Here is a 113,501-nt window from a genome sequence, read left to right as displayed (position 1 = left end):
GGGCAGGTCGAGCAGACGGGCCTCGGAGGCGGTGGCCGAGCGTGCCCCGATGCGCTGTTTCGCGACCCGCATCGTCACCCCGCGGCCACGCAACAGCTGGTAGAGCCCGTGCCTCTCGAGGGAGTCCATGTCGAGGTCGACGAACGGCTCGGGCAGGACGTTGTCGAGGATGGCCAGGGGCACGCCGTCGGCGGAGCGCAGGCGCACGAGGTGCAGGGTGGGACTGTCGACCTCGACGCCGAGCGACTCCGCCGTCTTCTCGTCGGCGCCCTCGACGGACGACGAGAGCAGCAGCGTCTCGGGCTTCTGCCCCGTGCGTTCGAGGTCCTCGTAGAGACTGGTCAGCTCGACGTTGCGGGTGACGCGACCGTGGACGACCTGGGTGCCGATGCCCCGGCGACGCACGAGCAGGCCCTTGTCGACGAGCTCTTGGATGGCCCGCCGGATGGTCGGGCGCGAGAGACCCAGCCGGGCGCTGAGCGCCACCTCGTTCTCGAGGCGCGCACCGGCCGGCAGCGTCTCGTCGTGGATGGCGCTCTCGAGCAGGTTCGACACCTGGTAGTACAGCGGCACCGGGCCGGAGCGATCGAGCCCGAGGAAGAAGTCGGGAGGCAGCAGCTGCTCGTCCTGAGGCATCGTGTCCGCTCTTGATCGGTGGGCCCCCATCTTTCCACAGAGGTGGATCGGCAGGAGTCGGGCCTCAACCCTCTCGCGCCGGCACGGTCTCGGAGGCGTCGGCCGCCATCTCGCGCGCGACGGGCGAGCCCGGCATCTCGCGCTCGAGCTCGTGCGCGAGGGAGTCGAGCTCGGCGCCGCCGGCCATCAAGGCGGTCAGCTCGGGCAGGCTGATCTCGCTCTTCTCGAAGTTGCCGAGGCTCGTGCCGCGGTTGAGCAGCAGGAACCGGTCGCCCACCGGGTAGGCGTGGTGCGGGTTGTGCGTGATGAAGACGACGCCGAGGCCCTCGTCGCGCGAGCGCGCGATGTACTTGAGCACGACGCCGGACTGCTTCACGCCGAGGGCGGCCGTCGGCTCGTCGAGGATGAGCACCCGGGCGCCGAAGTAGACGGCACGGGCGATGGCGACGCACTGGCGCTCGCCTCCCGACAGGGTGCCGATCGGCTGGTCGACGTCGCGGAGGTCGATGCCCATGCGGGCGAGCTCTTCGAAGGTGATCTGCTTCATCGCCTTGACGTCGAGGCGACGGAACGGACCGGCCCCGGTCGTCATCTCGGAGCCGAGGAAGAAGTTCCGCCAGACGGGCATGAGCGGCACGACGGCCAGGTCTTGGTAGACCGTCGCGATGCCGGCACTCAGGGCGGCCCTGGGCGAGGCGAAGGTGACGGGCTCGCCGTCGAGCAGCAGCTCACCCTCGCTCGGGGTGTGTGCCCCGGCCAGCATCTTGATGAAGGTGGACTTGCCGGCACCGTTGTCGCCGAGCACGCAGGTGACCTGGCCGGCCGCGACCGTCGTCGAGACCCCGGAGAGGGCGTTCACGGCCCCGTAGGTCTTGCCGATGTCGCGGACCTCGACGATCGTGGTGCCGACGGCGGCACGCGGCGCGACGGGACGCGCGTCCGCGCGGTCGGGGGTGGTCTCGGTGCTCATCGCGCGCCTCCTGCTCGTGTCCTGACGAAGTTGTTCAGCAGCACCGCGGCGAGCAGCATGCCGCCGAGGACGGTCCGCAGCCAGTTGGTGTCCCATTGGGCGAAGGTGATGCCCTGGAAGACCATGCCGTAGATCAGCGCGCCCAGGGCGGCACCGATCGCGGAGCCGTAGCCGCCCGTCATGAGGCAGCCGCCGACGACGGCGCAGATGATGTAGATGAACTCCTGGCCCACCCCGGTGTTGGCCTGGACGGTCGAGGTGCGGAAGAGCGAGATCATGCCGACCAGCCAGGCGGCACCGGCCGTGCCCATGAACAGGCCGACCTTCGTCTTGAAGACGGGGACGCCGACCTGGCGGGACGAGTTGAGGGCCCCGCCGACCGCGAAGATCCAGTTGCCGGCACGGGTGCGCAGCAGGATCCAGGTGGCCACCGCGGCGACGACGAACCACCAGAGGACCGAGACGTAGAACGTGCCGCCGCCGATCTGCAGCGACGCGCCGAACAGCGGCTGGATCGAGTCGTAGGCGGGCACCTTGGTCATGCCCTGGATGGCGACCTGGCCGGTGATGATCTTGGTGACGGCGAGGTCGATGCCGGCGAGGGCGAAGAACGTGCCCAGGGTCACGATGAAGCTCGGCAGACCGGTCTTCATGACCAGGACCCCGTTGACGGCACCGACGCCGAGGCAGACGACGAGCGACACGACGACCGCGACCCAGATGCTGAGGCCGTAGTGCGTCGTGAGGATCCCCACGATCAACGCCGAGAAGCCGGTCATGACGCCGGCGGAGAGGTCGAACTCGCCGCCGATCATGAGCACGGCCACCGCGACGGCCATGATGCCGAAGGTCGAGGCCGACTCGAGCCACACGCCGGCTCCGGCGAAGCTCAGGAACTGAGGGGTGTAGAGCGAGAAGAAGAGGAGCACCGCGAGCGCGGCGACGAAGGCGCCCGTCTCGGGCCGGGCGAGGATCTTGCGGAGGGGGCGACGCTCGAGGCGTGGCCTCGTCGCGATCGTCACGATGTCTGTGGTCGTCAACGGTGACTCCTGGTTCGAGGGAGGGGAGGGGGCCGGCTGCCGCGTGTCGCGCCGGCCCCCGGGGATGCCTAGCGCGTGCCGTTGGCAGCGAACTCGGCGACCTGGGCCGCGTTGTCCTTGGTGACGAAGGCGGGGCCGGAGTAGACCGGCTGGCCGCCGCCGATGACGTTGCCGTTGGTGACGTACAGCTCGAGCGCGGTGACGCCGAGGAATCCCTGCACGTAGGGCTGCTGGTCGACGGCGAACAGGATGGAGCCGTTCTCGACGTCGGACACGACGTCCTCGGAGAGGTCGAAGGTGCCGACCTTCGCCGAGCTGCCGGACTCCTCGACCGCGCCGACTGCGTCGATGGCGTACTGGCCGCCGAGGGTGAGCACCCCGTCGATGGACGGGTCGGCCTGCAGCTTCGACTTGATCGTCGCCTTCACGTCGGCGTCGTTCGTGCCGTCGACCTGGAGGTTCGTCATCGTCCCGCCGAAGGTGCTCGCGGCGGCGGAGCAGCGGTCCTCGAGCCCGACGTTGCCGGCCTCCTGGATGACGCAGAGCGCGTTGGTCAGGCCGGCGTCGGCGAGCTTGGTGCCGACGGCCTCGCCGGCGACGGTCTCGCTCTGGCCGATGTGGGTCAGGGCGCCGAACTCGGCGGAGCGCTCGATGCCCGAGTTGATGGTGACGACCGGGATGCCCGCGGCGACGGCCTTCTTGACGCTGTCCTCGACGCCGTCGGGGTTGGCCATCGAGACGACGATGCCGTCGACCTTCTGCGCCACCGCGTTGTCGATCAGCTGCGACTGCTTCGCGGGGTCGGAGTCGGCGTTGTAGGTGACGGTGGCGTCGTAGTCGGCTCCGGCCGTCTCGGCCCCCGACTTCACGCGGTCCCAGAAGGCGTCGCCGGGGCCGGAGTGGGTGACGACGGCGAACGTGAGGTCGCCGCCTCCGGTGTTCGGGCTGGCCGTCTCCTGGCCCGTTCCCGAGCAGCCGGCGAGCAGGAACCCGGTCGCCGCAGCGAGGCCGAGGCCGGCGAGGAATCGCTTCTTCATTGAAAGTCCCTTCGGTGCGGAGCTCGTCGCGCAGGACGGTCCGGGGTGACGTCGGTGTCGGGTCCGAGTATGTGCGAGGGGTGCATGATTGTCAATACATTCTGTCATTGGGCTAGGCTCGTTCCGACCCCGCTCGACCGGGGCCCCGCCGACGACGTCAGGAGAACCATGTCGACACCGGATCGCGTAGGAGTGGGTCTCGTCTCGCTCGGATGGATGGGGCGGCTCCACTCGCGGGCGTACCGCGCGGTCGCGGAGCACTACCCCGAGCTGCCGGTCCGCGTGGAACTGGTGTCCGCGGCCGACACGGATGCCGACGCGCGACGGAGCGCCGAGACGGTGCTCGGCTACCGCCGCACCACCGGAGATTACCGCGAGGTGGTCGCCGACCCCGAGGTCGACGTCGTGTCGATCTGCGCGCCGAACTTCCTGCACCACGAGGTGGCCCTCGCCGCGGCCGCCGCGGGCAAGCCCTTCTGGATCGAGAAGCCGATGGGCCGGTCGGCAGCCGAGTCGTCCGAGATCGCCCGCGCCGCCGCCGACGCGGGCGTCGTCACCTCGGTCGGCTTCAACTACCGGCACGCGCCGGCCGTCGCCCGCGCCCGAGAACTCGTCCGCTCGGGCGCGCTCGGCACGGTGACCAACGTGCGGGTGAGCCTGCTGGCCGACTACTCGGCCGATCCCCTCGGTGCCCTGACCTGGCGCTTCCGGCGCGAGCGGGCCGGCTCGGGCGTGCTGGGCGACCTGCTGTCGCACGGGGCGGATCTGGCCCAGTTCGTGGTCGGGCGCATCGAGTCCGTGACCGGGCTCACCGAGACGTTCATCCGCGAGCGTCCTCTGCCGGGCTCGGGCTCCGCCGGCCACTTCAGCAAGGGCGCGGAGGGCGGCGAGACCGGCGAGGTCGAGAACGAGGACTACGCGGCCGTGCTCGGCCGGTTCGACGCGGGCGCCGTCGTCGTGCTCGAGTCGAGTCGGGTCGCGATCGGGCCGCGCGCCGAGTACGCGCTCGAGGTCTACGGGACGAAGGGTTCGCTGCGCTGGGACTTCCAGCGGCTGAACGAGCTGCAGGTCGCCGACGACACGAGCGGCTACCGCACCGTCATGGCCCAGCCCGGTTTCGGTGACTTCGCCCGGTTCCAGCCGGGCGCCGGCACGAGCATGGGCTTCGACGACCTCAAGACCATCGAGGCACAGCTGTTCCTCCGGTCGGTGCTCGAGGGGCGCCAGCTGGCACCGTCCGCCGCCGACGCCTGGTCGGCCGCCGAGATCGTCGAGGCGGCCGTCCGCAGCGACAGGGCTCGCGCGTGGGAGGCCGTGGGTCGCGTCGAGGGGCCCACCACGTACGACCTCTGAGCCGCGGTGCCCGGCGCACCGGGCTGGTGGGCGGGGCGGCCCTCGCGGCCGCACCCGCGCCTCCTCGGGCCCGGTGCGCCGCGGGCGGCGTCAGGCGAAGGAGGCGCGGAACCGTTCGAGCGCCGTGTCGGAGTCGACGGACGGCCAGGCCTCGAGGCCCACGACGCCCTCGTACCCGAGCGTCCGCAGCTCGGCGGCGATCGCCGGGTACCGGATCTCGCCCGTGCCCGGCTCGAAGCGCCCCGGCACGTCCGCGACCTGGATCTCACCGACCCAGGGCAGCGCCCGCCGCAGCAGTTCGACGAGGTTCCCCTCGCCGATCTGCGCGTGGTACAGGTCGAGGTTCAGGCGCAGGCCGGGGCTGTCGACGGCGCTGACGAGCGCCAGGGTGTCGGCGGCCCGGGCGAAGGGCACGCCCGGGTGGTCCACGGCGGTGTTGAGGTTCTCGAGGGTGAAGACGCGGCCGTGGCGCTCGCCGAGCCGCGCCAGGCGGGCGAGCGTGTCGAGCGCTCGTTCGCGATCGCCCGTCGTCACCGCTTCGCCGGGGTGCGCCGGCAGGCCGTCCGGGTCGAGGCCGGTGCCGTGGAGGTTGAGCCTCGGCGAGTCGACGACCTCGGCGGCGGCGAGGGAGAACTCGGCCGTGCGCAGCAGGTCGGCGATGCCGTCGGTCGTGGTCAGGTCGCCGGCGAGGTAGCCGGTCATCGACGAGAACGTCGCCCCGGTGGCGGCGAGGGCGGGCAGGTCCTTGGTGGACCAGTCCCAGATCTCGACCTCGAAGCCGAGCTCGTGGAGGCGCCGGACGCGGTCGACGACGGCAAGCTCGCGGAACAGCATCTCGGCCGAGGCCGCCAGCCGGAAGGTCATCGCCGGCTCAGAGCTCGACGGCGACGGAGACGCGCTCGACGGCCGAGCGGGCGGCGGCGTCGGCGAGGACGAGGGCTGCGCGACCGTCGGCGAAGGTCGGGCTCGCGGACTCCTCGCCTCGCGCCAGGTCGATGAACGCGCGCAGTTCGGCGACGTAGGCCGCGGCGTACCGCTCGAGGAAGAAGTCCTGGTACGGCGGCTTCGCCTCGACCTGGGAGGCGGTGGAGACGCTGACGAGGCTGGTGAGCGCGTTCGACACCTGCAGCGAGCCCTCGGCACCGAACGCCTCGAGCCGCTGGTCGTAGCCCACGGCGCTGTGCCGCGAGTTGGTGATCGAGACCAGGGCCCCGGTGGACGACCGGAGGGTCACCATCGCGGTGTCGTAGTCGCCGTGCTCGCGGGCACCCGGGTCGAAGACGGTCGTGCCGGTCGCCGTCACCTCGACGATGTCGGGCAAGAAGAACCGGGCCATGTCGAAGTCGTGGATGGTCATGTCGCGGAAGATGCCGCCCGAGACCCCGACGTAGGCGGCGGGCGGGGCCGCCGGGTCGCGGCTGACGATCGAGAGCTGCTCGAGCTCGCCGATCTCGCCGGCGGCGACCCGGGCGCGCGCGGCGGCGAAGGCGGGGTCGAACCGGCGGTTGAAGCCGAGGGCGATCGGGACGCCCGAGGACTGCACGCGGGGCAGCAGCGCGTCGACCCGCGCGATGTCGAGGTCGATCGGCTTCTCGCAGAGCGCGGGCACGCCGGCGTCGAGCGCGGCTCCGAGCAGGTCCACGTGGGTCGCGGTGGGCGAGGCGATGAGGACGGCGTCGACGTCGCCCGACGCGAACATCTCGGCGGCGTCGGTCGTCACGGTGCCGCCGTGGCGTGCCGCGACGGCCTCGGCACCCTCGACGAACGGGTCGCAGACCCAGGCGAGGGTGGCCTCGGGGTCGGCCGCGATGTTCGCGGCGTGCACCTGGCCGATGCGGCCGGTGCCGATGAGTCCGAAGCGGAGCGGAGTGGTCACGTCGTCGTCCTTGCTGCCCGTGGGCGTCGTGGGGCCCCGAGGGGCGTGAGGGGGAGGAGGCGCGTCAGGCCCATGCGCGCAGGGCGTCGCGGTTGACGAGCTGGTCGGCGCCGCGCGCGGCGCGGAACTCGGAGAGGTCGGCGTCCGGGCCGTTCAAGACGTCCTGCTCGACGACGATCCAGCCGTCGTAGTCCAGGCGGTCGACGGCGGTCATGACCGCGTGGAGGTCGACGTCGCCCTGCCCGAAGGCCACGAAGGCGCCTGAGGACCAGACCTCACGCATCCCGCCGCCCGCGCGCAGCACCCGCCGGAGCTCGGCGACGTCGACGTCCTTGAGGTGCAGGTGGTTGATGCGGTCGCCCCAGCGCTCGATGGCGTGGACGGGGTCGCCGCCCCCGATCACCAGGTGCCCGGTGTCGAGGGTGAGGCCGACGTCGACCGCGTCGAGGAACCGGTCGATCTCGTCGGGCGACTCGACGAACGTGCCCGCGTGGTGGTGGAAGGTCGGTTCGAAGCCTGCTGCCCGCGTCACGCCGACGGCGCGCTCGACGTTGGTGGCGAGGGTTGACCAGCGGCGCTCGTCGAGGGGGTCGGTGGCGGCGCCCCGGCCCGGGCCGGCGCGGCGGGCGTCCGACCCGTCGTCGGCCAGGGTCGGCAGCGGCAGCCGCGCGGGCCCGCCTTCGCAGGCCTCGGCGAAGAGGCGCAGCGTCGCGTCCAGCTGGGGGAGCGCCGCCTCGAAGGCCTCGTCGTCCGAGAACGGCAGCTGGATCCACCCGCCGGCGAGTTCGAGGCCCGAGCGGGCGAGTCGGGCGCGGAGCTCGTCGCCCCGGCCGAGGTAGTCGACGGGCCCCAGGTCGACGCCGGCGTAACCGCTGTCGGCCAGGACGTCGACGAGTTCGTCGGGCCCGACGACGTCCGCGCCCTCGGGGGTGAGCTCGAAGACGCCGAAGCTGACCGGCGCGCCGGCGACGGAGGCCTTCATCGGAGGGCCGGACGCGGGGTGCGGGCGATGGACTGGTTCATACGTCTCTGTACAACTTCCAGGTGAGGAGCAATTGTCCTAACAATGGCACAAACCCGGAGGCGCGGCAACGGTGGGCGAGCCGGTCGCGTCGGCAGGCGGGGCCGTCCTTCCCCGAGGGCGCCGACGATCGGCACCAGCAGCCAGGTCGAGGCCTGTCGCTCGGGTACGGGCTCAGTCGTAGACGCGCCCCAGCACCCAGCCGCCGTCGGCATCGAGGACGACCTCGAACATGTGGGTCGTGCCGTCGTCGTCGGTGGCCTGGAACCGCCAGCCGACGAACCGTCGCGGCGGGTGCGTGATGAAGTCGGGCGTGACGGCCGGCTCGACCCGCAGCTCGGTCGGGGTGTCGGTCACGCGCCACCGCCGGCACGACCAGACCAGCCGCGCGGGCAGGTCGCGCTCGAACCAGAGCGCCACGGGCTCATGGGTGGTCTGCGTGCTCATGTCGTCCTCCTGCTCGTTCGAACGTGTGTTCGAACGGATCGAGTGTAGGTCAGGCCGACGGGGCGGGCAACCGGATCACGATCGTCTGTCCGGACAGGGGGTCGACGGTGCCGCCGCGCGCTCGAGGCGGGCTCGGGCGCCTAGGCCGGGACGCCGGGGCCGGCGTCGCTGCCGCAGCGTTCGTCGGCCGTCTCGTCGTGGCCGAGCGACGACACCACCGCCGGCGCGATGGCCTGCCCCCAGCGCCGGTGCATGGTGGCCCACGAGAGCAGCTCCTGGTGGTACATCCCCTCGGAGCACCACTCGGGGAACGGCACCCACGACGCACCGGGCAGCGTGAGCGCGACCCGGGCCGTCAGCGCGTTGAGGCGTTCGATCTGCGTCGTCAGCAGTCGCTTCGCCACCGGGGGGATGGGCCGGAACTCGGCCATCGGCGGGATGCCGACGTAGACGATCCGGCAGTCCGGTCCGGCGGTCTCGCGCACCCGGTCGGCGAGGCGTCGCAGGTCGGCCTCCCACGAGGCGCCCTCGGTCGCCAGCAGCACGTCGCAGATGCCGAGCAGCACGACGGCGGCGTCCGCCGGCTCGTCGGGCAGGTCGATGCGCGCGGCCTCGGCGGCCGTCAGCACGGGCGCCGAGACCTCGCGCCAGGTGACGCCGCGACCTCGGGACGCGCCGACGAGGCGGGCGGTCTGGCTGGCGCAGGTGAGGTCGTGGTCGAGCACGCCGAAGCCCTCGACGGCGATGCTGCCGACGAAGAGCAGCCGGTCGGGGGCGGGGCCGTCGATCACGGTGCGACGGGCGTCGCGGGGGAACGGCGCTCGCGCCAGTTCACGCCGGTAGAGGGCGAGGTGGAGGCGGAAGAGGGGCTTCGTGGCCCGCACCACCGCCGCGATCAGGCGGCCGTGTCGGCGGGGGGTCGGGGCTTCGACCAGGGGCATGAGTGTTCGCAATCCGTGCGGTGCAGGAGGCGCGGCCCCTGACGGTCTCGTCCTGAGACCGTAGCCAGTCTGGCGGTCCCCCGAAAAGAGGACAGGCCCCCATCGGGGGGCACGCATCGGAAAACGGCTGATCGACGGGCCCTCGAACGCGCCGTGGACGGCCGGAACGCGCGCGTTGTCCGCAATGCGAACTGCCCGCCGAGGTAGTTAGAAGGTCTAGCTACCTCGTGGTTTCATTCGTGTGTACCGACTTCACGGGCGGTGCGGACCGCGGCTCCCGAGCCGCGGTCCCCTGAGACCAGCAACACCGGCAGACAGCACAGGCCTGCCGAGAAACGGACACGCCATGACACTCCTCACCCCGTCGCGTCGCCGCTCCGACGAGAGCCGCAGCCCCTTCTCCGAGGTCCGCGAGACCGAGCGCCAGGCGACCCTCTTCGTCATCGCCACGGCCGCCGTGGGCGCGAGCGCCAGCCTCGTCGCCGCCCTCTTCCTCAGCAACGGGCTCTTCCTGTGAACGACGACCAGACCTACCTCGAGCTGGCTCCCACCGAGCCCATCGACCTGTCGATGCTCCTCGAGATCGACGCCGCATAGGTTCCAGTCGGCCCGACCCCGGGCCCGGTGCGGGGGCCGACCGCGCAGGGAGTCCGCGTCCATGCGGTTCCGAGCTGGCGCCTCCTACCCTGGTGGGCATGCAGACCATCGACCCGGCCCGCGTCGACCCGGCCGCGCGCCTCGACGACCGGTACGGTCGACGGCCCGGTCGGGCCCGGAGCTCGCGGCTGATCGCCCTGGTCGCGGGCGCGGCCGTCGCCCTCGTGGTGACGGCCTGGGTCGTGCTCGTCGCCTTCGACGGCGACTCGGCCGAGCTCGAGGTGAGCCACTACGGGTTCACCGTCTCCGGTGACGACGCGGTCGACGTGCAGTACACGATCAACGTCGCCCGCGGCACCGACGTCGGCTGCGCGGTGCAGGCGCTCAACGAGAACCGCGCCGTCGTCGGCTGGAAGGTCGTCGACCTGCCCGCCGTCGACGCCCACACCCAGACCTACACGACCTCGCTCGTCACGAGCGAACGGGCCGTGACCGGCTCCGCCTACCGCTGCTGGGTGCTCTGACCCGCGCCCTCGGGGCGGACGACGCGACCCGCGCCTCCTGATCAGGAGGCGCGGGTCGCGTTCGTCAGCGGGCGTCACCGCCCGGCCGGGTCACGAGGCCTGCGGCACCCGGTTCGCCTTCGCGAGGTTGGCGACGAGCTCGTCCTTCGTCTGGCGCACGACGTAGGCCGGGCGGTCGCGCTCGACGCGCCAGCTCTCGGACAGCGGGCTGACGTCGACCGTGTCGAAGCCCAGCTCGTCGTAGAGGTCGGTCATCAGGGCGACGGCCTCGGGGGAGTCGCTCGACGTCGCCAGGGCCCGGCGGTCGGCGGTGCCGGCGGGGCCGACGTCGGTGGTGATGTCGTCGGCGGGGATGTGGTTGAAGCCCTTGACCACGGTGCTGGTGGGCAGGTGGCGTTGCAGCATCTCGGCGGTCGTGTCGGTGCCCTCGTCGAGCGCCTGGATGTGACCGTCGCGCTCGAAGTAGTAGTTGTTCGTGTCGATCACGGTCTTGCCGGCGAGCGGCTCGACGGGCACCTGGTCGAGGTTCTTGAGGGGGACGGTGACGACGACCACGTCGCCGGCCGCACCGGCCTCGGCGGCGGTGGCCGCCCGGGCCTTCGGGCCGAGGTCGGCCACGAGGTCGGCGAGGGTCTCGGGCCCGCGTGAGTTGCTGATCACGACGTCGTGGCCGTGGGCGATGACCGCCCGCGCGACCTGGCTGCCGATGTTGCCTGCTCCGATGATTCCGTACGTTGTCATGCGCAACCCAACCGGCGGTCGGCTCGCTCCCTTCCCGGTGGCGACGTTCTCCCAGGGCATCACAAGGTGTCGATCGCCCGTCCGGGCCTCGTGGGGGGCGCGGTCGTGACCGGATCGTCATCGACGCGATCGTCACGGGGACGCCTCTCATGCGACAGGATGGTCACCACACCAGTCACGAGGGGGAGGCGATGGCCGCGCCACAGCAGGACGACGCGCTCGATCGCGTGCTCGCCGAGCGCTACCGCCTGCAGTCCGTCGTGGGTCGCGGTGGCATGGCGACGGTCTACAAGGCCGTCGACGAGAGCCTCAACCGCACGGTCGCGATCAAGGTCTTCCACAGCGCCATGGTCGACCCGGCCCGACAGGAGGCCGAGCTCGGCGTCCTCTCGAGCCTCGAGCACCACGGCCTGGTCGGCCTCTTCGACGCCGGCGTCGAGCACGGGCCGAACGGTCCGCAGCGCTTCCTGGTGATGCCGCTGATCGCCGGGCTGAACCTCGAGGACCGCCTGCGGCACGGGGCCCTCGCCCCGCGCCACATCGCCGAGATCGGCTACGACATGGCCGAGGCGCTCGACTACATCCACGGCCACTCGGTGGTGCACCGTGACATCAAGCCGTCGAACATCCTGCTGGTCGACTACGGCGACCACGGGGCGGCGCGCGCCCGGGCCAAGCTCGCCGACTTCGGCATCGCCCTCACCGACGACGTCGAACGGTTGACCGCCGAGGGCGTCACGACCGGCACGGCCGCCTACCTCAGCCCCGAACAGGCCGTGGGCGGCGAGGTCGGCCCACCGAGCGACGTCTACAGCCTCGGCCTCGTGCTGCTGCAGTGCTTCACCCGCCGACGGGAGTTCCCCGGGTCGCTCGTCGAGTCGGCCGTCGCCCGCCTGTCGCGCGACCCGGTGCTGCCCGACCCGTTGCCCGAGCACTGGCGTCACGCGCTCGGGGCGATGACCCGACGCGACCCGGCCGAGCGTCCGACGCGCGCCGAGCTGGTCGCGCTGATGCGCGACGTCGTGATCACCGAGACCACCGACCACCGTGACGGCGTGGGCGACCTCTCCGTCGGCGACGGCTCGACGCGCGGCGGCGACACCGAGCCGTTCGACCACAGCGAGGTGCTCGACACCCTGCCGAACGAGGCCCTCGACCGCGTGACGGCCATGGCGGCCCGCCTCTTCTCGGCACCGATCGCCCTGGCGACCGTCATCGACGACGACCGCACCTGGTTCACCACGCACTACGACCCCGCGGTCGGTGACGTCGCGCGCCAGATCGACCTCTCGCAGGGGGCGGTGCACTCGTCCGAGCCCCTCGTGATCGAGGACGCCGCGACCGACCGTCGGGTCGCCTCGAGCCCGCTCGTCACGGGGCCGCTCGGCATGCGGTTCTACGTCAGCGTCCCGCTCACCCGCCGTGACGGCCACACCATCGGCACCCTCTCGGTCATCGACCGCGAGCCGGGCACGGCCAGCGACGAACAGGTCGCGAACCTGACCGACCTCGCGGCCCTCGTGGTCGCCCAGCTCGAGCTGCGCCAAGAGAGCCTGCGCATCGCCGGCACCACGACCGGCAACGTCCCGCACGCGTCGCGGGCCGACCTCGACACCCAGGCCTGGAGTCCGACCGACGGCTGAGGTGCGGCAGACTCGACCGGTGACCGTCGAGCTCGTGCCCGCCGCCGCGAGAGAGGCCGCCACCGCCGTGCCCGCCCGCGTCGCGGCCTTCCCCCGCCTGCGCTACATGGGCTCGAAGTACGCGCTGCTGCCCGTGCTGCACGACGTCTTCTCGAGCGTCGCGCCCGTGCCGGCCGGCGACCCCGAGAACCCGGGAGGCGCGGTTCGGCCCTCCGGCGCGATCGACGCCTTCAGCGGGTCGGGCGTCGTCTCGTACCTGATGAAGGCGCAGGGTCGCCGGGTCGTGAGCAACGACTTCCTGGCGTTCCCCGCGGTCATCGCCCGCGCCTCCGTCGTCAACGGGTCGACGACGTTGTCGGACGACCTCGTCGACGAGATCTGCGGGCCGGCCGCCGACGACCGCGACCTCGTCCGGCGCACCTTCGACGGGGTCTTCTTCTCGGCCGACGACCGGGCGTTCCTCGACTCGGCCTGGTCGCACGTCGACCGCCTGGGCGGTGCCGAGCGCGACCTGGCGATCGCCGGCCTCGTGCTGGCTGCGGCCCGCAAGCAGCCGCGCGGCGTCTTCACCTTCACGGGCTCGCGGTACGACGACGGTCGCCGCGACCTGCGGCTGACCATGGCCGAGCAGTTCCGGGCGGCCGTCCGGGCCTACGGCGCGACCGTGTTCGACGACGGGCTCGCGCACGAGGCCGTCGAGGGCGACGTGGCCGACCTGAGGCGACCGCCCGCCGACCTGGTGTACCTCGATCCGCCCTACGCGCCTCCTCGTGACGACGCGGACTACATGAAGCGCTACCACTTCTTGCAGGGGCTGGCCGTCTACTGGCGTGGCCAGACGATCATGACCGAGACCAAGACGAAGAAGATCGCGAAGCTCTTCACGCCGTTCGCCTACCCGCGCACGGTCGACGACGCGCTCGTGCGCACCTTCGAGCAGTTCGCCGACGCGGGGGCCCTCGTGCTGTCGTACTCGTCGAACGCCGTGCCGACCCGAGAGCGCATCGAGCAGCTGCTGCGCACCGTCAAGCCGCACGTCGAGGTGCACGTCGTCGACCACACCTACAGCTTCGGCACCCACCGGGCGGCGACCCGCACGGCGGCCACCGAGTACGTCTTCGTCGGAAGGGACTGACCGTGGTGATCCCCACCTTCGACGAGTACGTGGCCTCGCTCGGCCGCATGACCGCGCACGTCGACCCGACGGCGCCCTCGGCCGCGGCCACCGATCTCGCCCGGGCCGCGGCGAGCCTCGGCGAGCTGCCCGTGGTCGACCGCGACCACCTCGCCGAGTGGGCCCGTCAGCACCCGGCGTGGGTGCCGGCGCTCGGTCTCGCCGTGGGGCTGTCGCAAGAGAAGCTGCGCAACTCGCTGCGGCACGCCTTCGACACCCCGAGCTGGCTGACGCTCGCCCGCGGGCGGGCCGACGACCTCGTCGCCCACCTCGACGACGAGTTCGAGCTCGTGCGCCTGGTCGCGTCGCAGCGACACCGCACGTACGGCTTCGGCGACCTGCTCGCGGCGCGGGCGGGCACGCGCGCCTCGGCGATCAGGGCGGGGGTGTCGGGTCGGCGGCTCGAGGACGAGATCGAGGCCATCGCCCGCGACCTCGGGCTCGCCTGCGGCACGCGCACGCGCTTCACCGGGCGGGCGAACCGCACGGCTCCCTGCGACCTGGTGATCCCGTCGGCCGACGAACCGGCGATCGTCGTCGCGGCGAAGGGATTCGACTCGACGGGGTCGAAGCTCACCGACGCCGTCCGCGAGATCGAGGAGATGGCCGACGTCCGCCTGCCCCGCCAGACCGTCATGGCCGTGATCGACGGCATCGGCTGGAAGAGCCGGCAGGCCGACCTCAAGCGCATCCACCAGCTCTGGGTCGACCAGCAGATCGACGGGCTCTACACGCTCTCGACGCTCGACCGCTTCCGGGCCGACCTGGCCGACGCCGCGCGGCTGCGCCGCCTGATCCCGTAGGTCGCGGGCCGCGACGCACGGCCTGAGCGGGCGGGTTCGTCGTCGACGGGCCGTCGCGCTCGCCCGTCCGCCCCGGACTCGCCCGTTCTGGCGCCCGGCCCGCGGCCGAGGCCGGTCAGGCGGCGGCGGGGGCGGCCGGGCTGGCGCCGACCCCGTGGCGGTCGAACGCCTGGCCGAGGTCGAGCAGCGTGTCGGCGAGGACGCGGTGCTGCGAGGCGGGCACGACCTCGGCGAAGGCGGCCCCGTAGACGGCGGCGATGGCACCCGTGACCTCGACGCCACGGGGAGTGCGGCTGACGATGACGCTGCGGCGGTCGTCGGGGTTGCGCCGTCGGTCGAGGTAGCCGGCGTCGACGAGCCGGTCGACGAGGTTGGTCATCGCGCCCGACGAGAGGTCGAGGTAGTCGGCGGCTCGCTTCGGGGTGACGGAGTCCCCGGTCGCCGACACGTAGAAGAGGAACCGGATGTCGGTGTCGCCGAGCCCGAACAGGTCGCCCTGGTGGTCGAGCACGCGCGAGTGGTTCAGCATCAGCAACCGGAACGAGTTGAGCAGGCGGGCGAGGTCGTCGAAGCCGAGGCCGCCGTCGGCCCGTCCGGCCGGGGACGAGGAGGCGCGCGCGGCGTCCAGCGCGTCTTCCGACTCGCGGTCCACGGCGGCCGGCACCAGGGGGGTCGAGACGGGTGCGAGGTCGGCGACGTCGGCGACGTCGGCGTCGAGCGCGGGTGGGGCGATGAGCAAGGGGTCCTCCGTGACACGTGGGGCGTGCCGTCCGTGGCACCGCCTCAGTCAACAAGAATCTCGACGATCGTGACACCCCCACCACTGGGGACATGATTCGGCTTGCAAGCTTCTCGGGGCACAAGTAATTTGATTGCCGTACCACTTGAGAACAACGATCACTCGAATCCAGAACGGTCCGGGTGGTGAGCTTCTCACCGGCGAAGCCCCCGAACCTCGTCGCCGGAGTGGCCCCAGACGTCCCCGCACGACACCCCTCTTCCACCCCTTCGCCCCTTGGAGCACGCCATGTCCCGTCCCACCCCCCGCATCGCCCGCATCGCCGCCTGGATCGCCATCCCCGCCGCACTCGTCGCCTCGGGCATCGTCGTCTCGACCGCGTCGTACTCGGCCTTCTCGTCCACCACGGTCAACCCGACCAGCAACTGGACCGCCGGCACCGTCGCCCTGACCGACGACGACAGCAACACCGCGCTGTTCACGGCCACCAACCTCAAGCCCGGCTCGACCGGCACCAACTGCATCGCCGTCACCAGCACCGGCTCGCTCGCCTCGGCCGTGAAGCTCTACGGCACGGGCGCCGCCACGACCAACAACCTGGCGTCGAACATCACGCTGAGCGTCGTGCAGGGCACCGGCGGCGGCTTCGGCTCGTGCACCGGCTTCACCCCGCTCGCGTCGGGTTCGAGCCTCTACAGCGGTTCGCTGGCCGCCTTCGGCACCAGCTACACGAACTACTCCAACGGCGTCGGCACCTGGGCCCCCACCGGCACCGCGTCCGAGACCCGCACCTACCAGGTGAGCTACACCGTCTCGAACTCGGCGCCCAACACGACCCAGGGCGGCACCGCGAGCCTCGGCCTCACCTGGGAGGCCCAGAACAGCTGAGGCCCCCCGGCCGGCTGACGCCTCCCTGCGACACCGCACCACCGCACCACCGCACCACCGCACGACAGCACCAGGCGGCCCGACACCGCTCCACCCGCACCACACCCGAGCAGAGGCACCCATGAGCACGATCGACCTGACGCTGCGGCCCACCCCCGCGGCCACGGCCTCGATCACCGTGCCGGTGGGTGCCTCTCGTTCGTGGCTCGACTGGACGCGCCTGGCCCTCGGCACCGCGTCGCGGGTCGTGCTCTACTCGCTGCTCGGCCTCATGGTCTACGCCGCCGCCCCGGCCGCCCTCGGCTGGAGCCCGACCACCGTGATGACCGGCTCGATGGAGCCCCGCATCCACCCGGGCGACGTCGTCGTCGCGAAGCCCGTCGCGGCGTCCGAGGTCCACCGCGGCCAGGTGCTGCTCTTCGACGACCCCGACCAGGCCGGGCACCTGCGCCTGCACCGATACCACGACAACGGGCAGGCCGGGCAGATCGTCACCAAGGGCGACGCCAACCCGAGCGCCGACTCGACGCCGATCGACCGCAGTGCCGTGGTCGGCGTGGGCTTCCTCCGCGTGCCGTACGTCGGCACCCCCTTCGTGTGGGCGGCGAACCACCAGTACGGGCACCTGCTCGTCACCGGAGGCCTGCTCGTCCTCGTCGTGCTGCTCAGCCGGGGCGACCGCTACCTGCTGCGTGACGAGCGCGACCCGCGCACCGCGTCGACCGCGGCGACCGCCTCGACCGGCCGCCGCGTGCAGCGCCGACGCGAGCGGCGCCTCCGTCGCCTGCAGACCGCAGGAGGCGCGCTCGGCCTGGCAGCGATCGGTGGCGGTCTCGCGCTCACCCTCGTGGTCTCGGGCGGCTCGCACGCCGCCTTCGCCGCTCCTGCCGCGAACCCGGCGTCGAGCTTCGGGGCCGGGAACTACGACTGCTTGCAGGACACCTACAACTCGCAGACCTCGTACGGCTTCCCGTACAACGAGACGTCGGGCACGACCACCGCCGACGGCAGCTCGTTCGCCCGCGTGGGCACCCTGAGCGGCGGGGCGACGTTCGTCGCCGGCTCGTGCGCCACCAACCAGAGCCCCTACCTGCAGCTGGACGGCACGGGCCAGGTCACGACCGCCGTCAACCTGGCCGGCCAGCCTGCTTTCAGCATCGAGACCTGGTTCCGCACGACCAGCGCGGCCGGTGGCACCCTGGCCGCGTTCACGGCGGCCCAGACCGGTACGAACACGACCGCCGACCGTGCTCTCTACCTGACGACGGCGGGCAAGATCGTCCTCGGCGTGCGACCCACGTCGACCACGACCAAGGGCACGACCACGTCGGCCTCGTACAACGACGGCGCCTGGCACCACGTGGTCGCCACCCTCTCGGGCACGAGCACGGTCATCTACGTCGACGGCGTCGCCGTAGTGACCGACACCACCAACAAGACCGTGCAGACGTCGGGCGGCTACTGGCGCGTGGGCTACGCCCCGCTCAGCGGCCTGCCCTCCGCGCCGACCAACGGCTCCTTCGTCGGCTCGGTCGACGGCACCACGATCTACAACAACTCGGCCCAGACCGCCTCGGCCGTGCAGGCCCGGTACGCGGCCGGCCACTGACCGACCGCGGCGGACCGCTCAGCCGGCCAGCGCCTCCTCGATGACGGCGACGACCTCGGGGGCGTCGGGCTGGGTCGTCGGGCGGAAGCGGTGCACGGCACCGCCGGGGGTGACGACGAACTTCTCGAAGTTCCACTTGACCCGGCCGGCCTTGCCGTCGGCGTCGGACGCCTTCTTCAGCTCGGTGTAGAGCGGGTGCTCGCCGCGACCGTTGACCTTGACCTTCTCCATCATCGGGAAGGTCACGCCCCAGGTGGCCGAGCAGTACTCCTCGATGGCCTCGCCGCTCGAGAGTTCCTGGAAGAACTGGTTGCTGGGGAAGCCCAGCACCGTGAAGCCCTGGTCGCCGTACTGCTTCTGCAGTGCCTCGAGCTTCTCGTACTGTGGCGCGAGGCCGCAGCGCGACGCCACGTTGACGACCATCACGACCTTGTCGGCGTAGGCGCCGAACGTGGTGGACTCGCCGCGGATCGTGGTCAGGGTGATGTCGTCGAGGCTGATGTCGTCTGGGGTCATGGCGTCGACCGTAGGCCGCACCGCTGCGAGCCCGCTCGCCGTCACGCGCCTTAGCCGCGTCACCGAGCCGATGTCAACCCCCGCACCGCGAGTGGTGCCGGGTTTGGAGCGCGTGCAACAATTCGCTGAGATGGCTTCCCGGGACGACAAGATCCGCTTCGACGCGCGCGGACGCGACCTCGACGAGGCCGTCGAGGTCATGCGTGCCGGCTACAACGGCCGCGACTTCCACGTCGCCCCGACCGAGGTGCCCTTCTCGTTCCGCCACACGATCGTGGGCGACGGAGCGATGACCTTGCGGTCGACGTCCTTCATGGGCCGCGTCGACGGTCAGGCGGCAGCCGACGACGAACACGTCGTGCACTGGCTGCTCGACGGCCGCTCGCGCGTCGACAACGGCCGAGACGAGGTCGAGGGGGCCCCGGGTCGCCCCATCCTCTTCCCGCAGGGGCGCGAGTTCGAGTTCAGCACCGAGGACGTCAACCAGAGCCTGCTGCACCTGTCGAAGTCCGTCGTCGACGAGGTCGCGGCCGAGCGGCACGGCATCATGCCCGGCTCGATCCGCTTCGACCACGCCGCCCCGGTCTCGGCCGCGGCCGTGCAGGCCTGGCACGCGACCGTCCGGCTGATCGGCCGCACCTACCTCGGGTCGGGCGAGCCCAGCGACCTGATGCGCACCGAGATGGCCCGGCTCGCGGCGAGCGCCCTGCTCGACACCTTCGCGCACACGTCCACCCCGATGCCCGCCGCCCTGCTCGCGCCACGCAACGCGAGCCTGCGACTCGCCGTCGAGTACATGCACGCCAGCGCGCACCTGCCGATCACGGCCTCCGACATCGCGCAGGAGGCGGGGCTCACCCCGCGGGGCCTGCAGCAGGCGTTCAGCCGCCACCTCGACACGACGCCCACGGCCTACCTGCGCGAGATCCGCCTCGAGCGCGTGCACCACGCCTTGCGGGCGGCCACGCCGGAGTCCACGACGGTCGCCGACGTGGCCCGGCACTGGGCCTTCGCCCACCTCGGCCGGTTCTCGGCCGCGTACCAGCAGCGGTTCGGCGAGTACCCGCGCGAGACGCTGCACCGCGGCTGAGGGCGGCGGTGCCCGGGGCGTGAGGCGCGGTGCCCGGGGCGTGAGGCGCGCAGGCTGCCGGGCGCGCCTCCTCGGGTCGGCGTCAGCGGGCGGTCAGCGGCCGGTCACCGGCCGAGCGCGGCGTAGACGCGCAGCGCGCCGGGCACGACCTCGACCGTGACCGGCAGGGGGCCCACGCGCTCGCCGTCGGCGTAGGCCGCGACGCCGTCCGCCTCGATGACGGCGCGGCGCACCTGGTGCACCGTGACGGCCGGGTGGCTCAGGTGGGTGCCGCGGAAGACGCTCGGGAACAGCCGGACGAACTGCCACCTCGTCAGGCGCTCGACCACGAGCACGTCGAGCAGGCCGTCGTCGAGCACCGCGTCGGGGGTGACCTTCATGCCGCCCCCGAGCGACTGGCCGTTGCCGACCGAGATGAGGGTGCCCTCGACCGTCGAGGCGACCCCGTCGAGCTCGAGTCGGTACGAGATCTTCGGCAGGCGCACCAGCTCGATCGCCAGGGCCACGTCGTACCGCCGACGCCCCTTCGGCCAGCTCAGGCGGTTGGCCCGCTCGTTGACGACCGCGTCGAAGCCCGCCGAGACCATGCAGGCGAACCAGGTCGCCCGACCGTCGGCCTGCAGCACGCGTCCGGCGTCGATGGTGGTCGGCTCGCCCTCGAGTAGACGGACCAGGAGGCGCGTGGCCGCCTCGGAATCGTCGTGGGGCAGCCCGAACGACCGAGCCGTGTCGTTGCCGGTGCCCGTCGGCACGAGACCCAGCGGCACGTCCGTCCCGGCGACGAGGTTCGCCCCGAGGTTGACCATGCCGTCGCCGCCGACCACGACGAGCGCGTCGGGCCGTTCGCGGTCGAGCTCTCGGCGGGCGGCGGCGACCAGGTCGTCGTAGCTCGTCTCGGTGAGCGGGACGACCGTGTGGCCGGCGGCCCTCAGGTCGTCGAGCACCGTGCCCCCACGACCGGACCGGCCACCGGCGGAGGCACCGGGGTTGACCGCCACGACCAGGCGGAGGGGCGTCGGCGTCATGGGGACGATCATGCCAGCCGGGCGGGCGACGGGTGCGGGCGGCTGGCCGGGTGCGGGCGGGCTGCCGGACGCGGGTGGGTGCGGGCGGCGTGTGCGGGCGGGCTGCCGGACTCGGGCGGGTGCGGGCGGCGTGTGCGAGCGGGCTGCCGGACGCGGGCAGGCCGCCGGGCGCGGCGGGCATACTGGATGCTGACGACCTGACGAGAGGCACCCTCACCATGAGCAGCACCCACGGCACCACGACCACCGCGACCCCGGCCCCCTACGAGCCGACGATCCGCGAGTCGCCCAACCGCGGGGCCGGCCTCTTCGTCGGCACGGTCTTCCTGCTGCTCGGTGCCATCGGGTTCTTGGTCGAAGACATGGGCACGTTCTTCTCGACCCAGGGCGCGTCGCTCTGGTTCGTCTGGAACCTCAACCCGGCGCTCGTCGTGGTCTGGGTGCTGGCCGGTGCCGCCCTGATCATCGCGGGGGCCTCGTCGCGGGCGAGCGCCCGCTACATCAACACGTGGGTCGGCCTGATCTTCGTCGTGTTCGGGGTCGCCGGGTTCTTCCTCGAGGGCACCGACGTGAACTTCCTGGCCTTCAACCTCGGCGACAACGTGACGCACCTGGTCGGCGGCCTCCTGCTGCTCGCGACCGCCGCGGGCGCCGAGCGCCGCCGCCGCTGAGGCCGCCCCGCCCTGCGTCGGCCCGCGCCGCCCTGCCTCGCCTCGCCGCAGCCCCGCCCCGCCCCGCCGCAGCCCCGCCCTGGCCCCGCCGCGCCGCAGCCTCGCCGCGGCGCCGCAGCCTCGCCGCGGCCCCGCGGCGCCTCCGCCTCCGCCGCGGCCCGCGCCACGTACTCACACCCCGTGAAGCGGCGGTCGGCGATTTGCCTAGGCAGAGGTTTAGCGCCGGATGAGGGGGTGCTTCGCCGGGGTGGGGTGGTGCACCCCGCGAAGCGGCGGTCGGCGATTTGCCTAGGCCGGGGTTCTGCGCCGGATGGCGGGGTGACGAGTCGCCGGGCCGCCGTCCGGGGCATGCGGGCCACCTGCACGTCCGCCGGGATCGACCCCGGGGGCTACCGGCACCGCGCCTCCGTGGCTATGGTTAGGGTCACCTAACCGAGGCCACCCAGGAGGTGCGCACCATGACCGTCGTCATCCCCTTCTCCGAGGCGGTGCGGGAGCGCACGGCCGAACGCGTGCCGGCCGACGTCGGCTGCTCGTTCATGACCGACCTGCTGATCGGTCGCGGCACGCGCGACGACTACGTGCAGCTGCTCGCCCAGCACTACTTCGTCTACGCCGCGCTCGAGGACGCCGCCGAGCGTTGGTCGGGCGACGCGGTCGTGGCGCCGTTCCTCGCGCCGGGGCTGACCCGGCTGCCGGCCATCGAGGCCGACCTGACGTTCTTGCTCGGCGCCGACTGGCGAGCGCGGGTGGCCCCGCTGCCGACGACCCGCGCCTACGTCGACCGCATCGAGCGGGCGTCGACCTGGGCCGGCGGGTTCATCGCCCACCACTACACGCGCTGCCTCGGCGACCTGTCGGGCGGGCACCTGATCCGCAGCATCCTGCAGCGCCGGTTCGGGTTCGACACGAACGGCGTCGGGTTCTTCTTGTTCGCCGAGATCGCCGAGCCGAAGTCGTTCAAGACGACCTACCGCCGACAGCTCGACGCCGTCGCCTGGTCCGCCGCCGAGCGCGAGCACGTGCTCGACGAGGTCTGCGCCGCCTACCGCTTCAGCACCGAGCTGTTCGCCGACCTCGCCGCCGCGAAGGCCGCCGCCTAGCTCGCCGCAGCCGCGTCGTCGCCCGCGCCGGCCGCCTCGTCGCCCGCGCCGGCGTCGGCGGCGGCCCGGATGGCCGGCACGCGTGAGGCCTCGCTCATGAAGCGGCGCACGTCGAGGTCGACGATGATGTCGGCCGGCCGCAGCGGGCGCGAGAGGTAGAGGCCGTCGAGCGAGGTGATGCGGCTGAGCGCCACGTAGGTCTGGCCGGCGCTGAACACCCTCGAGCCGAGGTCGACGATGGCCCGGTCGTAGGTCTTGCCCTGCGACTTGTGGATCGTGACCGCCCAGGCGAGGCGCAGCGGGAACTGCGTGAACTCGGCCACGACGTCTTTCTTGAGCTGCTTGGTGGTCGCCGAGTACGAGTACTTGTACTTCTCCCACACGACGGGCTGCACCTCGTGCACCTCGTCGTCGACCTCGACGAAGACGGTGTCGCGCACGCGGGTCACGACACCCGTGGTGCCGTTGACCCAGCGCTGCTCGGAGTCGTTGCGGAGGAACATCACCCGCGCCCCGACCTTGAGCTCGAGGGCCTCGTCCGCCGGGTAGGCGCGCCCGCCGAACTCGCCGCTGACCTCGGCCTTGGCGGTCAGCACCTTGCCCGCGAGGCGGTCGAGCTCGACCTTGTTGATGCGGTTGACGGTGTCGTTGCGGGTGGCGAGCGTGATGGCCCCGCCGTCGGTCGGCACCGGGCGGGCGCCGGCGGCGTTCAGCGCACCCGCGATCTCGGCCGTGACCCGACCGTGCCGCACGGCGTTCAGCATCTCTTTGAAGTCGCCCTCGGTCTGCCGGTGGATGAACGCGAGCTCGTAGATGCGCAGGCTCGCCTCGGCCCACACCTTGGCGTCGAAGAACCACATCGACCGGTAGTTGTCGCGGAAGTACTCGCGCTCTTCGGCGTCGCCCGGCACCGGCGGCAGTTGGTACGGGTCGCCGAACAGCACCACCTGCACGCCGCCGAACGGCTCGTGCTTGCGCTGGCGGGCCTGACGCAGCGACCGGTCGATGGCGTCCATCAGGTCGGCGTTGACCATCGAGACCTCGTCGATGACCAGGGTGTCGATGGTGTTCAGCAGCTTGCGCAGCTCGGCGTTCTGCTCGATGTCGTGGTCGGCGATCAGCCCGACCGAGAGGCGGAACAGCGAGTGGATGGTCTGGCCGCCGACGTTCAGCGCGGCGACGCCGGTGGGGGCGCAGATGACGATCTGCTTCGAGGTGTTCCACGACAGGTGGTTCAGCAGCGTCGACTTGCCCGTGCCCGCCCGACCCGTGACGAAGATGTGCTCGCGGGTGTTCTCGATCGCGTCGTACAGCGCCTGCTGTTCGGCGGAGAGGGCCACGCTCACGACGACGAGCACCTTTCGAGTGGGGGTGGGGGAGGGCACCAATCTACCCGCGACCGGGGCGACGCTCGGCTCTCCGTGACCCGCGCCTCCTATTGTTGTCGTCATGTCGTCGTCTGTGGGGGAGGGGACGCGCCCGTCGCTCGGCTGGCCGTTCGTCGCCATCTGGGGCGGGGCGCTGCTCTTCGTGCTGATCGGTTTCTGGGTCACCGTGGTGGCCCTGAACGCCACCGTCTACAGCGCCGCCGGTTTCGCCCGCGGCTACGTGGCGGCCGTCGACCGGGGCGACACGTCGAGCGCGCTGACCCTCGCGGGCGTCACGCCGACCGACCAGCTGGCCGACTCGCTGCTCGAGGTGCCCTCGCTCGGCGGCATCGACGACGTGACCGAGGCGGGTGACGTCGACCTCGGTGACGACACCCACGCGATCACGCTCTCGTACTCGATGCGGGGCACGGCGGCCACCGCCGCCTCGCCGGCGCAGTCGCAGTTCGTCGTGCAGCGCGCGGGCACCCGGTTCGGGCTGTTCCACGCGTGGCGGTTCGTGCAGGCGCCGACCGCCTCGCTCGACGTGACCCCGCAGCACGACGCCCGGTTCACGGTCGACGGCCGCGAGGTCACGACCGACGCCCCCGACGTCGCGACGCGGTTCACCGTGCTCGCTCCGTCGCGGTTCGAGCTCGGGCACTCGTCGCGGTACCTCGAGGCCCCGACCGTCGAGGCCGACGTCGTCAGCGTGGGCGCGACCTCGGGGGTGTCGGTCGAGGTGCAGCCCCGCGAGGCGTTCGTCGAGGCCGTGCAAGACATGGTCGACCGTCAGCTCGACGAGCAGTGCGTCACCCAACAGGTGCTGCTGCCGGCCGGTTGCCCCTTCGGCCGCCAGGTCGACGACCGGGTCACCGACGACCCGACCTGGACCGTCCCCGAGCACCCCGTCGTCTCGATCGTGCCCGGCCCGTCGGGGCAGTGGCAGGTGCCCGGCGTGGCCGGCACCGCGCACCTCGTGGTCGGGGCCCAGTCGCTCTTCGACGGCGAGCGCTACACGATCGACGAGGACGTCCCGTTCACCGTCACCTACCTGATGCGCATCAGCACGGCCGACGAGCTCACCTTCGAGTAGGCCGACGCCCGCGGACCGTCAGGCCGGGCGGAGGCGCAGGAGGCGCGGGTCGCGTCCCCCGCGCCGGCGGACGGAGGCGCGGGTCGCGTCCCCCGCGCCGGCGGACGGAGGCGCGGGTCGGCCGGTCGAGAGGCGACCGGCTCACGCCGTGGCGGCACCCGCCCGTTCGAGGTCGCGCACGTCGTCGACGCCGCCGAACGTCGTGCGGTAGGCGCGGGGCGTCGTGCCGAGCACGCGGGCGAAGTGGTGCCGCAGGACGGCCGCCGAGCCGAAGCCGACCTCGTCGGCGATCGCGTCGATGCCGAGCCCGGTGGCCTCGAGCAGCTCTTGCGTCCGCAGGAGGCGCTGGCGGGTGAGCCACGCCCCGGGCGTCGCCCCCAGCTCGGCCTTGAACCGACGGGCGAAGGTGCGCGGCGACATGTGCGCCCTCGCGGCCAACCCCTCGATGCTCAGGTCGTCGCGGAGGTGCCCGAGCATCCAGTCCGTCAGCGGAGCGAGCGAGTCGTCGACCTCGACCGGCAGGGGGGTCTTGATGAACTGGCTCTGACCGCCGTCGCGGTGCGGCGGCACGACCATGCGGCGGGCGATGACGTTCGCCGCGGCGGCGCCGTGCTCGCGGCGGACCAGGTGCAGGCAGGCGTCGATGCCGGCCGCGGTGCCCGCGCTCGTGATGACCCGACGGTCCTCGACGAAGAGCACGTCGGGGTCGACGTCGACGGCAGGGTGCTGTCGTCGCAGCGCGTCGGCGTACAGCCAGTGGGTGGTCGCGCGTCGGCCGTCGAGCAGTCCGGCCTCGGCCAGCACGAACGCGCCGCTGCAGACGCTGAGCAACCAGGCCCCGCGGGCCTCGGCGGCGACGAGCAGCTCGCGCACGGCCGGTGAGACGAGCTCGGCCTGGTCGACCCGGTTCCAGAGGGCCGGCACGCAGAAGACGTCGGCGTCGGCCGCCGCGGCCAGGTCGAGGTCGACCGTGATCGAGAAACCCTGGTTCGTCCGCACGAGCCCCGGTCGCTCGGTCACGATGCGGTGCTCGAACGGAGGCGCGCCCTCGTCGGTCCGGTCGAGGCCGAACACCTCGCAGAGCACCCCGAACTCGAACGGCGCGACGCCGTCGGCGACGATCGTGGCGACGGTGCGGAACGGGGGCATGGGGGTCTCCTGGGGTGGGACGAGCGGCACACCGCCACGGAGTGGACACAGCGCCACGTTTTCTCGTGGCGTCGTGTCCACTTCGTGGCGGGGTGGCGGTGCGGGCGGGGGTGGCGGGCTTCGAGCGTGGCGGGATGTCGACGGGTGGTGGCCAGACTGCCACTCGTGGCCGGTGCTGTCCACCCGTAGGTTCGTGCCATGACCACTGGGCACCGACCGACCATCGCCGTCCTCGACGAGCTGCTCGCGCCTCCTTCGCCGGTCGCCTCGCGCGCCCTCGAGGCCGCCGCCGTCGTGTCGAGCCCGGCCCTGCTGGCGCACAGCCGGCGGTCGGCGGCGCTCGCCGTCGACCTCGGACGCCGCGAGGGGCTGACGTTCGACCACGAGCTGTTGTTCGTGGCGGCGGCGCTGCACGACGTGGGACTCGCAGGCCCGTTCGACAGCCACGCCGAGCCGTTCGAGCGGGCCGGGGCGGAGGTCGCGCGGGTGTTCGCGTCCGGGGCGGGGTGGTCGGCCGATCGGGCGCAGAGGCTCGTCGACGTGATCGTGCGGCACGCGTGGCCCGCGGTCTCGGCGACCTTCGACGTCGAAGGACACCTGCTCGAACGGGCGACGAGCCTCGACGTGTCGGGGGTGGGCGTCGACGACTGGCCGGCCGAGCTCGTCGCGGCCCTCGTCGACCGCGTGCCGCGCGACGGCTTCGGCGTCGAGTTCGGCGGGCTGATGTCGACCCAGGCGCATCGGAAGCCCGGGTCGGAGGCCGCACGGACCATCCGCGCTGGCATGCGCGACCGGATCGCGGCGAACCCGCTCGACCGGCTCTGACCGCGGCGGCGCTGACCGCGCCGGCGCTGGCCGCGCGCCGGGCGCGTGCCTCGGGTCGCACCACGTTCGCGTCGTCGAACCACCCTCCTGCGTGGTTCGACGACGCGACGGTGGTGCGACCTGCCCCGGGCGGCCGGCTGGCGCGGCACCCGTGCGGCACCCGCGGCACGCGCGGCACCTCCGGTGCACCGCGGCCCCCGAGGCGCCGCTGCCATACTGTGCCCGTGGCGGGCGAGGACGTGGTCGACGAGGCGCGGCCTCTGGCGACCCTGGTCGACGTGGCGGCGCGGGCGGGCGTCAGCCTCAAGACCGCCTCCCGTGCCCTGAACGGCGAGCCGCACGTCGCGGACGAGACGCGTCGCCGCGTGGTGGTCGCCGCCGAAGAGCTCGCCTTCCGCCTGAACGGGCCGGCGAGCATGCTGCGACGGGGCATCCGGTCGACGGTCGTCGGCTTCGTCACGGGCGATCTCGCCAACCCGTTCTACGCGGCGATCGCGTCGGGCCTCGAGCAGGAGCTCCGAGGCCACGGCATGCAGCTCGTGGTCGCCAGCACCGACGAGGACGGCGCGCGCGAGCGCGAGCTCGTCGACGAGCTCGTGTCGCGGCAGGTGCGGGCGCTCGTCGTGGCGTCGACCCGCGCCTCCCACGTCGACATGGCGGTGCTGCAGGAGCGCGGCGTGCGCGTCGTGTTCGTCGACCGCCCACCCGTCGGCCTGCAGGCCGACGCGGTGCTGCTCGACAGCGCGGCCGGCGCCCGCCTCGCCGTCGAGCACCTGCTCGCCCACGGCCACCGGCGCATCGGCTTCGTGGGCGACTACTCGCGGCTCTCGACGCACCTCGAACGGCTGACCGGGTACGGCGAGGCGCTCGACGCCGCGGGCGTCGTCGGCTGGCGCGAGTGGGTGCGCGAGGACCGCCACGACGCGGCGTCGGCCCGCAGCGGCATGCGCGACCTGCTCTCGTTGCCCGAGCCGCCGACCGCCGTCTTCACGAGCAACAACCGGGTGACGATCGGAGCGCTCTCGGCGCTGCGGGGCCTCGCCGCGCCTCCTGCCCTCGTCGGGTTCGACGACTTCGAGCTCGCGGACCTGCTGGGTGTCACCGTCGTGTCCCACGAGCCCTGCGAGATGGGACGCGAGGCCGCACGCCTGGCACTCGAACCCACCGGGCCCGGGCGTGAGCGGGCGGCCCGGCGGGTCGTCATCCCCACGACGCTGGTGCCGCGGGGCTCGGGCGAGGTCGGCCCGGGGGTCGGCTGGCGCTGAGCCGCCGACGCCACGACCTGCCACGCCCCACGATCCACGACCCTCGACCGGCGCCACGCACGACGACGACCCCCGGCCGCCGGGGCCGAGGGTCGTCGTCGTGAGCCGCGCGCCGCGCCGCCGCGCGCCGCGCCGCCGCGCGCCGCCCAGCCGCTACAAGGTGTCCGCCGCGAGCAACGAGCGGCGGCGACGTCGTGCCGCCTCGATGCCGAGCGCGAGGGCACCCGCGGCCAGCAGGATGCCGGCCAGCACGCCCGCGTCCAGGGGCTGCCCGACGGTGCCGCCCGTGTAGGCGAGGCTGCCGTCGTACGAGCCGGGTCGTACGGGAGCGGCGCCGGTGTCGGCCGGGGCCACGTCGACGACTCCGAACGCGACGCGCACGGCCACCTGCGACGTGCCTCCCAGGGCCTCGACCTCGTGGGCGCCCGTGGTGGCGTCGGCCGGGACGGTGAACGACCCGCGGACGATGCCGTCCGCGTCGGCGGTCACCGTGCCGAGCGCGATCGGGTCGCTGAACAGGGTCAGCGCGACCGTCTCGTTCGGCGCGAACCCGTCGCCGTCGACCGGCACCACGGTTCCGCGCGTCGCGGACTGCGCCAGCACCCGCAGCGAGGGCGCGTACGTGCCGGGCTCACCAGGCGTCCCCGGGTCACCAGGCGCGCCGGGCTCACCGGGCGTCCCCGGGTCACCGGGCGTCCCCGGGTCACCGGGCGTCCCCGGGTCGCCAGGCGTCCCCGGGTTACCCGGCGTGCCGGGCCCCGGGTCGACCGGTGCCGCCGCGACCGTCACGGTCGTCGTGCCCGCCGCGCTCGAGCGACCGTCGTCGGCCGTGACCGTGACGGTGTAGTTGCCCGGCAGTGCGTAGGCGTGTGCCCCCGAGACGACGCCGCCCGCGACCGTGCCCGTGCCGACGGCGGTGCCGTCGCCCCAGTTCACGGTCGCCGTCACGGTGCCGTCGGCCGGGACGGCGTCGACGCCGTCCGCTCCGCCGGTGACCGTGGCCAGCGCGCCCGAGACCTCGGTGCCCGCGGTGCCCGAGAGCCCCGCCGAGCTGCCGGTCACCGCGAGGTCGGCCGGAGGCGCGAGTCGCGTCCCGTCCGTCGCCAGCGCGAACACGTGGATGCGTCCGGCGGCCCGGGGGTCGCCCGTCTGCACCGGCAGCGTCAGCGACACGGCCGTCTTGCCCTCGGGCAGCGTGACCGGTGCCGTGGCGTAGACCCCGGCGACGGCGCCGTCCGAGCCGTTCGCCCCGTTCGTGCGTCCCTGCGAGGTCGCGACGACGACGTTGCCGAAGGTCGGCGTGGTGACGCCCGCCGTCCAGTCACCGAACTCGATCGGGAACGGCTGGGTGCTGCCGTCGTCGAAGGTCAGCGTGCCGACGGTCTGTTGAGCCCGCTCGTTCGCCGTGCCGATCACCGACAGCTGCGTCACGTCGTCCCCGAGGTGCAGGGGCAGCACCTGGCCGGCGCCGGTGGCGTTGTCGGGCTCGCCCGCCGGGATCGCCGGCAGGTCGAAGTCGAGCGCGGTGCCGGGCACGGCGACCACGGTCCCCTGCACGAAGCCGGCGTCGGCCAGCGACGGACGCGAGAACCCGTTCTGCAGGTAGTCGCAGTTCGCGGCCTGGCCCGGTTCGCCGAGGCAGACGCTGTCGAACGCGCCCACGAGGGTCGGGGCGGTGCGGGTGACGGCGAGGTCGACCGTGGTGCTGGCCGAGTCGGTGCCGTCGGTCGCGGTGACGATCGCCGTGTAGGTGCCCGTTGCGTCGAAGGTCGTGGCGGGTGCCGTCACGTCCCAGCCGCCGAGCGCGGTCGCGGTGAGCGTCGCCGCCTGCGGTCCGCGGCCGTCGAGCCAGTCGACCGTCGCCACGAGCCCGTCGGGCACGGTCGCCCCGGACGAGGAGGCGCTGGTCACCGTCGCCACGGAGCCCGCGAACGCGGTCCCCGCCTCGACGCTCAGCCCCGGCTTGCCGTTGAGGGTGAACTCGCCGCCGGTCGCCGTGGTGTCGGCCATCAGCTCGAGCTCGGACAGCGTCGCCGCCCGACCGTCGGTGGTGCCGGTCGTGGTGATCCGGTACCAGCTGAACGGCCGCGGGTCGGTGACGGTGAACGGTCGGGTCTGCAGCGCGGACGGGAAGGTCTGCGCGGCGCGCTCGTCGAGCGGCAGCCAGGTGGTGCCGTCGGTCGACCCCTCGAGCGTCCACCCGGTGGGTGCCGCCGAGCCGGTCGGCCCGTTCGTCAGCGTGTAGCGCGAGACCGTGACCGGCCCCGAGGCCGACCGCCAGGTGACGGCGGCGTCGGGCAGGTCGAACGTCACGGGCGTGACCGCCGAGTCGTCGACCAGGCGGTCGAGCACGGTGCCGTCGCTCGAGCTCAGCACGCCCTGGCCGGGCGTCGTGGCGTCGACCAGCGGCGTGGGCAGGTCGACCGGCTCGGGGGCGGTCGTCGCCCACGAGCTCGGGGTCGTCCCCATGGTGAACTCGAGCGTCCCGCCGGCGGCGACGGCCTCTTGCGACAGCGAGGCGGTGTCGATCGCCTCGCCGTTCAGGCGGGCCGACTGCACGTAGACGGCGTCGTTCGAGTTGCCGTCGGCGCGCACGGTGAACGTCTTGCCCGACCCCAGGTGCAGCGTCGCCTCGTCGAAGAGCGGCGAGCCGATCGTGTACGAGTCGGTGCCCATGGCGAGCGGGTAGAAGCCGAGTGCCGAGAACACGAACCACGACGACATCTCGCCGTTGTCCTCGTCGCCGGGGTAGCCCTGGCCGATGTCGCTGCCGACGAACAGGCGCTGCGTGATCTCGCGCACCACCCGCTGCGTCGTCGCCGGGTCGCCGTTGGCGGCCGAGACGTACGGGATGTGGTGCGAGACCTGGTTGCTCATGCCGAGCTGACCGATCCGCACGTCACGCGCCTCCACCATCTCGTGGATCACGCCGCCGTAGCCGCCGGGCTTGTCGGCCTCCTCGGGGGTCGCGTAGAACTCGGCGAGCTTCGCGTCGAGCCCGTCCGAGCCGCCGTAGAGCGCGGCGAGGCCGGCGACGTCGAACGGCGCGTGGAAGGCGAAGTTCCAGCCGTTCGTCTCGGTGTAGGCGCCGCCCCACGACTCGGGGTCGTAGGCGTCCGCGGCCTGCTGGAAGCTGCCGTCGGCGTTCCGGGCCTGGAAGAACCCGATCGACGGGTCGAACAGCGACCCGTACTCGTGGGCGCGGTCGAGCAGCCAGGCCGACTCCTCCCTCAGCTGCGCACGCCGCGCCTCCGGGGTGGCGGGGTCGTCGGCGAGCTTCGCCGCCATCTGCCCGAGCCCGAAGTCGTTGATGTGGCCCTCGAGCCCCCACGACACGCTCTCGCCCGTCGTGGCCGGCGTGTAGCCGACGAAGAGCGACTGGTCGAGGCCCTTGCGCCCCACGCCGCTCTCGGTCGGCTGGACCGACGCGTTCTTCAGCGCGGCGTCGTACGCCTCGAGGGCGAGACCGCCGTCGACCGCGCCCTTGACGTAGGCGTCGGCGAACGCGACGTCCGAGCTCGTGCCGGTCATCAGGTCGGCGTAGCCGGGGCTCGACCAGCGCGCGATCCAGCCCGAGTCGCGGTACATCTGCACGAAGCCGTCCATGAGGTCGCTCGCGACGTCGGGGTAGAGCATCGAGTAGGCGGGCCACACGGTGCGGTAGGTGTCCCAGAAGCCGTTGTTGACGTAGACCTTGCCGCTCTTCACCTGCGCGTTCGTGGTCGTGTCGGTCGCGGTGCCCTGCACCGGTGCCACGGGGCTGGCGTAGCGGTAGTCGGGCGACGTGGCCGTGCCGGTGTTCTCGAACTGCGAGTTCGGGTACATGTTCAGCCGGTAGAGGCTGCCGTACAGGGTCGCGAGCTGGTCGTCGCGGGCGCCCTCGACCGTGATCACGCCGAGGCGCTCGTCCCACTGGCGGGCGGCGTCGGCCTGCACCTCGTCGAAGCTGCGCCCGGTGACCTCGAGGTCGAGGTTGCGGGTCGCCTGTTCGAGCGAGATGAACGACGTCGCGAGCCGCAGCTCGACGACGCCGACGGGGCTTCCGGAGGCGCTGGTCGCCGAGGCGTCGAACGACGCGTACTGCGCGCCGTCGCGGTCGCCGGCGGGCAGGCCCACCGAGGTGGGCGTGCGGTCGAACGTGCCGCTGACGAACATGCGCGTCGCGCCCGTCGACAGGCCGGAGCCGCCCTCGACCCAGCCGCTGACCGTGCCGTCGGCCGAGACGACCAGGCCGGACGTGCCGGCCACGCGGTCGACGATGACGCTGCCCGTCCGGGCGGCGCTCGCCGGGTCGGTGCCGGCGGTCTCGGGGAACGCGAAGCGCATCACGGCGCCGTGGTCGGTCGGCGTGACGGCGGCCTCGAGGCCGCTGGTGGTCTGCACGGCGTAGAGGTCGGGCCGGGCGATCTCGTCGCCGTGGTCGAACGACAGGGCACGGGTGGTGAGCGTCGCGTCCGGCGCGCCCGCGCCTCCGGCCTGGGCGGCCGTCGTCGAGGGCAGGATCGCGAGCTGGTTGCGGTCGCCCATCCACGGGCTCGGCTCGTGCGAGACGCCGATGCCCTGCAGGGTCGGCAGGTTCGACGCGTCGTTGCCGCGGGCGTAGTCGTAGAGCCAGGTCTGGCTCGACGCGTTCGTCATGGGCGTCCAGAAGTTGAAGCCGTTCGGCACCGTCGCCGCGGGGATGTTGTTGCCCCGGCTGAAGCTGCCCGTCGAGTTCGTTCCGCGGCGCGTGTCGACGTGGTCCACCAGGCTCGACCCGTCCACCCGCGCGGGTGCCGGGTCGAGGTCGAGGTCGTCGATCCAGCCCTGGAAGCGCGTGTCGGCGGTGCCGCCGGCGTTGTCGTACGTGAACACGACGGATTCGACGGTCTTGCCCGCCAGGTCGCCGAGGGGGACGCGCACCGAGTTCCACTGGTCGGCGTAGAGGATCTTCGACGACCCCTGGGCCGCGGCCGAGACGCCCTCGCCGTGGGCGTCGACGACGCCGTCGGCGGCGCTGACGCGCGTGCCGTCCGAGAGCACCAGGTCGACGGCGGCGTAGGTCGCGGGGTACTGCAGGTCGCCGCCCAGCTCGGGGAACACCTTGTACGAGAACTCGCTCGTCTCGCCGATCGCGAGGTCGAGGCCGTCGTACAGCACGTTGCTGGCCGAGGCGGGCCCGGCGGCCGTGTGCTCGCCCGCGTAGCGGAGCGACTTCGTGCCGCTGAAGCCGGCGCCCGGCTTCATGTTCGGGCCGCTGACCGGCCCCGAGCCCACGACGGTCACCATCGGGCCGGCAGGAGGCGCGGCGTCGGTCCCGTCGTTCAGCGTCCAGTCGGCGAGTTGGGTCAGCCCCGCACCGCCGTTGGCCGTGATGTCGAGCCGGTACGCGTCGTAGGCGGCCGGTGCCGGGACGGCGAAGTCGACGGTCGTGCCGCGACCGGCGAACGCGGTGCCCGAGCGCTGGTCGACGGTCGTCCAGGTCGTGCCGCCGTCGGTCGAGCCGAGCAGGGTCACGTCGCGCGGGTCGCGCGTGGGCGCGTCGTTCGCGCTCGTCAACGACCAGGTCGCGGCGGTCTGCGGCGAGTCGAGCAGGTACGTGACGGTGGCGGTGCGCTCGAAGGCGAGCCACTTGCTGGCGGGGTTGCCGTCCGAGAGGTTGACGGCGGTCTCGCCGGGGGCGTTCTCGGCGCTCGCCGTGACGTCGGTGACGTGACCGAGCAGGCTGCCGGGCACGAATCCTGTCGACCCGGTGACGTTGACGGGCTCGCCGAACGGGGTGCTGGCCAGGGGCTGCGCGTCGGCGGCCTCGAAGCTGGTGCGCCAGTCGCTGCCGGCGGCGACCGCCCGGCGGGTGTCGCCGCCGCCGTCGCTCGCGGCGTTCGCGGGGCCCGCCCCGACGAGCGTGCCCGTGAGGGCGAGAGCCGTCGCCGTCGTCATCACCCCCGCTCGTCTCGCTCGCTCGACCCAGCGTGCGCCCCCGCGCTGCCGGATGACCTGGACACGACCTGACGCCATCGTCACTCTCCTGGGTTGATCCCGTGATCTCGGGTGCGGTCGCCCGGTCGGGGCGACGCGCGATGCACGACGAGCGACGCGTGTCGCCGATGACAGCGTTGTCATGCGAGACCTGTCTATCCGACCCGGCACCCCCCGGTCAAGGGGCCCCTCCCGCGACCGGTTCCGATCGCGTAGAATGATGCAAACGTATGAATCAGGAGAGCACCCGCATGGCACACCCCCTCGAGTTCGGCCTCGACACCTTCGGCGACATCACCGACCGCCTCGACGGCGGTCCGGTCACGCACGCCGAGGCCATCCGCAACCTGGTCGACCAGGCCGTCCTCGCCGACGAGGTCGGCCTCGACTTCATCGGCGTCGGCGAGCACCACCGCAAGGACTTCGCCGTCTCGGCTCCCGAGGTCGTGCTCGCCGCGATCGCCGCCCGCACGAAGGCCATCCGCCTGGGCTCCGCCGTCACGGTGCTCAGCTCGGACGACCCCGTGCGGGTCTTCCAGCGCTTCGCCACGGTCGACGCGATCTCGAACGGTCGTGCCGAGGTCATCTTGGGCCGCGGCTCGTTCACCGAGTCGTTCCCGCTCTTCGGCCTCGACCTGCAGGACTACGAGGTGCTCTTCGAGGAGAAGATCCAGCTCTTCGCCGAGCTGCTGAAAGAGGGCCCGACCACCTGGTCGGGCACCGTGCGCGCCGGCCTCGACGCCCAAGAGGTCTACCCCAAGACCGAGGGTGGCTCGATCCGCACCTGGGTCGGCGTCGGCGGGTCGCCGCAGTCGGTCATCCGTGCCGCGCACTACGGGTTCCCGCTCTTCCTCGCGATCATCGGCGGCCAGCCCGCCCAGTTCGCGCCCTACGCCGACCTCTACCGCCGTGCCCTCGGCGAGTTCGGCCACGACTCGCAGCCCATCGCGATGCACTCGCCCGGTTTCGTCGCCGAGACCGACGACGAAGCCAAGGAGGCGCTGTTCCCGTACCAAGAGGAGCAGACGAACCAGCTCGGTCGCGAACGCGGCTGGCCCCCCTACAGCCGCGCCCAGTACGAGGCCAGCGCCAGCTCGACCGGCGCGCTCTACGTGGGCTCGCCCGAGACCGTCGCCACGAAGATCGCGCAGAACATGCGCCTGCTCGGCGCGACGCGCTTCGACATGCGCTACAGCATGGGCCGCCTGCCGCACGAGCTCATGATGCGCAGCATCGAGCTGTACGGCACGAAGGTGGTGCCGCTGGTGCGCGAGATGCTCGCGTAGCCCGACCCGCGCCTCCTCGGCCCCGGGTCACACCCCACCCCCACCGCACCGCACCGCGTTTCGTGCACCGCACCCCGACTAGTCGCGGTGCCGTGCACGAAGCGCGGTGTGCTGCTGTGTCGCGGCCCGCGGCCCGGGTCAGCGGGTGCGCTCGCGCTGGTGCGACAGCGCCTCGAGCTGCTCGTTGTACGCCCTGAGCTCGGCGTCGTCGTCGCGGTCGGCCTGACGGTCCTTGCGGACCGCCTCGCGGCCGTCGCTGCGCTGCCACATGATCGCCACGGCGATGGCCATGATGATCGTGGGGATCTCGCCGACGCTCCACGCGATGCCGCCGGCGACGTACTGGTCCTGCATCGGCGTCGGCCCCCAGGTGCGACCCATGGCGCCGTACCAGTCCGCCAGGAACAGCCCGGTCGCGGTCATGATGCCCAGGCCGAAGAACGCGTGGAACGCCATGGTCGCGAGCAGCACGACGAGGCGTGCCGGGTAGGGCAGGCGACCCTTGACCGGGTCGATGCCGATCATCGACTGCACGAAGAGGTAGCCGGTGATCACGAAGTGCACGATCATCCAGTAGTGGCCGACGTGGGTCGTCGTCGCCCAGCTGAACAGCGGCGTGTAGTAGAACGCCCAGAGCGAGCCGGCGAACAGCACGGCCGAGACGATCGGGTTGCTGACCACGGTCGCCGCGCGCGAGTGCACGAGGATCATGATCCACTCGCGGCCGCCCCGCGTGCCGTCGGTGCGCTTCTTGATGGTGCGCAGCGCGAGCGTCACCGGCGCACCCGGCACGAGCAGCACCGGCACGAGCATGCCGAGCGCCATGTGCGCGAGCATGTGGGTGCTGAAGAGGTACTCCTCGTAGACGTTCGGGGCGCCGCAGGTGATGTAGAAGAGCACGACGAGGCCGGCCACCCACGAGACGGTGCGACCGATCGGCCACCGGTCGCCGCGTCGGTGCAGGCGCACGACGCCGGCCAGGTAGAAGAAGACGCCGAAGGCGCAGAGCAGGCCCCAGAGCAGGTCGACGTTCCACTCGGTGAGGTAGCGCAGCGGCGTCAGCTCGGGCGGGAGCGCCTCTTCGGTGAGGATGACCGCGGGCGTCGGGTCGGCCAGGTCGGTGGCGGCGACCTGCTCGACCGGCGTCGCCGTGCGGGCAAGCGCGGCCGCGACGCCCGACGCCAGGCCCATGAACGCGAGCTCGGCGGTCACGAACCACCAGAACGGCTTCGCGGTGGCCTTGGGGTGGGTCGCGAGACGGCCGACGAGCCAGCGTCGCTGCACCACGCCGAACAGGCCCAGTGCCACCAGCGCGAACGTCTTGACCAGCACGAGCACGCCGTAGCCGGTGGTCAGGGCCGCCCAGTCGCCGATGCGGATCGCGGCGCTGCCGATGCCCGAGACCGCGACGACGACGAAACAGATGATCGCGACGCTCGAGTAGCGGGCGAGCACGACGGCCAGCCGACCGGTCGACAGGTGCCCGCGCAGCAGCACGAGGGCCAGCAGGCCGCCCAGCCAGACCGAGGCGCCGACGAGGTGCAGGGCGAGGTCGGTGACGGCGGCGTCGTGACCGCTCGTGCCAGCCGCGTGGCCCTGTTCGGCGATGGGGATCAGCCCGCCGGCCGCGAGCACCGTCACGGCGACGACCAGCCAGATGTTGCGGACGACGAAGCAGAGCACCGTGACGGTCGCCGCGACGAGTGTCGTGACGAGCCAGGCGATGCCGAGCTCGGTGTTCGTCAGGAAGAACGCGAGCGTGCGCCCGAACTGGTCGTCGAAGGTGACCGGGACGTTGGCGACGCTGAGGAAGGTGAAGAACGTGGTGACCGCCGACGCGACCGCCCAGAAGCCGGCCGCGGCCGCCGCGACGTCCATGGCGCGGTCGTACTCGGACTCGCGCCGGCTGAGGGCGAAGCAGGTCAGGAAGAGCGTGCCGATGGTCAAGGCGGCCCCGACGTTGCCCAGCATCTTGGCCATGGGCAGGCCGTAGCGCACGACCTCGCCCGGGTCGACGACGAGGGGCGCGTCGGCGGCCCCGCCGAACTTCAGGGCGGCGAGGAGGGACGCGAACGCCACGAGCACGAGGAGTGCGGGGGCCGTGGTGCGGGCGAGTCTGGGCATCGTCTACCAGGGTAAGTCGGATCACCTGGTGAACAGGCGGGGGTCCGGGCCGTCGCTCGACGTCGAGTGATCGTCACGCGGGGTGGCATGAGGTGTCGGCGGGGTGGCACGAGAGAAGGGGCGCGACGACCGGTGGTCGTCACGCCCCTTCTCGGGTGCTCGTGAGAGCGAGGACTACTTGACGGCAGCCTTGAGCTTGCTGCCGGCGCTAACCTTGACGCTGTCGCTGGCGGCGATCTCGAGGGCCTCACCCGTCTGCGGGTTGCGGCCGGTGCGAGCGGCGCGGTGCGTCTTCTCGAAGGCGATCCACCCGGGGATGGTGACCTTCGTGCCGTCGGCGACCGACTTCGAGACGACGGAGAAGAACGCGTCGACGACGCCGCTGACGGCGGCCTGGCTCTGGCCGGACTCGGATGCGACAGCTGCGACGAGCTCGGTACGGTTCAGTGACTTGTCAGCCATGTAAATGTCCTCCTCGGACTTCATTCGGTGTGACGAGACACGGCGTTCACCATGCCTGTGCGGTCGAGACCAGAGAGCCGAGGGCCCTGTGGAACCGGTTGAAACCTACCAGGAAGACTTCGTGATGCCCGGCAACTCGCCACGGTGGGCCATGTCGCGGAAACGCACGCGGCTGATGCCGTAGGCCTTGAGGTGACCGCGGGGGCGGCCGTCGACCGAGTCGCGGTTGCGGAGGCGGACCGGCGACGCGTTGCGCGGCAGCTTCTGCAGGCCGAGGCGAGCGGCCTCGCGGCTCTCGTCCGAACCGTTCGGGTCGATCAGGGCCTTCTTCAGCTCGAGGCGCTTCTCGGCGTAGCGGGCCACGATCTCGGCGCGCTGGTTGTTCTTGGCGATCATGCTCTTCTTGGCCATGGTTAGCGCTCCTCGCGGAATTCGACGTGCTTGCGGATGACCGGGTCGTACTTCTTCAGCACGAGACGGTCGGGGTTGTTGCGACGGTTCTTCTTGGTCACGTACGTGAAACCGGTGCCCGCCGTCGAGCGGAGCTTGATGATGGGACGGACGTCCTGTTGACGAGCCATTAGATCTTCTCCCCACGAGCGAGCAGGTCCTTGACGACCGACTCGATGCCACGGGCGTCGATGACCTTGATGCCCTTGGCGCTGAGCTGCAGCGTCACGTTACGACGAAGCGACGGCACGTAGTACGTCTTCTTCTGGATGTTCGGGTCGAAACGACGCTTGGTGCGTCGGTGCGAGTGCGAGATGTTGTGTCCGAAACCGGGAACGGCTCCGGTCACCTGGCAGGTTGCTGCCATGGTTTTCCTCCGTAGGTACCGTGAGGGCCGGAGCCCTCACCCAAGGTCACTTGTCGGCGCGCCGATCCCCCTGCACGATCGTCGGATCGCGCGGTGTTGCCGGGAGGCGGTGCACATGGGCGCAGAGTGCGCCCAACCAAAGAGACAGCTTACGCGACACGCCCGAGCCCCCGCAACCCTCGCAACCCTCTGTCAGCTCGGCGGCGTCTCGACCCGGACGTTCGCCCCCGAGGCGAACAGGCACGAGTCGTCGGGGCGGCAGGTGGCCGAGAATGTCAGCACGCCGCTGCCTTCGGGCACGAGCAGCGCGTCGTCGACGGCGTCGGGGGAGTGCTGCAGGCTCCACTCGGCCTGGACCACCAGGGCGCCGTCGACGTCGACCACGTGGGCGAGGTCGAACACGAGCTCCGATCCGTCGAGGCGGCTGGCGAACGCGGCGGCATGCCCTCGTTCGATGCCTTCTCGCCCCGACATGCGGGTTCCGTAGATGTTGACGAACTCGGCGTCCTCGGCGAACGTCGCGGCGAGGGCCCGGGCGTCGCCGTCGTTGAACGCGTCGACGAAGTCGCCCACGAGGGCCTGGGTCGCCGCCCGCTGCTCGTCGGTGAGGCCCGAGGCCGCGAGAGCGGCCGGCGACCCCGCGGTCACCGCGCCCGGCCCGGTCGCGGTGCACCCGACGAGGGCGGTGCCTGCAAGGGTCGCGCCGAGCGCGACCGCTGCGATGCGTGACCTGCGCCGCGCCTCGGTGGCGTGACGACTGCCCGGGCCGGTTCGGTCGGGCATCGGGACGAGTGGTCGAGATGTGAGGTGTGACATGCCGCAGAACTTTACCCGTCCGGCGGGCACAGGCCGAGGAGGCGCGGGTCAGCCGGCCGCGGGGGCGTCGGCCGCCGCGCGGGCCTCGAGCGTGCACGCGGGGCAGAGCCCGAACACGTCGACGATGTGCTGCGCTGCGGTGAACCCGTGCTTCGCGGCGATGTGCTGGGCCCAGGTCTCGACCTCGTCGGCCTCGATCTCGACCGTGGTGCCGCAGTTGCGGCAGATGAGGTGATGGTGGTGCGTGCCCGGGGTGCAGGCGCGGTACAGGCTCTCGCCCTCTTGCTGCAGCGAGTCGGCCGAACCGTCGGCGGCGAGGTCGGCCAAGGCGCGGTAGACGGTGGCGAGGCCGATGCCGGTGTCGCGCAGGTGGGCGTGCAGCGCCTGGGCACTGACGAACCCCTCGCTCGTGCCGAGTGCTTCTCGCACGGCCTCGCGTTGCCACGTGTTGCGTCGGACCACCACGTCGTCCTGCCTCTCTGTCTGTCGGACCCCGGAGTGTGTGTCGGGCCCCGGTGCATCGGTCCCCGGTGCATCGGTCCCCGGTGCGTCGAGCCCCGGTGCGTCAGGCCCCGGTCGAGGCCAAGGGTACCCGCGGCCCCCTGCGTGGCCCCACGGCGGCGGCGGTCCGCCGCCAGCTCACGAGCCGGCAGACCAGCCAGATCGCGAACGAGATGGTCGTGACGTACGGGCTGATCGGCAGGCCGCCGCCGAGGGCGAGCAAGATGCCGCCGACGACCGACACGACGGCGAACGTCACGCTGAGCACCGGCACGAGACGCGGGTTCACCGTCAGTCGCAGGGCGGCCGCCGCGGGCGTCACGAGCAGCGAGAGCACGAGCAGCGCGCCGATGATCTGCACCGACACGGCGACCGAGAGCCCGAGCACGAGCATGAAGACGATGCCGAGGGTGCGGACGGGCACGCCCGCGGCGGCGGCGACGTCGGGGTCGACGCTCGCGAAGGTCAGCGGGCGCCAGATGACGACGAGCGTGACGATCACCACGGCCGAGATGGCGATCAGCCAGCCGAGCTGGGGGTTGTCGACCGACACGATCTGACCGGTCAGCAGCCCGAACTTGTTCGCCGAGCGCCCCCGGTAGAGCGCCAGGAAGAGGATGCCGAGGCCCAGCCCGAACGGCATCAGCACCGCGATGATCGAGTTGCGTTCACGTGCCCGGGTGCCGAGCAGTCCGATCAGCAGGGCGGCGACGAGGCTGCCGACGAGCGAGCCGCTGACCACGTTGACGCCGAGCAGCAGGGCGGCCGCGGCGCCGGCGAACGAGAGCTCGCTGATGCCGTGCACGGCGAAGGGCATGTTGCGGGTGATGACGAACGGGCCGATCAGGCCCCCGACCAGGCCGAGCACGGCGCCCGCGATGACGCTGTTCTTCACGAGCACGAGCAGTTCGCCGAAGTCCTGGAAGCTGAACAGCTGCGACCACAGGTCGGTCATCGGACGAGCCCCTCGTCGTCGAGGTGCTCGTCGACGTGGTGGTCGTGCCCGTCGTGGCTGCCGACGATCACGACGCGGCCCATGGTGCGGATCACGTCGACCGGGGTGCCGTAGAGGTCGCTGAGCACGTCGGCCCGCAGCACCTCGTCGGGCGTGCCGATGCGGAACCGGCCGCCGGCCAGGTAGAGCACCCGGTCGACGACGTCGAGGATGGGGTTGACGTCGTGCGTGACGAACACGACCGCGGCGTTGCGGGCACGCCGCTGCTCGTCGATCAGGCGGGTGACCTCGCGCTGGTGGCGCAGGTCGAGCGAGATGAGCGGCTCGTCGCAGAGCAGCAGGGCGGGCTCGGCCGCGAGGGCCTGGCCGACGCGCGTGCGTTGCTGTTCGCCGCCGCTGAGGCTCGCGACGGGCGAGGTCGCGAACGGCGTGGCGCCGACCTCGTCGACCAGGGCGTCGATGCGGGCGCGTTCGGCGGCGGACTCGCGACGCAGGCCCCAGCGGTGGCCCGTCACCCCGAGCGCGATCATGTCGCGGGCGCGCAGCGGCGTGCCCGACTCCATCAACCGCTGCTGCGGCACGTACCCGATGCGGCGGTGGCCGCGACCGACCGGTCGCCCGAGGAACTCGATGCTGCCCTCGGTCAGCTGCTGCTGCCCCAGGATCGTCCGCAGCATGGTCGTCTTGCCCGCCCCGTTCGGCCCGAGCACCGCGATGAACTCGCCCGGCCGCACGTCGAGGTCGAGCCCCGACCACAGCGTCCGTCGACCGAAGGTGACGCCCGCGTCGCGCAGGCGCAGCACGGCGTCGCCGCCGTCACCGGCCGAGGAGGCGCGGGTGGCGGCGGCGACGGAGGTCGCGCTGGCGGTCTCGGTCACTTGCCGAGCGCCTCCGAGATCGCGTCGATGTTGCTCTGTTGCCATGACACGTAGTCTTCCCCCTCGGGCAGCAGCTCGGTGACCGGCACGATCGCTGTGCCCGCGTCGGTCGCGGCCTGCTCGACCTGCTCGGTCTCGGGGCTCGAGGTCTGCTCGTTGTAGGCCAACAGGTCGACCTGGCCGTCGGTGAAGAGCTTCAGGGTCTCGTTGAGCACGGCGGGCGAGACGTCGTCGCCCTCTTCGATCGCCTCGGAGAACGCGTCGGGGGTCACGTTGACCAGGCCCATCGCGTCGAACAGGTAGCCGGGCACGGGCTCGGTGTAGGCGACCGACTCGCCGTCGTGGGCCGTCTCGATGGACGCGGCCTGCGCCTGCAGGTCGGCGACCTTCGTGCCGAAGGCCGCGGCGTTCGCGGTGAACGTGTCGGCGTTCGCGGCGTCGACGGCGCCGAACTCGTCGGCCATGGCCGTGGCGAGCTTCGCCATGCTCGGCAGGCTGTAGAAGACGTGCTCGTTGAAGGCGGTGTGGTCGTGGTCGGCGTGGTCGTCCGTCGTTGCATCGTCGGAGGCCTCGTCGCTCGCGGCGTCGGTGGCCTCGTCGCCGTGGTCGTGGTCGTCGTGCCCGGCCTCGGGGTCGAGCCCCGAGACGTCGACCGCGTTGATCACGGTGGCGTCGCTGCCGCTCGCGTCGACCATCGTGTCGACGAACGGGTCGTAGCCGCCGCCGTTCTCGACGATCACGTCGGCCTTCGAGACGGCCAGCTGCGTGCGCGCGTCGGCCTCGTACGAGTGCGGGTCTTGCGAGGGGTCGCTGATGATGCTCGTGACGTCGACCAGGTCGCCGCCGACGGTCTTCGCGATGTCGCCGTAGACGTTGGTCGACGTGACGACCGAGATCGCGCCTCCGTCGGAGCCGCTGCCGGTCGCACCGGCGTCGCCGGTGGCGCACCCGCTCAGCACGAGGGCCGCCGCGGCGGGCAGGACGATCAGGGTCGGCAGCGAGCGCTTCTTCATGCCCGTCACGCTATTGCTACTGATAATGATTGTCAAAACGAGGAGGCGCGGGTGAACCGAGCGCGCCTCCTCGCCGCACCGAGACCCCCGGAACGCGCCGAGACCCCCGTGCGCGCACGGGGGTCTCGGTCACGACCTGGGGTCTCGCGGTCGCTAGGCCTTCGTGGCGGCCTCGACCGACTCGGCGCCGGCGGCGTCGTCGTCCTCGCGGCCGGGCGTCTTGAGGTTCCACTTCTTGATCACGAAGCTGAACAGGAAGTAGTAGACGACCGCGTAGCCGAGCCCGATCGGGATGAGCCAGATCGAGTTCTGCGAGATGTTGAAGTTGAGCACGTAGTCGATCAACCCCGCCGAGAACGTGAACCCGGTGTGGATGTCGAGTGCGTTCACCAGCATCATCGACGTGCCGGTCAGCACCGCGTGGATCAGGTAGAGCGGCCAGGCGACGAACATGAACGAGAACTCGAGCGGCTCGGTGATGCCCGTAAGGAAGGCCGTCAGGGCCGTCGACAGCATGATGCCGCCGATCAGCTTCTTCTTCTCGGGGCGGGCGTGGCGCCAGATCGCGAGGGCGGCCGCCGGCAGGGCGAACATGAAGATCGGGAAGAACCCGGTCATGAACACCCCAGCGCTCGGGTCGCCGGCGAAGAAGCGGTACAGGTCTCCGCGCACGACCTCGCCGCCGGCGTTGGTGTAGTCGCCGACCAAGAACCACACGACCGAGTTGAGGATGTGGTGCAGGCCAGTCGGGATCAGCAGCCGGTTGGCGACGCCGTAGACCCCACCGCCGATCACGTCGTTCGAGGCGACGGCCTGCCCGATGCCGGTGAGCGCGTTGTTGAAAAGCGGGTAGACGAACGACATGACGACGCCGACGACCAGGCCCGTGACAGCCGTGAGGATCGGCACCATGCGCCGCCCCGAGAAGAACCCGAGGAAGTCGGGCAGCTTCGTCCGGTAGAAGCGCTGCCAGATCATCGCCGACAGGATGCCCATCACGATGCCGCCGAGCACGCCGTAGTTGATCACCTCGGGGTCGCCCGTCGCCGTCTCACGACCCGCGAGCACGACCGGCGACATGGCCTTGAACACCCCGTCGATCACCATGTAGCCGACCACGGCCGCGAGGGCGGTCGAGCCGTCGCTCTTCTTGGCCCAGCCGATGGCGATGCCGACCGCGAAGATCAGCGGCAGCCAGGTGAAGACGGCTTGTCCGGCCGCGCCGATCACCGAGGCGCCGGTCTCGAAGCCCGGGATCGCGCCGAGCAGGTCGGCCTGGCCGAGCCGCAGCAGGATGCCCGCGGCGGGCAGCACGGCGATCGGCAGCATGAGGCTGCGCCCCAGGCGCTGTAGCACCGCGAACGCGGCCGAGCCCCTCTTCTTGGTCGGGGCCGAATCGGTCGTCGTCGTCATCAGGTGGTCCTCTCGTCGGTGAGCAGCCGTGGTGCGGGGGTGGGTCGGGTGGTGCCGTGGAGCGGTGCAGGAGGCGCGGGTCGCGTCGAGCGCCGAGGCGCGGCGGTCCTGTCCGGTCATGACCAGTGAGTGGTAGTTTCCTCAGACCGACGGGTGGTGTCAACTGGGACGACACCCTCGTCGCCTCGAGCGACCGACCAACGGAGGAGAACAGCTCATGTCGAAAGCACAGGCCATGATCGACGGACTCGGCGGCGCCGACAACATCGAGGAGATCGAGGGCTGCATCACGCGCCTCCGCACCGACGTGCGCGACGTCTCGCTCGTCGACGACGCCGCCCTCAAGGCGGCCGGCGCCACGGCGGTCGTCCACGCGGGCGGCAGCGTCCAGGTGATCGTCGGCACGATCGCCGACTCGCTCGCCGAAGACATCAACGACCTGCTGCCGTGACCACGGTCGTCTCGCCCGTCGCCGGCCGGGTGACGGCGCTCGCCGACGTGCCCGACGCCGTGTTCGCCGGGCAGCTCGTGGGCGCGGGCGTCGCGGTCGAGCCGAGCGCGCCTCCTGCCGGTGGCCTGGTCGCCGTCGTCTCGCCGATCGCGGGCGAGATCGTGAAGCTGCACCCGCACGCGTTCGTCGTGGTCGACGGGTCCGGCACGGGCGTGCTCGTGCACGTGGGCATCGACACGGTCAAGCTCGGCGGCACGGGCTTCGAGCTCGCGGTGGCCGAGGGAGCGACCGTCGCCGCGGGCGACCTGGTCGTCAGCTTCGACCCGGCGGTCGTGGCCGAGGCCGGCTACTCGGCGGTCGTCCCGGTCGTGGTGCTCGACAGCGCACCCGACAGCGTCTCGCAGCAGGCCGTCGGCACGACCGTCGAGTCGGGCGCCCCCCTCTTCGACCTCTGAGGCCGACCCCGGCGGCATGGCACCGCGATTCGTGCACCACACCCGATCTAGACGCGGTGCGGTGCACGAAATGCGGTGTGGTGCCGAGCGGTGCCGAGCGGTGCCGAGCGGTGCGGTGCGGTGCGATCATGGCCGGGCGTCAGGCTGGTGACGTCCCCGACGCGACTTGCATCTGCAGTCGGTAGCGGTCCGAGCGGTACCAGCTCTTGGCGTGCTCGAGCGGCACGTCGCCGGCGAACGAGACGCGGTCGAAGTACAGCACCGGGGCGCCCTCGCTCGTGCCGAGCAGGGTGGCGACGTCCGCGTCGGCCCCCTCGGCGCTGACCGTCTGGGTCGCCCGCGTGATCGGCGTGGCATAGTCGCCGTCGAGCGTGCGGTACAGCGACCGGCTGAGGTCGCGGTCGAGCAGGCCCGGCAGCAGCTCGGGCGGGTACCAGCCGTCGTCGATGCTGACCGGCACGCCGTCGGCCAACCGCAGGCGCTTGACGTGGAACGCCGGTGCGCCGACCCCGAGCCCGAGCGCCGCGGCCGTCTCGGGCGGGGGAGTCGTCTCGGCCTTGACCAGCACGACGGTGCTCGGCACGTGCCCGAGCTTCGTCATCTCGTCGGTGAACGAGGCGAGGTGCAGCGTGGACTGCACCACCCGGTGTGCCACGAAGGTGCCCTTGCCGCGCACCCGCGTCAACCAGCCCTCGTTGACGAGCTGGCCCACGGCCTCGCGCACCGTGATGCGGCTGACGCCGTACTCGAGCATGAGCTGGCGCTCGCTCGCGATGGCCGAGCCGGGCTGCGCCTCGGCCGCGAGGCGCTGCACGATGGTGCGGAGCTGCTCGTGCTTCGGCACGGCTCCGTCGACGATGTGGTCGGTCATGGCGGGCCCCTCGTCGGTCGTGCCCGAGGGTGGTCCCGTCTGGTCATGACCGGTCGTTCTGCCTCCGACGTTAGTGCACGCCGGGCCCTCGCAGCCCGGTGGGCACCCGACCCCCTCGGACTTCCCAGGAACGAGGAAGAGGCCGAGGAGGCGCGGCGTCAGTCGAGCAGCAGCGCCGGCTCCTCGAGGACGCTCGCCACGTCGGCCACGAACCGGCTGGCGACGTCGCCGTCGACCACGCGGTGGTCGAAGCTCGCACCGATCGTCGTCACCATGCGCGATCGCACCTCGCCGTCGACCACCCAGGCCTTGGGCTTGATCGTGCCGAGGGCCACGATCGCGACCTCGCCCGGGTTGAGGATGGGCGTGCCGGTGTCCATGCCGAAGACGCCGATGTTCGTGATGGTGATCGTGCCGTCCTTCATGTCGGTCGGCGTCGTCTTGCCGTCGCGAGCGGTCAGCGTCAGCTGCTCGAGGGCCTGGGCCAGCTCGAGCAGGCTCATCGACTGGGCCTCTTTGACGTTCGGCACGATGAGGCCGCGCGGGGTGGCCGCGGCGATGCCGAGGTTGACGAAGTGGCGCACGAGGATCTCGCGGTCGGTCCAGGCCGAGTTGACCATCGGGTTGCGGCGCACGGCCCAGATGATGGCCTTCGCCATGATCAGCAGCGGCGAGACCTTGACGCCCGCGAACTGCGGCGAGGCCTTGAGGCGCTTGACGAACTCCATGGTGCGCGTGGCGTCGACGTCGACGAAGAGGCTGACGTGCGGCGCGGTGAAGGCGGACGACGTCATGGCCGCGGCGATGGCCTTGCGGACTCCCTTGACCGGGATGCGCTCGACGCGCTCTTCTCCCCACTCGGGCGTCTCGATGTTGCGGAAGACGCTGGCCTGCTGGGCGTGACGGATGACGTCGTCGCGCGTGACCTCACCGGCGAGCCCGGTCGGCTGCACCACGGCCAGGTCGACCTCGAGGTCTTTGGCCAGCTTGCGGATCGGCGGCTTGGCGATGATCGGCAGGGCCTGGGCGGCGGGCACCGACGTGGTGGGGCGGCGCCGGGCCTGCTCGGCGACGCGCAGCTGGCGGGCGTCGACCTCGGTCTGCGAGGGGCGGCGGCGACGGGTCGAGCCGTGACCGCCGGCGGCGCCGTAGCCCACGAGCACGGCGCCCGAACCCGAGTCGGCCGGGGCCTCGGGGGCGTGGGCGACCGAGCCGGTGTCGCCGTCGGCGCTGACCGCGTCGGCCGAACGCGCCGGCGCCGGAGCCGGGGCAGGGGTCGCAGCCGGGGTCGTCGCGGTCGGGGCCGCGGCGACGGGTTCGACCTGGCGGGCGCGCTGGGCCGAGAGGGCCTCTTCGCCCTGCGAGATGATCTGGGCCGTGCGGGCGAGCCCGCCCGACTCGAGCGACTCGGACTCGGCCGCGCGGCCCGACGGCGTGGCCGGGGCCGACGAGTCGCCGACACGGATGATCGGGGTGCCGACGTCGACCGTGGTGCCGGGCTCGACGAGGATGCTCTCGACGACGCCCGCGTAGGGCGACGGCAGCTCGACGAGCGACTTCGCCGTCTCGATCTCGACGAGCACCTGGTTGATCTCGACGCTGTCGCCCGGGGCGACCTTCCACTCGACGATCTCGGCCTCGGTCAGGCCCTCGCCGACGTCGGGCAGGGTGAATTCGCTGGTCATGTCGTGACTCCTAGTAGGCCAGGGCCCGGTCGACCGCCTCGAGCACGCGGTCGGCGTCTGGCAGGTACTGCGTCTCGAGCTTCGCAGGAGGGAAGGGGGTGTCGAAGCCGCTGACGCGCAGCACGGGCGCCTCGAGCGAGTAGAACGCCTTCTCGGCGACGGTGGCGGCGATCTCGCTGCCGACGCTGACGAACCCGGGCGCCTCTTGGGCGACCACGAGCCGACCGGTCTTGCGGACCGACTCGAGGATGGGCCCGTAGTCGACGGGCGAGAGCGACCGCAGGTCGACGACCTCGGCCGAGACGCCCTCGGCCGCCGCGATCTCGGCCGCCTGCAGCAGCACGCTGACCATGGCACCGTGACCCAGCAGGGTCACCTCGGTGCCCGTGCGGACGACGCGGCTGGCGTGCAGGGGGGCCTGCGGGTCGCTCAGGTCGACCTCGCCCTTGGGCCAGTACCGGCTCTTGGGCTCGAAGAACATCACGGGGTCGTTCGAGGCGATGGCCTCTTGGATCATCCAGTACGCATCGTGCGGCGTGCTGGGGCTGACGACGCGCAGGCCCGCCGTGTGGGCGAAGTACGCCTCGGGGCTCTCTTGGTGGTGCTCGACGGCGCCGATGTGACCGCCGTAGGGCACCCGGATCACGACGGGCATCGTGAGGGCGCCCTCGTGCCGGTTCGTCAGCTTCGCGAGCTGCGAGGTGATCTGGTCGAAGCCGGGGTAGATGAAGCCGTCGAACTGGATCTCGCAGACCGGGCGGAAGCCACCCATGGCGAGTCCGATGGCGGTGCCGACGATGCCCGACTCGGCGAGCGGGGTGTCGATGACGCGCTTCTCGCCGAACTCGGCCTGCAGCCCCTCGGTCACGCGGAAGACCCCGCCGAGCGTGCCGATGTCTTCACCCATCAGCAGCACGCGGGGGTCGTCGGCCAGCGCCTTGCGGAGGCCGGCGTTGATCGCCTTGCCGAGCGGCATGGTCTGCACGGAGGCGCGGGTCGGTTCGTCCGCGCTCGTCGCGGTCTCGACGGTGTCGGTCATGATGCCCCCTCGTCGGTGCGCACGGTGTCGCCCGCGCTGCCGAAGCTCTGCTCGTAGGTCGCCAGCCACTGCTTCTGCTCGACCATGAGCGGGTGCGGCTCGGAGTACACGTGGTCGAAGATCAGGCCCGGGTCGGGGTTCGGCAGGGTGACGGTACGTCGACGCACGTCGGCCCCGAGGTCGTCGCCCTCGGCCTCGAGGTCGGCGAAGAAGCCGTCGCCCTCGCCCCGGCCGCGCAGGAAGGCCTCGAACCGCGTGATCGGGTCGCGGGCGATCCACGACTGCAGCTCGTCGTCGGTGCGGTACTTGGTCGGGTCGTCGGACGAGGTGTGGGCGCCGACGCGGTAGGTCAGCGCCTCGATGAAGCGGGGGCCGCCCCCGGCGCGGGCGGCCTCGAGGTCGCGTCGACTGACGGCGTAGCTCGCGAGCACGTCGTTGCCGTCGACCTGCGTGCCGGGGATGCCGAAGCCGCCGGCCCGGGCGACGAGGGGCGTGCGCGACTGACGCGAGACGGGCACGCTGATCGCCCACTGGTTGTTCTGCAGGAAGAACAGCTCGGGCGTCTGGAAGCTCGCGGCGAAGACGAGGGCCTCGCTGACGTCGCCCTGGCTCGTGGCGCCGTCGCCGAAGAAGGTGACCACGGCCTCGTCGACCTCGGGGTCGCCCGTGCCGCTCTTGCCGTCGAGGGTGAGGCCCATCGCGTAACCGGTCGCGTGCAGGGTCTGCGAGCCGATGACCAGCGTGTAGACGTGGAAGTTCTGGTGCTCGGCGGGGTTCCAGCCGCCGTGCGTGTGCCCGCGCAGCAGGCGCAGGATGTCGACCGGGTCGATGCCGCGCGACAGGGCGACGGCGTGCTCGCGGTACGACGGGAAGAGGTGGTCCTGGGGGCGGGTGGCGTGGGCGAGGCCCACCTGCGCACCCTCTTGGCCGTGGCTCGGCACCCAGAGGGCGAGCTGGCCCTGGCGGGCGAGCGCCGCGGCCTCGCGGTCGAACCGTCGGGTCAGCACCATGTCGCGGTGCAGGGCGCGGAGGTCGTCGTCGCCGAGCGCGTCGACGAACGGGCGGAACTCGTCGGCCGCGGCGGACTCGACCACCTCGCCGGACGGCGACAACAGCTGGACGGGCGCGGGCGCGTCGTTCGCTTCGGAGGGGGACATGGCGTCCAATCTATTCCGCGGCATATGCCGTCACCGGGATGTGAGGTCGACGACCTGCTGGGCGGCGTGCAGCAGCTTGTCGACCGACGACGGTTCGCCGATCGTGACGCGCACGCCCTCGCCCGCGAACGGGCGGACGACGACCCCGTGGTCGGCGAAGACCTGTGCGGCGGCCGCCGTGTGCTCGCCCGTGGCGAGCCAGACGAAGTTGCCCTGCGCCTCGGGCACCGACCAGCCCTGGTCGAGCAGGGCACGGCGCACCTGGTCGCGCAGCAGCACGATGCGGTCGACCCGGGCGAGCAGCTCGTCGGCGTGCTCGAGCGACGCCAGCGCCGCGGCCGCGCCCTGCTCGGTCACGGCGAGGGGGATGGCCGTCGACCGGGCGGCGTCGAGCAGGTAGGAGGCGCCGATCGCGTACCCGACGCGCAGCGCGGCCAGCCCGTAGGCCTTCGAGAACGTGCGCAGCAGGACGAGGTTCGGGTGCAGCTCGGTGAGCGTCTCGCCGTCGACGGCCGTGCTGTCGGTGACGAACTCGGCGTAGGCCTCGTCGAGCAGGACGAGCACGTCGTCGGGGACGGCGGCCATGAACGTCTCGAACTCGGCCGTCGACACGGTCGTGCCCGTCGGGTTGTTCGGCGAGCAGACGATCACGACGCGGGTGCGGTCGGTCACCGCGGCCGCCATGGCCTCGAGGTCGTGACCGCCGTCGGCCCGCAGCGGCACCTGCACGCTGGTCGCACCGGCCACCGTGACGAGCCCCGGGTAGGCCTCGAACGACCGCCAGGCGTAGACGACCTCGTCGCCGACCGAAGCCGCCGCGAGCACGAACTGGGCGAGCAACGAGACCGACCCCGCGCCGACGTGCACCTCGTCGACGGTGACGCCGAAGCGCGTGGCGAGGGCCGTCCGCAACGCGGTCGCCGAGGCGTCGGGGTAGCGGTTGAGCGACACGGCACCGCGGACGGCCTCGACCACCGAGGGCAGCGGTTCGAACGGGTTCTCGTTCGACGACAGCTTGAAGGCGTCGGGCGACGCCTGCTTGCCCTGCCGGTAGGGCGGCAGGGCGGCGATCTCGGGGCGGAGTCGTACGGGAGTGGTCACGCGGCCAGCCTATGGGGCGGGGCCCGCGTCGCGTCAGGGCACCGCGCCTCCTCGGGGATGCGCTCGGGCACTACCGCCTGTGGACGAGAGGTCGGCATGATGGGGGCATGACCCGATTCGTCGTGAGGCTGCTCATCAACGCGGTGGCCCTGTGGCTCACCACGCTGCTCGTGTCGGGGGTGAGGGTGACGCCGTACGGCGACGGGGGGACCGTCGAGACGATCCTGACCTTCTTGCTGATCGCCTTCGTGTTCGGGGTCGTCAACGGCGTGGTCGGCACGGCCATCCGCGTGGTGGCGTTCCCCCTGTACATCCTGACCCTCGGGCTCATCGCGCTCGTCGTCAACGGGCTGCTGCTGCTGATCGTGGCGTGGATCTCGGGCCTGTTCGGCTTCGGGCTGACGGTCGACGGCTTCTGGTGGGGCGTGCTCGGCGCCGTCGTGCTCGCCGTCTTCGCCTGGGCCATCGGCGTCGTCGTCCGCCCCGTCGTCGGGCGGGGTGACCGGGAGCGGTGAACCGGTTCCGCATCTGCTTCGTCTGCACGGGCAACATCTGCCGCTCGCCCATGGCCGAGACCGTGTTGCGGTCGCTCAGCCACGACGCCGGGCTCGGCGACCGCATCGAGGTGACCAGCGCGGGCACCGGCGACTGGCACGTCGGCGAGGGGGCGGACCCGCGCACCGTCGAGGCCCTCGGGCGTCGCGGCTACGATGGTTCGCGGCACCGGGCAAAGCAGTTCGAGGCCGACGACTTCGCCCGCTACGACCTCGTGGTGGCGTTCGATCGCGGCCAAGAGCGCATCCTCCGGGCCTGGGCAGGCGACGACGCCGACCGTTCGAAGGTGCAGCTGCTGCTCACCTTCGCCCCCGACGCGGCGCCGGCGGGTGGCGGTCTCGACGTCCCCGACCCGTACTACTCCGATGCAGGACTCTTCGACGAGGTGCTCGACATGGTCGAGCGCGCCTGCACGGCCCTCTTCCGCCAGATCGAACCCGCACTCCGCAAGGGACAGTCATGACGTTGCCTCCTCAGCCCCTCAGCCCGCTCGACGGCCGCTACCGCACGTCGGTCGGATCGCTCGGCGACCACCTCAGCGAGGCGGGGCTGAACCGGGCGCGGGTGCACGTCGAGGTCGAGTGGCTCATCGCCCAGACCGACCGGGGCGCCTTCGGTTCGACCCCGCTCGACGACGAGCAGAAGCGTGCGCTGCGAGCCGTCGTGACCGACTTCGGCCAGCCGGCGATCGACGAGCTCGCCGGCTTCGAGGCGACGACGCGTCACGACGTCAAGGCGGTCGAGTACTTCGTGCGGGCCCGCCTCGCCGAACTCGGGCTCGACGGCATCGCCGAGCTGACCCACTTCGCCTGCACGAGCGAGGACGTCAACAACCTCTCGTACGCGGTCACCGTCAGGGCGGCCCTCGTCGACGTCTGGCTGCCGGCCTTCGACGCCGTCCTGGCCGCCCTGACGACGTGGGCCACCGATGCCCGCGACGTCCCGATGCTCGCGCACACCCACGGCCAGCCGGCGACCCCGACCACCGTCGGCAAGGAGTTCGCCGTCTTCGCCCACCGCCTCCAGCGCCTCCGCGCCCAGATCGTCGGCACCGAGTTCCTCGGCAAGTTCAGCGGCGCGACCGGCACGTTCTCGGCGCACGTCGTCGCCGACCCCGCGCTCGACTGGCCCGAGACGGCCCGGTCGTTCGTCGAGGACGCGCTCGGCCTGACCTTCAACCCCCTGACGACCCAGATCGAGTCGCACGACTGGCAGGCCGAGCTCTACTCGCGCGTCTCGCACGCGAACCGCGTCCTGCACAACCTCGCCACCGACGTGTGGTCGTACATCTCGATGGGCTACTTCACCCAGATCCCGCAGGCCGGGGCGACCGGGTCGTCGACGATGCCCCACAAGATCAACCCGATCCGCTTCGAGAACGCCGAGGCCAACCTCGAGATCTCGTCGGCACTGTTCGACTCGCTCGCCTCGACCCTCGTCACCAGCCGCCAGCAACGCGACCTGACCGACTCGTCGGCCCAGCGCAACATCGGGGTCGCGTTCGGTCACTCGATGCTCGCCCTCGACAACCTGCGTCGTGGCCTCGGCGAGATCGCCGTGGGCACCGTGGCGCTCGAGGCCGACCTCGACGGCAACTGGGAGGTCCTCGCCGAGGCGATCCAGACCGTGGTGCGCGCCGAGGTCGTCGCCGGCCGATCGTCCATCTCGGACCCCTACGCGATGCTCAAAGAGCTGACCCGCGGCAAGCGCGTCGGCCAGGCCGAGCTCGTGTCGTTCGTCGAAGGCCTCGACGTCTCGGACGACGCCAAGGCCCGCCTCGTGGCGCTGACCCCGGCGACCTACACCGGCATCGCCTCGCAGCTGGTCGACCGCCTGGCCTGACGCCGAGGAGGCGCGGGTCGGGTGGCGAGGCGCGGCCAGACCCAGAAGGCGCGGCCAGACCGGTGGGGTCGACCCGCCCCGGTCACCCAGGCGGTCCGCGCCGGGCGGCCGGACGGCCCGCGTCAGTGACCGCGGGGCTTGTCGGCGTCGTCGATCTCGTGTCGCTCGTCGTCGTTCGGCTTCGCCGCGAGGGCGAGCATCGCGATCACGACGAGCGCGACGATGAACCCGACGCAGCCGAAGATCAGCGCGAGTTGCAGGTCGCGGGTCGTCATCAGCACGACGAGGCCGACGAAGGCGGCGAAGATCGCCGACAGGCCGAGGAACTCGGCGGGACGGAACCGATCGCGCCAGGTGGGGTGGGTCATGACGTGCGTGCCTTGTCGTCAGGGGTGTCGGCAGCGGCCGGGTGCCCGGTCTGCCATTTGAGCGAGAGTCCGGCGATCACGAGGAACACGCCGACCAGGGCGCCGTACGCGCCCAAGATGCCGACGAGCACGGTCGAGGACGTCAGTTCGCCCTCGATCTGCTCGATGCCGCCGAGCTGCTGGCTGTAGTCGGGCGGGACGACCAGGAAGACCACGGCGAGAGCGAGCGTGAGCACCCCCACGGTCGTCCAGTCGCGGGCCAGGGGCGAGCGGCGGCGTCGACGCAGGCCGGTGAGCAGTTCGAGGACGCCGGTCAGGACGGCCCAGGCCGTGACGAAGGCGACGAGCACGGGCAGCTGCCCGTGCGAGAAGACGAGGCAGAGGGCACCGATCACGGCGCCGACGACGCCTTGCAGGACGGCGATGGTGCGGCTGGAGCGGTCGGCGAGACGCAGGGCCGACCCCACGGCGAGGACGACCCCGCCGACGACGGCGGCCGAACCGAAGGTCACGAGGCCCACCTGGGGCGAGTGGTCGGGGTTGAAGGTGATCGCCGCGGCGGCCGCGAGGGCGGGCACGGCGCGCAGCACGGGGACGGGCCAGTACGCCGACGGCGACGCGTCGACGCCCTGGATCGAGGGGTCGCTCGACGCCACGGGGGCGCTCGCGCCGGAGTCGTGGTGCGCAGGCGACACGAGACCTCTTTCACGGGTGGGGGACCCGCAGAGTTTACCGCGCGCTCCTGAACGCCAGGCGGCGGGCGGTGCCGAAGGTCAACGGCCAGCCACGGCCCGTGAGCGTCGTGAGCTGGCGGGCCATGCCGCAGGGCGTGACGCGGAGCACACCCTCGGACTCGAGCGCCAGCCCGGTCAGCACGCCGTCCATCACGCGCCGGGTGAAGGCGAGCCCCTCGGCCGTGTCGAGCTCGGCCGCGATCAGCACCCCCGTCGGAAGCCGGCTCACCCGGGTGTAGACCGTCGACGCGTCCGCCCAGGTGGACCGCCAGTCGTGGCCCACCTCTTTCACGCACTCGACGAGCCGGACCGTCGCGACGTCGGGGTCGGGGTCGTCGACGGTCAGCAGGCGGTAGTAGGTGCGACGCACCCCCTCGGTGCTCATGAACAGCAGGTCGACGTAACCGGCGACGACGGAGGCCGGCCGGAGGCCCGTGCCCAGCACCGTGCCGCCCGTGACCCACGACCCGTGGCCGTCCTTGGCGTCGGGCCAGATCTCGACCACGAGCTCGAGCCCCGTGATCTCGACCTCGCGGGCCGGAGCGTCCGACGCGGCGGCCTCGATCGCGCTCTCGCGGAGGCCGAAGCCCTGCCGGGCGTTTCGCTCGCCCGTCCGGTAGGGAACCTGCTCGAGGTCGTGCACGACCCCGCTCAGGCGTTCGACGAAGCTGGCTGTCACCCCGGTAGGTTACGTGTGACATGTCGGTTCGGCAAGCTCAGCCGGGCCGGGCGATCTCCCGACCTCTTCCCAGCCCGCGCCGTTAGCGTCGCAACATCTGCGGGCCGCCTCCGGTCCCTCCACCCGGCTGAGAAGTCGACCAGCCGCGGGAGCCCCGATGACCGCCACCGTCCCCACGACCCCTCGAACCTCACGTCCCCTGATCGTCCACGCCCCCGCGGGTGCCGCGCCGGCCGGGTTCCGCCCCACCGTCGCCGGCCAGGTCGGCAAGCCCACGAGCACCTACTCGAGCCTGCTCAAGTCCGTGCGCGAGGCCGGGCTGCTCAAACGCCGCACCGGCTTCTACGTCACCGTCTTCGTCGTCCTCGTGGCCTGCCTCGGCGGCGCGGCCACCGGGTTCGTCCTGCTGGGTTCGAGCTGGTTCCAGCTGCTGATCGCGGGTGCGCTCGGCATCATCCTCACGCAGTTCGCGTTCCTCACCCACGAGGCCTCGCACCGCCAGGTGTTCGAGTCGGGCACGCGCAACGACAAGGTCGGCCGCGTGCTCGCCGCCGGCGTCGTCGGCATCAGCTACGCGTGGTGGATGACCAAGCACAGCCGTCACCACGCCAACCCCAACACCAAGGGCAAAGACCCCGACATCGCGTTCGACACGATCTCGTTCCTCGAAGAGGACGCGGCCAAGGCCCGCGGCGTGCTCGGCTTCATCACCCGCCGTCAGGGGTACTTCTTCTTCCCGCTGCTGCTCGGCGAGGGCGTCAACCTCCACGTCACGTCGTTCCGCACGCTGCTCGGTCGCGAGAAGGTCGAGGGCCGCGCGCTCGAGATCACGCTGATCGCCGTGCGTCTCGTCGCCTACTTCGGCGTCGTGTTCTGGTTCCTGCCGCTCGGCATGGCGTTCGCGTTCATCGGGGTGCAGATGGCCGTCTTCGGGCTCTACATGGGGTCGTCGTTCGCGCCCAACCACAAGGGCATGCCGATCATCCCCGAGGGGGCCAAGGTCGACTTCCTCAGCAAGCAGGTGCTCACCTCGCGCAACATCGTCGGGCGTCACTCGACGGCCTTCATGGGTGGGCTCAACTACCAGATCGAGCACCACCTCTTCCCGAGCATGGCGCGCCCGAACCTGCGGGCGGCCAGCGCCCTCGTCAAGGCGCACTGCGCCGAGCACGGCATCCCCTACACCGAGGCCACGATCGGCGCGTCGTACGCGATCGTCATCCGCTACCTCAACCGTGTCGGCCTCTCGGCTCGCGACCCGTTCGACTGCCCCGCGGCGTACGCGCTGCGTCCGCGCTAGGCGACGCGCGGCGGGACGAGCGCAGGAGGCGCGGGCCGGGTCAGGCGGACCGGCTCGCGCCTTCGTCGTCCTCGAAGAAGTCCTCGTAGCGGACGGGACGGGCGCCGGGGGAGGCGGCCCGCGCCTCCTGGTCCGCCGTCCGGCGGTCGGTGCTGCCGGCCGGTCGGGACTGCTGCTTCGGGTACGGGTGGATGGCGAGGGGCGACGTCGTCTCGTCGCTCTCGTAACGGGACTCCACGATCGCCTCCCACCGTCGTCGACCGGACGTCGCGCCCGGTGCCTCGACCGATACGATACGAGCGGTCGCGGGTGCTCGCGAGGGGCTTGTCAGCCCGTCCGACGAGGGCTAGGTTCGAGGGTCGGTCGCCCTCAGGCGGGCCAGGCGGCCAGCTGCCAGCCCAACCAGGGCGAGAACGCGAAGGGGGCGGCCGCGACGGCGTCGCGCAGCTCGTCGGGCTCGACCCACGCCCATTCGGCGACCTCGTCGGGCGACGGGTCGGGCAGGCCCACGGCACGGGCCGTGAAGACGGGGCAGATCTCGTTCTCGACGACGCCGGACGCGTCGGTGGCCAGGTAGCGGAACTCGGGCAGGATCACCTCGACGTCGCGGACCTCCATGCCGAGCTCTTGGTGGGCTCGGCGCATCAGGGCCTCGGCCGGCGTCTCGCCGGGGGCGGGGTGGCCGCAGAACGAGTTGGTCCAGACGCCGGGCCAGGTCTTCTTCGACAGGGCGCGACGGGTGACGAGGACGCGGCCGAGGTCGTCGGTGACGTGGCAGCTGAAGGCCAGGTGCAGCGGCGTCGCCGCCGTGTGCACCGTCGCCTTCGCGGTGGTGCCGACGGGCGTGCCATCGTCGGCCAGCAGCACGACGAGCTCGTCGTGCGTGCCCCCGTCGCCGCCGGAGGTCGGCTGGGGACGGGTCGTCGGGGTCTCACGGGTCATGAGAGGTAGTCTGCCCTGGTGGACGGTGATCACCTGCACGCAGGCACGCGGGCGAGACACGATCGTGTCGACGCCGTCCTCGACGACTTCTTCGCTCTGGCCAAGCGCCGCGCCGAGTCGGTGGGTTGGCGCTACGTCGACCTCTGGTCGGTGCTCGAGCGCAACAGCGCCGGGGGCAAACGGTTCCGGCCCCGCATGGTCTTCACGGCGTACGACGCCCTCGGGGGTGACGACGACGAGGCCGTGGCCCGCGTCGGCGCGGCCTTCGAGCTGCTGCACACGGCCCTGATCGTCCACGACGACGTCATCGACCGCGACTTCTCGCGACGCGGCATCCCCAACGTCTCGGGCAGCTACCGCGACACCGCCACGACGGCCGGCATCCCGACGCCCGCGGCAGAGCACCGGGGCATGTCGGCGGCCGTCATCGCCGGCGACCTGGCCCTGACGGGCGCCAGTCGCATGCTGCTCGGCATCGGGTGCGCCGACCACGTCCGCACCCGGCTGCTCGACCTGCTCGACGAGGCGATCTTCGTCAGCGCCGGCGGCGAGATGGTCGACGTCGAGTTCTCGCTGTCCGCCGACCTGCCGACGGTCGACGAGATCCTCGACATGGAGCGCGCCAAGACCGCCGTCTACTCGTTCGAGGCACCCCTGCAGGCCGGCGCGGTGCTGGCCGGTGCCGGCGAGGCGGTCGTCACGGCCGTCGGCGACTTCGGTCGCGAGGTCGGGGTCGCCTACCAGGTCGTCGACGACCTGCTCGGGGTCTTCGGCACCGAAGAGGCCACCGGCAAGACCACGCGGGGCGACCTGCGAGAGGGCAAGCGCACCGTGCTCGTCGCGCACGCCGCCACCACCGACGAGTGGTTCTCGATCCAGCCCTTCATCGGCAAGGCCGACCTCAGCGAGGCCGAGGCCGAGCACGTTCGTGGTCGGCTCGAGGTCAGCGGGGCCCGGGCCTTCGCCGAGGGCCTCGTCGAGCAGCACGCCCGCCGGGCGTTGGACGTGCTCGACCGCCCCGAGGTCTCCGAGGCGCTGCGCGAGGCGTTGACGCCGGTCGTGCAGGACGTCCTCGAGAGGGTGCGATGACCGGCCTGTCGCTCTACGACTCCGTCGCCGACGCGACCGCGGGCGGCGTCATCCGCCGCTACTCCACGTCGTTCGGGCTGGCCTCGCGCCTGCTGGGCGGCGACGTGCGTCAGCACGTCGAGAACGTCTACGCGCTCGTGCGCGTGGCCGACGAGATCGTCGACGGGCCCGCGACCGAGGCGGGTCTCGGGGTCGAGGCCGCCGGCCGGCTGCTCGACGGGTTCGAGGCCGAGACCGAGCGGGCCCTGGTCGAGGGCTTCAGCCCGAACCTCGTCGTCCACGCCTTCGCCCGCACCGCACGGGCCACCGGGTTCGGAGCCGAGCTGACCGCCCCGTTCTTCGCCTCGATGCGGGCCGACCTCAGCGCCCGCGAGCACGACCAGGCCTCGTTCGACGCCTACGTGTACGGCTCGGCCGAGGTCGTCGGCCTGATGTGCCTCAAGGCGTTCCTGCACGGCCACGCGTTCCCCCCGAGCACCGTGGCCGAGCTCGAAGAGGGCGCCCGCCGGCTGGGTGCGGCGTTCCAGAAGGTGAACTTCCTGCGCGACCTCGCGGCCGACTTCGAGCAGCTCGGCCGCAGTTACTTCCCCGGGGTCGACGTGACCTCGTTCGACGAGCAGACCAAGACGAGACTGGTGCGAGACATCGACGACGACCTCCGCGTGAGCGGCGAGATCATCCCCGTGCTGCCGACGAGTTCACGTCGTGCGGTGGCCCTGGCCCACGGCCTGTTCGCCGAGCTGAACCGGCGCCTCGAGGCGACCCCCGCCTCCTCGCTGGTCCGGGCGCGCGTGCGCGTGCCGAACCCCGTCAAGGTGCGCATCGCGGCCGGTGCGGCCGCCGGTCGCGTGACGCGCCTGCCCGAGGCCCGCTCGTGAGCCGCGGGTCGGTCGACCGCGGCGCGACGGGTGCCGGCACGGGAGCGCCCGACGTCTCGCACGGCCTCAGCGTCACGCGGCACGGTCGCCGCGTCGTCGTGGTCGGCGGCGGCATCAGCGGTCTCGCGTCCGCCGCCCTGCTGGCCCGCGAGGGCCACGAGGTCACCCTGCTCGAGAAGAACGACGAGGTCGGCGGCCGCGCCGGGTCGTGGTCGCACGAAGGCTTCCGCTTCGACCTCGGGCCGAGCTGGTACCTGATGCCCGAGGTGTTCGACCACTTCTTCCGCCTGATGGGCACCTCGGCCGCCGAGCGGCTCGACCTGGTCGAACTCGACCCGGGTTACCGCGTGCTGTTCGAGCCGACGCCGGGCGACCCCGCGGCCAGCGCACCGATCGACGTGCCGCGCGGCCTCGAGCAGAACGTCGAGCTCTTCGACCGCGTCGAGCCCGGCAGCGGCGACCGCATGCGTCGGTACCTGCGCTCGGCCCGCGACACCTACGAGATCGCCAAGCGGAGGTTCCTCTACACGAGCTTCGGCAGCCTCTCGCCCCTGCTGCGCGGCGACGTGCTCGTCCGGATGCCCAAGCTCGCGCGCCTGCTGCTGACGAACCTCGACTCGTTCGCCTCGCGGACGGTGACCGACCCGCGCCTCCGGCAGATCCTCGGCTACCCCGCGGTGTTCCTCGGCTCGTCGCCGTTCGACACCCCGAGCATGTACCACCTGATGAGCACCCTCGACCTCGACGACGGCGTGCTGTACCCCCGGGGCGGCCTGATCTCGGTGATCGAGGCCATCCGCGACGTGGCCGTCGAGGCGGGCGTCACGATCGTCACCGGTGCCACGGTGACGGCCGTCGTCACGCAGCCGCTGGGCGCCGAGGGCGCCGCACTGCCCCGCGGGTCGAAGGCCACGGCCGAGGCGACCGGGGTTGACTGGACCGACGCCGAGGGGGCGACCCACCGGGCCGACGCCGACCTCGTCGTGAGCGCCGCCGACCTGCACCACACCGAGACGACGCTGCTGCCGCGCGAGCTGCGCACCTACGACGAGAAGTACTGGTCGACGAAGAACCCCGGGCCGAGCGCCCTGCTCATGTACCTGGGCGTCGAGGGCGAGATCCCCGAGCTCGAGCACCACACGCTGCTCTTCGCCCGCGACTGGCACGAGAACTTCGAGCGCATCTTCGGCGCCGAGAAGCGCATCCCCGACCCGCCGTCGCTCTACGTCTGCAAGCCCAGCACGGTCGACCCGTCGACGGCCCCGGCCGGCCACACGAACCTCTTCGTGCTCGTGCCGTTGCCCGCCGACCCGTCGCTGGGCTCGGGCGACGTCGACGGTGACGGCGATCCGATGATCGAGCGCCTCGCCGACGGCGTCATCGCCCAGATCGCCGAGTGGGCGCACGTGCCCGACCTCGCCGACCGCGTCGTCGTGCGACGCACCCGGGGCCCGCGCGACTTCGTCGACGACGTCAACGCCTGGAGCGGCAGCATGCTCGGGCCCGCCCACACGCTCGCGCAGAGCGCGCTGTTCCGCACGGGCAACGTCTCGAGGCGCGTCGACTCGCTGTTCTACGCCGGCGGTTCGGTCCGCCCGGGAATCGGCCTGCCCATGTGCCTGATCAGCGCCGAGGTGCTGCTCAAGAACCTCCGAGGCGACACGAGCACCGAGCCGCTCCCCGAGCCCGCCGCCGGCTGATGGGCTTCGTCTACCTCGCGGCGCTGCTCGTCTCGCTGTTCGGCATGGTGATGCTCGACCGCAGGTTCCACCTGTTCTTCTGGCGCGACGTGCCCCGGGCGGCGGTGACGCTGCTGGTCGGCGTCGTGTTCTTCCTCATCTGGGACGTCGTCGGCATCGACCTCGGCATCTTCTTCCGCGGCGAGACCTCGTTCATGACCGGTGTGCTGGTGGCGACCGAGCTGCCGCTCGAAGAGGTGTTCTTCCTCACCCTGCTCTGCTACCTGACGATGAACCTGCTGGCCGCGGCCCGGACGATCGCGGTGGCCGTGCTCGACCGCCGCGAGGCGTCACCGGCGGTGGCCGACGGTGCGCCGGCGGCACGCTCGACGGACGGAGCGGCGTCGTGACCTACTGGGCCGTGAACGCGGTGTTCCTCGCGATCGTCGCCGTGGTCGGGGTGCTGGCGCTGGTGACCGCGGCGGTCCGTGGCCGGGCCGCGCGCGCCTCCTCGTCGCCCGCGGCGTCGACGCGTCGGCGTCGCGAGGTCGTGCTGGGCGCGGGCATCGCGACGGGGGTGCTGCTCGTCATGACCGCGGTGTTCGACAACGTCATGATCGGCATCGGCCTGGTCGGCTACGACGCCTCGCGCATCAGCGGCGTCTTCGTGGGCATCGCCCCGCTCGAGGACTTCGCCTACGCGGTCGCCGCCCTCGTGCTGCTGCCGTCGGTGTGGGTGCTGCTGGGTGGCCCCAAGGTGCCCCGCGCGCCGGCGGCGTCGCCGCCGACGAAGCAGACGGCGAAGGAGGCGCGCTCGTGAACACGCTCAAGGCCCTGTTCGTCTCGTCCCGGCCCCTGAGCTGGATCAACACCGCGTTCCCGTTCGCGGCGGCGTACGTCTTGACCTCGTTGCTCGCGCCCACGACGACCGGGTACCTCGGCTCGTACGGGCCGCTGTCGCAGGTCGACGTGGCGCCGACCGGCACCCAGGCCGTCATCTTCTCGGCGTCCGAGAACGCCCTGGGCCCGGTGGACTGGCTCGTGCTGGTCGTCGGCGCCCTGTACTTCTTGGTCCCCTACAACCTCGCGATGTACGGCATCAACGACGTGTTCGACTACGAGAGCGACCTGCACAACCCGCGCAAGGGCGGCGTCGAGGGCGCGTTGCTCGACCGGAGCCTGCACCGCACGACGTTGCGCGCCGCCGTGATCACGAACGTGCCCTTCTTGGTGTTCCTGGTGGCGGTCGGCAGTCCGCTGAGCTGGCTCGTGCTGGCCGTGAGCGTCTTCGCCGTGATCGCCTACTCGGCACCCGGCCTGCGCTTCAAGGAGCGCCCCTTCGTCGACTCGATCACCTCGAGCACGCACTTCGTCAGCCCCGCCGTCTACGGTCTCGTGCTTGCCGGGGCGTCGTTCACGCCCGAACTGTGGGCCCTGCTCGGCGCGTTCTTCTTGTGGGGGGTCGCGAGCCACGCGTTCGGCGCCGTGCAGGACGTCCTGGCCGACCGCGAGGGCGGCATCTCGTCGATCGCGACCGAGATCGGTGCGCGGGCGACCGTCCGCCTGTCGGTCGTCGCCTACCTGCTCGCCGGCGTGCTGCTGACCTTCACCGAGTGGCCCGGCCCGTTGGCGGCGCTCTTGACCCTGCCCTACGCGATCAGCTGCGCGCCCTGGTGGAACGTCACCGACGACCGGGCCGAAGAGGTCAACCGGGGGTGGCGGCGGTTCTTGGCGCTCAACTTCGTCAGCGGCTTCGTCGTGACGATGCTCATGATCTGGTGGGTGTTCTTGCGGGCCTGACGCCGCGCCTCCCGGGCTCGCCGACGCCGGACGCGGCACCGGCACCGGGCGTCAGGGACGCCAACCGAGGTTGAGCGCCGCCGTGCGGAGGAACCTCACGGTGGTCGCGTAGGCGCCCGGCTCGGCACCCTGCACGGCCTCGTCGCGGATGCCCTCGACGACGTCGACCAGCTTGCGGTGGGCGAGGCCGCCCCGCTCGGTCAGGGCGTAGCGCCCGTCTCCGACGCCGTCGGTCGCGAGGCTCACCCACCCGCTCTCGACGAGCTCGGACAGGTGGTCGGCGCTCGACTCGCCCGACGCCGGGTCGAGGAAGGGAGCGACGGCCGCGTCGAGGGTGGCCCGCGTCGCCGGGCCGCGTTCGAGCAGGTTGAGCAACTGCCACTGCCGACGGGTCACGCCGTGCTCGTCGAGCACCTCGTCGAACCGACGGTCGACGAGCCCGTCGACGAGCTTCAGCCAGAAGCCGATCGGCCGGCCCCGGTCGATAGCCAGATCGTCGTCGACGCTGCCGAGGTCGACGCCGCCCTGGTCGCCGGGCGCCTCGCGGGCAGCCTGCACCCCGCCTCGCTCGTCTGCCACGAACGGCACACCCGTGTCATCGGTCGGCGGGGTGACCTCGCCCCCGTCTGCGGAACGTCGTCGGTCCATGGTCGGCACCGTACACCGCCCCGGCCTCCGCCTCGAGAGGGATCTTCCGTCGGATTCATCTGCCGTCAAGACAAACGAAAGCCCGCGGCCCTACATTCGTGACGTGACCACCTCGAGCGCCGTCGCGCCTGCGCCCCTCCCGACGCGGCTGCGTCGAACCTGGGCGCGGGTGCAGGCCCACCCGCGTGGCCTGCTCTACGGCTTCGCCTCGGTGCACGCGGCGGTCTTCCTCGCCCTGACCCCCCTGATGATCGGCGGCGGCGTCAGCGGAGACCTGCCCCTGTACCGGCTCTGGGCGACCGAGGCGCTGAGCGAGGGCGTCTGGCCGGTGCTCGACTTCTCGTGGGTCTACCCGGCCGGCGCCATCGTGCCGGTGGTGCTGCCGAACGTCTTCGGTGAGCAGCACTACCAGTTCGTCTGGCTCGCCCTCTTGACCGCCCTCGACGCCTTCGCGCTGTGGCTGCTGACCGACCGCGGTCGTCGCGTGGTCGACAACCGCGCCGCGTGGTGGTGGCTGCTCGTGACGCTCGTGCTCAGCCCCGTCGCGTTCTTGCGGCTCGAGGGCTTCAGCGCGCCCCTGGTCGTCGCCGCCCTCGTGCTGCTGTCGACGCGTCCGCGCGTGGCCGGGCTGCTGTTGGCCACGGCCACCTGGATCAAGGTCTGGCCGGCTGCGGTGATCGCCGCGGTCGTCGTCGGGTCGAGGCACCGGGCCGTCGTCCTGCGGGCCGGCGTGCTCGTGACGATGGTCGTGGTCTCGTGCGTGCTGCTCGGCCGGGGCGTCGACGACATCACGAGCTTCGTCTCGATGCAGTCGGGCAGGGCCCTGCAGCTCGAGTCGACCCTCGCGACGCCCTGGCTCTGGATGGCCATGCTGCGCGTGCCCGGCGCCTCGATCTACCAGAACGTGGCCCTCGCCACGCGCGAGGTCATGGGGCCCGGCGACACCTGGATGATCAACGACAGCACCCAGGTCATGCTCGCCGTGCTCGTGCTGCTGGCCGGCGTGCTGGCGGTGGCGACCTTCGGCCTCCCGCGGTGGGGAGAGACGAGGAGGCGCGGGTCGGGTCGGTCGGCCGCGACCGTCGGCCTCGCCCCGGCCCCCGCTCGCGGCGACGAGTTCGGCACGGTGCTGCTCGGCGCCCTGACCCTCACCCTCGCCTTCGTCGTCTTCAACAAGGTGGGCTCGCCGCAGTACCTGCTCTGGATCGTCCCGATCGTCGCCGTCGGGTACGCGTCCCGGCCCGAGGCGTTCCGCACGCCGGCCGTGCTGACGGCCTGGGCCGCGGGGCTCACGACCCTGGTCTTCCCGATCCTCTACCGGCCCCTGATCGAGCTGAACCCCGTGGCCGTGATCGTCCTCGGCGCCCGCAACGCCCTGCTCGTGGCGCTGTTCGGCTGGTGCACGGTGCGTCTGGTGCGGCTGGCGGTCGAGACGGTGCGCGAGGGCGCGGTCGAGGTGCGCGTCCCCGCCGTGGTGACCCGCGCCTCCTGACCCCGCACGGTGGCCCAATCTGGGCCGCGCGGGCCGGGTCGTGCCACCGTGGGAGGCCTACCTGCCACCACGAACCAAGGAGCACTCATGAAAGGCAAGATCCTCTTCGTCGCAGGAGCGGCCGTCGGGTACGTCCTCGGAGCCCGCGCGGGGCGCGGCGCCTACGTCAAGATCAAAGGCCAGGCCGAGAGCCTGTGGGAGAACCCGACCGTGCAGAAGGGCGTCCACCAGGCCGAGGGCTTCGTGAAGGAGAACGCTCCCGTCGTCGCCAAGAAGGCCCAGGACGTCGCGAACGACGCCGCCCACGCGGTCGGCGCCAAGGCGAAGTCCGTCTCGGGCAAGGGCTCGGACGCCACCGACAAGGCCGCCGCCAAGGCGACCGACGCGGCCCGCAAGGCCGCCGACAAGGTGAACGAGAAGGCCGACGACGTCAAGAAGCAGACCGCCGGCACCAGCCCCGACGACGACAAGCTGCCGGGGGTGACGGTCGGTGAGTGACCTGAAGGCACCCGAACAGAGCACCAAACGTTCTCTCGGCTCGCTGATCGGCAGCCTGCCCGAACTCATCTCGCGCCTGATCCGGGGCGAGATCGCGCTCGCCAAGACCGAGCTCGCGACCAAGGCCAAAGAGGCCGGGGTGGGTGTCGGGCTGTTGGTCGGTGCCGCCCTGTTCGGTTTCTTCTTGCTCGCCGTGCTCATCACGGCCGGTGTGCTCGGTCTGGCGACGGTCGTCGCACCGTGGCTCGCGGCGCTCATCGTCGCGGCGGTGTTGCTCGTGATCACCGCCGTGCTGGCCCTGCTGGGCGTCAAGGCGTTGAAGAAGGGCGTGCCGCCGACCCCCGAGAAGGCGGTCGCCAGCGTGAAGGCCGACGTCAGCGCGTTGAAGGGGCAGGGCAGCTATGACTCCGAGAAGCACTGACGACGGTCGTTCGTCGAAGGCCGACGAGCCGGACCCCCGCGATGAGCTCGCCCGGGCCAGGGCCGAGGAGGCGCGGGGCGACTCCGCCGACGACGTCTCGCCCGACAAGGACGCCGAGAACGCCACCGGGCCCCGCGCGGGTGCCAGCATCCCCGAGATCGAACTCGACCTCGCCCGGACCCGCGAGGAGTTCGCCGCGACGCTCGACGCCATCGAGGACAAGCTGAGCGTCCCCGCCCACGCGCGACGGGTGAAGGCGAGCGTCAAGCGCCGCCTCGACACCGACCCGAAGCCCGTCATCGCGGCGGCTGCGGCCGGAGCCGTCGGCGTCGTCGCCCTCGTGGCCGGCATCGTCAAGTCGGTCAGGCGCTGAGTCGTGGCCCAGAAGAGCACCGAGCGCGAGCAGCAGGCGCCCGACGAGGACGACTCGCGCAAGCCGCAAGACCTGACCGACGTGTCGAAGCCCTCGTGGGGCTACGTGCTCGGCAAGACGCTGCGCGAGTTCACCCGTGACCAGTGCACCGACCTCGCCGCCGCGCTGACCTACTACGCGGTGCTCGCGATCTTCCCGGCGCTGCTGGCGATCGTGTCGTTGCTCGGCGTCGTGGGGCAGGGCAGGTCGACGGCCACGATGGTGCTCGACCTCGTCTCGCAGTTCGGCTCGGAAGACGTCGCGGCGCTGCTCCGCGACCCGATCATGCAATTGACGGCCTCGCCCGCCGCGGGCGTGGCCCTGGTCGTCGGTGTGCTCGGTGCCCTGTGGTCGGCATCCGGCTACGTCGGGGCGTTCGGCCGGGCCATGAACCGCGTCTACGGCATCGACGAGGGGCGTCCGATCTGGAAGCTGCGCCCGACGATGCTGGGCGTCACCGCCTTCACCGTCGTGCTCATCGTCGTCGCGGCGCTGATCCTCGTGATCAGCGGGCCCGTCGCCGAGACGGTCGGCGACCTCGTCGGCCTCGGCAGCACCGCGGTGTTCGTCTGGGACATCGCCAAACTGCCCGTCTTGGCGGTCATCGCCATCGTGATCGTCGCGGTGCTCTACTACTGGGCGCCCAACGTCAAGCAGCCGAAGTTCAAGTGGATGAGCCTCGGGTCGCTCGTGGCCCTGCTCATCTGGTTGATCGCGTCCGTCGGGTTCGCGTTCTACATCGCCAACTTCTCGAACTACAACAAGACCTACGGCTCGCTCGGTGCGGTCATCGTGTTCTTGCTGTGGCTCTGGATCACCAACAACGCCCTGCTGTTCGGGGCCGAGTTCGACGCCGAGCTCGAGCGTGGGCGCGAGCTGCAGGCCGGCCTCCGGGCCGAGCGCGACATCCTGTTGCCGCCCCGCGACACCGCCCAGAGCGAGAAGAAGGCCGCGGCCCTCGCCAAGGACGAGCTCGCCGGCATGCGCCTGCGGCAGGCCGCCGCGGCGACCATCGAACGCCGGGGCGACGAGGTGCCCGAGCCGGACGGCGAGGGCGGCTCCGAGCCGTCCGAGGCCGACCGCAAGAAGGGCGACCGCGACGACTAGGTGACGTCCCGGTACGACGCGACCCGCGCCTCCTCGGTTCTCACGAGCTGAGGAGGCGCGGGTCGTTTCTCGTGCCGCGGAACCGGTCACCGGCCCGCGCGCGGGCGTCTAGAAGGAGAAGCCGAGCTCGGCGGGGTACTCGCCGCGCGCGGTCAGGGTGGTCGCAGCGTCGCGGAGGTGCGACACCGTGAGGCCGAGCGTGCCGGGGCCGAAGCTGACGCGCGAGACGCCGAGCTCGGCGAGGCGGGCGAGCGGCACGGACGACGGGTTCGAGATGACGCTCACCTTGCCGTCGATGCGGTCGAGGGCGGCCTTGACCAGGTCGTCGGTGCCGAGACCGAGGACGAAGGCGCAGTCGGCGCCGGCGTCGAGGTAGGCGTTGGCGCGGGTGACCGCGTCGTCGAACGAGTCGGGGTCGCCGGCCAGCGCGTCGACGCGGGCGTTGATGACGATCGGCACCCCGGCACGGTCGCCGGCCTGGCGGGCGGCGGCGATTTTCGACACCTGGGTGTCGATGTCGTAGAGCGGGGCCTTGGCCCGGCCGATGCTGTCCTCGAGGTTGAGGCCGGCGGCGCCTTCCTCGATCAGGCGGAAGACGTTGTCGAGCGTGCCGGACGCGTCCGTCGCGTAGGCCTTCTCGAAGTCGACCGAGACCGGCAGGTCGACGGCACGGATCACGATGCGCGCGGCGGCGAGCATGTCGTCGACGTCGAGGCCCTCGCCGTCCTCGACGCCGTGCGCCTCGCTGATCGAGTGGGAGGCGGTGGCCAGGGCCCTGACGCCGGGTGCGCCGGCGACGGTGCGGGCCGTGATCGCGTCCCAGACGTTCGTCACGATCAGCGGGTCGCCGGGGACGTGCAGGGAGCGGAGGAGTTCGGCCTTCTCGGCCGTCGTGGAGATCGACATGCGGCCAGCCAAGCAGCCCCGGCCGGGTTGCACCAGTCGGCGACCCGGTGTCTCACGGATGTGTGACGCGCCGCCCGGTGGGGGGACGACGGCGCGGGGTGCCGGACGGAGTCCTGCGCGTCACACCGCGTCGAGGTGGTGCACCGGGGGCGTCGGGGGCTCGCCCGCCAACGATCGGACGTCGAGGGAGCAGGCGTCCATCGGGGGAACCGAGGCGTGCGAGATCAGGGGGTGCACGGGGCGGGCGTCGACCTCGTCGCTGCCGTTCAGTTCTTCGTGCAGCTTCTCGCCGGGTCGGAGGCCGGTGAAGACCACGTCGACGTCGCGGCCGGACAGGGCGATCAGCCGGTCGGCGATGTCGAGGACCTTGACGGGCTGGCCCATGTCGAGGATGAGTGCCTCGCCCGGGGCCCCGATCGCCCCGGCCTGGATGACGAGGTGGCACGCCTCGGGGATCGTCATGAAGTACCGGGTCGCATCGGGGTGCGTGACCGTCACGGGTCGACCCTGCGCGATCAGGTCGCGGAACAGCGGCACCATGCTGCCCCGACTGCCGAGCACGTTGCCGAACCGGACCGACAGGTAACGCCGACCGGTGGACTGGGCGACACCGGCGGTGAGCCTCTCGGCGAGCCGCTTCGACCGACCGAGGACGCTCGTGGGGTTGGCCGCCTTGTCGGTCGAGATGTTCACGAAGGTCTGCACGTCGACCGCCCGAGCGGCCTCGAGCACGTTCAGGGTGCCCATGACGTTCGTCTGCCACGCCTCGGCGGGGTACTGCTCGAGCAGGGGCAGGTGCTTCAGGGCCGCCGCGTGGAAGACCACCTCGGGTCGACGCGCTCGGAAGACCGCGGTGAGCGCCGTGGCGTCGCGGATGTCTGCGAGCACCACCTCGCGCGAGTCGAGCAGCCCGTGGCCGCTCAGGGTCACCTGGACCGACTGGAGCGCCGTCTCGTCTCGGTCGAGCATGATCAGCTCGGCGGGGGCGAAGCGTGACAACTGGCGGCAGAGCTCGCTGCCGATGGAGCCTCCGGCCCCCGTGACGAGGACGCGGCGGCCCCGCACGTAGTCGGCGACGGCCTCGACGTCGGTGTCGACGGCTCGTCGGCCGACAAGTTCTTCGGGCGAGACGTCGCGCAGGTCGACGGGTCGTGAACCGCGCAGCATCTCGTCGACCGACGGGGCGACCAGGACGCGGGCCCCGAGCCGTTCGGCTCGTGCGGTGACGTCACGGACGAACGTCGCGTCGGCCCGGGGGACGGCCAACACGACGGTCACGGCCCCGAACCGGCGGAGTGCGCCCGCGAGGGCGTCCCGCCCGCCGACGACCCGGAGCCCGGCCAGTCGGGTGCTGCGTCGGGCGGGGTCGTCGTCGAGGAGGGCGACGGGGCGGTAGGTGCTGTCGGGGTCGCTGAGCATCTGCCGGACCAGGTGCTGGCCGAGGGCGCCGGCCCCGTACACGATCGTCGGCGTGGCGTCATCGCCCGGACGCAGGCGGCGCTCGGCCCGGCTGCGGAGCAGGTTGCGGGTCGCGGACATGGCGAGTGCGGCGACCGGGAACGCGACGACGGTCAGGGCGGTGGGCCAGTCGACGGCGCCGGGGAGGAGCCCGCGCGCCGTCAGCGGGACCATGCTGCCCAGCACGCCGACGACGAGCGCACCGGCGACCAGGCGGCGTGCCTCGGGCAGGCTGCCGGATGGGAAGGACGAGCGGTAGACGCCGGCGACGCCACCCACCGCGACCTGGAGCAGGGCGGCGGTCACGGACGCCGCGACGACCGAGGCCCAGGTCTCGGCGGTCGCGATCTCGAGCAACCCGGCCGTGGCGATCACTGCCACGAACCAGGCGACGGCGTCGGCTGCGGGCAACAGGTGGCGGACCGAGGAGCGGCCCGCGTCCTCGGCTCGGGTCGAGGCCGCCCCGGCGTCGTCCGTGGCGGCGCCAGGCGACCCCCGGTCGGCCCCGTCGGCCCCGTCGGGCCCGTCGGGCGCACCAGGAGGCGGGGAAGGGACGGAGACGGGTTCGGGCATGGTCACCTCGTGGCAGCTGGATGGGCGGTTGCTGACGAGAGACTAACATTCTGTACTTCACGTGGCAAGGGAAGCATGTCACCACGGGGTGGTGGTCACGCCGTCGAGCGGGCCACCGCCTCGCGGACGGCCGCCACCCGACCGGGCACCGTCTCGTCTTGCAGGCTCGTCGTGTCGCCGAGCGGACGACCGTCGACGATGTCGACCAGCAGGCGACGCATGATCTTGCCCGAGCGCGTCTTCGGCAGGTCGGGCACGACCAGCACGGTGGCCGGCTTGGCGATCGGGCCGATCTGGTCGGCGACGTGGGCTCGCAGCGTGGGCGAGAGCGCCCCCGAGAGCGGAGCCCACACCGACGGCTCGGCGGCGTCGCCGGCGTCTCGCACCGCGCCTCCTTCGGGCCGGGTGGCGGGGACCACGAACGCGGCGATCGCCTGACCGGTGCGGTCGTCGGTGACGCCGACCACGGCCGCCTCGGCGACGGCCGGGTGCGAGACGAGCGACGACTCGATCTCGATGGTCGAGAGCCGGTGCCCCGACACGTTGATGACGTCGTCGACGCGACCCAGCACCCAGATGTCGCCGTCGGCGTCGTACTTCGCCCCGTCGCCGGAGAAGAACCAGCCCTGCCGCCAGTAGGTCGCCCAGTAGCTGTCGCGGTACCGCTCAGGGTCGCCCCAGACCGTGCGGGCGAGGGCCGGGCCGGTCTGCTGCACGACGAGGTACCCGCCGCTGCCGTTCGGCACGCGTTCGCCCGCGTCGTCGACCACGGCGGTCGACAGGCCGGGCAGGGCACGGAGGGACGAACCCGGTTTGAGGGTGTCGGCACCGGGCAGCGGAGCCATGACGGCTGCCCCGGTCTCGGACTGCCACCAGGTGTCGACGATCGGGCACTCGCCGCGGCCGAACTGCTCGCGGAACCACACCCAGGCCTCGGGGTTGATCGCCTCGCCGACGGTGCCGAGCAGGCGCAGCGACGACAGGTCGAAGGCGTCGGGCAGCCCCTCGGGGAACCACGACGAGAGCGTGCGCACCAGCGTGGGCGCCGTGTAGTAGGTCGTCACGCCGTAGCGCTCGATGATCTCGAGGTGGCGGGCGGGGTGCGGGGTGTCGGGTGTGCCCTCGTAGATCACCTGCGTCAGGCCGTTCGACAGCGGGCCGTAGATCTCGTACGTGTGGGCGGTGACCCACGCCAGGTCGGCGGTGCACCAGTGGACGTCGTCGGGCTGGGCGTCGAAGACGGCCCAGTGGGTCCAGTTCGCCTGGGTGAGGTAGCCGCCGCTCGTGTGCACGAGCCCCTTGGGCCTGCCCGTGGTGCCGCTCGTGTACATGATGAACAGCGGCGTCTCGGCACCGAAGTACTCGGGTTCGTCGCTGTCGGGCTGCGGGTCGACGACGTCGTGCCACCATAGGTCGCGGCCGGGCGTCCACGGCACATCGGGCGTCTGCTCGCCCGTGCGCCGCACGACGAGCACGTGCTCGATCTCGTTCTCGCCCGAGACCGCGTGGTCGGCGTTCGCCTTGACCGGTACGGCCGCTCCGCGGCGGAACTGCCCGTCGGTGGTGACGAGCAGCTTGGCGCGGGTGTCTTCCACCCGGAACTTCAGCGCCTCGCCCGAGAAGCCACCGAACACCAGTGAGTGGATCGCCCCGATCCGGGCGATCGCGAGCGTGACGACGATGGTCTCGGCGATGACGGGCAGGTAGACCACGACGCGATCGCCCTGACCGACGCCCAGGGAGCGAAGTCCGTTGGCGGCCTTGACCACCTCGCGCTGCAGCTGAGCGTAGGTGACGTCGCGCCGGTCGCCGGGCTCGCCCTCGACGTGCAGGGCGACCTTGTCGCCCCGGCCGGCCTCGACATGGCGGTCGACGCAGTTCACGGCGACGTTGAGCGTGCCGTCGGCGAACCAGGTCGCCTCGGGCACGGTGAGCTCGCCGTCGGGCCCCTCGGTGACCGGCTTCCAGGTGTGGGCGATCGTCCAGGGGGTGTGCCAGTCGAGTCGCTGCGAGGCCTCGGCCCAGAAGGCGACCGGGTCGGCGGCGGCCCGGGCGTGCTCGCCGGACGTCACGTTCGCCCGTTCGGCGAGGGCAGGAGGCGCGGCGAACGTCCGCCGCTCGTCGAGCAGGTTCGAGATGGTGTCGCTGGTGGCCATGCGCCCACGTTACGGGCGTGGCGGCCCGGCGTCGGGTGGCGAGGCAACGCTGCGTAACGACGGGCCCACTCGACGGCTGGGGAGGAGACGCGACCCCCGTCCACAGGCCGCGACTCCGTCCACAGGTCGGATGATCGTGACCCCGTCGTGACTCGGCGCCGCCTATCGTGGCCAGGTGACCAGCCCACGCCGACGCCCCTCCGCCCGCCGGTCGACCCGTGCCCTGGCGGGGGCCGTGCTGGCCGGGGTCCTCGTGCTCGCACCGGTCACGGCCTTCGCCGACGACGCCGTGCCACCCGCTCCGTCGACTCCCACGACCGAACTGTCCGCACCGGTGTCGAGTGCGGCTCCGGTCGCCACGTCACCCACGGCCCCGGCGTCCGACGCTCCGGCGTCCGCGGACAGGGCTGCCGCGGACACGGCGTCCGCTGCAGCCGCCGTCGGTGCCATGAACTACGTCGTGAACTCCGCACCCGGCGAGGTGACGACCGCGGCGGCCGCCGCGGCCGTGGTCGCGGCCGGGGGCACGGTCCTCGCGGCCTGGGCCGAGATCGGGGTGGTGACCGCCCGGTCGACCTCGGCCGATTTCGTCGCCACGCTCCGCGCCTCCTCGGCCGTCGAGTCGGCGGGTCCGACCCGCACGGCGGCCGTCCGGGCGGCCTCCGCCGCCGTCGCGACGGGCACCGCGACGGCGGCCGACCCGTCGTCCGGCGTGCAGTCCACCGGTCTGGTCGCGCAGGCCGACGACCAGGCCACGCAGGCAGCCGACGTCGCCGATCCCGCCGAGCAACGGCAGTGGAACGACCAGGCCGTGCACGCCGCCGAGGCCCGCGCCGTGCAGCCCGGCAGCCCGGACGTGCTGGTCGGCGTGCTCGACAGCGGCATCGACGCCATGCACCCCGACCTCGCCTCGCAGGTCGACCCGACGGCGTCGGTGGGCTGCAGCGTCGACGGCATCGCAGACACCGCCCCCGCCGCCTGGGCGCCGTCGCCCGGGGCGTCGACGAGCATCCGCGAGCACGGCACGCACGTCGCCGGCATCATCGCCGCGGCCGACGACGGTCGCGGCGTCGTCGGCGTCGCACCCGGCGTGCGCCTGGCGAGCGTCAAGGTCGTCGACGCCGACGGCTTCATCTACCCCGAGTACGCGATCTGCGGCTACATGTGGGCGGCGGAACAGCGCATGAACGTGACGAACGCCAGCTTCTTCGTCGACCCGTGGGCCGCCTGGTGCACGGGCGACGCCGACCAGGCCGCGGCCCTCGAAGCGGTCGGCCGGGCCGTCGCCTGGTCGCAGCACGAGGGCGTGCTCGACGTCGCCGCGGTCGGCAACGCCGCGACCGGGGCCGTCGCCGTCGACCTGGCCCACAAGACGACCGACTCGCGCAGCCCGAACGACTCGACTCCGATCACCGGGCGTGACGTGCGGGGCTGCGTCCAGCTGCCGGCCGAGGCCGAGGGCGTCGTCACGGTCTCGTCGGCCCAACAGGGGCTCGGCGGCGCGATCGAGAAGTCGCGCTTCTCGAACTACGGCGACGGCGTCGTCGACCTGACGGCCCCCGGGGCCGCGGTCGTCAGCACCGTCCCGGGCGGCGGGTACGCCGCGCTCAGCGGCACCTCGATGGCGGCCCCGCACGTCGCCGGGGTCGCGGCCCTGCTGGCCTCCGTGCACCGTGGTGCGACGCCGGCCGAACTGGCCGAGCTGCTCGACCGGCAGGCCGGTGGCCAGCTGCCCACCGAGTACTTCGGCGCCGGGCTCGTCGACGCCTTCGCGGCCGTGACCGAAGACCTCGGGCGGGGCCCGATCGTCGTCGCCCCCGACGGCACCCTGCAGGCCGGGGCCCCCGCCACGCTGCGCGGGGCCGGCTTCACGCCCGGCGAGACCGTCGAGGCGGCGTCCGCCGCGCTCGCCGAGGCGGCCCCCGCCGTCGCCGACGCCCGTGGGCGCGTGGAGCTGCCCGTCCGTCTCTCGCCGCAGACCCCGGTGGATCCTCTCTCGCTCGACGTGGTCGGCTCGTCGGGGGCGACCGCCGTCGTCGCCGTCGAGGTGCAGGAGGCGCTGGCCGGCCCGGTCGTCACGTCACCACTCGCAGGCGCCCGGTCGCCGTCGGGGCAGCCGCTGGTCGTCACCGGCACGGCCCTCGACTCGGCCCTCGTCACCGTCACGGTCGAGCCCGCGGTGGGGACGGCCCCGTCTTCGTCGGCCCCGTCTTCGTCCGCCCTGCCCTCGTCCGCCTCGTCCGCCCCCTCGTCGTCAGCGGCGGCGGCGAGCGGCACCATGTCCCTCACGGTCCGGGCCGAGCAGGACGGCTCGTACCGCGCCACGGTCGACGCCCTCGACGCGGGGGAGTGGCAGGTCTCGGCCGTCATGCGGACCGTGGACGACGTCGTCTCGGCGGCCGGGCTGGCCGTGCCCTTCGGCGTCGACCCGGCTCCGGCACCCGTCCCGGGCGACGGCGGGGGTGACGCCGACGGCGGCGACGGCGGCCCGCCCGTCGGCCCCGGCACGTCCCCGTCCGACCCGGCGGTCGCGCCGGTCGGCGGCGTCACGCCCGTCGCCGGGGACGCGGGTGACCAGGGTCGTGCGCTGCCTGCCTCGTCGGCCCGCGCCTCCTCGGAGTCGCTCGCCTGGACGGGCTCCGAGCCCCGGCCGGTCGCGCTCGCCGCACTGCTGATCGTCGCCCTGGGAGTCGTGGGTCTCGTCGCGGGACGCCGTCGCCCCCGCGCGGTCGCCGGCCGCCAGGTCGTCGAGCGCTAGGCCGTTGCGCGCCAGGCCGCCGCGCGCCACGTCGTCGGCCGCCAGGCCGCCAGGCCGCCAGGTCGCCGGGCTCGCGGAGGCCCGTCAGTCGAGCACGGGTCGCCGCACGAGCGACGCGGGGCGCCTGCTGGTGAGGGCGCTGCCGGCCGCGACCACGAGCGGCAGGACGACCACCACCACCGCCAGGGCCCACCACGGCGGTGCGAACGGCAGGTCGGCGGCCCAGACCATCGCCGCCGCGGGCACCAGGCCGAGCACGGTGCCGAGCGCCGCGCCGAGGCCCACCACGACCACGCCCTGCCAGAACGACATCGCGCGTCGCTGACGGTCGGTGCCGCCGACGGCCTGCATCGTGATCTGGTCGCTCAGCCCCTCGGCGCGGGCGAGCCCCAGGGCGACGGCGGCCGCGGCCGCCGACACCAGGGTGGCGGCGACGAGAGCGACGAGCAGCCCGAGGTCGAACGGCGAGCCGAGGGACGCGCTCTGCAGCGAGGCGCGCCCGTCGGTGGTGGCGGTCACGTCGGCGCCGACCCGCGTCAGCTCGTCGGTGGTCGGCTGCCGGTCGAGCGTCAGCACGAGGGCCTGCTGGTCGAGCCTGAACCCCGCGGCCCGTGCGGTCTCGACGCTCATCACGACGGCTCCGTCGGTGAACGAGGTCGGCCGCTGGACGACGCCCTCGACCGTCATCGACCGGGACGGGTCGGAGAGGTCGTGGCCCCGGGCGACCTCGTCCGGCGAGGCCAGCCCGATCGTCACCTGCCCGTCGACGACGAGCGAGGGGTCGAAGGCGACGACCCCGCCCGAGTCGAAGGCCGCCCGCGCCTCGGCACTCGGCTCCGCCCCGAGGGCCACCGCGAGGCCACGGTCGTCCGTCACGACGACGTTGTCGTACGACGACCCGCCGAGCGGGAAGGTGCAGGCGGGGTCGGCTCGGGTGACCCGTTCGATCTCGCGACCGGACAGGCCCCTCAGGCGACCGCCGGACGCGTCGCAGCGATCGGGCACGTGCACGACGGCCCACGGCGTGACGGCGTCGACCGGCACCGACGAACCGGTCGAGTCGAAGTCGCCCGGCACCGGCGTCAGCCAGGTCACCTCGGAGGTGACCGGCAGCTCGCGGGCCACCGCGGCGACGGCGGCCTCGTCGAGGCGGTCCGCCTCGGGTGACCCGGCGGGCACCCGCAGGTCGGCGGCGAGGTCGTAGGCGACGGCGACCGTGCCGTCGGGGAAGGGCACGTACGTCGAGCGGCTCGACTGCTGCGAGGCCGCCGTCGACATCGAGGCGCCGAACACGGCGACGAACACGGCGGTGGTCACGGCGGCGACGGCGGGTGCGGTGCGGGCCACGCCGTGGGTCGCGTCGCGCAGCGCCAGGCGCAGGGGCACGGGGGCGCGGGTCGACGATCGGCCGAGCGCGTGCAACACGGTCGGGACGAGCAGCAGCACGCCGACGAGGGCCGTGACCGCCGCGACCGCGAGCCCGGTGAAACCGGCCCACCACCAACCCGAGCCGACCGCGACCGAGGTGCCGTACGAGACCCAGCCGGCACCCAGGCAGGCGAGCACGCCGACGGCCGCGAGGGCGGCGGCGACGACCGGCCGCCGCAGTCGACGGGTGGACCCGGGCGATCGGGGTGTGCGCGTCGCGCCCGCCGTCGTGCCGCCCCGCAGCGAGGCCATCACGTCGACGCGGGCGGCACGGCGGGCGGGCACGACGGCCGCGACCCACGACACGAGCACGGCGAAGAGCCCGATGCCCGCGACGACGACGCCGGGCACGTGCACGCCCCAGAGGGAGAACGGCCCGAGGTCGGCCCCGGACCGGAGGGCGAGCGTCACGGCGGCGATGCCGAGGTCGACGCCGACCGCGAGGCCGGTCACGGCGGCGACGACGCCGACCCAGACCCCCTGCCGGGCGACGACGCGCGTGAGGGTGCGGTGGTCGGCGCCCACGGCCGCGAGCACCGCCAGGGTGCGTCGTTGCCGACGCGCGCCGACGCCGAAGGCGGCACCCGCGAGCAGGGCCACCTCCGCCCCGGCGAACACGGCGAAGACCAGGCCCAGGGCGGCGTAGGTGCCGGCGTTGCCGTCCACGCCGCTCATCAGGCCCGGGGTGCCGGGCGCGGGCGGGTCGGCGATCACGTCGCCCGACCAGGTGACGTAGCCCGCCCGGCCCAGGGCTCGCACCTCGGACCAGTCGACGCCCTGCCCGACCAGGTACTGCTCGGTGAAGGGGTCGTTCGGGTCGGGGGCCCCGGCCGGAGGGGGCGAGAGCGCCTCGGACGCGAACACCTGCTGGTCGAGGCCGTCGCGTTGCGAGAGCACGCCGACGACGCGGACTTCGACGTCTCGGGGCCCGTCGGCGCCGACGAGGCGGTGCAGCGTCGTCGTCGAGCCGACGGTCAGGTCGGCGTCGCGGGCGAGGCTCGGCGTGACGAGCGCCTCGTCGGCCTGCTCGGGGGCACGGCCCCGCACGAGTCGGTAGCGACCCTCGAAGGCCGGGTCGGTGACGGGGCCGAGGACGACGCTCGCCGGCGTGGTGCCGACCCTCGTGTAGATCGTGCGCAGCGTGAGGACGCGGTCGACGCCGGGCACGACCTCGTCGGCCGGCCGCCAGGTGACGGGGTCGCCCTGGGCCTGGCTCGTCGTGTCGGGCGACTGACGGGTCTCGGCACCCGTCCACTGCACCCGCGCCGCCGTCTGCCCGAGGGTCGACTCGATCTCTTGCGCGGTGGTCGGCTGCGCGCTGGCGACCAGCACGGCCGCGCCCGACGCGCCCGCGACCGGCAGGGCGATCAAGAGCACGACCATCACGTACTGCCGCAGGCGCTTGAGCACCTGCCGCCGGGCGACGAGGTCGACGGCGGACGAGGAGGCGCGGCCTGCGCGACGGCGGCCGTCACCCTCGGGCGCCGTGGCCCGCGCCTGCCGCGGCGGTCGGCCGTGACCGGGGCGCGACCCCTCGTCGCCCGTCGTCACCGCGCCTCCGGAGCCAGCAGCGACTCGGGGCCGCGCGGGGCGGACTCGTCGACGAGGCGCCCGTCGCGGAGGAACACGATGCGGTCGGCCCACGCCGCGTGGCGGGCGTCGTGCGTCACGAGCAGCCCGGCGGCCCCCGCGTCGACGCGCTCGCGCAGCAGGGCCATGACCTCGTCGCCGGTGGTGCTGTCGAGGGCGCCGGTCGGCTCGTCGGCGAGGACGAGGCGTCGGCTGCCGACGAGCGCCCGGGCGATCGCCACGCGCTGCTGCTCGCCGCCGGACAGTTCGGCGGGGAACGCCCGACCCCGGCCGGCGAGCCCCAGGCCGGCGAGGGCGTCGTCGGCGGCGCGGCGGGCGGCCCGCGCACCGATGCCGTCGAGTTCGAGCGGCAGGGCCACGTTCTCGGCCGCGGTCAGGGTCGACACGAGGTTGAACTGCTGGAACACGAAGCCCACCGAGCGTCGACGCACCCGCGCCACCTCGGCCGGGCTCAGGTCGGCCAGCCAGGTGCCGTCGACCTGCACGTGGCCCGCGGTCGGCGTGGTCAGGCCCCCGGCGATGGCCAGCAGGGTCGACTTGCCCGACCCCGAGGCACCCATCACGGCGACGAGCTCGCCCTCGTGCACGGTCAGGCTGACGCCGTCGAGGGCGGTGCGGGCGAGGTCGCCGGTGCCGTGCTCGTGCCGGACGGCGAGCATCGTCAGCACCTCGGCACGGCCCGTCACGACCGGCCCCCGACGGTCTCGCCGCGGCCCCGGTCGGACCGGGCCCGGGCCGGGCCCGCCGTCGGCGCGCCCGCCGTCGGCGCGCCTGCCGTCGGTGCGCCCCCCGTCGGCACGCCGGGCGTCGCCTCGACCGCCCACTGCCGCTCGGCGAGCGACGCCCGGCGCACGCGCGACTCGACGTGGTCGAGCCAGCGCACCTCGGCCTCGGCCGCGAAGATCATCGAGTCGACGACGAGCTGCCAGGCGAACTCGCCCGGCGCACCCGGGTCGCCGCCCGCCCGCTTGCCGCGGGTCAGGCGTTGCAGCTTCGCCAAGGAGGCGCGGCGCTGCGTCTGCACGAGCGTCACGACGTCGACCCCGGGCAGGGTCGCGGCGAGGGCGAACTTCAGCGGCAACTCGTCGCGGGTCGCGTCGGGGCTGTCGACCGCCGTGCCGAGCCAGCGGGCGACCTCGGCCCGGCCGGCCGCCGTGATGCGCCAGAGCCGGTGCTGCTCGCCCGGAGCGGACCCGCCGCCCGTGGCCGCGCCGTCGGTCGGGTCGTCGCGCTCGACGAGACCGTCGCGGTCGAGGCGCTCGAGCGTCGAGTAGACCTGGCCGACGTTGAGCGGCCAGGTCGACCCGGTGCGTCGGTCGAACTCGGACCGCAGCTGGTAGCCGTAGCCGGGGGCCTGGTCGAGGATCGCCAGCAACCCGAGCCTGACGGTCACGAGGTGGCCACGTCGTCTGGTCGTCTCGCCATGGAGCCCTCCGCTTCTCGTCACGTCACCGCCGTCACGTCACCGCCGTCACGTCACCGCTGTCATGTGGCGCGGCCCCCACCCCCGGGGCGGCCGTGCATACCGAGTATGCCCTGGGTCGCCGACGCCGCCAAACGCGGCCTGACACCGGCCGACCTAGGATGGTCCGCGACCCGCCGCCGCCCGCCTGGAGGACCCCTCGTGACCAAGGCCCCCACCGTCTACGACGTGGCCGCTCACGCCGACGTGTCGATCGCCACGGTGTCGAGGGTGCTGCGCCGTCCCGACGACGTGCGCCCCGAGACCCGGCGGCGCGTGCTCGAGTCGGTGCGAGCGCTCGGCTACGTCCCGAGCGGCGCCGCGCGCGGTCTCGCCGGTCGTCGCACGGGCGTCCTCGGGCTCTTCCTGCCGGGGCACGACGGCATCGACGGCCCCGAACCCGACTGGGCGCGGGTCTCGGATCCGACCCGCATCCCGCTGGTCGACGACCGTGAGGGGGGCGGCGGGCCGCCCCTCGGCGACCCGGGCCGCGGTGGGCCGACGCGCCCCGCGCCTCCGTCGTCCGACCACGGCTCGAACCCGGCCAACCTCTACTTCGACGAGGTGCTGCGGGGTGCCGAGGTCGAGGCCTGGCGCCGGGGCTTCGCCCTGATGGTCGCGGCCGGGCGCGGTTCGAGCCGCGAGGTCATGGTGAACGACATCGCGGGTCGCGTCGACGGCTTGGCCGTGCTGGCCCAGACCGTGCCGGTCGACCTGCTCGCGCACGTCTCGCGTCGCATCCCCGTCGTGGTGCTCGCCGACTCGCGACCCGGCGACGAGCTCGACCACGTCGGCGTCGACAACGTCGCCGGCATGCACGCCCTCACCGAGTTCGTGCTGGGGACGCACGGCGCCGACCACGTGGCCTACGTCGCGGGGCCGTCGGACTCGCCCGACGAGCTCGACCGTCACGCCGGCTTCGACCGGGCGGTGGCGGCACACCGGGCCACGGGCGCCCGGGTCGAGGTGCGGGTCGAGCCGGGCGAGTTCAGCCGGGCGGGCGGGCGGCGGGCGGCCACGGCGCTGCTGGCGGCCGGCGAGCCGCCCCGGGCCGTCCTGTGCGCCAACGACCAGTCGGCCCTGGGCGTGCTCGACGTCTTCGACGACCAGGGGGTCGACGTGCCCGGGCGCGTGCTCGTGACCGGCTTCGACGGCATCGACGCCGGTCGGTTCTCGCGGCCCCGCTTGACGACGGTGCGTCAGCCCATGGGCGAGCTCGGCCGCGTCGCGGTGCGGACGGTCGTCCAGCGCCTCACCGACCCCGGCGCGCCGCCCCAGCGGGTCACCCTGCCGGTCGAGGTGCTGCTGCGCGAGAGCTGCCCGGCGCCCTGACCGTCGCGAGCTCGTCGACGGCCCTCGGTCCGACCGCCCCGCGGTTTGACCGCCCCGCGGTCCGACCGCCCCGCGAGCAGACCGCCCTGCCGCAGCCCGCTCCGCCCAGCCCGCCCTACCCCAGCCCGCCCTGCCCGGTGTCGGCCCCGGTCACGCTGCCGTCGTCGGGCCCGAAGACGAAGTAGTGCACGCGTTCGGCGTCGACCCCGTGGCCGATCAGGGCGGCGCGGGCGATCGCCATGAACGGCACGGGTCCGCACAAGAACACCCGATGCGCGGGGGTGAGGTCGACCCGGTCGAGGTCGATCGGGTCGAGGTAGACCCCCGGCCCGTCGATCGAGGCCTCCGCCAGCGCGCTGAGGGCCGACAGCGACCCCTGCGTGTAGCTGACCCGCAGGGTGGCGTTCGGCATCGACGCGACGAGGGCCTCGAGCTCGACCCGGTGGGCGTGCCGCTCGGGGGTGCGCTCGAAGTGCAGCACGGTCACGGGCCGGTCGGGCTCGGTGCGGGCCAGGTGGTCGAGCATGCCGAGCACGGGCGTGCAGCCGATGCCCGCCGACACGAACAGCAGCGGCGCGTCGTCGAGGTCGTCGATGGTCAGCGATCCGATCGGCGGCGACACGCTCACGACGTCGCCGACCCGCAGCTCGCGCATCAGGTGCGACGAGACCTCGCCGTCGGGGGCGGGTGGCTCGCCGACCAGCAGTCGCGCGCTGATGCGCCACTGCTCGTCGGGCCCGCCGCGCAGGCTGTACTGCCGGATCTGCCGCGCCCCGTCGGGCAGTCGCACCTGAACCGAGGCGAACTGACCGGCGCGGTAGCGGGGCAGCGCCTCGCTGTCGGCCGAGACGAGCGTCAGCGCGACGACGTCCTCGGCCTCGACGCGGCGCTCGGTGACGAGGGCCTCGCGCCACTCCTCACCGGGCTCGAGGTCGGCCTGCCGGTAGATCGCCTCGACGATCGCGGCCATCTCGTCGCGGGCGGCGCGGTACACCTCCGCCCAAGCGTCGACGACGGCGGGGGTGGCTTCCGCGCCGAGGCTGGCGGTGAAGGCGTCGGCGAGGTGCCGACCGAACAGCTCGTACTCGTCGCGGGTGACGCCGAGAGCGGCGTGCCGCTGGGCCAGCCTCGACACGATCTCGCCGGGCGTCGCGGGGGCGAGGGTCGGTGCCCCCGCCTGCCGGGCGGTGCCGGCACCCGAGGAGGCGCGGTGCCGGTCGGCCTCCGCACCCCACGTCGACCCCGGGGCCGCGTCGAGCACCGCCTCGGCCAGTGCCACGATGGTGCGGGCCAGCTCGCGCTGCTGCCGCCCCTGCGCCAGGTCACCCCGGTTGAACCGGTCGCGCAGCAGGTCGGGACGCGCCGCGAAGAGTCGCCGGTAGAAGTCGTCGGCGAGGGCGGGTGCTCGGTCGGCGACCACGGGCAACGAGGCGCGCAGCGCTCGCAGCTGGGCCGTGCTCGCCATGCGGGTGCCTCCGCTCTCGGGGTGACGAGGGTGCCGGGCGTCGGGTCAGCACCCGGAGCCGATTCTGTCGTGCGGGCCCTGGCATGCCCTGACGGTTGGCTCGGCGTCGAACGATCTCGCGCCTCCTCGTCTCGTCGGGCGCTTGCGCACGGTTGATGTATGCGCTTACAGTGGGCTCAGCTCACCTCGACGACGAATGAGAGAACGTGGCGATGACGCACGCGACACCCACCCGACGGCCCCGTCGGCGCCTCCGGACGCTCACGGCGCTGGCCGCGGCCACGGCGGCCGTGCTCGTGGCCACCGGCTGCAGCATCCAGATCCGCAGCCAGCCCGACCCCAGCATCGGGGCCGACACGATGCTGATCAACGCCGACAAGGGCAACCCGCAGTTCGAGCGAAACTTCAACCCGTTCCTCACGAACAAGCGCACCGCCTCGACCTGGATCTACGAGCCCCTGCTCGAGATCAACCCCCTCGACAACGAGATCACGCCCTGGCTCGCGAGCGAGACCGTCCTGCCCGACGCGCGCACGATCGACATGACGATCCGCGACGGCGTCGAGTGGTCCGACGGCACGCCGATGACCCCGGCCGACGTCGTCTACACGTTCGACCTGATCAAGGCGAACCCGACCCTCGACCTCAAGGGCGCCTGGCAGCACATCGACACGATCGAGCAGCAGGGCGACCACGTGGTCTTCCACCTGCAGACCGACGACGTCCCCGCGATGGAGATCATCGGCCAGACGACGATCGTGCCCGAGCACCTGTGGAAGGACGTCGACGACCCCACGACCTTCCGCAACCCCGACCCGGTCGGCACCGGCCCGTTCACGCTCGGCAACTATTCGCCGCAGCAGTACTCGATGGACAAGAACGAGACGTACTGGCAGGCCGAGAAGATCGAGATCGGCCACCTGATCCTGCCTGCGACGAACAACCAGCTCGACACCGTCACGCGCGGTTACGACTGGTCGTACTCGTTCATCAGCGACGTCGAGGGCACCTGGGGTGCTGCCAGCCCCGACAACCACTTCTGGTTCCCGCCGGGTGGCGTGATCGGTCTCGTGCCGAACCTCACCAAGGCGCCGTTCGACGACGTGAACGTGCGTCGCGGCATCGCCCTGGCGCTCGACCGCGGCCCGATCGCCGAGTCGGCCACCGAGGGCTACCTCGAGCCCGCCGGCCAGACCGGGCTCATCCTGCCCAACCAGCAGGACGACCTCGACCCGTCGATCCCGAACGCCGGCATCCTCGAGCAGGACGTCGACGGTGCCCTCGCGGCGTTCGCCGAGTCGGGCTACGTACAGCAGGGTGACCGGTTGGTCGGCCCGGACGGCGAGCAGCTGACGATCACGATCCTCACGGCCAACGGCTACACCGACTGGCTGCGGGCCGTGCAGGAGGTGCGGAGCCAGTTGGGCGCGATCGGCATCGACGTGCAGATCCAGGCTCCCCAGCCGGCCGGCTACCAGTCGGCCATCGCGAACGGCGAGTTCGACATGGCGATGGGCGGCATGGGCAACGGCAACGTCTACCAGGCCTACAACAACCTGCTCAACAGCGACTTCGCGACCCCGGTCGGCGAGACCACGGCGGCCAACTACGAGCGCTTCAGCGACCCCGCGGTCGACCAGTTGCTCGACGAGTGGAAGGCCACGACCGACCCCGAGCAGCAGAAGCAGTACGCCTACCAGCTGCAGAACGTCGTCTACGACCAGCTGCCCGTGATCGGCCTCTACTACGGCGGGCTCTGGGGCCTGTTCAACGACTCGAAGTTCACCGGCTGGCCCACCGCCGAGAACCCGTACATGGCACCGCAGAACTACGACCAGGCACCGCTGCTGATCTTCACGAAGCTGAAGCGCGTCGACCAGAAAGACGGCGACCAGTGAAGTACGCAGCCCAGAAACTCGGCCTGTTCGTGCTCACCCTGTGGGCCGCGGTCACCCTGAACTTCGTCCTGCCGCGGCTGATGCCCGGCAGCCCGACCGACGCCGCGATCGCGAAGTTGTCGCTGAACGGTCCGGTCAGCGCGGCGACCCGTGCCGCCATCGAGGCCCAGCTGGGCGTGCCGGACGGCAACGTGCTGCAGCAGTACGTCAGCTACCTCGGCCAGGTGGTGCGTCTCGACTTCGGCACCAGCTACACGTTCTTCCCCGAGACGGTCGGCCACCTGGTCGGCCAGGCGCTGCCGTTCACCCTGATCCTCGTCGGGGTCTGCACGATCATCGCCTTCGTGCTCGGCACCCTGATCGGCGTCGCCGCGGCGTGGAAGCGCGGCACCTGGCTCGACTCGCTGCCCACCCTGTCGGGCAGCTTCATGAGCACGTTCCCGTACTTCTGGACGGCCCTGCTGCTGCTGTTCTTCCTCGGCTACGTGCTGCACTGGTTCCCCACCACGGGGGCCTACGGCGCGACGACCACGCCCGGGTTCACGCCGGCCTTCGTCGGCGACGCCCTGCAGCACGCGGTGCTGCCGGCCATCACCATCCTGCTGACGAGCCTCGGCGGCTGGATCCTCGGCATGCGCAACGCGATGATCTCGACGCTGGGTGACGACTACGTCACCTTCGCCGAGGCCAACGGGCTGAAGGGCCGCACGGTCGCCGTGCGCTACGCCGCCCGCAACGCGATCCTGCCGAACCTGACCGGCTTCGGCCTCGCCCTCGGCGGCGTGGTCGGCGGCTCGATCCTCGTCGAGCAGGTGTTCGGCTACCCCGGCATCGGCTACCTGCTGTTCAACGCCGTCATCGGCCAGGACTACCCGCTGATGCAGGCCCTCTTCCTGATGATCACGGTCAGCGTGCTCGTCGCCAACTTCCTCGTCGACATCTTGTACGGCGTGCTCGACCCTAGGACCCGCCGATGACCTCCACCGTGTCCGTCCACCTGCCCGAGGGCGCGCCCCCCACCGGCCCCGCCGAGCAGAAGGCGCCCAGTCGCTGGCTCACCGTCGGCCGCATGGCCGCGACCGTCTGGTCGAACCCCAAGGCGAAGATCGGCGTCGTCATCTTCGGCGTCTTCGTGCTCGTCGCGATCTTCGCCCCGCTGCTCGCCCCCTACGGCGGCAGCGAGAACGGCTTCGAGCGCAACGCCGACGCGAGCTGGGCCCACTGGATGGGCACCACGGCCGCCGGCGAGGACGTCCTGAGCCAGCTGATCCACGGCGCCCGCATCAGCGTCTTCGTCGGCGTCGTCGCCGGCGTGCTGTCGACACTGGTCGCCGTCGCGATCGGGCTGAGCTGGGGCTACATGAAGGGCTTCGGCGGCGACGTCGTCGGCTTCGTCGTCAACCTCTTCTTGGTCATCCCGGGCCTGCCGCTGATGATCGTCATCGCGGCCTACCTGCAGAACGGCGGCATCACCGTGATCCTCGCGGTGATCGTCGTCACCGGCTGGGCCTGGGGTGCGCGCGTGCTGCGCAGCCAGACGCAGTCGCTGAGATCGCGCGACTTCGTCACGGCGGCACGGTTCTCGGGCGAGAGCGCGGGGCGCATCGTGTTCCGCGAGATCCTGCCCAACATGACCTCGCTGATCACCGGCTCGTTCTTCGGCGCCGCGACCAGTGCGATCCTCGCCGAGGCCGGCCTGGAGTTCCTGGGGCTCGGCGACTCGTCGATCGTCAGCTGGGGCACGATCCTCTACTGGGCGCAGAACTCGAACGCCCTGCTCACCGGCCAGTGGATACTGCTCTTCGCGCCCGGCCTCTGCATCGCCCTGTTGGCGATGAGCCTGACCTTGATCAACTTCGGCGTCGACGCCGTCGGCAACCCCCGACTTCGCGAAGGCGCGAAGCAGAAGAAGGAGGCGCGCAAGTGACCGCCACGGATCTCACCGACCAGCCCACCGCCTCCTCGCCCTCGTCTTCCGACGACGTGTTGCTCGACGTCCGCGACCTCAGCGTCGTCTACGAGAGCGCCGGCTCCGAGCCGGTGCAGGCCGTCGACCACGTGTCGTTCCAGCTGAAGCGGGGCGAGTTCGTCGGCCTTGTCGGCGAGTCGGGCTCGGGCAAGTCGACCCTCGGCTACGCGCTGACCCGTCTGCAGAAGTCGCCGGCACGCACCAACGGCGGCAGCATCTGGTTCGACGGCGCCGACGTCCGCGACCTCGACACCGAGGCGCTGCGTCAGCAGCGTCAGGGCGGATTCGCGATGGTGCTGCAGTCGGGCATGAACGCGCTGAACCCGGTGCGCACGATCCGCAACCACTTCGTCGACGTGTTCAAGGCCCACGGCCACGTGCCGCGCGACCGCTGGCACGCCCGCGCCGCCGAGCTGGTCGCCAAGGTCGAGCTCGACCCGGGCGTCCTCGCACGGTTCCCCGGCGAGCTGTCCGGCGGCATGCGCCAGCGCGTCTCGATCGCCCTCGCCCTGTCGCTCGAGCCGCAGCTGATGGTCTTCGACGAGCCGACCACGGCCCTCGACGTGCTCGTGCAGCACGCCGTGATGGACACCATCATCTCGCTGCAGCAGAGCGAGGGCTTCACGGCCGTGCTGATCAGCCACGACCTCGGCATCGTGCTCGAGTCGGCGCAGCGCGTGCTCGTGATGCACGAGGGGCGCATCGTCGAGGACGGCCGCTCGGCCGACGTGCTCGCCGACCCGCAGGACGACTACACGAAGATGCTGCTCTCGCACTACGCCGACCCACGCGCCGAGGTCGTCTCGCTGCCCGGCTTCGAGGACCGCTCGGTCCGCCGGGCCCGGGGTGAGCGCCGCGTCGACACCACGACCTCGGTGCCGACGGTCGCCACGCGCGGGCAGCGCACGGCGCAGCACGCGATCACCGTGAGCGGCGTGACCAAGACCTACGCGCCTCCTCGTCGGGGGGACGACCCCGTGCGGGCCGTCCGCGACGTGTCGTTCACGCTCGAACCGGGTCAGTCGCTCGCCCTCGTCGGCCAGAGCGGTTCGGGCAAGAGCACGATCGCGAAGCTCGTCACGGGCGTCGAGAAGCCCACGAGCGGCAGCGTCACCTTCGGCGACACCGACGTCACGCGCCTGCGCGGACGCGCCCTGCGCAGCTTCCGCAGCGACGTGCAGATGGTCTTCCAAGACCCGTACGCGGCGCTCAACCCGCTGCACACGGTCGAGTACACGCTCACCCGCCCGGTCGTGAACTTCACGGGCCTCACCGGTCAGGAGGCGCGGCGCCGGGTGCTCGAGCTGCTCGAGACGGTCGGTCTGACGCCGGTCGAGCAGTTCGCGGCGAAGCTGCCGCACCAGCTGTCGGGTGGTCAGCGGCAGCGCGTCGTGATCGCCCGGGCGCTCGCGAGCGACCCGCAGGTGATCATCGCCGACGAGCCCGTCTCGATGCTCGACGTCTCACTACGCGCCGGCGTGCTCGCCCTGCTCGAGGACCTCCGCGAGCAGTGGGGCGTCTCGATGCTGTACATCACCCACGACCTGCTGAGCGCCCGCCTGATCACCGACGACATCATGGTGCTCCACCAGGGCGCCGTGGTCGAGCGGGGGCACACGGCCGAGGTGCTGCAGCGGCCGACCGACCCCTACACGGTGAAGCTGCTCGACGCGGTGCCGAACCCGCGCCGATCGCACCGCGCCTCCTGACGTCCCCTCTCGCTCCACCCGAAAGGAACCACCCTGTGCTGACCTTCCCCGACGGCTTCCTGTGGGGAGCCGCCACCGCCGCCCACCAGATCGAGGGCAACAACGTCAACAGCAACTGGTGGGTGCACGAGAACGCCCCCGGCACGACCATCGTCGAGCCGAGCGGTGACGCGGCCGACAGCTACCACCGGTTCCGCGACGACATCCGGCTGCTCGCGGAGCTCGGCCTGAACAGCTACCGCTTCAGCATCGAATGGGCCCGCATCGAGCCCGAGCGCGGCATGGTCAGCAAGGCGCAGGTCGCGCACTACCGCCGCATGGTCGAGACCTGCCACGAGTTCGGCATCGAGCCCGTCGTCACGCTGATGCACTTCACCGTGCCGCGCTGGTTCGAGCGCGACGGCTTCTGGCGCGCACCCGACGCCGCCGACCTGTTCGCGCGCTACACCGAGCTCGCGCTGCCGGTCGTCGCCGAGGGCGTGCGGTACGTCTGCACGATCAACGAGCCCAACATCGCGGCGATGCTGGCCGGGGGAGAAGAGGCCGCGAACCTCGTCGCCCACGGGCTGCCGAACCCCGACCTGCAGGTGGCCGACGCCCTGCTCGCCTCGCACAAGCGCAGCCGCGAGGTGCTGTCGCAGGTGGCCGGCCTGAAGTCGGGGTGGACGGTCGCGACCCAGGCGTTCGCGGCCGTCGACGAGCCGGGTGCCGCCGAGGCGACTCGCGAGTACGGCTACGTGCGCGACGACTGGTACAGCGAGATGGCCGCGGGCGACGACTTCGTCGGCGTGCAGGCCTACACGCGGACGTTCGTCGGGCCCGAGGGGCCGCGCCCGGTCGCCGAGGGGCTCGAGACGACCCTGACCGGGTGGGAGTTCTACCCGCCGGCCGCCGCCGAGGGCATCCGCAGCGCGTGGGAGCTGTCGGGGCACGTGCCCGTCATGGTGACCGAGAACGGCATCGCGACCGCCGACGACAGCCGCCGCATCGCCTACACGCAGGGCGCCCTCGAGGGGGTCCACGAGACGATCGACGAGGGCGTCGAGGTGCTCGGCTACCAGCACTGGAGCGCCCTCGACAACTACGAGTGGGCCAGCGGGTTCCGCCCGACGTTCGGCCTGATCGGCTGGGACCGCGAGACCTTCGAGCGCACCCCCAAGCCGAGCGCCCGCTGGTACGGCGAGGTCGCCCGCGCGAACGGGTTGACGCGCGCGTAGCCGACTCCGGGTGACGTCGTCGTCGACGTCGGGCGACCGGTGCGGGCGGGACGTGATATAGATAACCCACGTTGTCGTCCGTAGAAAGAGCCGCCGTGCCGTCGCCCCTCGCCTTGCTCCGTCACCGACCCGTCGCGCGCGCCGTGGTCGCCGCCACCGTGACCGCCTCGGCCAGCGTGGTGGGCGGCGGCACCGTCATGGTGCTCTCGACCCGGGGCGGCGCGGCGGTCGGCCCCGCCACGTTGGTCGCGGGCTTCCGGTCGCTCGCCGCCGACCCGCGAGAGCTGGCGACGGCGACCACGATCATGCTGCTGGCCGGCACGGCCGGTGCCCTGGCCGGGGTGGCCGGAGGGGCGCGGCGTCAGAAGTAGGTGATGCCGTGCACCGGGCGCTCGGGGGTCAGCATCGCCCTCAGGCGCGCGACGGCGCCCTTCCGTCGTTCACGGACGAGGCCCGCCGCGGCCAGGGTGACCGGGTCGAAGCCGCCGAGCCAGAGGGAGCCGAGCGTCGCGACGTCGAGCTCGAGGTCGGCGCGGCGCACGGCGGCCTTCTTGACCGCCGCGTCGCCGCCCTCGCTCGTGATGCGGTAGGTGCCCGCCGCGTGCCCGAGCGCGTCGCCGATCGCGACGGTGACGACGCCGTCGGCGGCCCAGGGCCGGGCCTGCAGGGCGGCGACGGGGTCGAGGATGCGGAACCACACGTGGTCCTCGTCGTGGACGATCGTCAGCGCCCGGCCGTCGACCAGGGCGTGGGCGAGCGGGTCGTGCTGCGGCGCGTTCGGGTAGCGCACCGTGGCGACCAGGTCGACCGCGAGCAGCAGCTGCCAGAGCCCGAGGTAGGCGTCGTCGGTCGCGGCGACGAGGTCGACGACGACGAGGGTCGGGACGCCGGTCGAGCCGGCCCCTCCGCCCGCCGACTCGACCCGGTAGGTGACGTAGCCGTCGATCGTGCCGGTGGCGTCGCGGTGCACCGCCGCCCGGACGGCGGGGTCGGGGGTGCCGTCGGGGCGTTCGCGACGGAGCACGGCGTCCCACGACCCCGCGTGACGGTCGATCGACCCCGGGGTGCGGCTGTGGAAGCGTGCGAAGACGGCCGGAGCCGTCTCGGCCAGCGAGGCCGGGGAGACGAGTTCGGTGCTGCCCTCCGGCTCGCTCAGCAGGCCCCCGGCCCGGCGCACGTCGACCTCGATCGTGCGCTCGCGGACGCCCACGCCGAAGCCGAAGCGACGGTAGATCGAGGCCTCGCTGGCGGTGAGGGCGGCGACCGGGGTGCCGGCGGCCTTCGCCCTCGCCAGGTCGTCGGTCATCATGCGGCGCAGGAGGCCACGGCGGCGGTGCGTCGGCTGGACCGTCACGCCGGCGACGAGGTCGGCCTCGACGAGGCGGCCGCCGCCGACGTGCAGGGTCTTGTCGAACGAGGTGAACGTGGCGACGGGGCGCCCGTCGGCGTCGAGCGAGCCCGGGTTCGCCTCGCGACGGTAGGCGCCGGTCAGGCGTCGGCCGTCGGCGACGAGCCGCCGGGCGGAACGGCCCAGGGCGGCGTCGTCGGGGGCGGGCTCGTGGAACCCCATCGACTCGGCGGCGACCCAGGCGGCGGTCGCGTCGTCGGCCCGGGGTGACTCGTCGCCCGCCTCGGGGTCGAGCGCGGCCGCGAAGGTGCGGATGTCGTAGTCGTCGTCGAGGGTGCTCACCCGGTCAGCCTACGGACCACCGCCGACGCTGTCGTCGTCCGCGAGGCGGAGCCCCCGGGAGGCGCGGTTCCGGCCGTCACCGCGCCTCCCGGCCCTGGCCTCCGCCCACGTCGCGACCGCGCTCGCCTCCGCCCCTCTTGTCTCCGTTCTGAATGTGAAATACAATATGAGGATGCCTGCCGAACGACACCAGTCCACGCCCGCGTCGTCCGAGGCGGACGCCCTCGACCGACTCGGACTCGAGGGGGCGGAGGCCACGACCCCGCCCCCGCCCCGGGGTGAGCGGTCGGCCCGCCGGCGGGACCGTCGGCGTCGGCGCCGGGTGGTCGCCACCCTCGTGTCCGCCCTCGTGGTCTTCGTCGGCCTGCCCGCGCTGGTGCTCGGCGTCGGGGCGGGGTACCTCGCGCACCTCGCCCGCACCTGGGACGAGGGCGCGACCACCATCGAGGCGGCCTTCCCCGACGAGGCCGACCGGCCCGCCCCGGCCGACGACGGCTCGCTCGACGTCCTGCTGCTCGGCTCCGACACGCGGGTGGCCGGCGAGTCCGGACGCTCGGACTCGATGATGCTCGTGCACCTGCCGGCCGACCGCAGCGCGGTCTACGTGATGTCGATCATGCGCGACACCTGGGTCGACGTGCCGGGGCACGGCATGGCCAAGATCAACGCCGCGTACAGCTGGGGCGGCGTCCCGCTCACGGTGCAGACCGTCGAGCAGCTGCTGCAGACCCGGGTCGACCACGTGGCCGAGGTCGACTTCGCCGGCTTCGAGGCGATGACCGACGCCCTCGGCGGCGTCGACGTCGTCAGCGAGCGGGCGTTCCGGGCGGGTGGCCACGAGTTCGTCCAGGGCGAGAACCACCTCGACGGCGAGCAGGCGCTCGACTTCGTGCGCGAGCGGAAGTCGTTCGCCGAGGCCGACCACCAGCGCGTGCGCAACCAGCAGGCGTTCGTCCGAGGCCTGGTCGACGGGCTGCTCGACCGGCACACCCTCACCGACCCGGCCGCCCTCTCGGCGTTCGTCGCCGCGACCGCCGACCACGTCGCCGTCGACCCCGGCCTCACGCCGACCCGCATGGCCGAGGTCGCCTGGAGCTCACGCGGGCTCCGGCCGTCGGGCCTGAAGACGTTCACGATGGCGACGTCGGGCGGGGGCACCTCGGCGGACGGTCAGTCGTACGTCTCGTTCGACGTCGACCGGCTCTACGCCTTGCGCGAGGCCCTGCGGGACGACACCGTCGGCGGCTACCTGGCCGGCGCCTCCTCGGCCAGCCCGGCCGGCTGACCGGATCAGTCGATCGCGCGTTGGGCCGTCTTGACGGGCAGCATCAGCACGAGACCCGCCAGCAGCACGAGCGCGATGCCCACGATGCCGAAGCGCGTGTCGCCGGTCGCGCCGACGAAGAGCGTGAAGAGCCCGGGTGCCAAGAAGCTCACGGCCCGGCCGGTCGTCGCGTAGAGGCCGAAGATCTCGCCCTCGCGGCCCGGGGGAGTGATGCGCGCGAGAAAGGACCTGCTCGCCGACTGGATCGGCCCGACGAACAGCGCCAGGGCCAGGCCGAACACCCAGAAGAGGTTCGTCGAGGTGCCGATGGCGAGCACGGCGAAGGCCGCGGCCACGAGGCCGATCAGCGAGCCGACGATGATCGTCTTGGCCCCGAGGCGGTCGTCGAGCCAGCCGCCCACGAAGGTGCCGATGCCGGCCACGAGGTTCGCGCCGACCGCGAAGTAGATCACCATCGCCGGCGTGAAGCCGAACACCACCGCGGCGATGATGGCGCCGAAGGTGAACACGGCGGCGAGGCCGTCGCGGAAGACCGCGCTGGCCAGCAAGAACAGCAGCACCTGGCGGTTGGTGCGCCAGAGCTTCGCGATCGTCGACCCCAGGAGGCGGTACGAGCGCCACAGTCCCACCCGCGCCCCGGCGGCGGTGGCGGGCAGCTCGGGCACCGACAGCAGCACCGGCACGGCGAAGACGGCGAACCACACCGCGGCGACGACGATCGAGAGGCGGACGTCCCACGAGCCGCCCGCCGTGCCCGTCGCCACGCCGAGCAGGCCGCCTCGGCCCTCGACGCCGAAGCTCTGCAAGAAGGCGACGAGCAACAGCAGCAGCAGCACGATGCCGCCGACGTAGCCCAGGCCCCAGCCGAAGCCCGACACCTTGCCGATCGTCTTCGGGGTCGAGACCTGAACGAGCATCGCGTTGTAGTTGACGCTCGCGAACTCGAAGAAGAGGTTGCCGACGGCCAGCAGGGCGGCGCCGAAGACGAGGTAGCCGGGCGCCGGCGCCACGAAGACCATGGCGACCATCGCCAGCACCACGAGGCCGGTGTTGATCGCCAGCCAGAGCTTGCGGCGCCCCGAACCGTCGCTGCGTTGGCCGAGCACGGGGGCGAGCAGGGCGATCAGCACGCCCGCGATCGTGAGGGCCGTCGAGATGACCGTCGCGTTCTGGGCCTTCGCCAGCTGCAGCGCGGGGTTCTGGGTGTCGTCCCCCGCCGCGGCGACGATCGCCGGGTCGACGAACGCCCCGCTGGCCAGGTAGGTGCTGAAGACGAACGAGGTGACGACGGCGTTGAAGGCGGCGGAGCCCCAGTCCCACAGGGCCCACGATACGACCCGTCGACGCGGGATCGGGCTGCTGTCGGCGAGCGTCTGCGCTGCGGTCATGGGGGTCAACCTAGTGGGCGGACGTGACCGACGCGGGTCGCGCCTCCTCGTCGGTCGCCCCCCGTCCGAGAGTTGAGTCTCTCTGGCTCAACTTTCAGGTTCACAGCTTGACCTGAGGCCAGCCGTGAGTAAAGTTGAGCCTGTTCGACTCAAGCAGTCGGCCCCGTACGTCTCGGACGTCACGACTTCCCGCATCACCCGCACCATCGAAGGAGAAAAGCACATGGCACGTGCAGTAGGAATCGACCTCGGCACCACCAACTCGGTCGTCAGCGTCCTCGAGGGTGGCGAGCCCACCGTCATCGCGAACGCCGAGGGCCTGCGCACGACCCCCTCGGTCGTCGCCTTCACGAAAGACGGAGAAGTGCTGGTCGGCGAGACCGCCAAGCGCCAGGCCGTCACCAACGTCGACCGCACCATCGCGAGCGTCAAGCGTCACGTCGGCACCGACTGGAAGGTCGAGATCGACGACAAGAAGTACACGCCGCAAGAGATCTCGGCGCGCATCCTCGGCAAGCTCAAGCGCGACGCCGAGCAGTACCTCGGCGAAGAGGTCACCGACGCGGTCGTCACCGTGCCGGCGTACTTCAACGACTCCGAGCGCCAGGCCACGAAAGAGGCCGGCGAGATCGCGGGCCTGAACGTCCTGCGCATCATCAACGAGCCCACCGCCGCCGCCCTGGCCTACGGCCTCGACAAGGGCAAGGAAGACGAGCTCATCCTGGTCTTCGACCTCGGTGGCGGAACCTTCGACGTCTCGCTGCTCGAGGTGGGCAAGGACGACGACTTCAGCACGATCCAGGTGCGCAGCACCTCGGGTGACAACCGCCTCGGTGGCGACGACTGGGACAACCGCATCGTCGAGCACCTGATCAAGAAGTTCAAGGACGCGAACGGCGTCGACCTCTCGACCGACAAGATCGCCAAGCAGCGCCTGAAAGAGGCCGCCGAGCAGGCCAAGAAAGAGCTGTCGTCGAGCACCTCGACCAGCATCCAGCTGCCGTACCTGACGCTGACGGCCGACGGCCCGCTCAACCTCGACGAGACGATCTCGCGCTCGCAGTTCGAGCAGTGGACGAGCGACCTGCTCGACCGCACCAAGAAGCCCTTCAACGACGTGATCAAAGAGGCCGGCGTCAAGGTCGGCGACATCGCGCACGTCGTGCTGGTCGGCGGCTCGACCCGCATGCCCGCCGTCACCGAGGTCGTCAAGCAGCTGACCGGCGGCCAGGAGCCCAACAAGGGCGTCAACCCCGACGAGGTCGTGGCCGTGGGCGCCGCCCTGCAGGCCGGCGTGCTGAAGGGTGAGCGGAAGGACGTCCTGCTGATCGACGTCACCCCGCTGAGCCTCGGCATCGAGACCAAGGGTGGCGCGATGACCAAGCTCATCGAGCGCAACACGGCCATCCCGACCAAGCGCAGCGAGACCTTCACGACGGCCGACGACAACCAGCCGTCCGTCGCGATCCAGGTCTTCCAGGGCGAGCGCGAGTTCACCCGCGACAACAAGAACCTCGGCACCTTCGAGCTGACCGGCATCGCCCCCGCCCCGCGTGGCGTGCCGCAGATCGAGGTCACGTTCGACATCGACGCCAACGGCATCGTGCACGTGTCCGCGAAAGACAAGGGCACCGGCAAAGAGCAGTCGATGGTCATCTCGGGCGGTTCGTCGCTGTCGAAGGACGACATCGAGCGCATGGTCCGCGAGGCCGAAGAGAACGCCGCCGAAGACAAGGCGCGTCGCGAGGCGAACGAGACCCGCAACAACGCCGAGCAGCTCGTCTACTCGATCGAGAAGTTGATCAAGGAGAACGACGACAAGCTGCCCGCCGACGTCAAGAGCGAGGTCCAGGCCGACGTCGACGCCCTCAAGACCGCGCTCGCCGGCGACGACGAGTCCGCGATCAAGCCCGCGTTCGACAAGCTGAACGAGAGCCAGCAGAAGCTCGGCCAGGCGATCTACTCGCAGAGCCAGGCCGACCAGGCGGGTGCTGCCGGTGCCGCCGGCGAGGGCGCGCCGACCGACGGCCAGGCCGCAGGTGACGACGAAGACATCGTCGACGCCGAGGTCGTGGACGACGACGACAACGACAAGAAGTAGAGGCGGTCGGCATGACTGACCAGAACAAGACGCCCGACGACGAGCCGCGCCCCGCGACCCCGTCCGAAGACGGGGGCACGGCCGACGTGGTCGACCCCGACGAGCTCGTCGACGCCGAGGCGCCCGACGTCGAGGTCTCGGCCGACGCCGAGGCCCCGGCGGGGGCCAAGGCGGCCGCCGACGAGATGGCTCAGGCGCCCGAGGGCACCGAGACGCTCAGCGCCGACGACGAGGCCATCCTCGACGCGGCGAGTGCCGACCTCGTGGCCGACATGCGTCAAGACATGCTGCGGGCACAGGCCGAGCTGGTGAACTTCCGGAGGCGCGTCGAGCGTGACCGCGAGGCCAACCGCGAGGCCGTGGTCGCCGAGGTCGTCCGCTCGTTGCTGCCGGCGCTCGACGACCTGGCCCGTGCCGAACAGCACGGCGACCTGGCCGAGGGCCCGATGACCGTCATCGCGCAGAAGATCCGCGGGGGGCTCGACAAGTTCGGCCTGGCGCAGATCGGCGCCAAGGGCGACGTCTTCGACCCGAGCAAGCACGACGCCCTCGTCCAGCTGCCGAGCGCCGACGTCACGGTCAACACCGTGGCCGACGTGATCGAGCCGGGCTACACGATCGGCGACCGGGTCATCCGGGCCGCCAAGGTCGCGGTGCACACCCCGCAGTGACACCCCGGTGACGGGCGGCCCACCCGGCTGCCCGTCACCACCCCCTGCGACGTGAGTCGCGATCGGCGGTGGGCTCCTCGACGAGGTGCCCACCGCCTCCCCCGTTCTCTCCAGGTCGCTGCCGGGCAGCGACCTCCAGTCAAGGAAGGAGGTGCCGCATGGCGAGTCAGGACTGGTTCGACAAGGACTTCTACGCCGTCCTCGGCGTCTCCAAAGACGTCACGCCGGCCGAGCTCAAGAAGGTCTACCGCAAGCTGGCGCGCAAGTACCACCCCGACAGCAACCCGGGCGACGCGGCCAGCGAGGCCAAGTTCAAAGAGATCAGCGAGGCCAACTCGGTGCTCTCCGACCCCGAGCAGCGTCGTGAGTACGACCAGGTCCGCGCGATGGGCAACGGTGCCCGCTTCACGGCCGGCAGCGGCGGCCCCGGAGGCGCGGGTGGCGGTTTCGAGGACGTCTTCGGCGGCATGTTCAACCAGGGTGGCCAGCGCACCCAGTTCCGCCAGGGCGGCGGAGGCGGCTTCGACGACATCTTCGGCGGCATGTTCGGTGGTGGTGGCTTCGGCCAGACCAACGGCGGCTACCGCGGTTTCGGCGGGCCGTCGAAGGGCCGCGACATGACGGCCAGCACGACCCTCGACTTCCAGACCGCGATCGTCGGCGAGACCATCACGCTGCAGGCCTCGAACGGCAAGCCCATGAAGGTCCGCATCCCCGCGGGCGTCCACGACGGCCAGAAGATCAAGCTGCGCGGTCGGGGCGAGCAGAGCCCCGACGGCGGCGAGGCCGGCGACATGGTGTTGACCGTCGCGGTCCGCAAGCACCCGGTCTTCGAGCTCGACGGCAAGAACCTGCGGCTCGACGTGCCCGTCACCTTCGCCGAGGCCACCCTCGGGGCGACCATCGAGGTGCCGACCCTCGGCGGCGACCCGGTCCGCCTGCGCGTCGCACCGGGCACCCCGTCCGGGCGCGTGCTGCGCGTCAAGGGCCGCGGCGTCCACGCGAAAGACGGTGTCGGCGACCTGCTGGCCACCGTCCAGGTGGCCGTGCCCGCCCACCTCAACGACAAGGCGCGCGAGGCCGTCGAGGCGCTCGCCGCGGCCCTGCCGGCCGAGAACCCCCGCGACGACCTGATCGCCCGCGCCCGGGCCTGACCGCCCGGGTCCGGTACCGCCCGGGTCCGGTACCGCCCGGTCGGGCATCGCCCGGGCGGCAGCCCACCCCGTCGAGAGGAGCAGCAGATGGACCGCCCGCAACCGCACGACGCACCGATGGACGAGGACTCCCCGCTGTTCGCGATCGCGGCGGCGTCCGAGTTGTCCGGTCTGCACGCCCAGACGCTGCGCCAGTACGACCGGCTCGGCCTCGTCGTGCCGCAGCGCACTGCCGGCAAGTCGCGTCGGTACTCGATGCGCGACGTCGTGCAGCTGCGCGAGATCGCGCGGCTGGGCGGCGAGGGCGTGTCGCTCGAGGGCATCCGGCGCGTCCTCGAACTCGAGAACCAGGTGACGTCGCTGCAGAAGCGGGTCCGCGAGCTCGAGCGGGCGCTGGCCGACGAGCTGGTCAACCGACCCGGTGCCCGGGTCTTCGCCGCGGGCGAGAGCGGGGTCGTCCCGCTCAAACACGGCACGCGCCCCACGCGTCAGACGTCCGTCGTCGTGTGGCGGCCGCTGCGCTGACGCGGGGCCGCGGGTCGACGACCGCTAGCGTGGCCTGGTGATCGACTTCGACCGGCTCCGCCGATGGCCCGACGTCGAGGCTCGCGAGCTGATGGCGCACGACGCCACCGACCGCCTGCTGCTCGACGTGGCCGAGGAGGCGCTGGTCGCCCACCCTGGGCACGTCACCGTCGCCGGCGACCGCCACGGTGCCCTGACGCTCGGGGCGGCCACCCTCGTCGGCGAGCACGAACTGCGCGTGCACCAGGACTCCTACTCGGGCGAACTCGCCCTGGCCGCCAACGCTCGCGCCCTCGGCAGCCCGGCCCGGTGGGCGTCGCTCGACCTCGAACCGTCCCTGGTCGAGGGCGCTCGCGTGGTGCTGGTGCAACTGCCCCGGGGGCTCGACGCCCTCGACGAGATCGCCCAGCTCGTCGCCTCCCACGCCCACCCCGACGTGCAGGTGTTCGCCGGGGGCCGGGTGAAGCACATGACCCTCGCGATGAACGACGTCCTCGGGCGCCACTTCACCGAGGTGCGCGCGGGCCGCGCCCACCAGAAGTCCCGTGTGCTGACGGCCGCCGGTCCGGCCGCGGGCCCCTCGAGGTGGCCCCGACGCGAATCGCACGGCGACCTCGTCGTGGTCGCCCGGGCCGCCGCCTTCGCGGGGCCGACCGTCGACGTCGGCACGCGGCTGTTGCTCGACACGCTGGCGGCGGCCCCGGTCGAGGCGGAGCGCGTGGTCGACCTCGGCTGCGGCACCGGGGTGCTCGCGGCGTCGTACGCCCTCGACCACCCGGCAGCCGTGGTGGTCGCGACCGACCAGTCGTCGGCGGCCGTGGCGTCGGCGCGGGCGACGGTCGAGGCCTCTGGCGTGGCCGACCGGGTGAGCGTCCTCCGTGACGACGCCGGAGGCTCGCTGCCCGGAGGGTCCGCCGACCTCGTGCTGCTCAACCCACCGTTCCACATCGGGGCCGCGGTGCACACGGGCATCTCGCACAAGCTCTTCACCGCCGCTGCTCGCCTGCTGCGGCCCGGGGGTGAGCTCTGGTGCGTGTGGAACAGCCACCTCGCCCACCGGCCGGCGCTCGAGCGGATCGTCGGGCCGACCCGCCAGGTCGCCCGCGACCGGGTCTTCACCGTCACGGTGTCCACCAGGCGCTGAACGGCTGCCGCCGGCGGTGTCAGTCGAGACGCAGCGACGCCTCGACGAACGACAGCAGCGCGAGGGCGTAGGCGTCGTCGGCGGCTCCGGCCAGGTGGCTCGTGAGGTCCGATCCGGCGGGGCTGCCGGGAGCCCGGGTGCGGACCTCGTAGGCGACGGTCTCGTCGTCACCCGCGCCTCCGGGGCCCGAGGCGTGGCGACGGACCAGCGACTCGAACGACCGGCCGAGCAGGTCGCGCAGTTGGTCCTCGCGCGGCAGCCAGAGCGCGTCGGTCGCGGCGACCGAGTCGAGCGCCCATTCGGTCGTGCCGTTGAAGCCGAGCACCGTGCCCGTCGGGTAGTCGTGGGCCTCGACCGTCATGTCGCTGATGGTGAAGACCTCGGCCGAGTCGAAGTCGCCCTGCTCGATGGTGAACCGGTCGCCGGGGCGGGGGTGCCAGCGGAGTCCGGCATCGCGGAGGCGGCGGGCGAGGTCGACGTCGATCATCACGCCATTATGCCCACGCATCGATTCGGAGCCTCCAGGTGTTAGTGTCGGCCTGATAAACCGAACGATCGTCATATTAATATGGCGTCTGATCCTGGAGGAAACACGTGCGAACGACATATCACCATCCGGTGTCCACCACCGGCTCACCCCGTGGCACCACGGGCCGCCGGACCTTCCTGGCGGCGGCGCTCGCATCGGCCGGTGCGGGCGCGGTCGGGTTCTCGCGGGCGGCTGCGGACCCGACCGCTGCGGCGGCCGCGCCGACGTCGGCGACCTCCGCCGCGCCTCCCGGGTTGACCGTGGTCGTGTCGTCGTCGGCGTACGCGACCGTGCACGAGGCGTTGCGTGCGGTGCCGACGTCGGGCACCCTGCTGGTCGACAGGTCCGAGCGGGTGGCCCGGCCGCTCGTCGTCGACCGGTCGATGACCGTGCTCTTCGCCCCCGGCGCGACGCTCACCTCGACCGTGCACGGGACGCTGGTCGACGTGCGGGCCTCCGACGTCCGGATCGTGGACGCCGTCCTCGTGGGGGCGGGGGCGTCTGCGGCCGGCGCGGGCCGTGCGGTCGTGGCGACGGGCACGGCCGCGTCGCCGCTCGAGCGGGTGTCGATCGAGGCGTGTCGCATCACCGGTTTCTCGCACGACGGGGTCCTCGCGAGCAACGTGGTCGGTCTCGAGGTGGTCGAGTGCTCGATCTCGGACGTCGGCTACGCGGGCGTGCTGCTCATCTCGTGCCTCGACAGCGTCGTCCGGGGCAATAGGATCACCGACGTCCGCCAGTCGCCGGGCTACGTCAACTCGTACGGCATCGCCGTCACCCGGGACGAGTCGCGCTCGCTGGCCGACTCGCCGCGCTCGGCCCGGGTCACCGTCGACGGGAACACGGTGACCCGGGTGCTGCAGTGGGAGGGCATCGGCACCCATGCCGGCGAGTCGATCGTCGTGCGCGACAACCGGGTCACCGGGTGCTCGGTCGGCATCGCGATCGTGCCGTGCCAGGACGAGTCCCGCGGGCAGTACGTGTACGCCCCGACCGACGTGGTGGTGACCGGCAACCACGTCGAACGGGGTGAGGCCACCCGCCCCGGCTCGGGCATCGTCGTCAAGGGCGCCGGGTCGACCGTGGGGTCGACCAGCGAGCGTGCCACCGCCGTGGTCGAGGGCAACACCGTCGTCGGCATGGGCGGGGGCACGCGCGAGGCCGGCATCTTGCTGTACCTGACCCGCGACGTCGTCGTGCGGGGCAACGTGCTCCAGGCCTGCGAGCAACGCGGCATCGCGCTCTACCACTCGAACGACCGGACGACGGTGGTGCGGAACCGGATCGTCGGGCTCGTGCTCTCGCCCGGATCACCGATCGGTGCGGCGATCGAGCTGACCAGCACGGCGAACACCGGCACCCTGCTCGCCAACACGTTCGAGGTGGGTGCAGCCGCACCGTCGCCCGTGAGAGGGGTCTCGGTGCCCGGCGCCGGCAACGTGCTCGACCTGGTGCGGAACGACTGGTCGGCGACGACCCTGGCGGTCTACGGCAGGTCGAGCACGATCTCGCGCTTCGCCGACGGCCCGTGACGGGGCCACCGAGCCGCCGGCGTCGAGCCGCCGACGCCTGGTTCAGGGGCGCGGGGCGAAGGCTCCGAAGTCGACGCGGCGTTCGGGCTGGCCGGGGGTGGCCTCGATGAACGTGAGGTAGTAGGTCGACGGCGCGTAGAGCGGGTGGCTGAGGGCCCACCTGCCGGTGCTCGAGACGCGGACCGGGCCGGTGATCGGAGTGCCCCACTTGTTCTGCATCCGGACGGAACCCCGGGGGTCGCCGGTGCCCGCGAACGTCACGGTGCGGCCCGAGGTGAAGCCGGCGGCGCGGTCGGGGCTCGTCACCGCGAAGGCGGGACGGGCGGTCTCGGGCGTGATCACGAAGGGCCCCGACGTGGCCGAGAGGTCGCCCAGCTGCTGGGTGACGTAGAGCGTGTAGACGCTCGGGGCGACGAGGATGCGGGTGTAGTGCCAGGCGCCGGTCATGGGGTCGGTCGGGATGCCCTGGACGATCGGCGTCTGCCAGGCGTTCGTCAGGGCGACGGTCGCGCCGGGGGTCGCCCGGCCCGTGATCGTGGTCGGCCGCCCCGAGACGTAGGTCGTGGGGCCCGTGATCGTGCCGGGCAGGAGGGTGGGTGGCTCGGGGGCCTCGGCGTCGTTCACGGTGACGGTGTCGGTCGTCCGGTTGCCTCCCCGACCGAGTTGCACGACCTCGAGTTCGTGGACGGCGTCGTCGAGTGGTGTGGTGGCCAGTCGCCAGGTGCCCGACGCCAGGACCGTCGCCGCAGGGGCGAGCCACGTGGTCGAGCCCTTCTCCCGGACGCGCACCTCGCCCCGCGGCACGCCGACGCCGACGAGGGCGACCGGCCCGGCCGGGTGGGGCGCCCCGTCGACCGGCTGGGTGACCTCGACGGCTCGACCGTAGTCGAGGGTGACCGGGGCGTGGTCGATGCCCTCGCCGTCGAGGGATTGCCGGACGTCGTAGGTCGCGGGCCCGCCGGCGTCGGGGGCGAGCACGTCGGCCTCGAACGCGCCGTCGTCGGCGGCGTCTGTCGCCCCGACGACGTGGTTCACGGCGTCGACCACCTCGACCCGGGCGTGAGGCGTGGCGGTGCCCACGACCTGAGCCCGTCGGGTGCGGTCGTCGGGGAAGCGACCGGAGGCCTGGAGGCGCTGACCGACGAAGACGTCGAGCGTGGACTCGTCGACCAACGTCTCGGCGGCGTACTCGGCGAGGGTGATCGTCGTCGGACCGAGGCGGACACCGGTGACGTCGGCCCGCCACGCGCCGGTGCCGTCCGCTTCGACCTCGAAGAGATCGTCGACGACCACGGTGGCCCGGGGGGTGGATCGGCCGACGAGGTGGACCGTCCGTCGATCGACGTCGACGGTGGCTTCGGCCGAGAGTGCCCTGGGGTCGACCGTGTGGTCGGGTGAGGGGGTCGTGTCCGCCGTCGGGTCGGCCGCTTCGGGTGCAGGTGCCTCGGTGGCGACGGGTGGGGGCGTCCCGCCGACCGGGTCGGGTTCGCCGGCGACGGCGGGCCCGCCCATGAGGGTGGCCGTGACGGCGATCGCGGTCAGGGCTGTGGCGCGGCGGAACTGGGCAGTCATGGAAGTCCTCTCTGCAGCGGCATGCGCAAGGAAACGCACTCGTCATTAATAGCAGATGAGATGTTCTACGTCACGGGGGAGATGCAGGAGGCGCCCCGCGGCGGTGTTCGCGGGGCGCCTCCTGGGTGACGCGTTCAGCCGGTGGTGACGGTGTTGCCCTCACCCTCGGTGTTGACGGCGACCTCGTGGGTGCCGTCGTGGGTGACGGTGTTGTCGTCGCCCTCGAGGTCGACCTGTTCGACGGCCCCGGCGTGGACGGTGACGTCGTTGCCCATGACGACGACGACTCGCGCGTCGCCGGTGGTGAGGGTGCCGCCGTCGCCCTGGACCACGACGGTGTCGCAGCCGTCGGGCAGGGTCTTCTCGTCGTCCTCGCCGTCGCCGAAGGTCATCCAGGCGAAGCCGTCGACGCAGGTGTTCTCGTGGGCTTCGGCCTCGGCGACGTCGTGGCTGTCGGCGGTCGGGCTCGGGGTGGGGGTGGGGGCGCCCTGGGTGCAGCCGGCGAGGCCCGTGGTCAGGGTCGCGGCGAGGGTCAGGGTCAGCAGGAGCGGTTTCTTGGTCATGGTGTCCTCGGATCGGGGTCGTGGAGCGGATCGGGGGGCGTCGGCCCGGACGCGCGGGAGCGGGGCCCTGGGGGTGGTGCCGGGGGGATCGTCTCGAGACGGTCCACCCCGGCACCGGGTGCCGGCCGGTGTTCGTCGGCCGCGTGTTCGACGCGGCGGTGTCGGCCGGGCGGAGGTGTCAGGCGCGGGGTTTGAACCCGTCGACCTTGGCGACGGCTTCGCTGGTCTGGCCCTTGTCCTGGATGAAGTTCAGGTTCCAGGTCGAGGTGCCCATGTTGGCGCGGGTCCAGGACCACTGGCCGTTGTCGCCGACGGTGGTGGTGGCGATGTGGGTGCCGAACTTGTTCTCGACGGTGATGGTCTTGCCCTTGGTGCCGGTGCCTTCGAAGGTGAAGGGGGCGTTGGGGGTGTAGCCGTCGGCGACGTTCGCGGGGTTCGTCACGACAATCACGGGGGTCGGGGCGGCGTTGGGCTTGAAGCCCATCACCTTCGCGACGGCTTCGCCGGTCTGGCCCTTGTCCTGGATGAAGTTCAGGTTCCAGATCGAGGTGCCCATGTTGGCGCGGGTCCAGGACCACTGGCCGTTGTCGCCGACGGTGGTGATGGCGATGTGGGTGCCGAACTTGTTCTCGACGGTGATGGTCTTGCCCTTGGTGCCGGTGCCCTCGAAGGTGAAGGGGGCGTTGGGGGTGTAGCCGTCGGCGACGTTCGTGGGGTTCGTCACGGTGACCACGGGGGCCGGTGCGGCGTTGGGGGTGAACCCGAAGACCTTCGCGACGGTCTCGGTGGCGAGGCCCTTGTCCTGGATGAAGTTCAGGTTCCAGATCGAGGTGCCCATGTTGGCGCGGGTCCAGGACCACTGGCCGTTGTCGCCGACGGTGGTGGTGGCGATGTGGGTGCCGAACTTGTTCTCGACGGTGATGGTCTTGCCCTTGGTGCCGGTGCCCTCGAAGGTGAAGGGGGCGTTAGGGGTGTAGCCGTCGGCGACGTTCGTGGGGTTCGTCACGGCGACGGGGGCGGCCGTCTCGGCTTCGTCCTTGTCGGCGTTCACCACGATGGTGTCGGTGGTGGTGAGGTTACCCTTGGAGCGCATCGTGGCGGTGAAGGTGTGCTTGTGGTCACCGTCGACGCCTGTGACCTTGGCGGTCCAGCTGCCGTTGTTGACGCCGACCGTGGAGGCCACGACGGTGTCGTTGCCCTTCTCGGTGATCTCGACCGGGGCGGTGTACTGGCCGTCGCCTCGGAAGGTCAGGTCGCCGCCGGCCCAGGGGGTGTTGTTGCCGGGCGAGGTGATCTCGACCGCGTTGCCGTAGTTCAGGCGGACGTCGGTGGAGCCAGCGGCCATGCCCTTGATGGACTGGCTGGCCTCGAAGTTCTGCAGGCCCGAGCCGGGTGCGGTGACCGGGGTCGACCAGGCGCCGTCGGCGTCGGCGGTGGTCGTGGTGACCTTGTCGTTGCCGTCGACGATGGTGATGTCGGCCTGTGCCTCGGCGGTGCCGGAGAGGATCGCGTCATGGTCGATGCCGCGGTCGTCGAACGCGGCCTGGGCGACGATGTTGCGGGCGGTGACGCGGATGTCGTACTCGAGGTCGCCACCGATCTGCTTGCCGGCCTCGTACTGCTGGAAGCGGACCGTGTTGGCGCCTTGGCTGAGACCGTCGACGAGGACGGTCGCCTTGCCGTCGCGGTTCAGCGTGACGTCCTTGTTCTGGTAGTCGAGCGACAGCCCCGGGGTTCCGGTCACTTCGACCACGGCGGTGCCGGCGAACACGCTGGTCGACTGCACCGCAGCGCTCAGCGGCGTGATCGGGACGTCGACGGTGAACTCCGACGACCCGAGCGAGTCACCCTTCTCGTCGAACGCCTCGAGGGTGAACGGGTTCTCGCCCAGGGCCAGGCCCCGGACGGTGGTCGTCCACTCACCGGTCTCGGCATCGGCCTGAACGGTCTTGTTCGTCGACCCACCCTTGATCGCCACCGTCGCACCCGGCTGCGCGCGCCCCGCGACGACAGCCGTGCGGTCGTACACATCCACGCTCAACGTCTCGGCCGCAGTCGCGACCAGCTTGGACTCAACGACGCCCGCCGCCACTGTGTCGAACTTCGCCCGTGGGCCGACGGGCTGTTGCTGCAGCCTGAAACCCGGATTTTTCGTGCTGACAAGTGTGCCGTCACCTTCAACGTAGAACTGTGAGCCCCATCCGTTATTGACCGCGCAGTAGCCGTTTGTGTCGTAGGGCCACCTCTGAAGGACTCGCCCACCCTGCTGACCGTTGAACCAGCATGATTTGCCATCTTCAGACAAGATGCTGCCAGTCGTTCCAAGTTTGGGAATCTGAACCATCTCAGCTGCAGCACGCGCCGCTTCAAACGTGCCGTCCGCCGAACGATAACCGTCCTCCTTGAGGCCGAAGTAGGTACCGTCGGCGTTTCTGACGACGAAGGGGATCGAGTAATGGTCGGCGGCAAGCGTCGATGCGGCCGTAGGAGCCGGTGACGCGCTGGCGGCCGCCCCCATCGTGAGCGATGACGCGAGCGTCAGCGCGGCGAGGCCGAAGGCGGCCCCGGTCTTAGCGATTTTCTTCAAGATGTGTGTCTTTCGTGGTCGGCCCACCGGGAGGGCAGGCGAGAAACAGAACAACGAAATACTACATCCTGAAACAGGGTATTTCAACATAGACCTGACCTGCGTTCATCTCCGTCTGGCACGGGCCGCCCGGGCGACATAAACTTGAGCCGGGTGGACGCAAGTCAGGCTGGTACCCAGCCCGCGCCTCGTCACCGTCTCCGACACGAAAGGACTGCCCCATGGCGAACCTGCAGGGCGCACCCGCGTCCGACGAGAAGCAGAAGTCCGCGCTCGACAAGTACGGCGTCGACCTCACCGCCGTCGCCCGCAGCGGCAAGCTCGACCCCGTCATCGGCCGCGACGCCGAGATCCGACGCATCAGCCAGGTGCTCACGCGCCGCACCAAGAACAACCCTGTGCTGATCGGCGAGCCCGGCGTCGGCAAGACCGCCGTCGTCGAGGGCCTCGCCCAGCGCATCGTCGAGGGCGACGTCGCCGACAGCCTGAAAGACAAGCGCCTGATCAGCCTCGACCTCGCCGCCCTGGTCGCCGGCGCGAAGTACCGCGGAGAGTTCGAAGAGCGCCTGAAAGACGTGCTGAAAGAGATCACCAAGAGCGACGGCCAGGTCATCACCTTCATCGACGAGCTGCACACGCTGATGGGCGCCGGCGGTGGCGAGGGCTCGGTCGCGGCGTCGAACATGCTCAAGCCCATGCTCGCCCGGGGCGAACTGCGCCTGATCGGCGCCACCACCCTCGACGAGTACCGCCAGTACATCGAGAAGGACGCCGCCCTCGAACGGCGGTTCCAGCAGGTCTACGTCGGTGAACCCAGCGTCGAGGACACCGTCGCGATCCTCCGCGGCCTGAAAGAACGGTACGAGGCGCACCACGGGGTCACGATCACCGACGGCGCCCTGGTGGCCGCCGCCTCCTTGTCGAACCGGTACATCCCCAGTCGCCAACTGCCCGACAAGGCCATCGACCTCGTCGACGAGGCGGGCAGTCGCCTCAAGATGGAGATCGACTCGTCGCCCGTCGAGCTCGACCAGCTCTACCGGGGCCTCGTCCGGCTGCAGATCGAAGAGCTCGCCCTCAAGAAGGAGAAGGACGACGCCTCGCAGGCCCGCCTGGCCACCCTGCGCGAGACCATCGCCGAGCGACAGGCCGCCTACGACGCCCTCGACGCCCGGTGGCAGGCCGAGAAGGCCGCGCTGCAGGGCGTCGGCACGCTGCGCAGCGATCTGAACGAGGCGCGCATCGACGCCGACCGTGCCCTGCGCGAGGGGCGCTACGAAGACGCCGCGCGCATCAGCTACGAGCGCATCCCCGACATCGAGCGCCGCCTCGCCGACGCCGAGTCGTTCGAGGCGTCCGACGACCGACTCGTCAGCGACTCGGTCACCGACTCCGACATCGCCGAGGTCGTCGCCGCCTGGACCGGCATCCCGGTCGGGCGGCTGCTCAGCGGCGAGACCGAGAAGCTGCTGCACCTCGAGACCGAACTCGGGAGGCGCCTCATCGGTCAGAAGGCGGCCGTCCAGGCCGTCTCCGAAGCGGTCCGACGCACCCGCGCGGGCATCAGCGACCCCGACCGCCCGACGGGTTCGTTCCTCTTCCTCGGGCCGACCGGGGTCGGCAAGACCGAGCTCGCCAAGGCCCTCGCCGACTTCCTCTTCGACGACGAGAAGGCGCTCGTCCGCATCGACATGAGCGAGTACGGCGAGAAGCACAGCGTGTCCCGCCTCGTGGGCGCGCCTCCCGGGTACGTGGGTTACGAGGCCGGCGGTCAGCTGACCGAGGCGGTGCGCCGTCGCCCGTACAGCGTGGTGCTGCTCGACGAGGTCGAGAAAGCCCACCCCGAGGTGTTCGACGTGCTGCTGCAGGTGCTCGACGACGGCCGCCTCACCGACGGCCAGGGGCGGACGGTCGACTTCCGCAACACGATCTTGGTGCTCACCTCGAACCTCGGCTCGCAGGTCATCACCGACCCGACGCTGAGCGACCCCGAGAAAGAGGACCTCGTGCAGGGGCTCGTCCGCCAGGCGTTCAAGCCCGAGTTCGTCAACCGGCTCGACGACATCGTGGTGTTCTCGACGCTGACGGCCGACGACCTCGGACAGATCGTCTCGCTCTACGTCGACCGGCTCGGCCGCCGCCTGACCGACCGCCGCCTGTCGCTCGCCGTCACCCCCGACGCCCGGGCGTGGCTCGCCGAGCGCGGCTACGACCCGATCTACGGTGCCCGCCCGCTACGCCGGCTCATGCAGCGGCAGATCGACGACCGGCTCGCCATGGCGCTGCTCGGAGGCGAGGTCGTCGACGGCGACTCGGTGCGCGTCGACGTCGACCCGTCGGGCGACACGCTGACCGTCGAGCGCTTCGACGTGGCGGACGCCGACCCGGCCGACCTCGACGACCTGGGCGACTGACGACGCCGACGAATATCTGAGGTCTGGTCAATCAGGAGTTCTGCATGTAAAATACTGACATGCAGATCATGAGCGTCGTGGGCGCCCGCCCCCAGTTCGTCAAGTTGGCCCCCATGGCCCGAGCGCTGGCCGGCCGGTGCGACCACGTGGTCGTCCACACCGGCCAGCACTACGACGCCGCGATGTCGGACGTCTTCTTCGACGAACTCGACATCCCCCGGCCCGACGAGCACCTCGACGTCGGCTCGGCCCCCCACGGAGCGCAGACCGGCCGCATGCTCGAGGCCCTCGAGGGGGTGCTCGAGCGTAGGCGCCCCGATGCCGTGCTCGTCTACGGCGACACGAACTCGACGCTGGCCGCGACGCTCGCGGCGGTGAAGCTCGGCATCCCGGTGGCGCACCTCGAGGCGGGCCTGCGGTCGTTCAACCGTTCGATGCCCGAAGAGCACAACCGGGTCATGACCGACCACGCGGCCGACCTCTGCCTCGCTCCCACCACCGGCGCCGTCGAGCACCTGCGCGCCGAGGGTCTCGGTGACCGCACCGTCCTCGTCGGCGACGTCATGACCGACGTCCTCTTCGCGGTCCGCGACCGCGACCGCTCGCTCAGAGCCGAGGAGGCGCGGATCGCCTCCTCGGCGTCCCTGGCACCCACGTCCCCCTACGTCCTCGCGACGCTGCACCGTCCTGCCAACACCGACGACCCCGAGCGGCTCGGCGACGTCCTCGACGGGCTCGAGGCGGTGGGGCGATCGGGCCGCACCGTGCTGTTGCTCGCGCATCCTCGGTTGCGGGCCCGCGCCTGCTCGTCCGGTGTCGCGCTCGACCGACCGGGCGTCGTCGTCGCGCCCCCGGTCGGCTACCCCGAACTGGTCGACCTGCTCGGTGGTGCCGACGGCGTCGTGACCGACTCGGGCGGCCTGCAGAAGGAGGCCTTCCTGCTACGGCGCCCGTGCGTCACGGTGCGGAGCGACACCGAGTGGCCAGAGACGGTCACCCTCGGCTGGAACGAGCTGGTCGGCGACCGGCCGGTCGAGATGGCCGAGCGGCTGGCAGGGCTGACCTGCCCGCAGACCGACGCCACGCCCTACGGCGACGGCCGGGCGGCGACCCGCGCCGTCGACGCCATGCTCGCCCGCTTCGGCGGCTGACGAGGGTGACGTCGCCGTCGACGCTCGACGTGCTCTTGTGGTACGGCAGGCATCACGGTAGAATATGAAACATCGCCAGTTTGGCGTTCGACCCGAAGGGCCCCACTCGTGCGTGTGACCGACATCTTCCGAGCCCTGCTCGCCGGCTGGTACCTGTTGCTCGTCGGCCTGGTCATCGGGGGCGGTGCGGGCGTCGCGATCTCGGCCTCGGCGACCCCGACCTACGTCAGCAGCACCAAGCTGTTCGTCGCGGTGCGCGGGCAGGCCGACACCACCGCGATGGAGATCGCGTCCGGCTCGAACGCCGCACAGCAGAAGATCAAGACCTACACCTCGCTCGTCACGACGCCGCGCGTGCTCGACCCGGTCGTGCGCGACGTCGGCCCACCGCTGACGCTCGAATCGCTGACGGCGGCGGTCTCGGCGAGCTCGCCGACGGCGTCGACGATCATGTCGGTCACCGTGTCCGACGTCGACCCGCAGCGTGCTGCCGAGCTGGCCGACGCGGTCACCGAGAGCCTGCGGTCGGTGGTGACGACCGAGCTCGAGCCAGAGTTCGCACCCGGCGTGCCCTCGGTCACGATGGAGGTCGTCGAGCCCGCGGCCATGTCGTCGTCGCCGGCCACCCCGCACACCGTCGCGAACGTGGCCCTCGGCCTGCTGCTCGGCCTCGCGGCAGGCGCCCTCGGCGCGCTGCTGCGGCAGGTGCTCGACACGAAGGTGCGCGGGCAGGGCGACCTCGTCGACGAGAACGACCTGGCCGTGGTGGGCGACATCCCCTTCGACCCCGAGGTGCGCCGTCGCCCGGTCGTCGTCCGCGACGGGGGTGGCAGCCTGCACGCCGAGGCCTTCCGCATGCTGCGCACCAACATCAGGTTCCTCGGGTCGGGGCTGGCGGCCCGCGTGTTCGCCGTCACCTCGGCGGGGCCGGGCGAGGGCAAGACGACCACGACGGCCAACCTCGCCGTCTCGCTCGCCGAGGCGGGGCTGCGAGTCGTCGTCGTCGACGCCGACATGCGGCGCCCCAACCTGGCCAAGGTGCTCGGCATCGAGGGTGCGGTGGGCCTGTCCGACCTCTTGATCGGCCGGGTCGAGCTCGACGACGTCGTGCAGCCGTGGGGCGGTGACGCCCTCGGGGTGCTGCCGGCCGGCGACGTGCCGCCGAACCCGAGCGAGTTGCTCAGCTCGGGGGCGATGAAGGCGCTGGTCGACGAGCTCTGCACTCGGTACGACGTCGTCCTGATCGACACCCCGCCGCTGCTGTCGGTCACCGACGCGGCCCTGATCAGCGAGATGGTCACGAGCATGCTGCTCGTCGTCGCCTCGGGGCGTACGCGGCGCGCCCACGTCACGACCTCGCTCGAGCGGCTCGACGCCGTGGGCGACACACCCCGCGCCGCGGTGCTCTCGATGAGCCCGCGCCGCCGCTCCGATTCGCGGTACTACTACTACGCCGAGACCCCGGACGCCCCCCGCGGGCTGCGCCGACTCGTCCGCCTGAAGGGAAGACCATGACCACGTCACGACCTGAGATCACGCACGTCTCGAGCGCGCATCCCTGGACCGACAACCGCGTGCACCTGCGCGAGGCGGCCGGTGCTGCGGCTGCCGGCTACCGCGTGCGGCTCGTCGCCGTCGAGAGCGACGTGACGACCGGGCCCACCGGCGTCGACGTCGTCACCATCCCGCGCCGTCGTCGACGATCGCGCGTGGTCGTCAGCAGTGCGCAGGCGCTGTGGCTGGCCGCCCGGTCGGGCGCCCGCGTCTGCCACCTGCACGACCCCGAGCTGTACTGGGGCGTGCCTCTGCTGCGGCTGCTCGGCCGACGCGTGATCGTCGACGCCCACGAAGACCTCCCCGACCAGGTGATGTCCAAGGCCTACATCTCGCCCCTCGTGGCCCCGGCCGCCCGGGCCGTCGCCCAGGCGGCCGTGCGGTTGGCGTCCAGCGCCGATCGCGTCGTCGCCGCCACCGAGAGCATCGCCGAGACCTACCCGGTGGGCAAGACGACACTCGTCCGCAACTTCCCACGACTCAGGCAGCTCGAGTCCTCGGCGCAGCCCCCGAGCCACCGAGACCCGGTCGTCGTCTACGTCGGCGCGCTCACCCAGAACCGTGGGTCGGCGGCCGTCGCCGGCCTGACCCGGTCGGCGGCGTTCCCGGCCGGATGGCGGCTCGAGCTCGCCGGCCACGTCGCAGCGCCCCAGGCGACCGACTTGACCGCCCGCCCGCGAACCGACGGGTTGCCGATCGTGTTCCACGGGCGGCTCGCCCCCGAGGCGACGCGTGATCTGCTGCTCACCTCGCGGGTGGGGCTCGTCACCTTCGAGCCGACGGCCGCACACCTCAACTCGCTGCCCACCAAGCTCTTCGAGTACATGGCCGCCGGCCTCGCCGTCGTGGTCAGCGACTTCCCGCTCTGGCGTCGCCTGCTCGGCGACCTCGACTGCGCGACCTTCGTCGACCCCCACGACCCCGACGCGGTCGCTGCAGCGCTCGCGGCCTACGCAGCCGATCCCGAGCTGCTCGACCGGCACGGGCGCAACGCACGTCGCGCCGCCGTCGACGACTTCTCGTGGGACGGTGAAGAGGCGACCCTGCTCGCGCTGTACCGCGACCTCATCGGTGCGCCCGCGTCGGCGGCCGGAGCGGCTCCCCGGCTCGCCTCGACCCAGCGTGGTGCGTCATGACCCGCACCCCGTCCGTCGGTGCGCCGGCGTCCATCGCGTCCGACCGGCTGCGCGTCCTCGTCGTGTGCACCGGCAACCTCTGCCGGTCGCCTCTCTTCGCCGCCCTGCTCGCCGACCGGCTCGGCAGTGACGCCGTCGTCACGAGTCGGGGCGCCCAGGCGATCGCCGGGGCGACCCCACCGGCCGCAACCGTCCTCGCCGCCCGGCGCGTGGGCGTCGAACTGGACGGGCACACCGCCCGAGAACTCGACGACGCCGACATCGACGACGCCGACCTCGTGCTCGTGGCCAGTCGCCGCCATCGCCGTGACGTCGTGCGCCGCTCACCCCGAGCCGCCACGCGGGTCTTCACCATCCTCGAGTTCGCGCGCTTGGCCGAGGCGCTCGAGGTCGAGCAGGTCGGTTCGCCGGCCTCGAGCTCGGCCTCGTCCGACGCCGCGGGTGGCGGAAGGGCGCGTCGTGGGGTGCCGGCCGCTGACGAGCGGGGGCGTGCGTTCGTCGTCGTCGACGCCGTCGTCCGGTCCCGCGGGCTGGTGCGCCGACCGGCGAACCCGGACGACGACGACGTCACCGACCCGATCGGGCGACGCGCCGGCGTGCACCGGCGGGTGGCGAGGCAGCTCGCCGTCACGGCCGACCTGGTAGGGAGCGCCTTCGCCGCACCGGGGGGCGACGGCCCCGGCCCCGTCGCTGCCGTCGCCCACGCTGGGGCCCCTCGCCGACGTCCGAGTCGGCGCCGCGCGCGTGCGCGGGGCGCGGTGCCCCTCCGTGACGGTCCTGCGCTGGCGCGTTCCTGACGTCGGTCCGGGTCACGGGCCGGACGGCCGGTCTCGCCGCCCCGTTCGTCAGGCCCCGTCCGCCCACCGGCGCACGAGCGCCCCGCGGTTCCAGACGGCGAGATCGGCTGCCGACCAGTCGTTCGCCAGCAGGTCGACCGTGTTCGAGGCCGTGGCGACGGCCACGCCTCGGACGGGCCCGGTCTCGCCGCCGTCACGGACGAACCGCGTCGCCG

The 113,501-nt window shown here is 72.2% G+C and carries 104 protein-coding genes (2 of these 104 cut by a window edge); 52 read left to right on the top strand and 52 right to left on the bottom strand.

Annotated features, from left to right (window positions below; translation table 11 throughout):
• The 4 genes from ITJ55_RS13065 to ITJ55_RS13050 form a co-directional block, all read right to left on the bottom strand.
• On the bottom strand, positions 1–636 hold the 5' portion of the coding sequence (locus tag ITJ55_RS13065) for a GntR family transcriptional regulator (protein WP_194595788.1). Its footprint begins 126 nt before the window's first position; only the first 636 of its 762 coding nucleotides appear in the window; the start codon lies at positions 634–636; its stop codon lies off the left edge, out of view.
• A 64-nt stretch (positions 637–700) separates the two neighbouring features.
• Positions 701–1,606: an ATP-binding cassette domain-containing protein gene (locus ITJ55_RS13060; protein ID WP_194595787.1), complete on the bottom strand. Its 906-nt coding sequence runs from the start codon at positions 1,604–1,606 to the stop codon at positions 701–703.
• A complete protein-coding gene (locus tag ITJ55_RS13055; protein ID WP_056260471.1) occupies positions 1,603–2,646 on the bottom strand; it encodes an ABC transporter permease in 1,044 nt (347 codons plus the stop codon). Before ITJ55_RS13055 ends, ITJ55_RS13060 begins: the two co-directional genes overlap by 4 nt.
• 68 nt (positions 2,647–2,714) lie before the next feature.
• A complete protein-coding gene (locus tag ITJ55_RS13050; protein ID WP_056260474.1) occupies positions 2,715–3,683 on the bottom strand; it encodes a sugar ABC transporter substrate-binding protein in 969 nt (322 codons plus the stop codon).
• 168 nt (positions 3,684–3,851) lie between these two features.
• On the opposite strand from ITJ55_RS13050, the gene ITJ55_RS13045 reads away from it, so the two are divergent.
• Positions 3,852–5,036: a Gfo/Idh/MocA family protein gene (locus ITJ55_RS13045; RefSeq protein WP_194595786.1), complete on the top strand. Its 1,185-nt coding sequence runs from the start codon at positions 3,852–3,854 to the stop codon at positions 5,034–5,036.
• Between the two features lie 90 nt (positions 5,037–5,126).
• Here the strand turns inward: ITJ55_RS13045 and ITJ55_RS13040 are convergent, their stop codons facing one another.
• From ITJ55_RS13040 to ITJ55_RS13020, 5 genes are all read right to left on the bottom strand, one after another.
• Positions 5,127–5,900 carry a TIM barrel protein gene (locus tag ITJ55_RS13040; RefSeq protein ID WP_194595785.1) on the bottom strand — a complete coding sequence of 258 codons (774 nt, stop codon included), beginning with the start codon at positions 5,898–5,900 and terminating at the stop codon, positions 5,127–5,129.
• Between the two features lie 7 nt (positions 5,901–5,907).
• Positions 5,908–6,912 (bottom strand): inositol 2-dehydrogenase, encoded by a 1,005-nt coding sequence (iolG, locus tag ITJ55_RS13035; RefSeq protein WP_194595784.1) that lies wholly within the window; start codon positions 6,910–6,912, stop codon positions 5,908–5,910.
• Between the two features lie 64 nt (positions 6,913–6,976).
• Positions 6,977–7,894, bottom strand: coding sequence for a sugar phosphate isomerase/epimerase (locus tag ITJ55_RS13030; protein WP_194595783.1), 918 nt, complete (start codon positions 7,892–7,894; stop codon positions 6,977–6,979).
• 213 nt (positions 7,895–8,107) lie between these two features.
• A complete protein-coding gene (locus ITJ55_RS13025) occupies positions 8,108–8,380 on the bottom strand; it encodes a hypothetical protein (protein WP_194595782.1) in 273 nt (90 codons plus the stop codon).
• A 140-nt stretch (positions 8,381–8,520) separates the two neighbouring features.
• Positions 8,521–9,321 (bottom strand): GDSL-type esterase/lipase family protein, encoded by an 801-nt coding sequence (locus tag ITJ55_RS13020; protein WP_194595781.1) that lies wholly within the window; start codon positions 9,319–9,321, stop codon positions 8,521–8,523.
• Positions 9,322–9,667: 346 nt separating this feature from the next.
• Here ITJ55_RS13020 and ITJ55_RS13015 point away from each other — a divergent pair, with 346 nt between their 5' ends.
• Entirely contained in the window at positions 9,668–9,838 is a 171-nt protein-coding gene (locus tag ITJ55_RS13015) for a hypothetical protein (RefSeq protein ID WP_157490186.1), read from the top strand.
• Between the two features lie 178 nt (positions 9,839–10,016).
• A complete protein-coding gene (locus tag ITJ55_RS13010) occupies positions 10,017–10,442 on the top strand; it encodes a DUF4307 domain-containing protein (protein ID WP_194595780.1) in 426 nt (141 codons plus the stop codon).
• Positions 10,443–10,532: 90 nt separating this feature from the next.
• On the opposite strand, the gene ITJ55_RS13005 is transcribed toward ITJ55_RS13010, so the two are convergent.
• Positions 10,533–11,243 carry an NADPH-dependent F420 reductase gene (locus ITJ55_RS13005; RefSeq protein WP_194595779.1) on the bottom strand — a complete coding sequence of 237 codons (711 nt, stop codon included), beginning with the start codon at positions 11,241–11,243 and terminating at the stop codon, positions 10,533–10,535.
• A gap of 131 nt (positions 11,244–11,374) precedes the next feature.
• Between ITJ55_RS13005 and ITJ55_RS13000 the strand changes: the two genes are divergently transcribed.
• Genes ITJ55_RS13000 through ITJ55_RS12990 form a run of 3 tightly spaced genes read left to right on the top strand, consistent with a single transcriptional unit; the run spans position 11,375 to position 14,803 of the window.
• Positions 11,375–12,826, top strand: coding sequence for a protein kinase (locus ITJ55_RS13000; protein WP_194595778.1), 1,452 nt, complete (start codon positions 11,375–11,377; stop codon positions 12,824–12,826).
• Positions 12,827–12,845: 19 nt separating this feature from the next.
• A complete protein-coding gene (locus tag ITJ55_RS12995; protein ID WP_370544165.1) occupies positions 12,846–13,961 on the top strand; it encodes a DNA adenine methylase in 1,116 nt (371 codons plus the stop codon).
• A 2-nt stretch (positions 13,962–13,963) separates the two neighbouring features.
• Entirely contained in the window at positions 13,964–14,803 is an 840-nt protein-coding gene (locus tag ITJ55_RS12990) for a hypothetical protein (RefSeq protein ID WP_370544164.1), read from the top strand.
• 115 nt (positions 14,804–14,918) lie between these two features.
• On the opposite strand, the gene ITJ55_RS12985 is transcribed toward ITJ55_RS12990, so the two are convergent.
• A complete protein-coding gene (locus ITJ55_RS12985) occupies positions 14,919–15,542 on the bottom strand; it encodes a MarR family winged helix-turn-helix transcriptional regulator (protein ID WP_194595777.1) in 624 nt (207 codons plus the stop codon).
• Between the two features lie 288 nt (positions 15,543–15,830).
• Here ITJ55_RS12985 and ITJ55_RS12980 point away from each other — a divergent pair, with 288 nt between their 5' ends.
• On the top strand, positions 15,831–16,430 hold the full coding sequence (locus ITJ55_RS12980) for a hypothetical protein (protein ID WP_194595776.1): 600 nt from the start codon (positions 15,831–15,833) through the stop codon (positions 16,428–16,430).
• 121 nt (positions 16,431–16,551) lie between these two features.
• Positions 16,552–18,039, top strand: a complete 1,488-nt coding sequence (locus ITJ55_RS12975; protein WP_194595775.1) for a signal peptidase I — start codon at positions 16,552–16,554, stop codon at positions 18,037–18,039.
• Positions 18,040–18,057: 18 nt separating this feature from the next.
• On the opposite strand, the gene ITJ55_RS12970 is transcribed toward ITJ55_RS12975, so the two are convergent.
• Positions 18,058–18,555: a glutathione peroxidase gene (locus ITJ55_RS12970; RefSeq protein ID WP_194595774.1), complete on the bottom strand. Its 498-nt coding sequence runs from the start codon at positions 18,553–18,555 to the stop codon at positions 18,058–18,060.
• A gap of 130 nt (positions 18,556–18,685) precedes the next feature.
• Here ITJ55_RS12970 and ITJ55_RS12965 point away from each other — a divergent pair, with 130 nt between their 5' ends.
• Complete coding sequence (locus ITJ55_RS12965; protein ID WP_194595773.1) at positions 18,686–19,645, top strand: helix-turn-helix domain-containing protein; 960 nt, start codon at positions 18,686–18,688, stop codon at positions 19,643–19,645.
• Between the two features lie 104 nt (positions 19,646–19,749).
• On the opposite strand, the gene ITJ55_RS12960 is transcribed toward ITJ55_RS12965, so the two are convergent.
• A complete protein-coding gene (locus ITJ55_RS12960) occupies positions 19,750–20,670 on the bottom strand; it encodes a diacylglycerol kinase family protein (RefSeq protein ID WP_194595772.1) in 921 nt (306 codons plus the stop codon).
• A gap of 218 nt (positions 20,671–20,888) precedes the next feature.
• Here ITJ55_RS12960 and ITJ55_RS12955 point away from each other — a divergent pair, with 218 nt between their 5' ends.
• On the top strand, positions 20,889–21,341 hold the full coding sequence (locus ITJ55_RS12955; RefSeq protein ID WP_194595771.1) for a DUF4383 domain-containing protein: 453 nt from the start codon (positions 20,889–20,891) through the stop codon (positions 21,339–21,341).
• 458 nt (positions 21,342–21,799) lie between these two features.
• Positions 21,800–22,444 carry a heme oxygenase (biliverdin-producing) gene (locus tag ITJ55_RS12950; RefSeq protein WP_194595770.1) on the top strand — a complete coding sequence of 215 codons (645 nt, stop codon included), beginning with the start codon at positions 21,800–21,802 and terminating at the stop codon, positions 22,442–22,444.
• Here the strand turns inward: ITJ55_RS12950 and ITJ55_RS12945 are convergent.
• On the bottom strand, positions 22,441–23,829 hold the full coding sequence (locus ITJ55_RS12945; protein WP_370544163.1) for an ATP-dependent RecD-like DNA helicase: 1,389 nt from the start codon (positions 23,827–23,829) through the stop codon (positions 22,441–22,443). The two genes, ITJ55_RS12950 and ITJ55_RS12945, sit on opposite strands and share 4 nt — an antisense overlap.
• A gap of 64 nt (positions 23,830–23,893) precedes the next feature.
• On the opposite strand from ITJ55_RS12945, the gene ITJ55_RS12940 reads away from it, so the two are divergent.
• Positions 23,894–24,907 (top strand): hypothetical protein, encoded by a 1,014-nt coding sequence (locus ITJ55_RS12940; RefSeq protein ID WP_194595768.1) that lies wholly within the window; start codon positions 23,894–23,896, stop codon positions 24,905–24,907.
• 141 nt (positions 24,908–25,048) lie between these two features.
• On the opposite strand, the gene ITJ55_RS12935 is transcribed toward ITJ55_RS12940, so the two are convergent.
• The gene (locus ITJ55_RS12935) at positions 25,049–26,056 is read right to left on the bottom strand and encodes a GlxA family transcriptional regulator (RefSeq protein ID WP_194595767.1); all 1,008 of its coding nucleotides are present in this window, start codon (positions 26,054–26,056) and stop codon (positions 25,049–25,051) included.
• Between the two features lie 198 nt (positions 26,057–26,254).
• On the opposite strand from ITJ55_RS12935, the gene ITJ55_RS12930 reads away from it, so the two are divergent.
• Together ITJ55_RS12930 and ITJ55_RS12925 are read left to right on the top strand one after the other, a co-directional pair.
• Complete coding sequence (locus tag ITJ55_RS12930) at positions 26,255–26,881, top strand: HD domain-containing protein (RefSeq protein ID WP_194595766.1); 627 nt, start codon at positions 26,255–26,257, stop codon at positions 26,879–26,881.
• A 224-nt stretch (positions 26,882–27,105) separates the two neighbouring features.
• A complete protein-coding gene (locus ITJ55_RS12925) occupies positions 27,106–28,146 on the top strand; it encodes a LacI family DNA-binding transcriptional regulator (protein ID WP_370544162.1) in 1,041 nt (346 codons plus the stop codon).
• A gap of 153 nt (positions 28,147–28,299) precedes the next feature.
• Here the strand turns inward: ITJ55_RS12925 and ITJ55_RS12915 are convergent, their stop codons facing one another.
• Positions 28,300–34,065 (bottom strand): GH92 family glycosyl hydrolase, encoded by a 5,766-nt coding sequence (locus tag ITJ55_RS12915; protein ID WP_228498519.1) that lies wholly within the window; start codon positions 34,063–34,065, stop codon positions 28,300–28,302.
• A gap of 290 nt (positions 34,066–34,355) precedes the next feature.
• Here ITJ55_RS12915 and ITJ55_RS12910 point away from each other — a divergent pair, with 290 nt between their 5' ends.
• Positions 34,356–35,390 carry an LLM class flavin-dependent oxidoreductase gene (locus ITJ55_RS12910; protein WP_194595765.1) on the top strand — a complete coding sequence of 345 codons (1,035 nt, stop codon included), beginning with the start codon at positions 34,356–34,358 and terminating at the stop codon, positions 35,388–35,390.
• 138 nt (positions 35,391–35,528) lie between these two features.
• Here the strand turns inward: ITJ55_RS12910 and ITJ55_RS12905 are convergent, their stop codons facing one another.
• From ITJ55_RS12905 to ITJ55_RS12855, 11 genes are all read right to left on the bottom strand, one after another.
• Positions 35,529–37,514, bottom strand: a complete 1,986-nt coding sequence (locus ITJ55_RS12905) for a cytochrome c oxidase assembly protein (RefSeq protein ID WP_194595764.1) — start codon at positions 37,512–37,514, stop codon at positions 35,529–35,531.
• Between the two features lie 174 nt (positions 37,515–37,688).
• The gene (locus ITJ55_RS12900) at positions 37,689–37,976 is read right to left on the bottom strand and encodes an HU family DNA-binding protein (protein ID WP_043595940.1); all 288 of its coding nucleotides are present in this window, start codon (positions 37,974–37,976) and stop codon (positions 37,689–37,691) included.
• Between the two features lie 105 nt (positions 37,977–38,081).
• Complete coding sequence (gene rpsN / locus ITJ55_RS12895) at positions 38,082–38,387, bottom strand: 30S ribosomal protein S14 (RefSeq protein ID WP_043595941.1); 306 nt, start codon at positions 38,385–38,387, stop codon at positions 38,082–38,084.
• A 2-nt stretch (positions 38,388–38,389) separates the two neighbouring features.
• Positions 38,390–38,557, bottom strand: coding sequence for a 50S ribosomal protein L33 (rpmG, locus tag ITJ55_RS12890; protein WP_043595944.1), 168 nt, complete (start codon positions 38,555–38,557; stop codon positions 38,390–38,392).
• Positions 38,557–38,793 (bottom strand): 50S ribosomal protein L28, encoded by a 237-nt coding sequence (rpmB, locus tag ITJ55_RS12885; protein WP_043595945.1) that lies wholly within the window; start codon positions 38,791–38,793, stop codon positions 38,557–38,559. Before rpmB ends, rpmG begins: the two co-directional genes overlap by 1 nt.
• A 192-nt stretch (positions 38,794–38,985) precedes the next feature.
• Positions 38,986–39,576 carry an SgcJ/EcaC family oxidoreductase gene (locus ITJ55_RS12880; protein ID WP_194595763.1) on the bottom strand — a complete coding sequence of 197 codons (591 nt, stop codon included), beginning with the start codon at positions 39,574–39,576 and terminating at the stop codon, positions 38,986–38,988.
• Between the two features lie 81 nt (positions 39,577–39,657).
• A complete protein-coding gene (locus ITJ55_RS12875) occupies positions 39,658–40,071 on the bottom strand; it encodes a transcriptional repressor (protein WP_194595762.1) in 414 nt (137 codons plus the stop codon).
• Between the two features lie 103 nt (positions 40,072–40,174).
• A complete protein-coding gene (locus tag ITJ55_RS12870) occupies positions 40,175–41,065 on the bottom strand; it encodes a metal ABC transporter permease (RefSeq protein ID WP_056260525.1) in 891 nt (296 codons plus the stop codon).
• Positions 41,062–41,943: a metal ABC transporter ATP-binding protein gene (locus ITJ55_RS12865; protein ID WP_369814052.1), complete on the bottom strand. Its 882-nt coding sequence runs from the start codon at positions 41,941–41,943 to the stop codon at positions 41,062–41,064. The genes ITJ55_RS12870 and ITJ55_RS12865 overlap by 4 nt, the downstream gene beginning before the upstream one ends.
• Positions 41,940–42,956, bottom strand: coding sequence for a metal ABC transporter solute-binding protein, Zn/Mn family (locus ITJ55_RS12860; protein ID WP_194595761.1), 1,017 nt, complete (start codon positions 42,954–42,956; stop codon positions 41,940–41,942). The genes ITJ55_RS12865 and ITJ55_RS12860 overlap by 4 nt, the downstream gene beginning before the upstream one ends.
• A 153-nt stretch (positions 42,957–43,109) precedes the next feature.
• Entirely contained in the window at positions 43,110–44,369 is a 1,260-nt protein-coding gene (locus ITJ55_RS12855) for a PTS transporter subunit EIIC (RefSeq protein WP_194595760.1), read from the bottom strand.
• 217 nt (positions 44,370–44,586) lie between these two features.
• On the opposite strand from ITJ55_RS12855, the gene ITJ55_RS12850 reads away from it, so the two are divergent.
• Together ITJ55_RS12850 and ITJ55_RS12845 are read left to right on the top strand one after the other, a co-directional pair.
• Positions 44,587–44,820 carry a glucose PTS transporter subunit EIIB gene (locus ITJ55_RS12850; protein ID WP_043594109.1) on the top strand — a complete coding sequence of 78 codons (234 nt, stop codon included), beginning with the start codon at positions 44,587–44,589 and terminating at the stop codon, positions 44,818–44,820.
• Positions 44,817–45,275 (top strand): PTS glucose transporter subunit IIA, encoded by a 459-nt coding sequence (locus tag ITJ55_RS12845; protein WP_194595759.1) that lies wholly within the window; start codon positions 44,817–44,819, stop codon positions 45,273–45,275. The genes ITJ55_RS12850 and ITJ55_RS12845 overlap by 4 nt, the downstream gene beginning before the upstream one ends.
• A 139-nt stretch (positions 45,276–45,414) precedes the next feature.
• On the opposite strand, the gene ITJ55_RS12840 is transcribed toward ITJ55_RS12845, so the two are convergent.
• The 5 genes from ITJ55_RS12840 to ITJ55_RS12820 form a co-directional block, all read right to left on the bottom strand.
• Positions 45,415–46,146, bottom strand: coding sequence for a GntR family transcriptional regulator (locus tag ITJ55_RS12840; protein ID WP_194595758.1), 732 nt, complete (start codon positions 46,144–46,146; stop codon positions 45,415–45,417).
• A 158-nt stretch (positions 46,147–46,304) separates the two neighbouring features.
• The gene (locus tag ITJ55_RS12835; protein ID WP_194595757.1) at positions 46,305–47,831 is read right to left on the bottom strand and encodes a dihydrolipoamide acetyltransferase family protein; all 1,527 of its coding nucleotides are present in this window, start codon (positions 47,829–47,831) and stop codon (positions 46,305–46,307) included.
• A gap of 10 nt (positions 47,832–47,841) precedes the next feature.
• On the bottom strand, positions 47,842–48,870 hold the full coding sequence (locus ITJ55_RS12830; protein ID WP_228498517.1) for an alpha-ketoacid dehydrogenase subunit beta: 1,029 nt from the start codon (positions 48,868–48,870) through the stop codon (positions 47,842–47,844).
• Positions 48,867–50,027 carry a thiamine pyrophosphate-dependent dehydrogenase E1 component subunit alpha gene (locus ITJ55_RS12825; RefSeq protein ID WP_194595756.1) on the bottom strand — a complete coding sequence of 387 codons (1,161 nt, stop codon included), beginning with the start codon at positions 50,025–50,027 and terminating at the stop codon, positions 48,867–48,869. Before ITJ55_RS12825 ends, ITJ55_RS12830 begins: the two co-directional genes overlap by 4 nt.
• Positions 50,028–50,057: 30 nt before the next feature.
• Entirely contained in the window at positions 50,058–51,128 is a 1,071-nt protein-coding gene (locus ITJ55_RS12820; RefSeq protein ID WP_194595755.1) for a histidinol-phosphate transaminase, read from the bottom strand.
• 107 nt (positions 51,129–51,235) lie between these two features.
• Between ITJ55_RS12820 and ITJ55_RS12815 the strand changes: the two genes are divergently transcribed.
• The 3 genes from ITJ55_RS12815 to purB are packed head-to-tail and all read left to right on the top strand — an operon-like array spanning position 51,236 to position 53,525.
• Positions 51,236–51,643, top strand: coding sequence for a phage holin family protein (locus ITJ55_RS12815; RefSeq protein ID WP_056260541.1), 408 nt, complete (start codon positions 51,236–51,238; stop codon positions 51,641–51,643).
• 50 nt (positions 51,644–51,693) lie between these two features.
• Entirely contained in the window at positions 51,694–52,146 is a 453-nt protein-coding gene (locus ITJ55_RS12810) for a low molecular weight protein-tyrosine-phosphatase (protein ID WP_194596045.1), read from the top strand.
• A complete protein-coding gene (purB, locus tag ITJ55_RS12805; RefSeq protein WP_194595754.1) occupies positions 52,143–53,525 on the top strand; it encodes an adenylosuccinate lyase in 1,383 nt (460 codons plus the stop codon). The genes ITJ55_RS12810 and purB overlap by 4 nt, the downstream gene beginning before the upstream one ends.
• Positions 53,526–53,647: 122 nt before the next feature.
• Here the strand turns inward: purB and ITJ55_RS12800 are convergent, their stop codons facing one another.
• The 3 genes from ITJ55_RS12800 to ITJ55_RS12790 are packed head-to-tail and all read right to left on the bottom strand — an operon-like array spanning position 53,648 to position 55,306.
• On the bottom strand, positions 53,648–53,893 hold the full coding sequence (locus tag ITJ55_RS12800) for a hypothetical protein (protein ID WP_194595753.1): 246 nt from the start codon (positions 53,891–53,893) through the stop codon (positions 53,648–53,650).
• The gene (locus tag ITJ55_RS12795) at positions 53,890–54,588 is read right to left on the bottom strand and encodes a DUF308 domain-containing protein (RefSeq protein WP_370544161.1); all 699 of its coding nucleotides are present in this window, start codon (positions 54,586–54,588) and stop codon (positions 53,890–53,892) included. Before ITJ55_RS12795 ends, ITJ55_RS12800 begins: the two co-directional genes overlap by 4 nt.
• 34 nt (positions 54,589–54,622) lie before the next feature.
• Positions 54,623–55,306, bottom strand: coding sequence for a hypothetical protein (locus tag ITJ55_RS12790; RefSeq protein ID WP_194595752.1), 684 nt, complete (start codon positions 55,304–55,306; stop codon positions 54,623–54,625).
• Between the two features lie 157 nt (positions 55,307–55,463).
• Here ITJ55_RS12790 and ITJ55_RS12785 point away from each other — a divergent pair, with 157 nt between their 5' ends.
• A complete protein-coding gene (locus tag ITJ55_RS12785) occupies positions 55,464–56,606 on the top strand; it encodes an acyl-CoA desaturase (protein WP_194595751.1) in 1,143 nt (380 codons plus the stop codon).
• 40 nt (positions 56,607–56,646) lie between these two features.
• Here ITJ55_RS12785 and ITJ55_RS12780 read toward each other — a convergent pair whose 3' ends face one another.
• A complete protein-coding gene (locus ITJ55_RS12780; protein ID WP_194595750.1) occupies positions 56,647–56,844 on the bottom strand; it encodes a hypothetical protein in 198 nt (65 codons plus the stop codon).
• A 131-nt stretch (positions 56,845–56,975) separates the two neighbouring features.
• Positions 56,976–57,548, bottom strand: a complete 573-nt coding sequence (gene idi / locus ITJ55_RS12775) for an isopentenyl-diphosphate Delta-isomerase (protein WP_194595749.1) — start codon at positions 57,546–57,548, stop codon at positions 56,976–56,978.
• An 18-nt stretch (positions 57,549–57,566) separates the two neighbouring features.
• On the opposite strand from idi, the gene ITJ55_RS12770 reads away from it, so the two are divergent.
• The 6 genes from ITJ55_RS12770 to ITJ55_RS12745 all read left to right on the top strand — a co-directional run bounded on the left by ITJ55_RS12770 (position 57,567) and on the right by ITJ55_RS12745 (position 62,994).
• On the top strand, positions 57,567–58,637 hold the full coding sequence (locus ITJ55_RS12770) for a polyprenyl synthetase family protein (RefSeq protein WP_370544160.1): 1,071 nt from the start codon (positions 57,567–57,569) through the stop codon (positions 58,635–58,637).
• Complete coding sequence (locus tag ITJ55_RS12765; protein ID WP_056260553.1) at positions 58,634–59,515, top strand: phytoene/squalene synthase family protein; 882 nt, start codon at positions 58,634–58,636, stop codon at positions 59,513–59,515. Before ITJ55_RS12770 ends, ITJ55_RS12765 begins: the two co-directional genes overlap by 4 nt.
• A gap of 98 nt (positions 59,516–59,613) precedes the next feature.
• Positions 59,614–61,215 (top strand): phytoene desaturase family protein, encoded by a 1,602-nt coding sequence (gene crtI / locus ITJ55_RS12760; protein ID WP_194596042.1) that lies wholly within the window; start codon positions 59,614–59,616, stop codon positions 61,213–61,215.
• A complete protein-coding gene (locus ITJ55_RS12755; RefSeq protein ID WP_194595748.1) occupies positions 61,215–61,604 on the top strand; it encodes a lycopene cyclase domain-containing protein in 390 nt (129 codons plus the stop codon). The genes crtI and ITJ55_RS12755 overlap by 1 nt, the downstream gene beginning before the upstream one ends.
• Entirely contained in the window at positions 61,601–62,014 is a 414-nt protein-coding gene (locus tag ITJ55_RS12750) for a lycopene cyclase domain-containing protein (protein WP_194595747.1), read from the top strand. Before ITJ55_RS12755 ends, ITJ55_RS12750 begins: the two co-directional genes overlap by 4 nt.
• Positions 62,011–62,994 carry a prenyltransferase gene (locus ITJ55_RS12745; protein WP_370544159.1) on the top strand — a complete coding sequence of 328 codons (984 nt, stop codon included), beginning with the start codon at positions 62,011–62,013 and terminating at the stop codon, positions 62,992–62,994. Before ITJ55_RS12750 ends, ITJ55_RS12745 begins: the two co-directional genes overlap by 4 nt.
• Positions 62,995–63,045: 51 nt before the next feature.
• On the opposite strand, the gene ITJ55_RS12740 is transcribed toward ITJ55_RS12745, so the two are convergent.
• Complete coding sequence (locus tag ITJ55_RS12740; protein ID WP_228498515.1) at positions 63,046–63,642, bottom strand: MarR family winged helix-turn-helix transcriptional regulator; 597 nt, start codon at positions 63,640–63,642, stop codon at positions 63,046–63,048.
• A 103-nt stretch (positions 63,643–63,745) separates the two neighbouring features.
• On the opposite strand from ITJ55_RS12740, the gene ITJ55_RS12735 reads away from it, so the two are divergent.
• From ITJ55_RS12735 to ITJ55_RS12715, 5 genes are all read left to right on the top strand, one after another.
• Positions 63,746–65,134, top strand: a complete 1,389-nt coding sequence (locus ITJ55_RS12735; RefSeq protein ID WP_194595746.1) for a glycosyltransferase 87 family protein — start codon at positions 63,746–63,748, stop codon at positions 65,132–65,134.
• An 87-nt stretch (positions 65,135–65,221) separates the two neighbouring features.
• Positions 65,222–65,632: a YtxH domain-containing protein gene (locus tag ITJ55_RS12730; protein ID WP_194595745.1), complete on the top strand. Its 411-nt coding sequence runs from the start codon at positions 65,222–65,224 to the stop codon at positions 65,630–65,632.
• Positions 65,625–66,053: a phage holin family protein gene (locus ITJ55_RS12725; protein WP_194595744.1), complete on the top strand. Its 429-nt coding sequence runs from the start codon at positions 65,625–65,627 to the stop codon at positions 66,051–66,053. The genes ITJ55_RS12730 and ITJ55_RS12725 overlap by 8 nt, the downstream gene beginning before the upstream one ends.
• Positions 66,034–66,426, top strand: coding sequence for a DUF3618 domain-containing protein (locus ITJ55_RS12720; RefSeq protein ID WP_194595743.1), 393 nt, complete (start codon positions 66,034–66,036; stop codon positions 66,424–66,426). Before ITJ55_RS12725 ends, ITJ55_RS12720 begins: the two co-directional genes overlap by 20 nt.
• Positions 66,427–66,429: 3 nt before the next feature.
• Positions 66,430–67,572 carry a YihY/virulence factor BrkB family protein gene (locus ITJ55_RS12715; RefSeq protein WP_194595742.1) on the top strand — a complete coding sequence of 381 codons (1,143 nt, stop codon included), beginning with the start codon at positions 66,430–66,432 and terminating at the stop codon, positions 67,570–67,572.
• A gap of 108 nt (positions 67,573–67,680) precedes the next feature.
• Here ITJ55_RS12715 and ITJ55_RS12710 read toward each other — a convergent pair whose 3' ends face one another.
• From ITJ55_RS12710 to acs, 3 genes are all read right to left on the bottom strand, one after another.
• Positions 67,681–68,478: an isocitrate lyase/phosphoenolpyruvate mutase family protein gene (locus ITJ55_RS12710; RefSeq protein WP_194595741.1), complete on the bottom strand. Its 798-nt coding sequence runs from the start codon at positions 68,476–68,478 to the stop codon at positions 67,681–67,683.
• A gap of 120 nt (positions 68,479–68,598) precedes the next feature.
• On the bottom strand, positions 68,599–70,509 hold the full coding sequence (locus ITJ55_RS12705) for a nucleoside-diphosphate sugar epimerase/dehydratase (RefSeq protein ID WP_194595740.1): 1,911 nt from the start codon (positions 70,507–70,509) through the stop codon (positions 68,599–68,601).
• 95 nt (positions 70,510–70,604) lie between these two features.
• Positions 70,605–72,665 (bottom strand): acetate--CoA ligase, encoded by a 2,061-nt coding sequence (gene acs / locus ITJ55_RS12700; RefSeq protein ID WP_194595739.1) that lies wholly within the window; start codon positions 72,663–72,665, stop codon positions 70,605–70,607.
• A 175-nt stretch (positions 72,666–72,840) separates the two neighbouring features.
• On the opposite strand from acs, the gene ITJ55_RS12695 reads away from it, so the two are divergent.
• The gene (locus tag ITJ55_RS12695; RefSeq protein WP_194595738.1) at positions 72,841–75,423 is read left to right on the top strand and encodes a S8 family serine peptidase; all 2,583 of its coding nucleotides are present in this window, start codon (positions 72,841–72,843) and stop codon (positions 75,421–75,423) included.
• Positions 75,424–75,507: 84 nt separating this feature from the next.
• Here ITJ55_RS12695 and ITJ55_RS12690 read toward each other — a convergent pair whose 3' ends face one another.
• From ITJ55_RS12690 to ITJ55_RS12680, 3 genes are read right to left on the bottom strand one after another with little or no spacing between them, the layout of a single operon-like run.
• Entirely contained in the window at positions 75,508–78,402 is a 2,895-nt protein-coding gene (locus ITJ55_RS12690) for an FtsX-like permease family protein (protein ID WP_194595737.1), read from the bottom strand.
• Complete coding sequence (locus ITJ55_RS12685) at positions 78,399–79,100, bottom strand: ABC transporter ATP-binding protein (RefSeq protein WP_194596039.1); 702 nt, start codon at positions 79,098–79,100, stop codon at positions 78,399–78,401. The genes ITJ55_RS12690 and ITJ55_RS12685 overlap by 4 nt, the downstream gene beginning before the upstream one ends.
• Positions 79,101–79,123: 23 nt before the next feature.
• Positions 79,124–79,834 carry a PadR family transcriptional regulator gene (locus ITJ55_RS12680; RefSeq protein ID WP_194595736.1) on the bottom strand — a complete coding sequence of 237 codons (711 nt, stop codon included), beginning with the start codon at positions 79,832–79,834 and terminating at the stop codon, positions 79,124–79,126.
• Between the two features lie 231 nt (positions 79,835–80,065).
• On the opposite strand from ITJ55_RS12680, the gene ITJ55_RS12675 reads away from it, so the two are divergent.
• Positions 80,066–81,235 carry a LacI family DNA-binding transcriptional regulator gene (locus ITJ55_RS12675; protein ID WP_370544158.1) on the top strand — a complete coding sequence of 390 codons (1,170 nt, stop codon included), beginning with the start codon at positions 80,066–80,068 and terminating at the stop codon, positions 81,233–81,235.
• Positions 81,236–81,350: 115 nt separating this feature from the next.
• Here ITJ55_RS12675 and ITJ55_RS12670 read toward each other — a convergent pair whose 3' ends face one another.
• On the bottom strand, positions 81,351–82,700 hold the full coding sequence (locus tag ITJ55_RS12670; protein WP_194595734.1) for a globin domain-containing protein: 1,350 nt from the start codon (positions 82,698–82,700) through the stop codon (positions 81,351–81,353).
• Between the two features lie 212 nt (positions 82,701–82,912).
• Between ITJ55_RS12670 and ITJ55_RS12665 the strand changes: the two genes are divergently transcribed.
• From ITJ55_RS12665 to ITJ55_RS12640, 6 genes are all read left to right on the top strand, one after another.
• Positions 82,913–84,598 (top strand): ABC transporter substrate-binding protein, encoded by a 1,686-nt coding sequence (locus ITJ55_RS12665; protein WP_194595733.1) that lies wholly within the window; start codon positions 82,913–82,915, stop codon positions 84,596–84,598.
• The gene (locus ITJ55_RS12660) at positions 84,595–85,575 is read left to right on the top strand and encodes an ABC transporter permease (RefSeq protein WP_194595732.1); all 981 of its coding nucleotides are present in this window, start codon (positions 84,595–84,597) and stop codon (positions 85,573–85,575) included. Before ITJ55_RS12665 ends, ITJ55_RS12660 begins: the two co-directional genes overlap by 4 nt.
• Positions 85,572–86,525, top strand: a complete 954-nt coding sequence (locus ITJ55_RS12655) for an ABC transporter permease (RefSeq protein WP_194595731.1) — start codon at positions 85,572–85,574, stop codon at positions 86,523–86,525. The genes ITJ55_RS12660 and ITJ55_RS12655 overlap by 4 nt, the downstream gene beginning before the upstream one ends.
• A complete protein-coding gene (locus tag ITJ55_RS12650) occupies positions 86,522–88,276 on the top strand; it encodes an ABC transporter ATP-binding protein (RefSeq protein WP_194595730.1) in 1,755 nt (584 codons plus the stop codon). The genes ITJ55_RS12655 and ITJ55_RS12650 overlap by 4 nt, the downstream gene beginning before the upstream one ends.
• 35 nt (positions 88,277–88,311) lie before the next feature.
• The gene (locus tag ITJ55_RS12645) at positions 88,312–89,493 is read left to right on the top strand and encodes a family 1 glycosylhydrolase (RefSeq protein WP_194595729.1); all 1,182 of its coding nucleotides are present in this window, start codon (positions 88,312–88,314) and stop codon (positions 89,491–89,493) included.
• Positions 89,494–89,588: 95 nt separating this feature from the next.
• A complete protein-coding gene (locus tag ITJ55_RS12640; RefSeq protein ID WP_194595728.1) occupies positions 89,589–89,864 on the top strand; it encodes a hypothetical protein in 276 nt (91 codons plus the stop codon).
• Here ITJ55_RS12640 and ITJ55_RS12635 read toward each other — a convergent pair.
• On the bottom strand, positions 89,855–91,183 hold the full coding sequence (locus ITJ55_RS12635) for a GNAT family N-acetyltransferase (protein WP_194595727.1): 1,329 nt from the start codon (positions 91,181–91,183) through the stop codon (positions 89,855–89,857). The genes ITJ55_RS12640 and ITJ55_RS12635 overlap by 10 nt on opposite strands.
• A gap of 172 nt (positions 91,184–91,355) precedes the next feature.
• Between ITJ55_RS12635 and ITJ55_RS12630 the strand changes: the two genes are divergently transcribed.
• Positions 91,356–92,468, top strand: a complete 1,113-nt coding sequence (locus tag ITJ55_RS12630) for an LCP family protein (RefSeq protein ID WP_194595726.1) — start codon at positions 91,356–91,358, stop codon at positions 92,466–92,468.
• 5 nt (positions 92,469–92,473) lie between these two features.
• Here the strand turns inward: ITJ55_RS12630 and ITJ55_RS12625 are convergent, their stop codons facing one another.
• Entirely contained in the window at positions 92,474–93,856 is a 1,383-nt protein-coding gene (locus ITJ55_RS12625; protein WP_194595725.1) for an MFS transporter, read from the bottom strand.
• 223 nt (positions 93,857–94,079) lie between these two features.
• On the opposite strand from ITJ55_RS12625, the gene dnaK reads away from it, so the two are divergent.
• The 5 genes from dnaK to ITJ55_RS12600 all read left to right on the top strand — a co-directional run bounded on the left by dnaK (position 94,080) and on the right by ITJ55_RS12600 (position 99,451).
• Positions 94,080–95,957, top strand: a complete 1,878-nt coding sequence (dnaK, locus tag ITJ55_RS12620; RefSeq protein WP_194595724.1) for a molecular chaperone DnaK — start codon at positions 94,080–94,082, stop codon at positions 95,955–95,957.
• An 11-nt stretch (positions 95,958–95,968) separates the two neighbouring features.
• Positions 95,969–96,628 (top strand): nucleotide exchange factor GrpE, encoded by a 660-nt coding sequence (locus ITJ55_RS12615; RefSeq protein WP_082486659.1) that lies wholly within the window; start codon positions 95,969–95,971, stop codon positions 96,626–96,628.
• A 158-nt stretch (positions 96,629–96,786) separates the two neighbouring features.
• Positions 96,787–97,782, top strand: coding sequence for a DnaJ C-terminal domain-containing protein (locus ITJ55_RS12610; RefSeq protein ID WP_194595723.1), 996 nt, complete (start codon positions 96,787–96,789; stop codon positions 97,780–97,782).
• 117 nt (positions 97,783–97,899) lie between these two features.
• The gene (locus ITJ55_RS12605) at positions 97,900–98,307 is read left to right on the top strand and encodes a heat shock protein transcriptional repressor HspR (RefSeq protein WP_056260595.1); all 408 of its coding nucleotides are present in this window, start codon (positions 97,900–97,902) and stop codon (positions 98,305–98,307) included.
• Between the two features lie 34 nt (positions 98,308–98,341).
• Entirely contained in the window at positions 98,342–99,451 is a 1,110-nt protein-coding gene (locus ITJ55_RS12600; RefSeq protein WP_228498558.1) for a methyltransferase, read from the top strand.
• Positions 99,452–99,470: 19 nt separating this feature from the next.
• Here ITJ55_RS12600 and ITJ55_RS12595 read toward each other — a convergent pair whose 3' ends face one another.
• The gene (locus ITJ55_RS12595) at positions 99,471–99,938 is read right to left on the bottom strand and encodes a pilus assembly protein CpaE (RefSeq protein ID WP_194595722.1); all 468 of its coding nucleotides are present in this window, start codon (positions 99,936–99,938) and stop codon (positions 99,471–99,473) included.
• Positions 99,939–100,069: 131 nt separating this feature from the next.
• Between ITJ55_RS12595 and ITJ55_RS12590 the strand changes: the two genes are divergently transcribed.
• Positions 100,070–101,512, top strand: a complete 1,443-nt coding sequence (locus ITJ55_RS12590; protein WP_194595721.1) for a right-handed parallel beta-helix repeat-containing protein — start codon at positions 100,070–100,072, stop codon at positions 101,510–101,512.
• Positions 101,513–101,554: 42 nt separating this feature from the next.
• Here ITJ55_RS12590 and ITJ55_RS12585 read toward each other — a convergent pair whose 3' ends face one another.
• The 3 genes from ITJ55_RS12585 to ITJ55_RS12575 all read right to left on the bottom strand — a co-directional run bounded on the left by ITJ55_RS12585 (position 101,555) and on the right by ITJ55_RS12575 (position 106,324).
• Positions 101,555–103,084 carry a hypothetical protein gene (locus ITJ55_RS12585; protein ID WP_194595720.1) on the bottom strand — a complete coding sequence of 510 codons (1,530 nt, stop codon included), beginning with the start codon at positions 103,082–103,084 and terminating at the stop codon, positions 101,555–101,557.
• Positions 103,085–103,218: 134 nt separating this feature from the next.
• Positions 103,219–103,647 (bottom strand): DUF3060 domain-containing protein, encoded by a 429-nt coding sequence (locus tag ITJ55_RS12580; protein ID WP_194595719.1) that lies wholly within the window; start codon positions 103,645–103,647, stop codon positions 103,219–103,221.
• 178 nt (positions 103,648–103,825) lie between these two features.
• Positions 103,826–106,324: a hypothetical protein gene (locus ITJ55_RS12575; protein WP_194595718.1), complete on the bottom strand. Its 2,499-nt coding sequence runs from the start codon at positions 106,322–106,324 to the stop codon at positions 103,826–103,828.
• A 131-nt stretch (positions 106,325–106,455) separates the two neighbouring features.
• Between ITJ55_RS12575 and ITJ55_RS12570 the strand changes: the two genes are divergently transcribed.
• The 5 genes from ITJ55_RS12570 (at position 106,456) to ITJ55_RS12550 (ending at position 113,286) form a co-directional block, all read left to right on the top strand.
• Positions 106,456–108,648, top strand: a complete 2,193-nt coding sequence (locus ITJ55_RS12570) for an ATP-dependent Clp protease ATP-binding subunit (protein ID WP_194595717.1) — start codon at positions 106,456–106,458, stop codon at positions 108,646–108,648.
• Between the two features lie 59 nt (positions 108,649–108,707).
• Positions 108,708–109,799, top strand: coding sequence for a non-hydrolyzing UDP-N-acetylglucosamine 2-epimerase (wecB, locus tag ITJ55_RS12565; protein WP_194595716.1), 1,092 nt, complete (start codon positions 108,708–108,710; stop codon positions 109,797–109,799).
• 114 nt (positions 109,800–109,913) lie between these two features.
• Positions 109,914–111,314, top strand: coding sequence for a polysaccharide biosynthesis tyrosine autokinase (locus ITJ55_RS16540; protein ID WP_194595715.1), 1,401 nt, complete (start codon positions 109,914–109,916; stop codon positions 111,312–111,314).
• The gene (locus tag ITJ55_RS12555; RefSeq protein ID WP_194595714.1) at positions 111,311–112,489 is read left to right on the top strand and encodes a glycosyltransferase; all 1,179 of its coding nucleotides are present in this window, start codon (positions 111,311–111,313) and stop codon (positions 112,487–112,489) included. The genes ITJ55_RS16540 and ITJ55_RS12555 overlap by 4 nt, the downstream gene beginning before the upstream one ends.
• Positions 112,486–113,286 carry a low molecular weight phosphatase family protein gene (locus ITJ55_RS12550; RefSeq protein ID WP_194595713.1) on the top strand — a complete coding sequence of 267 codons (801 nt, stop codon included), beginning with the start codon at positions 112,486–112,488 and terminating at the stop codon, positions 113,284–113,286. Before ITJ55_RS12555 ends, ITJ55_RS12550 begins: the two co-directional genes overlap by 4 nt.
• A 48-nt stretch (positions 113,287–113,334) precedes the next feature.
• Here ITJ55_RS12550 and ITJ55_RS12545 read toward each other — a convergent pair whose 3' ends face one another.
• Positions 113,335–113,501, bottom strand: partial view of a right-handed parallel beta-helix repeat-containing protein gene (locus tag ITJ55_RS12545; RefSeq protein WP_194595712.1) — the end only. Its footprint extends 1,273 nt past the window's final position; only the last 167 of its 1,440 coding nucleotides appear in the window; the start codon falls outside the window, past its right edge; it ends in the stop codon at positions 113,335–113,337.

This window comes from Frigoribacterium sp. VKM Ac-1396, from assembly GCF_015350895.1.
Classification (GTDB): Bacteria; Actinomycetota; Actinomycetes; order Actinomycetales; family Microbacteriaceae; genus Frigoribacterium.
This window is presented reverse-complemented; position numbering and strand designations above follow the sequence as displayed.

Excerpts from the sequence above, each read along its gene's own strand:
- ITJ55_RS12835 (WP_194595757.1), bottom strand. The coding sequence starts at position 47,831 with ATGACCAGCGAATTCACCCTGCCCGACGTCGGCGAGGGCCTGACCGAG.
- acs (WP_194595739.1), bottom strand. The coding sequence starts at position 72,665 with ATGGCCACCAGCGACACCATCTCGAACCTGCTCGACGAGCGGCGGACG.
- ITJ55_RS12625 (WP_194595725.1), bottom strand. The coding sequence starts at position 93,856 with ATGACCGCAGCGCAGACGCTCGCCGACAGCAGCCCGATCCCGCGTCGA.
- ITJ55_RS12870 (WP_056260525.1), bottom strand. The coding sequence starts at position 41,065 with ATGACCGACCTGTGGTCGCAGCTGTTCAGCTTCCAGGACTTCGGCGAA.
- rpmG (WP_043595944.1), bottom strand. The coding sequence starts at position 38,557 with ATGGCTCGTCAACAGGACGTCCGTCCCATCATCAAGCTCCGCTCGACG.
- ITJ55_RS12965 (WP_194595773.1), top strand. The coding sequence starts at position 18,686 with ATGGCTTCCCGGGACGACAAGATCCGCTTCGACGCGCGCGGACGCGAC.
- ITJ55_RS12800 (WP_194595753.1), bottom strand. The coding sequence starts at position 53,893 with ATGACCCACCCCACCTGGCGCGATCGGTTCCGTCCCGCCGAGTTCCTC.
- ITJ55_RS13050 (WP_056260474.1), bottom strand. The coding sequence starts at position 3,683 with ATGAAGAAGCGATTCCTCGCCGGCCTCGGCCTCGCTGCGGCGACCGGG.
- ITJ55_RS13000 (WP_194595778.1), top strand. The coding sequence starts at position 11,375 with ATGGCCGCGCCACAGCAGGACGACGCGCTCGATCGCGTGCTCGCCGAG.
- ITJ55_RS12910 (WP_194595765.1), top strand. The coding sequence starts at position 34,356 with ATGGCACACCCCCTCGAGTTCGGCCTCGACACCTTCGGCGACATCACC.
- idi (WP_194595749.1), bottom strand. The coding sequence starts at position 57,548 with ATGACCCGTGAGACCCCGACGACCCGTCCCCAGCCGACCTCCGGCGGC.
- ITJ55_RS12705 (WP_194595740.1), bottom strand. The coding sequence starts at position 70,509 with ATGCCCGAACCCGTCTCCGTCCCTTCCCCGCCTCCTGGTGCGCCCGAC.
- ITJ55_RS12905 (WP_194595764.1), bottom strand. The coding sequence starts at position 37,514 with ATGCCCAGACTCGCCCGCACCACGGCCCCCGCACTCCTCGTGCTCGTG.
- ITJ55_RS12605 (WP_056260595.1), top strand. The coding sequence starts at position 97,900 with ATGGACGAGGACTCCCCGCTGTTCGCGATCGCGGCGGCGTCCGAGTTG.
- ITJ55_RS12860 (WP_194595761.1), bottom strand. The coding sequence starts at position 42,956 with ATGAAGAAGCGCTCGCTGCCGACCCTGATCGTCCTGCCCGCCGCGGCG.
- ITJ55_RS12855 (WP_194595760.1), bottom strand. The coding sequence starts at position 44,369 with ATGACGACGACGACCGATTCGGCCCCGACCAAGAAGAGGGGCTCGGCC.
- ITJ55_RS13020 (WP_194595781.1), bottom strand. The coding sequence starts at position 9,321 with ATGCCCCTGGTCGAAGCCCCGACCCCCCGCCGACACGGCCGCCTGATC.
- ITJ55_RS12830 (WP_228498517.1), bottom strand. The coding sequence starts at position 48,870 with ATGACCGACACCGTCGAGACCGCGACGAGCGCGGACGAACCGACCCGC.
- ITJ55_RS12720 (WP_194595743.1), top strand. The coding sequence starts at position 66,034 with ATGACTCCGAGAAGCACTGACGACGGTCGTTCGTCGAAGGCCGACGAG.
- ITJ55_RS12610 (WP_194595723.1), top strand. The coding sequence starts at position 96,787 with ATGGCGAGTCAGGACTGGTTCGACAAGGACTTCTACGCCGTCCTCGGC.
- ITJ55_RS12740 (WP_228498515.1), bottom strand. The coding sequence starts at position 63,642 with ATGGACCGACGACGTTCCGCAGACGGGGGCGAGGTCACCCCGCCGACC.
- ITJ55_RS12585 (WP_194595720.1), bottom strand. The coding sequence starts at position 103,084 with ATGACTGCCCAGTTCCGCCGCGCCACAGCCCTGACCGCGATCGCCGTC.
- rpsN (WP_043595941.1), bottom strand. The coding sequence starts at position 38,387 with ATGGCCAAGAAGAGCATGATCGCCAAGAACAACCAGCGCGCCGAGATC.
- ITJ55_RS13030 (WP_194595783.1), bottom strand. The coding sequence starts at position 7,894 with ATGAAGGCCTCCGTCGCCGGCGCGCCGGTCAGCTTCGGCGTCTTCGAG.
- ITJ55_RS12970 (WP_194595774.1), bottom strand. The coding sequence starts at position 18,555 with ATGACCCCAGACGACATCAGCCTCGACGACATCACCCTGACCACGATC.
- ITJ55_RS12915 (WP_228498519.1), bottom strand. The coding sequence starts at position 34,065 with ATGACGACGGCGACGGCTCTCGCCCTCACGGGCACGCTCGTCGGGGCG.
- ITJ55_RS13040 (WP_194595785.1), bottom strand. The coding sequence starts at position 5,900 with ATGACCTTCCGGCTGGCGGCCTCGGCCGAGATGCTGTTCCGCGAGCTT.
- ITJ55_RS12975 (WP_194595775.1), top strand. The coding sequence starts at position 16,552 with ATGAGCACGATCGACCTGACGCTGCGGCCCACCCCCGCGGCCACGGCC.
- ITJ55_RS12665 (WP_194595733.1), top strand. The coding sequence starts at position 82,913 with ATGACGCACGCGACACCCACCCGACGGCCCCGTCGGCGCCTCCGGACG.
- ITJ55_RS12815 (WP_056260541.1), top strand. The coding sequence starts at position 51,236 with ATGACCCGATTCGTCGTGAGGCTGCTCATCAACGCGGTGGCCCTGTGG.
- ITJ55_RS12930 (WP_194595766.1), top strand. The coding sequence starts at position 26,255 with ATGACCACTGGGCACCGACCGACCATCGCCGTCCTCGACGAGCTGCTC.
- ITJ55_RS12825 (WP_194595756.1), bottom strand. The coding sequence starts at position 50,027 with ATGTCCCCCTCCGAAGCGAACGACGCGCCCGCGCCCGTCCAGCTGTTG.
- ITJ55_RS12570 (WP_194595717.1), top strand. The coding sequence starts at position 106,456 with ATGGCGAACCTGCAGGGCGCACCCGCGTCCGACGAGAAGCAGAAGTCC.
- ITJ55_RS13025 (WP_194595782.1), bottom strand. The coding sequence starts at position 8,380 with ATGAGCACGCAGACCACCCATGAGCCCGTGGCGCTCTGGTTCGAGCGC.
- ITJ55_RS12955 (WP_194595771.1), top strand. The coding sequence starts at position 20,889 with ATGAGCAGCACCCACGGCACCACGACCACCGCGACCCCGGCCCCCTAC.
- ITJ55_RS12710 (WP_194595741.1), bottom strand. The coding sequence starts at position 68,478 with ATGTCGATCTCCACGACGGCCGAGAAGGCCGAACTCCTCCGCTCCCTG.
- ITJ55_RS12765 (WP_056260553.1), top strand. The coding sequence starts at position 58,634 with ATGACCGGCCTGTCGCTCTACGACTCCGTCGCCGACGCGACCGCGGGC.
- ITJ55_RS13010 (WP_194595780.1), top strand. The coding sequence starts at position 10,017 with ATGCAGACCATCGACCCGGCCCGCGTCGACCCGGCCGCGCGCCTCGAC.
- ITJ55_RS12575 (WP_194595718.1), bottom strand. The coding sequence starts at position 106,324 with ATGTTGAAATACCCTGTTTCAGGATGTAGTATTTCGTTGTTCTGTTTC.
- wecB (WP_194595716.1), top strand. The coding sequence starts at position 108,708 with ATGCAGATCATGAGCGTCGTGGGCGCCCGCCCCCAGTTCGTCAAGTTG.
- ITJ55_RS13005 (WP_194595779.1), bottom strand. The coding sequence starts at position 11,243 with ATGCCCTGGGAGAACGTCGCCACCGGGAAGGGAGCGAGCCGACCGCCG.
- ITJ55_RS12670 (WP_194595734.1), bottom strand. The coding sequence starts at position 82,700 with ATGGCGAGCACGGCCCAGCTGCGAGCGCTGCGCGCCTCGTTGCCCGTG.
- ITJ55_RS12615 (WP_082486659.1), top strand. The coding sequence starts at position 95,969 with ATGACTGACCAGAACAAGACGCCCGACGACGAGCCGCGCCCCGCGACC.
- ITJ55_RS12655 (WP_194595731.1), top strand. The coding sequence starts at position 85,572 with ATGACCTCCACCGTGTCCGTCCACCTGCCCGAGGGCGCGCCCCCCACC.
- ITJ55_RS12550 (WP_194595713.1), top strand. The coding sequence starts at position 112,486 with ATGACCCGCACCCCGTCCGTCGGTGCGCCGGCGTCCATCGCGTCCGAC.
- ITJ55_RS12840 (WP_194595758.1), bottom strand. The coding sequence starts at position 46,146 with ATGACCGACCACATCGTCGACGGAGCCGTGCCGAAGCACGAGCAGCTC.
- ITJ55_RS12685 (WP_194596039.1), bottom strand. The coding sequence starts at position 79,100 with ATGCTCGCCGTCCGGCACGAGCACGGCACCGGCGACCTCGCCCGCACC.
- ITJ55_RS13015 (WP_157490186.1), top strand. The coding sequence starts at position 9,668 with ATGACACTCCTCACCCCGTCGCGTCGCCGCTCCGACGAGAGCCGCAGC.
- ITJ55_RS12940 (WP_194595768.1), top strand. The coding sequence starts at position 23,894 with ATGTCGTCGTCTGTGGGGGAGGGGACGCGCCCGTCGCTCGGCTGGCCG.
- ITJ55_RS12630 (WP_194595726.1), top strand. The coding sequence starts at position 91,356 with ATGCCTGCCGAACGACACCAGTCCACGCCCGCGTCGTCCGAGGCGGAC.
- ITJ55_RS12810 (WP_194596045.1), top strand. The coding sequence starts at position 51,694 with ATGGCCGAGACCGTGTTGCGGTCGCTCAGCCACGACGCCGGGCTCGGC.
- ITJ55_RS12850 (WP_043594109.1), top strand. The coding sequence starts at position 44,587 with ATGTCGAAAGCACAGGCCATGATCGACGGACTCGGCGGCGCCGACAAC.
- ITJ55_RS12880 (WP_194595763.1), bottom strand. The coding sequence starts at position 39,576 with ATGCCCGACCGAACCGGCCCGGGCAGTCGTCACGCCACCGAGGCGCGG.
- ITJ55_RS13045 (WP_194595786.1), top strand. The coding sequence starts at position 3,852 with ATGTCGACACCGGATCGCGTAGGAGTGGGTCTCGTCTCGCTCGGATGG.
- ITJ55_RS12900 (WP_043595940.1), bottom strand. The coding sequence starts at position 37,976 with ATGGCTGACAAGTCACTGAACCGTACCGAGCTCGTCGCAGCTGTCGCA.
- ITJ55_RS12730 (WP_194595745.1), top strand. The coding sequence starts at position 65,222 with ATGAAAGGCAAGATCCTCTTCGTCGCAGGAGCGGCCGTCGGGTACGTC.
- ITJ55_RS12960 (WP_194595772.1), bottom strand. The coding sequence starts at position 20,670 with ATGACGCCGACGCCCCTCCGCCTGGTCGTGGCGGTCAACCCCGGTGCC.
- ITJ55_RS13060 (WP_194595787.1), bottom strand. The coding sequence starts at position 1,606 with ATGAGCACCGAGACCACCCCCGACCGCGCGGACGCGCGTCCCGTCGCG.
- ITJ55_RS12950 (WP_194595770.1), top strand. The coding sequence starts at position 21,800 with ATGACCGTCGTCATCCCCTTCTCCGAGGCGGTGCGGGAGCGCACGGCC.
- ITJ55_RS12580 (WP_194595719.1), bottom strand. The coding sequence starts at position 103,647 with ATGACCAAGAAACCGCTCCTGCTGACCCTGACCCTCGCCGCGACCCTG.
- ITJ55_RS12980 (WP_194595776.1), top strand. The coding sequence starts at position 15,831 with ATGTCCCGTCCCACCCCCCGCATCGCCCGCATCGCCGCCTGGATCGCC.
- ITJ55_RS12935 (WP_194595767.1), bottom strand. The coding sequence starts at position 26,056 with ATGCCCCCGTTCCGCACCGTCGCCACGATCGTCGCCGACGGCGTCGCG.
- ITJ55_RS12785 (WP_194595751.1), top strand. The coding sequence starts at position 55,464 with ATGACCGCCACCGTCCCCACGACCCCTCGAACCTCACGTCCCCTGATC.
- dnaK (WP_194595724.1), top strand. The coding sequence starts at position 94,080 with ATGGCACGTGCAGTAGGAATCGACCTCGGCACCACCAACTCGGTCGTC.
- purB (WP_194595754.1), top strand. The coding sequence starts at position 52,143 with ATGACGTTGCCTCCTCAGCCCCTCAGCCCGCTCGACGGCCGCTACCGC.
- ITJ55_RS12555 (WP_194595714.1), top strand. The coding sequence starts at position 111,311 with ATGACCACGTCACGACCTGAGATCACGCACGTCTCGAGCGCGCATCCC.
- ITJ55_RS12595 (WP_194595722.1), bottom strand. The coding sequence starts at position 99,938 with ATGATCGACGTCGACCTCGCCCGCCGCCTCCGCGATGCCGGACTCCGC.
- rpmB (WP_043595945.1), bottom strand. The coding sequence starts at position 38,793 with ATGGCAGCAACCTGCCAGGTGACCGGAGCCGTTCCCGGTTTCGGACAC.
- ITJ55_RS12755 (WP_194595748.1), top strand. The coding sequence starts at position 61,215 with ATGGGCTTCGTCTACCTCGCGGCGCTGCTCGTCTCGCTGTTCGGCATG.